General features: G+C 56.0%; 104 protein-coding genes, 1 tRNA gene and 1 other annotated feature (1 of these 106 running past the window's edge). Of the genes, 51 read left to right on the top strand and 54 right to left on the bottom strand.

All coding sequences use genetic code 11. The features are described 5' to 3' along the window. The 3 genes from LZ634_RS01715 to LZ634_RS01705 all read left to right on the top strand — a co-directional run. Positions 1-1586 carry the 3' portion of a TonB-dependent siderophore receptor gene (locus LZ634_RS01715; protein WP_234502008.1) on the top strand. 673 nt of this gene lie to the left of the window's left edge, so 1586 of the gene's 2259 nt are visible here — the last part of the coding sequence; the start codon falls outside the window, past its left edge; its stop codon occupies positions 1584-1586. Positions 1587-1635: 49 nt separating this feature from the next. Continuing rightward, the gene (gene entD / locus LZ634_RS01710) at positions 1636-2259 is read left to right on the top strand and encodes an enterobactin synthase subunit EntD (protein ID WP_234502007.1); all 624 of its coding nucleotides are present in this window, start codon (positions 1636-1638) and stop codon (positions 2257-2259) included. A gap of 192 nt (positions 2260-2451) precedes the next feature. Further along, positions 2452-4014 (top strand): AbgT family transporter, encoded by a 1563-nt coding sequence (locus tag LZ634_RS01705; protein ID WP_234502006.1) that lies wholly within the window; start codon positions 2452-2454, stop codon positions 4012-4014. A gap of 786 nt (positions 4015-4800) precedes the next feature. Here the strand turns inward: LZ634_RS01705 and LZ634_RS01700 are convergent. Next, complete coding sequence (locus LZ634_RS01700; protein ID WP_234502005.1) at positions 4801-6135, bottom strand: aspartate aminotransferase family protein; 1335 nt, start codon at positions 6133-6135, stop codon at positions 4801-4803. Positions 6136-6300: 165 nt separating this feature from the next. Between LZ634_RS01700 and LZ634_RS01695 the strand changes: the two genes are divergently transcribed. Further along, complete coding sequence (locus LZ634_RS01695) at positions 6301-7065, top strand: SDR family NAD(P)-dependent oxidoreductase (RefSeq protein ID WP_234502004.1); 765 nt, start codon at positions 6301-6303, stop codon at positions 7063-7065. A 224-nt stretch (positions 7066-7289) separates the two neighbouring features. Here LZ634_RS01695 and LZ634_RS01690 read toward each other — a convergent pair whose 3' ends face one another. Genes LZ634_RS01690 through LZ634_RS01675 form a run of 4 tightly spaced genes read right to left on the bottom strand, consistent with a single transcriptional unit; the run spans position 7290 to position 10264 of the window. Then, positions 7290-8051, bottom strand: a complete 762-nt coding sequence (locus LZ634_RS01690) for an amino acid ABC transporter ATP-binding protein (RefSeq protein ID WP_234502003.1) — start codon at positions 8049-8051, stop codon at positions 7290-7292. Continuing rightward, positions 8044-8709 carry an amino acid ABC transporter permease gene (locus LZ634_RS01685; RefSeq protein WP_234502033.1) on the bottom strand — a complete coding sequence of 222 codons (666 nt, stop codon included), beginning with the start codon at positions 8707-8709 and terminating at the stop codon, positions 8044-8046. The genes LZ634_RS01690 and LZ634_RS01685 overlap by 8 nt, the downstream gene beginning before the upstream one ends. A gap of 15 nt (positions 8710-8724) precedes the next feature. Beyond that, positions 8725-9366: an amino acid ABC transporter permease gene (locus LZ634_RS01680; RefSeq protein ID WP_234502002.1), complete on the bottom strand. Its 642-nt coding sequence runs from the start codon at positions 9364-9366 to the stop codon at positions 8725-8727. 46 nt (positions 9367-9412) lie between these two features. Next, positions 9413-10264 carry a transporter substrate-binding domain-containing protein gene (locus tag LZ634_RS01675; protein ID WP_234502001.1) on the bottom strand — a complete coding sequence of 284 codons (852 nt, stop codon included), beginning with the start codon at positions 10262-10264 and terminating at the stop codon, positions 9413-9415. 231 nt (positions 10265-10495) lie between these two features. Here LZ634_RS01675 and LZ634_RS01670 point away from each other — a divergent pair, with 231 nt between their 5' ends. After that, positions 10496-11959: a PLP-dependent aminotransferase family protein gene (locus LZ634_RS01670; RefSeq protein WP_234502000.1), complete on the top strand. Its 1464-nt coding sequence runs from the start codon at positions 10496-10498 to the stop codon at positions 11957-11959. Here LZ634_RS01670 and LZ634_RS01665 read toward each other — a convergent pair. The 3 genes from LZ634_RS01665 to LZ634_RS01655 are packed head-to-tail and all read right to left on the bottom strand — an operon-like array spanning position 11956 to position 18906. After that, complete coding sequence (locus LZ634_RS01665; protein WP_234501999.1) at positions 11956-15051, bottom strand: efflux RND transporter permease subunit; 3096 nt, start codon at positions 15049-15051, stop codon at positions 11956-11958. The two genes, LZ634_RS01670 and LZ634_RS01665, sit on opposite strands and share 4 nt — an antisense overlap. Before the next feature lie 13 nt (positions 15052-15064). Continuing rightward, complete coding sequence (locus tag LZ634_RS01660; RefSeq protein WP_234501998.1) at positions 15065-16135, bottom strand: efflux RND transporter periplasmic adaptor subunit; 1071 nt, start codon at positions 16133-16135, stop codon at positions 15065-15067. A 56-nt stretch (positions 16136-16191) separates the two neighbouring features. Beyond that, the gene (locus tag LZ634_RS01655) at positions 16192-18906 is read right to left on the bottom strand and encodes a cation-transporting P-type ATPase (protein WP_234502032.1); all 2715 of its coding nucleotides are present in this window, start codon (positions 18904-18906) and stop codon (positions 16192-16194) included. 514 nt (positions 18907-19420) lie between these two features. Between LZ634_RS01655 and LZ634_RS01650 the strand changes: the two genes are divergently transcribed. Beyond that, positions 19421-19669, top strand: coding sequence for a DUF1158 domain-containing protein (locus LZ634_RS01650; protein ID WP_234501997.1), 249 nt, complete (start codon positions 19421-19423; stop codon positions 19667-19669). Between the two features lie 57 nt (positions 19670-19726). On the opposite strand, the gene LZ634_RS01645 is transcribed toward LZ634_RS01650, so the two are convergent. Both LZ634_RS01645 and LZ634_RS01640 read right to left on the bottom strand, forming a co-directional pair. Beyond that, positions 19727-20074, bottom strand: a complete 348-nt coding sequence (locus tag LZ634_RS01645; protein WP_052283763.1) for a RamA family antibiotic efflux transcriptional regulator — start codon at positions 20072-20074, stop codon at positions 19727-19729. Between the two features lie 33 nt (positions 20075-20107). After that, entirely contained in the window at positions 20108-21208 is a 1101-nt protein-coding gene (locus LZ634_RS01640; RefSeq protein WP_234501996.1) for an MBL fold metallo-hydrolase, read from the bottom strand. Between the two features lie 190 nt (positions 21209-21398). On the opposite strand from LZ634_RS01640, the gene LZ634_RS01635 reads away from it, so the two are divergent. The 3 genes from LZ634_RS01635 to nfsB all read left to right on the top strand — a co-directional run bounded on the left by LZ634_RS01635 (position 21399) and on the right by nfsB (position 23117). Beyond that, positions 21399-21974 (top strand): TetR/AcrR family transcriptional regulator, encoded by a 576-nt coding sequence (locus LZ634_RS01635; RefSeq protein WP_234501995.1) that lies wholly within the window; start codon positions 21399-21401, stop codon positions 21972-21974. Beyond that, on the top strand, positions 21974-22342 hold the full coding sequence (locus tag LZ634_RS01630) for an MmcQ/YjbR family DNA-binding protein (RefSeq protein ID WP_234501994.1): 369 nt from the start codon (positions 21974-21976) through the stop codon (positions 22340-22342). Before LZ634_RS01635 ends, LZ634_RS01630 begins: the two co-directional genes overlap by 1 nt. Positions 22343-22463: 121 nt before the next feature. After that, the gene (gene nfsB, locus LZ634_RS01625) at positions 22464-23117 is read left to right on the top strand and encodes an oxygen-insensitive NAD(P)H nitroreductase (protein ID WP_234501993.1); all 654 of its coding nucleotides are present in this window, start codon (positions 22464-22466) and stop codon (positions 23115-23117) included. A 48-nt stretch (positions 23118-23165) separates the two neighbouring features. On the opposite strand, the gene LZ634_RS01620 is transcribed toward nfsB, so the two are convergent. Both LZ634_RS01620 and LZ634_RS01615 read right to left on the bottom strand, forming a co-directional pair. Next, complete coding sequence (locus LZ634_RS01620) at positions 23166-23453, bottom strand: helix-turn-helix domain-containing protein (RefSeq protein ID WP_234501992.1); 288 nt, start codon at positions 23451-23453, stop codon at positions 23166-23168. 319 nt (positions 23454-23772) lie between these two features. Further along, positions 23773-24636, bottom strand: a complete 864-nt coding sequence (locus tag LZ634_RS01615; protein WP_234501991.1) for a helix-turn-helix transcriptional regulator — start codon at positions 24634-24636, stop codon at positions 23773-23775. Between the two features lie 107 nt (positions 24637-24743). Between LZ634_RS01615 and LZ634_RS01610 the strand changes: the two genes are divergently transcribed. Both LZ634_RS01610 and LZ634_RS01605 read left to right on the top strand, forming a co-directional pair. After that, positions 24744-26177, top strand: a complete 1434-nt coding sequence (locus LZ634_RS01610; protein WP_234501990.1) for an MFS transporter — start codon at positions 24744-24746, stop codon at positions 26175-26177. 124 nt (positions 26178-26301) lie between these two features. Continuing rightward, positions 26302-27549 (top strand): mechanosensitive ion channel family protein, encoded by a 1248-nt coding sequence (locus LZ634_RS01605; RefSeq protein ID WP_052283770.1) that lies wholly within the window; start codon positions 26302-26304, stop codon positions 27547-27549. Here LZ634_RS01605 and LZ634_RS01600 read toward each other — a convergent pair whose 3' ends face one another. The 6 genes from LZ634_RS01600 to LZ634_RS01575 all read right to left on the bottom strand — a co-directional run bounded on the left by LZ634_RS01600 (position 27550) and on the right by LZ634_RS01575 (position 36008). Beyond that, on the bottom strand, positions 27550-28530 hold the full coding sequence (locus LZ634_RS01600; RefSeq protein WP_234501989.1) for a LacI family DNA-binding transcriptional regulator: 981 nt from the start codon (positions 28528-28530) through the stop codon (positions 27550-27552). It abuts the gene before it with no gap. A 77-nt stretch (positions 28531-28607) separates the two neighbouring features. Further along, a complete protein-coding gene (locus tag LZ634_RS01595; protein ID WP_234501988.1) occupies positions 28608-29759 on the bottom strand; it encodes a Gfo/Idh/MocA family protein in 1152 nt (383 codons plus the stop codon). Then, positions 29756-30784, bottom strand: coding sequence for a sugar phosphate isomerase/epimerase family protein (locus tag LZ634_RS01590; protein ID WP_234501987.1), 1029 nt, complete (start codon positions 30782-30784; stop codon positions 29756-29758). Before LZ634_RS01590 ends, LZ634_RS01595 begins: the two co-directional genes overlap by 4 nt. Positions 30785-30801: 17 nt before the next feature. Beyond that, positions 30802-32043 (bottom strand): MFS transporter, encoded by a 1242-nt coding sequence (locus LZ634_RS01585; RefSeq protein WP_234501986.1) that lies wholly within the window; start codon positions 32041-32043, stop codon positions 30802-30804. Between the two features lie 241 nt (positions 32044-32284). Continuing rightward, positions 32285-33676, bottom strand: a complete 1392-nt coding sequence (gene pheP, locus LZ634_RS01580) for a phenylalanine transporter (protein WP_234501985.1) — start codon at positions 33674-33676, stop codon at positions 32285-32287. Between the two features lie 145 nt (positions 33677-33821). Then, positions 33822-36008, bottom strand: a complete 2187-nt coding sequence (locus tag LZ634_RS01575) for a TonB-dependent receptor (RefSeq protein ID WP_414467720.1) — start codon at positions 36006-36008, stop codon at positions 33822-33824. Between the two features lie 310 nt (positions 36009-36318). Between LZ634_RS01575 and LZ634_RS01570 the strand changes: the two genes are divergently transcribed. Continuing rightward, positions 36319-37146 (top strand): EamA family transporter, encoded by an 828-nt coding sequence (locus LZ634_RS01570; protein WP_234501984.1) that lies wholly within the window; start codon positions 36319-36321, stop codon positions 37144-37146. A 6-nt stretch (positions 37147-37152) separates the two neighbouring features. Here LZ634_RS01570 and LZ634_RS01565 read toward each other — a convergent pair whose 3' ends face one another. Next, positions 37153-38106 carry a LysR family transcriptional regulator gene (locus LZ634_RS01565; RefSeq protein ID WP_265178849.1) on the bottom strand — a complete coding sequence of 318 codons (954 nt, stop codon included), beginning with the start codon at positions 38104-38106 and terminating at the stop codon, positions 37153-37155. Between the two features lie 154 nt (positions 38107-38260). Here LZ634_RS01565 and LZ634_RS01560 point away from each other — a divergent pair, with 154 nt between their 5' ends. Further along, positions 38261-39517 carry a serine hydrolase domain-containing protein gene (locus LZ634_RS01560; RefSeq protein WP_414467722.1) on the top strand — a complete coding sequence of 419 codons (1257 nt, stop codon included), beginning with the start codon at positions 38261-38263 and terminating at the stop codon, positions 39515-39517. Between the two features lie 61 nt (positions 39518-39578). Here LZ634_RS01560 and sbmC read toward each other — a convergent pair whose 3' ends face one another. Together sbmC and LZ634_RS01550 are read right to left on the bottom strand one after the other, a co-directional pair. After that, the gene (sbmC, locus tag LZ634_RS01555; RefSeq protein WP_234501981.1) at positions 39579-40049 is read right to left on the bottom strand and encodes a DNA gyrase inhibitor SbmC; all 471 of its coding nucleotides are present in this window, start codon (positions 40047-40049) and stop codon (positions 39579-39581) included. Between the two features lie 149 nt (positions 40050-40198). Further along, positions 40199-40275, bottom strand: a tRNA-Arg gene (locus tag LZ634_RS01550). A 255-nt stretch (positions 40276-40530) separates the two neighbouring features. Here LZ634_RS01550 and folD point away from each other — a divergent pair. From folD to LZ634_RS01520, 6 genes are all read left to right on the top strand, one after another. Then, positions 40531-41397: a bifunctional methylenetetrahydrofolate dehydrogenase/methenyltetrahydrofolate cyclohydrolase FolD gene (gene folD / locus LZ634_RS01545; RefSeq protein ID WP_052283782.1), complete on the top strand. Its 867-nt coding sequence runs from the start codon at positions 40531-40533 to the stop codon at positions 41395-41397. Position 41398: 1 nt separating this feature from the next. After that, positions 41399-41611, top strand: coding sequence for a ribosome-associated protein YbcJ (gene ybcJ, locus LZ634_RS01540; RefSeq protein ID WP_004223130.1), 213 nt, complete (start codon positions 41399-41401; stop codon positions 41609-41611). Between the two features lie 141 nt (positions 41612-41752). Further along, positions 41753-42274: a metal-dependent hydrolase gene (locus LZ634_RS01535; protein ID WP_234501980.1), complete on the top strand. Its 522-nt coding sequence runs from the start codon at positions 41753-41755 to the stop codon at positions 42272-42274. Between the two features lie 257 nt (positions 42275-42531). Beyond that, on the top strand, positions 42532-43365 hold the full coding sequence (gene xapA / locus LZ634_RS01530) for a xanthosine phosphorylase (protein ID WP_234501979.1): 834 nt from the start codon (positions 42532-42534) through the stop codon (positions 43363-43365). A 48-nt stretch (positions 43366-43413) separates the two neighbouring features. Next, a complete protein-coding gene (tsgA, locus tag LZ634_RS01525; RefSeq protein WP_234501978.1) occupies positions 43414-44619 on the top strand; it encodes an MFS transporter TsgA in 1206 nt (401 codons plus the stop codon). Between the two features lie 23 nt (positions 44620-44642). Beyond that, positions 44643-45578: a LysR family transcriptional regulator gene (locus tag LZ634_RS01520; RefSeq protein ID WP_414467721.1), complete on the top strand. Its 936-nt coding sequence runs from the start codon at positions 44643-44645 to the stop codon at positions 45576-45578. A gap of 45 nt (positions 45579-45623) precedes the next feature. On the opposite strand, the gene cysS is transcribed toward LZ634_RS01520, so the two are convergent. Beyond that, positions 45624-47015 (bottom strand): cysteine--tRNA ligase, encoded by a 1392-nt coding sequence (gene cysS, locus LZ634_RS01515; RefSeq protein ID WP_234501977.1) that lies wholly within the window; start codon positions 47013-47015, stop codon positions 45624-45626. 186 nt (positions 47016-47201) lie between these two features. Here cysS and ppiB point away from each other — a divergent pair, with 186 nt between their 5' ends. From ppiB to mnmH, 5 genes are all read left to right on the top strand, one after another. Continuing rightward, positions 47202-47696 carry a peptidylprolyl isomerase B gene (gene ppiB / locus LZ634_RS01510; protein WP_234501976.1) on the top strand — a complete coding sequence of 165 codons (495 nt, stop codon included), beginning with the start codon at positions 47202-47204 and terminating at the stop codon, positions 47694-47696. 3 nt (positions 47697-47699) lie between these two features. After that, on the top strand, positions 47700-48422 hold the full coding sequence (lpxH, locus tag LZ634_RS01505; RefSeq protein WP_234501975.1) for a UDP-2,3-diacylglucosamine diphosphatase: 723 nt from the start codon (positions 47700-47702) through the stop codon (positions 48420-48422). A 119-nt stretch (positions 48423-48541) separates the two neighbouring features. Continuing rightward, positions 48542-49051, top strand: coding sequence for a 5-(carboxyamino)imidazole ribonucleotide mutase (purE, locus tag LZ634_RS01500; RefSeq protein WP_234501974.1), 510 nt, complete (start codon positions 48542-48544; stop codon positions 49049-49051). Further along, positions 49048-50115 carry a 5-(carboxyamino)imidazole ribonucleotide synthase gene (gene purK, locus LZ634_RS01495; RefSeq protein ID WP_234501973.1) on the top strand — a complete coding sequence of 356 codons (1068 nt, stop codon included), beginning with the start codon at positions 49048-49050 and terminating at the stop codon, positions 50113-50115. The genes purE and purK overlap by 4 nt, the downstream gene beginning before the upstream one ends. A gap of 108 nt (positions 50116-50223) precedes the next feature. Continuing rightward, a complete protein-coding gene (gene mnmH / locus LZ634_RS01490) occupies positions 50224-51312 on the top strand; it encodes a tRNA 2-selenouridine(34) synthase MnmH (RefSeq protein WP_234501972.1) in 1089 nt (362 codons plus the stop codon). Here mnmH and LZ634_RS01485 read toward each other — a convergent pair. The 8 genes from LZ634_RS01485 to ybbA form a co-directional block, all read right to left on the bottom strand. Further along, complete coding sequence (locus tag LZ634_RS01485) at positions 51309-52280, bottom strand: ABC transporter ATP-binding protein (protein WP_234501971.1); 972 nt, start codon at positions 52278-52280, stop codon at positions 51309-51311. The two genes, mnmH and LZ634_RS01485, sit on opposite strands and share 4 nt — an antisense overlap. After that, a complete protein-coding gene (locus LZ634_RS01480) occupies positions 52277-53254 on the bottom strand; it encodes an ABC transporter ATP-binding protein (protein WP_234501970.1) in 978 nt (325 codons plus the stop codon). The genes LZ634_RS01485 and LZ634_RS01480 overlap by 4 nt, the downstream gene beginning before the upstream one ends. After that, positions 53247-54092 (bottom strand): ABC transporter permease, encoded by an 846-nt coding sequence (locus LZ634_RS01475; protein WP_234501969.1) that lies wholly within the window; start codon positions 54090-54092, stop codon positions 53247-53249. The genes LZ634_RS01480 and LZ634_RS01475 overlap by 8 nt, the downstream gene beginning before the upstream one ends. Before the next feature lie 6 nt (positions 54093-54098). Continuing rightward, positions 54099-55043: an ABC transporter permease gene (locus LZ634_RS01470; protein ID WP_234502029.1), complete on the bottom strand. Its 945-nt coding sequence runs from the start codon at positions 55041-55043 to the stop codon at positions 54099-54101. A 145-nt stretch (positions 55044-55188) separates the two neighbouring features. Beyond that, the gene (locus tag LZ634_RS01465; protein WP_234501968.1) at positions 55189-56778 is read right to left on the bottom strand and encodes an ABC transporter substrate-binding protein; all 1590 of its coding nucleotides are present in this window, start codon (positions 56776-56778) and stop codon (positions 55189-55191) included. Positions 56779-57235: 457 nt separating this feature from the next. Beyond that, positions 57236-58378: a porin gene (locus LZ634_RS01460; RefSeq protein ID WP_234501967.1), complete on the bottom strand. Its 1143-nt coding sequence runs from the start codon at positions 58376-58378 to the stop codon at positions 57236-57238. A 297-nt stretch (positions 58379-58675) separates the two neighbouring features. After that, positions 58676-61090 carry a putative ABC transporter permease subunit YbbP gene (gene ybbP, locus LZ634_RS01455; RefSeq protein WP_234501966.1) on the bottom strand — a complete coding sequence of 805 codons (2415 nt, stop codon included), beginning with the start codon at positions 61088-61090 and terminating at the stop codon, positions 58676-58678. Further along, positions 61087-61773 carry a putative ABC transporter ATP-binding protein YbbA gene (gene ybbA / locus LZ634_RS01450; RefSeq protein ID WP_234501965.1) on the bottom strand — a complete coding sequence of 229 codons (687 nt, stop codon included), beginning with the start codon at positions 61771-61773 and terminating at the stop codon, positions 61087-61089. Before ybbA ends, ybbP begins: the two co-directional genes overlap by 4 nt. On the opposite strand from ybbA, the gene tesA reads away from it, so the two are divergent. The 3 genes from tesA to LZ634_RS01435 are packed head-to-tail and all read left to right on the top strand — an operon-like array spanning position 61741 to position 64076. After that, on the top strand, positions 61741-62373 hold the full coding sequence (gene tesA / locus LZ634_RS01445; RefSeq protein ID WP_234501964.1) for a multifunctional acyl-CoA thioesterase I/protease I/lysophospholipase L1: 633 nt from the start codon (positions 61741-61743) through the stop codon (positions 62371-62373). The two genes, ybbA and tesA, sit on opposite strands and share 33 nt — an antisense overlap. A gap of 22 nt (positions 62374-62395) precedes the next feature. Next, positions 62396-63163, top strand: coding sequence for an SDR family oxidoreductase (locus LZ634_RS01440; protein WP_234501963.1), 768 nt, complete (start codon positions 62396-62398; stop codon positions 63161-63163). A gap of 58 nt (positions 63164-63221) precedes the next feature. Beyond that, entirely contained in the window at positions 63222-64076 is an 855-nt protein-coding gene (locus LZ634_RS01435) for a co-chaperone YbbN (RefSeq protein WP_234501962.1), read from the top strand. A gap of 55 nt (positions 64077-64131) precedes the next feature. Here LZ634_RS01435 and fetB read toward each other — a convergent pair whose 3' ends face one another. Further along, complete coding sequence (fetB, locus tag LZ634_RS01430; RefSeq protein WP_234501961.1) at positions 64132-64914, bottom strand: iron efflux ABC transporter permease subunit FetB; 783 nt, start codon at positions 64912-64914, stop codon at positions 64132-64134. Continuing rightward, positions 64907-65575 carry an iron efflux ABC transporter ATP-binding subunit FetA gene (fetA, locus tag LZ634_RS01425; RefSeq protein WP_234502028.1) on the bottom strand — a complete coding sequence of 223 codons (669 nt, stop codon included), beginning with the start codon at positions 65573-65575 and terminating at the stop codon, positions 64907-64909. The genes fetB and fetA overlap by 8 nt, the downstream gene beginning before the upstream one ends. Positions 65576-65704: 129 nt before the next feature. Here fetA and LZ634_RS01420 point away from each other — a divergent pair, with 129 nt between their 5' ends. Further along, positions 65705-66622 (top strand): SPFH domain-containing protein, encoded by a 918-nt coding sequence (locus LZ634_RS01420; protein ID WP_234501960.1) that lies wholly within the window; start codon positions 65705-65707, stop codon positions 66620-66622. Next, the gene (locus LZ634_RS01415) at positions 66619-67080 is read left to right on the top strand and encodes an NfeD family protein (protein WP_234501959.1); all 462 of its coding nucleotides are present in this window, start codon (positions 66619-66621) and stop codon (positions 67078-67080) included. The genes LZ634_RS01420 and LZ634_RS01415 overlap by 4 nt, the downstream gene beginning before the upstream one ends. A 3-nt stretch (positions 67081-67083) precedes the next feature. On the opposite strand, the gene cueR is transcribed toward LZ634_RS01415, so the two are convergent. After that, positions 67084-67494: a Cu(I)-responsive transcriptional regulator gene (cueR, locus tag LZ634_RS01410; RefSeq protein ID WP_234501958.1), complete on the bottom strand. Its 411-nt coding sequence runs from the start codon at positions 67492-67494 to the stop codon at positions 67084-67086. Positions 67495-67589: 95 nt separating this feature from the next. Here cueR and copA point away from each other — a divergent pair, with 95 nt between their 5' ends. The 3 genes from copA to ybaK all read left to right on the top strand — a co-directional run bounded on the left by copA (position 67590) and on the right by ybaK (position 71656). Next, positions 67590-70091 carry a copper-exporting P-type ATPase CopA gene (gene copA, locus LZ634_RS01405; protein ID WP_234501957.1) on the top strand — a complete coding sequence of 834 codons (2502 nt, stop codon included), beginning with the start codon at positions 67590-67592 and terminating at the stop codon, positions 70089-70091. A gap of 89 nt (positions 70092-70180) precedes the next feature. Further along, a complete protein-coding gene (locus LZ634_RS01400) occupies positions 70181-70975 on the top strand; it encodes a TraB/GumN family protein (RefSeq protein WP_234501956.1) in 795 nt (264 codons plus the stop codon). 201 nt (positions 70976-71176) lie between these two features. Continuing rightward, entirely contained in the window at positions 71177-71656 is a 480-nt protein-coding gene (gene ybaK, locus LZ634_RS01395) for a Cys-tRNA(Pro)/Cys-tRNA(Cys) deacylase YbaK (RefSeq protein ID WP_234501955.1), read from the top strand. A gap of 89 nt (positions 71657-71745) precedes the next feature. On the opposite strand, the gene ushA is transcribed toward ybaK, so the two are convergent. Then, positions 71746-73398 (bottom strand): bifunctional UDP-sugar hydrolase/5'-nucleotidase UshA, encoded by a 1653-nt coding sequence (gene ushA, locus LZ634_RS01390; protein ID WP_234501954.1) that lies wholly within the window; start codon positions 73396-73398, stop codon positions 71746-71748. 174 nt (positions 73399-73572) lie between these two features. Between ushA and LZ634_RS01385 the strand changes: the two genes are divergently transcribed. Then, positions 73573-74793: an MFS transporter gene (locus LZ634_RS01385; RefSeq protein WP_234501953.1), complete on the top strand. Its 1221-nt coding sequence runs from the start codon at positions 73573-73575 to the stop codon at positions 74791-74793. A gap of 255 nt (positions 74794-75048) precedes the next feature. Further along, positions 75049-76725: a YbaL family putative K(+) efflux transporter gene (gene ybaL / locus LZ634_RS01380; RefSeq protein WP_234501952.1), complete on the top strand. Its 1677-nt coding sequence runs from the start codon at positions 75049-75051 to the stop codon at positions 76723-76725. 49 nt (positions 76726-76774) lie between these two features. Here the strand turns inward: ybaL and LZ634_RS01375 are convergent, their stop codons facing one another. The 9 genes from LZ634_RS01375 to LZ634_RS01335 all read right to left on the bottom strand — a co-directional run bounded on the left by LZ634_RS01375 (position 76775) and on the right by LZ634_RS01335 (position 86238). Next, entirely contained in the window at positions 76775-78079 is a 1305-nt protein-coding gene (locus tag LZ634_RS01375) for an inosine/guanosine kinase (protein ID WP_234502027.1), read from the bottom strand. Between the two features lie 63 nt (positions 78080-78142). Then, a complete protein-coding gene (gene hemH, locus LZ634_RS01370; RefSeq protein ID WP_234501951.1) occupies positions 78143-79105 on the bottom strand; it encodes a ferrochelatase in 963 nt (320 codons plus the stop codon). Positions 79106-79296: 191 nt separating this feature from the next. Further along, a complete protein-coding gene (adk, locus tag LZ634_RS01365; protein ID WP_234501950.1) occupies positions 79297-79941 on the bottom strand; it encodes an adenylate kinase in 645 nt (214 codons plus the stop codon). A 216-nt stretch (positions 79942-80157) separates the two neighbouring features. Continuing rightward, on the bottom strand, positions 80158-82032 hold the full coding sequence (gene htpG, locus LZ634_RS01360; protein WP_234501949.1) for a molecular chaperone HtpG: 1875 nt from the start codon (positions 82030-82032) through the stop codon (positions 80158-80160). 108 nt (positions 82033-82140) lie between these two features. Next, the gene (gene recR, locus LZ634_RS01355; RefSeq protein WP_052283814.1) at positions 82141-82746 is read right to left on the bottom strand and encodes a recombination mediator RecR; all 606 of its coding nucleotides are present in this window, start codon (positions 82744-82746) and stop codon (positions 82141-82143) included. Continuing rightward, entirely contained in the window at positions 82746-83078 is a 333-nt protein-coding gene (locus LZ634_RS01350) for a YbaB/EbfC family nucleoid-associated protein (protein WP_052283815.1), read from the bottom strand. The genes recR and LZ634_RS01350 overlap by 1 nt, the downstream gene beginning before the upstream one ends. A gap of 57 nt (positions 83079-83135) precedes the next feature. Next, entirely contained in the window at positions 83136-85067 is a 1932-nt protein-coding gene (dnaX, locus tag LZ634_RS01345) for a DNA polymerase III subunit gamma/tau (RefSeq protein WP_234501948.1), read from the bottom strand. After that, positions 83742-83806 (bottom strand) — a sequence feature (DnaX frameshifting element). (Overlaps the previous gene by 65 nt.) Positions 85068-85159: 92 nt before the next feature. Beyond that, positions 85160-85711, bottom strand: a complete 552-nt coding sequence (gene apt / locus LZ634_RS01340; RefSeq protein WP_234501947.1) for an adenine phosphoribosyltransferase — start codon at positions 85709-85711, stop codon at positions 85160-85162. Between the two features lie 149 nt (positions 85712-85860). Further along, entirely contained in the window at positions 85861-86238 is a 378-nt protein-coding gene (locus LZ634_RS01335; RefSeq protein WP_234501946.1) for a DUF454 family protein, read from the bottom strand. A gap of 67 nt (positions 86239-86305) precedes the next feature. On the opposite strand from LZ634_RS01335, the gene priC reads away from it, so the two are divergent. The 3 genes from priC (at position 86306) to LZ634_RS01320 (ending at position 87999) form a co-directional block, all read left to right on the top strand. Continuing rightward, a complete protein-coding gene (priC, locus tag LZ634_RS01330) occupies positions 86306-86833 on the top strand; it encodes a primosomal replication protein N'' (protein WP_234501945.1) in 528 nt (175 codons plus the stop codon). A 12-nt stretch (positions 86834-86845) separates the two neighbouring features. Beyond that, a complete protein-coding gene (rsmS, locus tag LZ634_RS01325) occupies positions 86846-87004 on the top strand; it encodes a pleiotropic regulatory protein RsmS (RefSeq protein ID WP_234501944.1) in 159 nt (52 codons plus the stop codon). A gap of 83 nt (positions 87005-87087) precedes the next feature. Beyond that, positions 87088-87999 carry an Rpn family recombination-promoting nuclease/putative transposase gene (locus LZ634_RS01320; protein WP_265178847.1) on the top strand — a complete coding sequence of 304 codons (912 nt, stop codon included), beginning with the start codon at positions 87088-87090 and terminating at the stop codon, positions 87997-87999. Positions 88000-88030: 31 nt separating this feature from the next. On the opposite strand, the gene mscK is transcribed toward LZ634_RS01320, so the two are convergent. Next, on the bottom strand, positions 88031-91381 hold the full coding sequence (gene mscK, locus LZ634_RS01315) for a mechanosensitive channel MscK (protein ID WP_234501943.1): 3351 nt from the start codon (positions 91379-91381) through the stop codon (positions 88031-88033). 126 nt (positions 91382-91507) lie between these two features. Beyond that, on the bottom strand, positions 91508-92152 hold the full coding sequence (acrR, locus tag LZ634_RS01310; protein WP_234501942.1) for a multidrug efflux transporter transcriptional repressor AcrR: 645 nt from the start codon (positions 92150-92152) through the stop codon (positions 91508-91510). A 142-nt stretch (positions 92153-92294) separates the two neighbouring features. Here acrR and acrA point away from each other — a divergent pair, with 142 nt between their 5' ends. From acrA to LZ634_RS01280, 6 genes are all read left to right on the top strand, one after another. After that, positions 92295-93491: a multidrug efflux RND transporter periplasmic adaptor subunit AcrA gene (acrA, locus tag LZ634_RS01305; protein WP_234501941.1), complete on the top strand. Its 1197-nt coding sequence runs from the start codon at positions 92295-92297 to the stop codon at positions 93489-93491. Between the two features lie 22 nt (positions 93492-93513). Beyond that, positions 93514-96660 (top strand): multidrug efflux RND transporter permease subunit AcrB, encoded by a 3147-nt coding sequence (gene acrB, locus LZ634_RS01300; RefSeq protein ID WP_234501940.1) that lies wholly within the window; start codon positions 93514-93516, stop codon positions 96658-96660. Between the two features lie 547 nt (positions 96661-97207). Next, complete coding sequence (gene tomB, locus LZ634_RS01295; protein ID WP_052283826.1) at positions 97208-97582, top strand: Hha toxicity modulator TomB; 375 nt, start codon at positions 97208-97210, stop codon at positions 97580-97582. A gap of 25 nt (positions 97583-97607) precedes the next feature. Beyond that, the gene (locus tag LZ634_RS01290; protein WP_062773821.1) at positions 97608-97826 is read left to right on the top strand and encodes an HHA domain-containing protein; all 219 of its coding nucleotides are present in this window, start codon (positions 97608-97610) and stop codon (positions 97824-97826) included. Between the two features lie 140 nt (positions 97827-97966). After that, positions 97967-98521 (top strand): maltose O-acetyltransferase, encoded by a 555-nt coding sequence (maa, locus tag LZ634_RS01285; RefSeq protein ID WP_234501939.1) that lies wholly within the window; start codon positions 97967-97969, stop codon positions 98519-98521. A gap of 104 nt (positions 98522-98625) precedes the next feature. Beyond that, complete coding sequence (locus tag LZ634_RS01280; protein ID WP_234501938.1) at positions 98626-99096, top strand: YlaC family protein; 471 nt, start codon at positions 98626-98628, stop codon at positions 99094-99096. Here LZ634_RS01280 and LZ634_RS01275 read toward each other — a convergent pair. After that, the gene (locus LZ634_RS01275; RefSeq protein ID WP_234501937.1) at positions 99065-100522 is read right to left on the bottom strand and encodes a PLP-dependent aminotransferase family protein; all 1458 of its coding nucleotides are present in this window, start codon (positions 100520-100522) and stop codon (positions 99065-99067) included. The genes LZ634_RS01280 and LZ634_RS01275 overlap by 32 nt on opposite strands. Before the next feature lie 103 nt (positions 100523-100625). On the opposite strand from LZ634_RS01275, the gene LZ634_RS01270 reads away from it, so the two are divergent. Then, positions 100626-101336, top strand: coding sequence for a GNAT family N-acetyltransferase (locus LZ634_RS01270; RefSeq protein ID WP_234501936.1), 711 nt, complete (start codon positions 100626-100628; stop codon positions 101334-101336). On the opposite strand, the gene ykgO is transcribed toward LZ634_RS01270, so the two are convergent. Together ykgO and LZ634_RS01260 are read right to left on the bottom strand one after the other, a co-directional pair. After that, positions 101333-101473 carry a type B 50S ribosomal protein L36 gene (ykgO, locus tag LZ634_RS01265; RefSeq protein WP_003859006.1) on the bottom strand — a complete coding sequence of 47 codons (141 nt, stop codon included), beginning with the start codon at positions 101471-101473 and terminating at the stop codon, positions 101333-101335. The genes LZ634_RS01270 and ykgO overlap by 4 nt on opposite strands. After that, complete coding sequence (locus tag LZ634_RS01260; RefSeq protein WP_234501935.1) at positions 101473-101736, bottom strand: type B 50S ribosomal protein L31; 264 nt, start codon at positions 101734-101736, stop codon at positions 101473-101475. Before LZ634_RS01260 ends, ykgO begins: the two co-directional genes overlap by 1 nt. A gap of 282 nt (positions 101737-102018) precedes the next feature. Between LZ634_RS01260 and LZ634_RS01255 the strand changes: the two genes are divergently transcribed. The 5 genes from LZ634_RS01255 (at position 102019) to LZ634_RS01235 (ending at position 106986) form a co-directional block, all read left to right on the top strand. Next, the gene (locus LZ634_RS01255) at positions 102019-103050 is read left to right on the top strand and encodes an isopenicillin N synthase family dioxygenase (protein WP_234501934.1); all 1032 of its coding nucleotides are present in this window, start codon (positions 102019-102021) and stop codon (positions 103048-103050) included. Positions 103051-103075: 25 nt separating this feature from the next. Beyond that, a complete protein-coding gene (locus LZ634_RS01250; RefSeq protein ID WP_234501933.1) occupies positions 103076-103882 on the top strand; it encodes a MetQ/NlpA family ABC transporter substrate-binding protein in 807 nt (268 codons plus the stop codon). Then, positions 103879-104670 carry a methionine ABC transporter ATP-binding protein gene (locus tag LZ634_RS01245; RefSeq protein WP_234501932.1) on the top strand — a complete coding sequence of 264 codons (792 nt, stop codon included), beginning with the start codon at positions 103879-103881 and terminating at the stop codon, positions 104668-104670. Before LZ634_RS01250 ends, LZ634_RS01245 begins: the two co-directional genes overlap by 4 nt. Then, on the top strand, positions 104667-105326 hold the full coding sequence (locus tag LZ634_RS01240; protein WP_234502025.1) for a methionine ABC transporter permease: 660 nt from the start codon (positions 104667-104669) through the stop codon (positions 105324-105326). Before LZ634_RS01245 ends, LZ634_RS01240 begins: the two co-directional genes overlap by 4 nt. 94 nt (positions 105327-105420) lie before the next feature. Further along, the gene (locus LZ634_RS01235) at positions 105421-106986 is read left to right on the top strand and encodes an EAL domain-containing protein (protein WP_234501931.1); all 1566 of its coding nucleotides are present in this window, start codon (positions 105421-105423) and stop codon (positions 106984-106986) included. Here LZ634_RS01235 and LZ634_RS01230 read toward each other — a convergent pair. Further along, positions 106979-107251 (bottom strand): metal-sensing transcriptional repressor, encoded by a 273-nt coding sequence (locus LZ634_RS01230; protein ID WP_234501930.1) that lies wholly within the window; start codon positions 107249-107251, stop codon positions 106979-106981. The genes LZ634_RS01235 and LZ634_RS01230 overlap by 8 nt on opposite strands. Before the next feature lie 133 nt (positions 107252-107384). Here LZ634_RS01230 and LZ634_RS01225 point away from each other — a divergent pair, with 133 nt between their 5' ends. After that, entirely contained in the window at positions 107385-108200 is an 816-nt protein-coding gene (locus LZ634_RS01225; protein WP_234501929.1) for a nickel/cobalt efflux protein RcnA, read from the top strand. Between the two features lie 15 nt (positions 108201-108215). Here the strand turns inward: LZ634_RS01225 and LZ634_RS01220 are convergent, their stop codons facing one another. The 3 genes from LZ634_RS01220 to LZ634_RS01210 form a co-directional block, all read right to left on the bottom strand. Continuing rightward, positions 108216-111302 carry a beta-galactosidase gene (locus tag LZ634_RS01220; RefSeq protein ID WP_234501928.1) on the bottom strand — a complete coding sequence of 1029 codons (3087 nt, stop codon included), beginning with the start codon at positions 111300-111302 and terminating at the stop codon, positions 108216-108218. Positions 111303-111396: 94 nt separating this feature from the next. After that, positions 111397-112470 carry a LacI family DNA-binding transcriptional regulator gene (locus LZ634_RS01215; protein WP_234501927.1) on the bottom strand — a complete coding sequence of 358 codons (1074 nt, stop codon included), beginning with the start codon at positions 112468-112470 and terminating at the stop codon, positions 111397-111399. Positions 112471-112558: 88 nt separating this feature from the next. Continuing rightward, the gene (locus LZ634_RS01210) at positions 112559-113161 is read right to left on the bottom strand and encodes a YczE/YyaS/YitT family protein (protein WP_234501926.1); all 603 of its coding nucleotides are present in this window, start codon (positions 113159-113161) and stop codon (positions 112559-112561) included. A gap of 89 nt (positions 113162-113250) precedes the next feature. Here LZ634_RS01210 and LZ634_RS01205 point away from each other — a divergent pair, with 89 nt between their 5' ends. Beyond that, entirely contained in the window at positions 113251-114675 is a 1425-nt protein-coding gene (locus LZ634_RS01205) for a PLP-dependent aminotransferase family protein (protein WP_234501925.1), read from the top strand. Between the two features lie 88 nt (positions 114676-114763). Here the strand turns inward: LZ634_RS01205 and LZ634_RS01200 are convergent, their stop codons facing one another. Beyond that, positions 114764-114979: a hypothetical protein gene (locus tag LZ634_RS01200; protein WP_234501924.1), complete on the bottom strand. Its 216-nt coding sequence runs from the start codon at positions 114977-114979 to the stop codon at positions 114764-114766. Beyond that, positions 114976-115224 carry a hypothetical protein gene (locus LZ634_RS01195; RefSeq protein WP_234501923.1) on the bottom strand — a complete coding sequence of 83 codons (249 nt, stop codon included), beginning with the start codon at positions 115222-115224 and terminating at the stop codon, positions 114976-114978. The genes LZ634_RS01200 and LZ634_RS01195 overlap by 4 nt, the downstream gene beginning before the upstream one ends. Positions 115225-115343 lie beyond the last annotated feature (119 nt).

Here is a 115343-nt window from a genome sequence, read left to right as displayed (position 1 = left end):
ACGCGTGGGATATCAACCAGGGCCATCAGTCTGAACGTACCGGTGCATACTCCGACACCATGCCAGCCGGTCGTGAAGGCGTTGAAAACAAGGATATTAATGGCCAGGTGCGCTGGGACTTCGCGCCAATGCAGTCGCTGGAATTCGAAGCGGGCTACAGCCGCCAGGGCAACCTGTATGCGGGCGATACGCAAAATACCAACAACGATAACAAAACCAATGGCCTGGTGAAAAAATACTACGGTAAAGAGACTAACCGTATGTACCGCCAGAACTACGCGCTGACCTGGAACGGCGGCTGGGATAACGGCATCACCACCAGCAACTGGGCGCAGTACGAACATACCCGTAACTCTCGTCTGGGCGAAGGCTTGGCCGGTGGTCTGGAAGGGTTGTTCAACAGCAACCAGTTCAGCGATACCGATCTGGCAGACGTGATGCTGCACAGTGAAATCAGCATTCCATTTGAGCTGTGGGTTAATCAGAACCTGACGCTGGGTACCGAGTGGAACCAGCAGCGTATGAAGGATTCCAGTTCAAACTCGCAAACCTTCATGGGTGGGAATATCCCAGGTTACAGCACGGATACCCGCAGCCCATATTCTCAGGCAGAGATCTTCTCACTGTTCGCCGAGAACAATATGGAAGTGACCGACAGCACCATGCTGACGCCTGCGCTGCGCTTCGATCACCACAGCGTCGTTGGCGATAACTGGAGCCCGTCCCTGAACCTGTCTCAAGGGCTGGGTGACGATTTCACGCTGAAAATGGGCATCGCGAGAGCGTATAAAGCACCAAGCCTGTACCAAACCAACCCGAACTACATCCTGTACAGTAAAGGCCAGGGCTGCTTCGCGACCGGTGCTGCCAGCAATATCGGCTGCTATATGCTGGGTAACGATGATCTGAAAGCAGAAACCAGCATCAACAAAGAAATTGGTCTGGAATTCAAGCGTGATGGCTGGTTGGCTGGTGTAACCTGGTTCCGCAACGATTACCGCAACAAGATTGAAGCAGGTACTACACCACTTTACCGTATCACCAGTGGTACAACCAAAACTGATATCTATCAGTGGGAAAACATTCCTAAGGCGGTGGTTGAGGGCCTGGAAGGGACGTTGAACGTACCGGTTAGCGAGACCGTTAACTGGACCAACAACATCACCTACATGCTGCAGAGTAAGAACAAAGAGACCGGCGAACGTCTGTCGATTATTCCGGAGTACACGCTGAACTCAACGCTGAGCTGGCAGGTACATCAGGATGTTTCTCTGCAATCGACCTTCACCTGGTACGGCAAACAGCAGCCGAAGAAATATGATTACCAGGGTAAACCGGTGACTGGTTCGTCCACCAGCGAAGTCAGCCCGTATAGCATCGTTGGTCTGAGCGCGACCTGGGATGTGAACAAAAACCTTAGCCTGACCGGCGGCGTGGATAACGTCTTCGACAAACGTCTGTGGCGTGAGGGTAATGCCCAGACCGTGAGCGATACCAAAACGGGTGCTTATATGGCCGGTGCAGGTGCGAACACCTACAACGAACCAGGCCGTACCTGGTATATGAGCGTTAACACTCACTTCTGATAAGCTGTATTTCCCTCTCCCGCCCGGGAGAGGGTTCTTCAGGAGCCACATGCTTACTCATCACCGCACCCTCAACGCCATTCAGCGCATCGATTTTAAGCCCGACACCTTTACCCCAGGCGATCTGCTGTGGCTACCGCATCACGCCCAACTGGCAAAATCAGGTAAAAAGCGCCAGACCGAGCATCTCGCCGGACGCATTGCCGCCGTGCATGCGCTGCGCGCATTCGGTGAAAAAGGCGTGCCGGGTATTGGCGAGCGTCGTCAGCCGCTATGGCCTGCGGGGCTTTACGGAAGCATCAGCCACTGTGGAAATACGGCGGTGGCGATAGTATCCACAACGCCCGTCGGGATCGATATTGAAGACGTTTTTACTCTCCAGCTTGCAGAAACTCTGGCTCGTGAAGTCGCCACCGATGACGAACTCAGCATGCTTCGCACAAGCCCGCTGCCCTTCCCGCTGGCGTTAACCCTCACGTTTTCCGCCAAAGAGAGCCTCTATAAAGCGCTGGCGGAACGTCATCCCTCATTAGTCCATTTTCATGATGCAATAGCGCTTCATCTTGATGAACAAGATATCACTATGCTCATCCCTGCCATCTCGCTGACCGCTCGCTTGAGCTGGTTCGCTATCGAACCTCACAGCGTTCTGACGCTGTACCATCAGCCATAAATATGACCGGAAATCGAAAATACCGAATCAACAACCAGCTATAAACTGATTGCCAGAATAAATAATTAATAAATGTGGTTTTCGTCAGTTTTATCAGCCATAAAAATATAGTTTCCCTCCGTAATTACCCCTATTATTCATTCGAAACATTCACACAAACAATGAAACAATTGTTATGAGTTAAGGAATCGAATGAATACGCAAACACGGACACGGACTGAAGTGAGCGAAAGCCGCTTGATGAGCGGTTTCCTGAACGCCATCGAAAAAGCGGGCAACCGTCTGCCTGAGCCAGCGATTATCTTTTTCTACTTTTTACTGGCGGTGATGGGGCTATCGGCAGTGCTGTCGATGATGACCTTCGACGTTATCAACCCGATGACCCAGGAAGCGGTCAAAGTTAACAACCTGCTCTCCGCCGAGGCGTTAACCAATACGCTGGCGAATATGGTCACCACCTTCACCGGCTTTGCGCCGCTGGGTATCGTGCTGGTGGCGATGCTGGGGGTTGGCGTGGCCGAAAGCTCCGGCTTTATCAACGTGGCGCTAAAAAAGATGCTGCGCGTGACGCCGAAAAAACTGCTGACGCCAATGCTGATTTTTGTCGCCATGTTCAGCCACGTGGCTGCCGATGCTGGCTACGTGCTGGTTATTCCGCTGGGCGCCATTATCTTTATGTCTGCCGGACGTCACCCGCTGGTGGGGATTGCGGCTGCGTTCTCCGGCGTCTCCGGCGGTTTTGCCGCCAACATGGTGCCAACCGGTAACGATGCGCTGCTGCAGGGTTTTACCCAAGCCGCGGCCCAGTTGCTGGACAGCAGTTATACCGTCAATACCCTGTGTAACCTGTTCTTTGGTATCGCCTCATCAATCATCATTACGCTGGTCGGCTGGTGGGTCACCGAGCGTATCGTCGAGCCACGCGTCAGTAAGATGGCCATCGATGGCGATTTTAAGCACGATGAAGATATGTCCAACGTGACTCCACAGGAGAGTCGCGCCTTTACTCGCGCCTTGCTGGTGATGCTGTTGGGTCTGGCGGCGTTGGCCGCTGCCGCCTGGCCAGAAGGTTCCATGCTGCGCGGTACCGACGGTTCATTAACTTCCTACAGCGCACCGATTATGAAATCCATCGTGCCGCTGATTTTCCTGATCTTTATCCTGCCGGGTATCGTCTACGGCTTCGCCTCCGGCACTTTTAAAACCGGTAAAGACGTGATCGGCTCAATGAATGATTCCATGAGTAAGATGGGGTCGTACATGGTGATGGCCTTCTTCTGCGCCATGTTTATCAAAGCGTTCAGCGACTCCAACATCGGCACGCTGTTTGCCTTAATGGGCGCTGACGGTCTGAAAGCACTGGAGCTGCCGGGCCAGGCCACGATTATCGGCATGATTGTGTTGACCGCAGTGGTGAACCTGCTGATTGGCTCCGCGTCGGCAAAATGGGCGCTGCTGTCGCCAATTATGGTGCCAATGCTGATGGCGGTTGGGATCTCCCCGGAGCTGACCCAAGCGGCTTTCCGTATCGGAGACTCCTGCACCAACATCATCACGCCGCTGATGGTCTTCTTCCCGCTGATCGTTATCTACTGCCAGCGCTACGTGAAAGGCGCCGGGGTCGGTACGCTGGTGTCGATGATGATGCCGTACTCCATCGCCTTCTTCGTGGCGTGGAGCATTCTGCTGCTGGTGTGGTGGGGCGTAGGTTTACCGCTGGGCGTGGCGGCTCCGTATACCTGGAGTCCGAGCTGATATTGCCGTAATGCGGGTAAGCAAGACGTAAAATTACGCTCACTTGATGTTTGGCAGAACATGAAACTGTTTGGCTGTTGAGTGCGGTATTCCGTTCACTTTGTGTTTGGCAGTTGAGTGCACGATTCCGTTCACTTGATGTTTTGTAGAACATGAAACCCACTGCACCCGTGAACGGGCTAAGGGGGGCGCCGCGCCCCCCTTTGCAATCCCCGCGGCCCCGCAGCGAAATCGGTGCTTCGCACTGCGTTCGCCTCCGAACTCCAGCCTGCGGCACGGCGAAACTCGACCTCCTGTCTCGGTTCGCCTCAGTCCGCCATCCCAGGCGGCCTGACCTTGTCCTCCATTCTCCGGCTCACCGATTTCAAGCGGGGACTCATCGGTTTCAGCAATATTGGCGTTTTTTTAGCTGGAAAGTTGCAGCGATATTGGCGTTGGCTTTTAGCTGAAAACTTGCAGCGACTTTAGGTGGCGTCTGAATCGCCGAGGCGTTGCCTGGAGGCCGGGGCAGCCCACAGGGATGTGGGCTGAGGGCGCGGTTTTACAGGGATGTTACCTCGCGCCCGACCCGAAAGCCGGAAGGCATAAGCTGAGGGAACCGCGAAGCGGCGATTCTGCCGCCAGAGCGCGGGGGTGCAGGGGGCGGCGGCGATTGGCCGCCCCCCGCGCGCTCCTTGCGCCATTCAGGTTATAGGGCATGTGATGAACAAGGAGCGCAACCAGCTGAGAAGCTAAACGTAATCCCCCTTAACTGACCAGCATGATTATTAATCGGGCATTTGCCCATCACGACTTCGCCAGATGGGCAAAATTCCCCAACACGCCGTGCAAAATCCCCAGCCCTTTTTGCACCTGCTCCGCGGTGATAGTACACGGCGGCACCACGTGAATACGGTTCTCCACCACAAAACTCAGCAGCCCGGCTTCAGTTAGCGCCCCTTTAATTTCCGCCATATCCCCTGCCGCCAGCGGCGTTTTCTTCGCCCGATCGCTGACCAGCTCCAGCGCCTGGAATACCCCGCGACCGCGCACCTGGCCGACCAGCGGTGACGATGCCGCCAGCGCCTCCAGCCCCTGGCGCAGCACACCGTTACCGATACTCGCGGCGTTCTCGACAATTCGCTCCTCTTTCATGGTATCCAGCGTCGCGACAATTGCCGCCATCGCCAGCGGATGGCCCGAATAGGTCAACCCACCGGCAAAGAAGTGATCGTCAAAATAGTGGGCAATCGCCTCGCTGATGATCACCCCGCCCGCTGGCACATATCCGGCGTTAACGCCTTTGGCGAAGGTGATCAGATCTGGCACGATCCCATCTTGCTCAAAGGCAAACCAGCTGCCGGTGCGGCCAAAGCCGGCCATCACTTCATCAAGGATCAGGATAATGCCAAACTCATCCGCCAGTGCCCGCACGCCCTTCATATAGCCATCAGGCGGCACCAGAATCCCGGCGGTACCGGGGATCGACTCCAGCAAAATCGCCGCGATCGATGCCGGGCCTTCGCACTCGATCATCCGCCGCAGATGCGCCAGCGCGCGGGCACACTCTTCCTGCTCGGTGGTCGCATTAAATTCGCTGCGGTAAAGATACGGGTTAAAGAAGTGCACATGGCCGCGCGAATATTCGTTTGGCACCCGGCGCCAGTCGCCGGTGGCGGCAATCGCGCTGCCGGTGTTGCCGTGATAGGAGCGGTAGGCCGACAGCACCTTATCGCGCCCGGTATACAGGCGCGCCATACGAATGGCATTCTCGTTAGCATCGGCTCCGGCGTTGGTGAAGAACACTTTGCTAAACCCTTCCGGAGCCAGGTCAATAATGCGCTTAGCCGCCTCGCCGCGCGCCAGGTTCGCCGTGGCTGGGGCTATCGTCACCAATGATTCCAACTGGGCTTTCATCGCTGCCAGCACTTTCGGGTGCTGATATCCCAGGTTGACGTTCACCAGCTGGCTGCTGAAATCGAGATAGGTTTTCCCCTCGTAATCCCATAGTTCACAGCCTTTTGCCCCGGCGATCACCAGCGGGTTTAGAGTGCCCTGCATCGTCCAGGAATGAAAAACATACTCTCTGTCCAGCTGGCGAACCGTTTTGTTATTCAACTCTGTCATGGTCATTCCTCGCATACCGTTGGCTGTGACTCATCATGTCGTCGGCGAAAAAGAAAGTGATAGAGCCAGTGTAGCCTTGCCGCCGTGACACCGGTGTCACATCGCCATCAACAGACTGTCCCTCGGCAGGTGCGTCCACGGTTTTTATAGTGAGCTGAATAACCTGCACAGGAGAGCAAAATGGAAAAGCGTAATGTGGTGTTTATTACCGGAGCGACCTCCGGCTTTGGCGAAGCGGCGGCGCATGTGTTTGCCCGCGCCGGTTGGGCGCTGGTGCTGAGCGGCCGCCGGCTGGCTCGCCTTCAGGCCTTACAAGCCGAGCTGGCGTCATTGGTGCCGGTACATGTGATGGAGCTGGACGTGCGGGATAGCGATGCGGTAGCGGCTGCCGTCGCCGCGCTGCCTGCGGAATTTGCCGATGTGACTGCGCTTATCAACAACGCCGGTCTGGCGCTCGCGCCGCAGCCGGCGCAAAAGGTGGATCTGACCGACTGGCATACCATGATTGATACTAACGTCACCGGCCTGGTGAACGTCACCCACGCTCTGTTGCCGACGCTGATTCGCCACGGTGCCGGGGCCAGCATCATTAATATCGGTTCTATTGCCGGACAGTGGCCCTATCCGGGCAGCCACGTCTACGGCGCAAGCAAAGCGTTTGTGAAGCAGTTTAGCTATAACCTGCGCTGCGATCTGTTAGGTACCGGCGTGCGCGTGACCGATCTCGCGCCGGGGATTGCCGAAACGGAGTTCACGCTGGTGCGCACCAAAGGCGACCAGGCCGCTTCAGACGCGCTCTATCGCGGCACGACGCCGCTGTCGGCACTCGATATCGCCGAGCAGATGTTTTATATCGCTATGCTGCCGGACCATATGAATATTAACCGTGTTGAAGTGATGCCGGTACGCCAGGCCTGGCAGCCGTTTGCGATTGATAGGGATTGAGTTTGCCGCGAACACATCCCCTCACCCTAACCCTCTCCCCAAAGGGGAGAGGGGACAGTTCGGCGTGGTTTACTAAGTCTGGAGTCCAGGCCTGACGGCCTTTTTCAATTGATAACGGTGAGGTTCGCCATACTCCCTCTCCCATCCCGGGGGGGGGGCGGGGGGGGGGGGGNNGGGAGAGGGCCGGGGTGAGGGTCAAACCCGCACACTCTTAGAGCCCCCCTTTAACGGCTGCTTTGCAAAAACTGTTTCACCCTTTCAGACTTCGGCTGAGTGAAGAAAATCTCCGGCGGCGCCTTCTCAATCAAAATCCCTTTCTCCAGAAACACCACTTCATTGGACACCTGGCGAGCGAACTCCATCTCATGGGTGACGACCACCATGGTGTACCCCTCCGCCGCCAGTGATTTCATTACGCTCAGCACTTCATTCACACGCTCGGGATCGAGCGCCGACGTCGGTTCATCAAACAGCAAAACCTCCGGCGACATCGCCAGCGAACGGGCAATCGCCACTCGCTGTTTCTGGCCGCCGGAAAGGGTAATCGGATAGGCATCGGCTTTATGATCCATGCCCACTTTGGTCAGCTGCTGGCGGGCAATTTCCCGCGCCTCGTCGCGCTTCATTCCCTTCACATGCAGCAGCGCCTCCATCACATTCTGTTCCACGGTCAGGTGCGGCCACAGATTAAAGCTCTGGAACACCATCCCCACCCGCTCGCGGATTTTCGACAAATCGCGATGCGACATGGCTTTACCCGAGCGGTCGTCCACGCCAATACGCTGCCCGCCAATGTGAATTTCCCCACGGTCGGGCTGTTCAAGCCAGTTCATACAACGCAGCAGCGTCGATTTTCCCGAACCTGAAGAGCCCAGAATGCTGACCACCGTCCCCTTCTCCACCGTCAAATTAATATCGCGCAGCACTTCAACGTTATCGAACTGCTTGGAGACATTTTTGACGCTTACCGCCGTCATATCAGACATGGCTCATTCCTCTTTTGGCGCTATAAACAGTCAACCGTTTCACCAGCAGTTCCAGCACAATGCTGATGGCCCAATACAGCGCGATGGCGACAATAAAGGCATTAAACGGAATGAAATAGGTGGCCTGCACGCTGTTCGCGGCGGCGGTAATTTCCTGTACGGTGATAATGCTCAAAAACGCGGTGTCCTTCAGGCAGATAATCAGCTGATTCCCCAACAGCGGCAGCGCGGAGGAGAAAATATTCGGCAGGACAATTCGGCGAAATATCGTGTAACGAGAGAATCCCTGCACCACGGCAGCTTCAATATAGCCGTTGGAAAATACCCGCCGCTGGCTACGAAGAATCTCAAAGAAATAGGCCCCGTGATAAATAATGAGCGCCAGTAATCCGGCGGTCCACGCTTCCAGACTGATGCCCAATTCAGGCAGCCCGTAATACAACAGATAGGCCAGAATCAAAAATGGCACGGCGCGCATCAGATTCACAAAACCCACGATCAGGTTATTCAGTACCCGTTTTTGATATTCGGTGAAATAGCACAGCAGCGTGCCGATAAAAAGCCCACAAACCGCGGCAATAATAAAAAGCTCTAAGGTCGCCAGCAGCCCGGCAATAAAGTTGTCGTGCTCAGCCCAGATAATGGCCCATTGATTCATCATTCCTCCCGGGACTTAGCGCGCCAGTCGTTTTGCTTTGCGTTCCGCCATGCTTTGCAGCTTCAGCAGCAGGCCAATAATCACCACATACAGCAGCCCGGCTGCGAGAATGGGAGAAAGCGGTTCATAGGTCACGGAGGAGATTCGGTTGGTGACGCGAGTGAGATCCACCACGCCAATCACCGCTATTGCCGGGCTACCTTTGATTAAAAAGGACATCTCGTTCACCAGCGCCGGCAGGCTCTCCAGCCACATTTGCGGCAGCATGATGTAGCGAAAATAGGGCCAGCGCCGCATCCCTACCGACTCAGCCGCTTCACGCTGCTCGCGAGGAAAGGTGCGAAACGCGTTGCGCCAGATTTCGGCGTTGAATGCCGACGTGTTAAGCGTCAGCGCGACAATCGCCGCCACCGTTTTATCGAGGTTAATGCCGACGGTCGGCAGCGATAAAAACAGAAACAGCACCAGCGTCACCAGCGGCGTCGCGCGGGCGAGGCTGATATAGACCACCAGAATCTGATCGACGACCGGAATTTTCATCATCCGCACAAAAGCGATAACCAGCCCGATAACCACGCCGAAAGCGATGGCAATGGCGGAAATCCAGAGGGTCGTCCATGCGCCTTCAAACAGTAACTGCCATGCGATTGAGTCCATGTAGCCCTCCTTTAGTCAAACGGGCTGCGGTTTCCCGCAGCCATCATTACTGCCCGGCTAGCTTGTGGAACTGCGCGGCGCTGGTGATAGGTGCAGTGGGCAGATCGTCGTAGGTTTCGCCAAACCATTTTTTCTGCAGCGCTGCCAGCTGGCCGGTTTCGCGCATATGGTTGGTAAATTTGGTCATATAGGCCAACAGCTCCGGCGAGCTTTTCGGCATAGGCCAGGCCATATAGCCAGGGCCGGAAACCGCCAGCCCTTTGGCAAAGACTTTCGGCTTGGCTTTCACCAGATCGTTAACGGAAATCACCACGTTAATCACGTAGTCGAGACGCTTATTGGCTAAATCGGCGTAGGCTTCCGGGTAGGACGGATATTCCACCACCGGTCCCAGCTTGCCGCCGGTTTTTTCAATCATCGCTTTCAGTTCAGGTAAACGAGCTAATAATGCGCTGCCCGCCTGGAGGCCTACCTTTTTACCGCTTAAATCGGCAATGGTATTTAACGAGGTATCGCCCGCACGCTTGACGAAATAATGCTGAGCCGATGCCCACGGCGGGGTGAAATTAAAAACATTGAGGCGTTCATCGGTGACAACGGCACCGGTTAAAGCCATATCGTATTGCCCGGTTGACACTGCGGCTAATAATCCGGTCCACGGTAAAATACTTTGCGTCACGTTGAATTTGGCGTACTCGCGCAGCGCCGCCAGCATATCCTTGTTAAACCCGTCGGCATTGCCGTTATTCATAAAGTTAAACGGCGCGTAATCATCCTCGGTCGCCACTTTTAAAGTTCCGGACTTTTCAATTTCCGGCAAATCGGCCGCAGCCACCTGCAAAGAAAAGGTCATCGCCATCACGGCAGCCAGATAATACGAACCCATCGTTTTTTTCATCGTGTGACCCCTGTTTAAATACCCGATACGTGAATTCCAGTTGCCCTGGAAGCGTTGCAAGATGCGTGCCGACAGCGGCAAAGTGAGGCCGTCGCTGGTGACGTTTTTACTGTAGGGAGACTTTTTGCATTCTGAATAGAGCCAGTTTTCGCACGCCGTTGTGTCAGACGATTTCAGGCTGGTACAAAAATTGCTGAGTGCTAAGAAAGCGGATACTGGAAGGAGCAGCGTATGATTCGGCACTTACTGCACGTGGATTTTGATCATCAGCGCGGTTTGCAAGAGCAGGTTCGTGAGTCGCTAGTGAAGGCGATTTTAGGCGGTATTTTTCCCGCCGACACGCCGCTGCCCTCGTGTCGTCAGCTGGCAAGCCAGCTTCAGGTTTCGCGCAATACCACCGCGCTGGTATTTGAAAGCCTGGTCAACGAAGGCTACCTGATTAGCCGTCCGCGCAGCGGATATTACCTGCATCCGGACTACGCCGCCCCGCGCCTTAGCAGCGCGGCACCTGCACCTATCGACGGGGAACGTGCACCATCGTGGGGCAAACGGCTCAACATCACCCCGAGCCAGCAGGAGTCGATTTTAAAACCCGCTGGCTGGATGAACTACCGCTACCCGTTTATCTACGGCCAGCCGGATACCCGTCAGTTCCCGCTGGCCAGCTGGCGATCTGCCGCCAACTGGTTGCACGGCGGTACGCGCGATCCGGCCTGGGTGGTGGACCATATTGACCAGGATGTTCCGATGCTGATTGAGCAAATCCGCACCCGCGTGCTGCCCAAGCGCGGCATTGTCGCCGCTGCCGATGAAATCCTGATAACGCTGGGCTCGCAAAACGCACTCTACCTGCTCACCCGCCTGTTGATGTCGCGCCAGACCCGCGTCGGCGTGGAGAATCCCGGCTTTCGCGAGGCCATCAATACCTTCATGCTCGGCGAAAGTCAGATTGTGCCGCACCCGGTCGACGAACAGGGCATCATCCTCAACGACACGCCCTGTGATTATTACTACGTGACCCCGGGCCATCAGGTGCCGACCGGCGTCACCATGAGTAAAGCCCGTCGCAGCCAGCTGCTGGCCTACGCGGCACAGCACGATGCGGTGATTATTGAAGATGATTACGATTCAGAAAGTAACTTCCAGGCCAATCCGCTGCCAGCGCTGAAGGCCAGCGACCGGAGCGGGCGGGTGATTTACGTCAGCAGCCTGTCCAAAGCGCTGTCGCCGGGGCTGCGACTGGGGTTTATGGTCGCCGACCCGGATCTCATTGATGAGGCGCGGGCGCTACGCCGCCTGGTCTACCGTCATCCGCCGACCAATATTCAGTATCAGATGGCGCATTTTCTGGCGCAAGGCCACTACGAAACCCATCTGCGGCGCTACCGCGATGACTCCGCGCGCCGCTGGGAAATGCTCAACAATGCCCTCTCCTCGCTGCTGCCGGAGTGTCAGCCGCTGCCCGGCAGTGAGCACGCCAACGCCTTCTGGCTGCGCACGCCGGCGCATATCAGTACCCAACAGCTGACCTGGCGTGCCGCGCATACGGGCGTGTTAATTGAACCCGGGGCCCGGCATTTTCTTGATGACGCGCCGCCGGATAACTTTTTCCGCATGGGTTTTCACGCCATAACCCCCGACGCCATTGCGCCGGGAGTCGATGTGTTGCGCCACCAATTGGCGCAAATGGGTTAGCCCGCCCGGCGGTGCGCCCACTCGCGCAGCCGCTGGAACAGCACGTACAGCGACGGGATATACAGGATGCCAATCACCGTCGCCACCAGCATGCCGCTGAACACGGTGGTGCCGATGATACGGCGGCTCTGCGCCCCGGCGCCGGTGGAGAACATCATCGGCATGATGCCGATAATAAACGACACCGCGGTCATCATCACCGCCCGGAAGCGGCGCGTTGCCCCTTCACGCGCGGCGTCAACGATTGATAGCCCGGACTGACGCCGCTCGCGGGCAAACTCGACTATCAGAATCGCATTTTTTGCCGCCAGGGCTATCAATAGCACCAGCCCTATCTGCACGTACACATCGTTGGCGTAGCCCGTTATCCACAGCCACAGCAGCGCGCCACCGATGGCGAACAGCACCGAGAGCATCACGCTGGCCGGCAACGTCCAGCTTTCATACTGGGCGACGAGAAACAGCCACGCCATGGCGACCGCCGCCAGCACAATCCATATTGCCTGATTGCCGGTCTGCTGCTCCTGCCAGGAGAGGCCGCTCCACGCGTAGTCGTAGCCCTGCGACAGATGCTCGGCCAGTAGCGCTTCCATCTGCGCCATCGCCGTTCGGCTGCTCACCCCTTCCGCCGCCGAACCGCTTACCGACACTGACGGAAACTGATTGTACTGCTGGACAAACGGCGCGCCGACGGTTGGCGTGACGGTCACCAGGTTGCTCAGACGCACCAGCTCGTTGTGATTGCTGCGCACGAACAGCGCGCTGATTTGCTCCGCGCGTTCGCGCCACTGCATCTCATTTTGCATCACTACGTGGTAGACGCGGTTGTTAACGCTAAAGTTCCCGGCGCGCGCGCCACCAAAGGCAGTTTGCAGGCTGTTGAAAATGCGTGATACCGGCACATCCAGACGCGCCGCCTGGTCGCGATCCACCGTCAGCGTCAACTGCGGCACGTTGCTGCTCCAGGTGGTAAACACCCGGCTCAGCTGCGGATGCTGGTTGGCTTTCATTATGATCCCACGGGTCACCTGCTCCAGCTCGGCGGAGGATTGCCCGGCCTGCGCCAGAATACGCAGATCAAAGCCCGCTGCGCTGCCAAGCCCCGGCAAAGTCGGTGGCGCAAACAGCATGATGGTGGCTTCCGGCAGCGCGTGCAGCTGGCGCTGCAATTCGCCCATCACCACATCCAGCGGCGCACGCTGCGACCAGTCTTTGAGCATCAGCGAGATAAAACCGCTGTTGGAGGCGCTGGTGCCGCTAAGAATGCTAAAACCGGAAACCTGAATCACGTCTTCCACCGCCGGGTGTGCGCCCAGCAGCTGACGCGCCTGGGCCATTACCGCTTCGGTTCGCTCAAGCGAGGCCGACTCCGGCAGCTGCACGTTGGCAAAGACGTAGCCCTGGTCCTCCTGCGGCAGAAAACCTTTCGGCATCGACGAGAAGCTCCACGCCACCAGCAGCGCCGCCAGAGATGTCGCCGCCACGGCAACCAGCGGGCGATGATTCATCCATCCCACCAACCGACCGTAGCCATCACGGGTGGCATTGAGCCCACGGTTAAAGCTGCGGAAGAAGGCGGCCGGTGTTGGCGGACGTGGGCGCAGCAGCAGCGCGCAGAGCGCTGGCGTCAAGGTCAGCGCCACGATGCTCGACAGCGTGACCGCCGTCGAGAGCGTGACGGCGAACTGACGGTACAGCTCGCCGACGATCCCCGGCAGCATTGCCACCGGGACAAACACCGCCAGCAGCACCAGGGTGGTGGCGATAACCGGCCCGGCAATTTGGCGCAGCGCCAGCGCGGTAGCTTCGGTACGGCTTAACCCTTCCGCCATATGCCCTTCCACGCTTTCGACCACCACGATGGCGTCATCCACCACCATCGTCAGCGCCAGAATGATGGCAAACAGGCTCAGGGTGTTGGCGCTGTAGCCGAGCACATAAAGCACCGCAAACGTCCCCACCAGCGAGACCGGGATCGCCAGCGCCACAATCAGCGTCGCGCGCAGGCTTTGCAGGAACAGCGACACCACTGCCACCACCGCCAGTAGGGTGAGCACCAGCGACGTGCCAATCTCTTTAATCGTGGCCGAAACAAAACGGGTGGTATCAAATTTGACCTCCCACTTCAGGTCGGCCGGGAAGCGGGCTTGCAGACGCGTCAGCTCGGCGCGGACGGCGCTAGCCACCTGCAGCGCGTTGGCGGTCGGGGTGGGATAAATTCCCATATAGGCCGAATCCACACCGTTGAGCTGCGCGCTGGAATTGTAGCTACGCGCCCCCAGTTCAATATTCGCCACATCGGCGAGGCGGACTAATTGCCCCTGCACGCCGCTGCGTACCACAATCTGACCGAACTCATCGGCCTCGGTCAGTCGTCCAAGACCGTTAATGGTCAGAGTCTGCTGCTGACCATTAAACACCGGCGGCGTACCAATTTGCCCGGCCGCGCCCTGCACGTGCTGCTCTGCCAGCGCCTTTGCAATATCGTCGCTGGTAATATTCAGCGCATTCATGCGATCCGGACGCAGCCAGATACGCATGCTGTAGTCGCGCGCGCCAAACATCTGCACCTGGCCGACGCCAGGCAGACGCGCCAGCGCTTCACGAATCTGCGTGCTGGCATAGTTGCTGACTTCCAGCGGCGGCATCGTCCCCTGCGGCGAGTAGAGGCTGACGCCCATCAGCAGGTTGCTGGCACGCTTGCGCACCTGCACGCCGTTTTGTTGCACCACGGAAGGCATCTGGGCCACCGCCTGGGCGACGCGGTTTTGCACATCAATCGCCGCCATGTCCGGATCGGTACCGGCGGCAAAGGTCAGATTGAGGCTATAGCTGCCATCGTCAGAGCTGGTCGACTCCATATACAGCATCTGGTCAACGCCGTTAAGCTGGGTTTCCAGCGGGGCGGCAATGGCCTGCGCCACATCCTGCGCGCTGGCACCCGGCCAGCTAGCGCTGACGTTAACCGCCGGCGGGGTGATTTGTGGGTACTGCTCCACCGGAATGAGCTTCAGCGCCACGGCGCCGACAAAGGTCAGCAGCAGCGCAATCACCATGGCAAAGCGTGGACGACGGATAAAGAAGGTCAGCATCCTGTCTCCTTAATTAATTCAGCAGCTGAACGGCAGTGCCGTTCGTCAGGCGCTGTGCGCCTTCGGTGACAACGCGCTCGCCCGCGCTCAAGCCTTTCGCGACGGCGAAGTACTGGCTCTGCTGGCCGCCCAGCTCAAGCCGACGTGGCTCAGCGGTATTTTCCGCCGTCAGTACCCAACTGAAGTAGCCCTGAGCATCCTGCTGGACCGCCGCGACGGGGATCATCACGCTGTCATTGATTGCCTTTGGCCGCAGCGTGACGTTGACGTTGCCGCCCGGCAGCAACCGGTGCTGTGGGTTAGCAAACTCGGCGCGCACCGCTACGCTTGCCGTACGCGCATCAATCCGGTTATCCACGGAGGTCAATACGCCCTCTTCACGCTGACCATCAAGCGTAATCTGCGCCAGCCATGCGGCTTTCAGGGCGCGGATATCGGCGTGCTGTCCGGCTTTGCTGTAAAACGCCGATTCATCGAGCGCAAAGCTCACGCGTATCGGATCAAGCTGGACGACCTCCACCAGCACGCCGCTGGCGGCATTCACCAGGCTACCCACGTGAAAGGCGCTGTGCCCCACGCGGCCGCTCACCGGCGAGGTGATACGGGTGTAATCGAGGGTGATTTGCTGCGCGCTGACGCGGGCTTTCGCTTGTTCTACGGCGGCAGCGGCGACATCGCGCTGCATCTGTGCGGTGTCCACATCGTTGCGGCTGATCGACTGATTGGTCTTCAGACTCTGATAGCGGGACAGCAGCTGCTGTGCCTGGCGCAGCGACGCCTGCGCGCTTTTCAGTTCGGCCTGGGCTAATGCCAGCGCCGCGCGCGGCTGCGCATCGTCGAGGGTAAATAGCAGCGCGCCTTTTTGGATCTCCTGGCCGTCCTGGAAGTGGCGCTGCACGATAGTGCCTTCGGTACGTGCGCGAATATCCACCGCGTGAATGGCCTCAACGCGGCCCGGCAGCTGGCGCTCAACCGCATGCGGCGAGCGCTCAACGGTGGCGGTGCGCACGGGGACCGAGGCAAAAGCGAGCGTGCAGTAAGCCAGCCCGCAGGCCAGTAAGGCGAAGCGGAGTGTCGTTTTCATTGGGAAGTCCTTGCGGGGATAGCGCCCCTCTGCGCAGGCAGAGGGGCAACTGATGACTATGCGGTTTTACGGAAGCGGCGGGTCAGACGTTTTTCAACTTCCACCACCAGGAACATCACGGCGCCAATCGCCAGCGTGATACCCCAGTAGCGCAGCGGCAGTGCTTCGGTGCCGAACAGCGTCTGCATCAGCGGCAGGTAGATAATCGCCAACTGCAGCAGAAGCAGTACGCCGGTCACCAGCCAAATGCCTTTGTTCTTCAGCAGGCCGCTATTTAAGGAGAAGCGGTCGCTGCTGCGGCAGTTAATCATGTAGACCCACTGCGCGGTCACCAGCATCTGCAGCAGCACGGTGCGGATAAACTCGGCGCTGTGGCCACGCGGGGCCAGCCAGGCTTCGAGGATAAACGCGGCGATGGCAATCATTGAGCCCACGAAGGCCACGCGCCAGACGGCAAACGCGTCCATCACGTGCTGGCCGGTTTTACGCGGCGGACGGTTCATCACGTTACGCTCGGCGGCCTCAAAGGCCAGACCGAAGGAGAGCGTGGCGGAAGTCGCCATGTTCATCCACAGAATCAGCACCGGCGTCAGCGGGATAATATTGCCCGCCAGCAGCGCGATGATAATCAGCAGCCCCTGCGCCAGGTTGGTTGGCATGATGAACAAAATGGTCTTTTTCAGGTTGTCGTAAACGCGACGCCCTTCTTTGACCGAGCTGGCGATGGTGGCAAAGTTGTCATCGGTCAGCACCATGTCGGCGGCCTCTTTGGTCACTTCAGTGCCTTTAATGCCCATGGCGATGCCGACGTCAGCCTGACGCAACGCCGGGGCGTCGTTGACGCCGTCGCCGGTCATTCCCACGATTTCACCGTTCTCCTGCAGCGCTTTAACCAGACGCAGCTTATGCTCCGGGCTGGTACGTGCAAAGATATCGTACTCAACCGCCGCTTTGGCGAGCTCAGCGTCATCCATGTGCTCCAGCTGATAGCCGGTCATGGCTTCGCTGCTGTTGCGGATCCCTAACATCTGGCCAATGCTCATCGCCGTCTGCGGGTGATCGCCGGTGATCATCTTCACACGGATCCCTGCATTCTGGCAGGTGTGGATAGCGTCAACCGCTTCCGGACGCGGCGGATCCATCATCCCGGCAATGCCGAGGAAGATAAGCCCTTCCTGCAGGTCGCTATGGTCGAGCGTTTTCTGTCCAGCGTTCGCCGGCTTTGTTGCCGCCGCCACCATACGCAGCCCCTGGCTGGCAAAGCGCGCCATTTCCGCCTCCCAGTAGCCACGGTCGAACGGCATCACGCCGCGCGAGGTCTGCTGTTGCTGGCACAGGGCGAACAGCACGTCCGGCGCACCGGTGACCATCACCGTCTCCTGCTCGTCGAGCAGGAAGTGGGTTGCCATATATTTGTACTGAGAATCAAACGGGATCTTGGCAATCAGCTGGGTCCGCAGCGGCTCAAGATTGGCTTTTGCTGCCAGCACCTTCAGCGCACCCTCGGTTGGGCCGCCGGTAATGCCCCAGTGACCCAGCGCATCCTGAATCAGCTGGCTGTCATTGCACAGGTCGATAGTGCGCAGATAGGTTTCCAGCACGGTATAGGGCTGTACTTTAACCGCGGTGTCACAGCCTTCCAGATAGATGTTGCCGTGCGGCTCGTAGCTGTTGCCGTCCACGCGGTAGCAGCTGTCTGCGGTAATGATTGCCTTCACGGTCATTTCATTCATGGTCAGGGTGCCGGTTTTATCCGAGCAGACCACGGTCATCGCCCCGAGAGTTTCAACGGTAGGCAGCTTGCGAATAATCGCCCGCTTGCGCGCCATTGCCTGAACGCCCAACGACAGAATAATGGAGATAATCGCCGGTAAACCCTCAGGCACCGCCGCAACGGCCAGGCTAATCAGCGACAGCAGCAGTTCACCGAGCGGAATGTCGCGCAGCAGCATGCTAAAGACAAACAGCACCGCCATCATCGCCAGAATAATGGCAAAGATCGCCTTGCCGAGCTTGTCCATCTGTACCAGCAGCGGCGTACGGTGTTTTTCAATGCCCGCCATCATCTGGTTGATGTGGCCCAGTTCGGTCTCCTGACCGGTGGCAACCACTACGCCCTTACCGCCACCGGCGCTCACCGTGGTACCGGAGAACAGCATATTGGTACGATCGCCCAGCGATAGCTCGCCGTGCAGTGCATCGGTGTGTTTATCAACGACGGTAGACTCGCCGGTCAGAATGGCCTCTTCCACGCGCAGGTTGTGCGCTTCAATCAGACGCATATCCGCCGGAATGCGGTCACCGGCGCGCAGTACCACGATATCGCCCGGCACCAGTTCAGTGGTGGCCACCGTCATGTGGTTACCGTCGCGAATCACCTGCGCATCGCTGGAGAGCATGTTACGGATGCTTTTCAGCGATTTTTCCGCATTGCTTTCCTGAATGTGGCCAATCAGGGCGTTAATCACGGTCACGCCGAGAATCACGGCGGTATCAACCCAATGGCCCATGACCGCAGTGAGCGCGGCGGCGGCCAGCAGGACGTAGATCAGGACATCATTAAAGTGGGCGAGGAAACGCAGCCACGCTGGCTTGCCTTTCTTTTCCGGCAGCGCATTCGGGCCATAGATATGCTGACGCTTTTCTGCGTCGCTGGCGTTAAGCCCCTCGGGCTGGCTATTCATCTGCGCCAGTACGTCCTGCGCAGAGAGCTGATAAGCGTGCTCTTGCGGGTCACGACCCGCGTGCGGCACATTCTGGGAGTTCATCATTTTCGACAAGATTGCAGTTCCTTTTAAATTCCTGCTAACGGAAAGCCTGAATTCACTTTCTGGCCAAGGCGACGTCGTTAATAATATCTTTAGGTTTAAAGATAATTGTCAGTTCACAATTTTCTTTGCTCTATAAATTTCAAAACGACATTAAGTTGATTTGCTGAATATAATATTACAGAATGTTCCTAAACCCCATCTAAACGAGGTTATTATGTTCGGAATCTACAAAGGACGCCGTCTGGCGCTGTACATCGCCCTGGCTATCGTGGTTGCCACGCTGGTTGGATACAGTACTTATACTTTTGTAAAAATATTATCATGAGCATGACGTTAATTTACGAATTAATAATTTAATTTAATCCTGATTATTATTTAACTTTATTTGTACGAATATTATCGTAGGATTTGTTATTTATTTTATTTAGCCAAATTAACATTATTTAAATTAGAAACATTGCGTTCCATTAAAAATTACCGGACAATAATATTTTTAACTAAAGATTAACATCGCATGAAGCATCCGCTTGAATCACTGATGACCGCCGCCGGTATTTTATTAATGGCGTTTCTCTCCTGCCTGCTGCTGCCAGCGCCTTCGCTGGGGCTGACGCTCGCGCAACATCTGGTGGAGACCTTCCACTTTATGGACCTGAGTCAACTCTATACCGTGCTGTTCTGCGTATGGTTTCTGGCACTGGGAACGGGGGAGTATCTGTTGATGCGCTATGTGTGGCGGCGCTGGTTTTCACTCGCGGATTGAAGGCGGGCTTCGTCCCTCATCGCCCAAGCCTGCTCCCTGGCTGGGCGAAGGCGCAGCTCAATGCGCCCGTGGACGATGGTTTTCTTTACGGTAGGCACCCGGCGACTGATTAAACGTGCGGGTGAAGATACGCGTAAAGGTCTGTTGGGAATCAAATCCATACTTAAGACAGATATCGTAAACCTTTTGATCGGTCGTACACAGTTCGTCCGCCGCCAGATTTAGCTTACGCGTACGGATGTAACGGCCCAGACTCTCCCCTTTGTGCTGTAAGAAAATACGCTGCAGATGCCATTTTGAGTAACCCGCCCGGCGGGCAATTTCATCTATACGCAGCGGTTGATGCAGATTGTTGTCAATCCATTCGACCAGTGTGTCGATCACCTGAGTGGCTAATTCGGTCATACACCCCTCCCCTCGTTTAACGACAGCCGGTGGTTATTCCCACCAGGCCCGAAATGTTTGCGTTGCGTCAGCCGGCCAAACCGGCTCGCCCTGCATCGGCGTCAGCAGCCGATACGCTTTGTCTTTAGATGCCTGAGCCAACCGTTTGTACGGATCGTCCCAGGTGTGTTTTGCCAGCACGAAGCGCCCGGCGTGGCCCGGTAGCACGCGCTCAGCATTGAGATCCACCGCCGCCTGCGCGGTCTGTTCCGGCATCATGTGGATATAGCGCCAATCCTGGTCATACTGACCATCTTCCAGAATGGCGATATCCACTTTGCCAAACTGTTCGCCAATGGCTTTGAAGTGCGGGCCGTAGCCGCTGTCACCGCTGTAATAAATCTTCTGCGTTGGCGTGACGAACATAAAGCTGGCCCACAGCGTCTGGTTACGCTTAAGCCCACGGCCGGAAAAGTGGCGCGCCGGCAAAACGTGCACGTTCAGCGCATCGCTAATGGTGACGCTTTGCTGCCAGTCGGCTTCGGTGATGAGCTCATCTTTCATTCCCCAGTAGCGCAGGTGTGAACCGACGCCAAGCGGCACCACGGCACGTTTGATTTTCGGCATCAGCCCTTTGATGGTGGCGTAGTCGAGATGGTCGTAGTGATCGTGCGAGATAATCAGCAGATCGATGTCCGGCATATTGGCCGCCTGCCACGGGTAGTTGCCGTCGAACGCTTTGTTCAAAAAGGCGAACGGCGCGGCGTAGCTGCTAAACACCGGATCGATCAGGATGCGTTTGCCAGAAAGCTGCAAATACCACGATGAATGGCCGAGCCAAATCATGGTGTCGGTTTCGAGCGGCAGACTGGCGAGATCGGTCGGCACCAGCGGCAGCGGCTGCTGCGGGCGGGCGTTCTCGCGCTTGACGGTTAAAAACTCCCACAGCGCGACCACCATGTTTTTGTCGCTGCTGAAACCCGGCGTCGGCAGCGTGTTTTGAAACTCCCCGTCACGGTAGTTTGGCGAGCGCTCAATCAGGCTTTTCTCGGCGCCCTGCGGGGCTTGTCCGAAACCGGCGTTGAGAACAAAAGGTAAACTTGCTGCACTGGCAATAAGCATGATGGCGACCACACTGATGATAAGACGTTTCATGTCCTGACCCGAGACCGGCTTCATCCAGGAAGCCACACGAAAAAAGTTGATTATGAGTGAGTAGGCACTCATTATAGAAAGGAGAGGAAAAAATCGTCAAGCAATTTTCAAAATTTGACAATCGACGTTGAAGTCCCTGGGCTCAACATGGTTCAATCAGTTTTTTTTACAGTCAGAGAGGTAAAGTGTAGTGGCTCGTCCGAAGAGTGAAGATAAAAAACAAGCGTTACTGGAAGCCGCCACCAGCGCGATTGCCCAATCGGGGATTGCCGCCTCGACTGCGATGATTGCGCGCAGCGCCGGGGTTGCTGAAGGCACACTGTTTCGCTATTTTGCCACCAAAGACGACCTGCTGAACGCACTCTATCTGCATTTGAAAAGCGACCTGTGCCAGGCGATGCTCGCCGGGCTGGTCGAGAACGTCTCGCCAAAAGAGTTTACCCACAGCATCTGGAACAGCTATATCGACTGGGGCGTGCGCAATCCCGCCGGACATCACGCCATTCGCCGTATGGCGGTGAGCGAAAAAATCACCGACGAAACCATCGAACAGGTACGTGCCATGTTCCCGGAGCTGCAAAAGCTCTGCCAGCGCTCGGTACGCGCGGTGTTTATGTCCGATGACTTCCGCGCTTTTGGCGACGCGCTCTTCTTATCGCTTGCTGAAGCGACCATTGAATTTGCCAGCCGTGAACCGCTGCGCGCCGATAAATTAAAGGCGCTGGGCTTCGAGGCGATGTGGCTGGCGCTGGCTGAAGGTGACTAATGGACGGTAAAACCCTGCACGAGCGCGCGCACGAGTTCGCGCTCACCCTGCCCTTCTCCGATATTTACTGGCCGTTCGGCCCGGAATATGACGTTTTCACCGTTGAAGGGAAAATGTTTATGCTCAAAGCCAACCTTCGCGGCGAGCCGATCATCAATCTGAAGGTTGACCCCGAGCAGTCGCTGCTGCATCAGGCTATCTACCCGCATATCAAACCCGGCTACCATATGAACAAAAAGCACTGGATTTCGGTTTATCCCGGCGAGGAGATCACCGTCAGTCTGCTTAACAGCCTGATTGAAGATTCGTGGAATCTGGTAGTCAATAAGCTGCCTAAGCGCGTCCAGCAGCGAGTGCGTCCGGTTTGATTTTACGTTCAATGCGATAAGTGTTATCGCATTGAACGCCTTCTCATTTGTGAATCCACGCGGTACCCTTCTGTGATTCAACGCACCGATTGGCGGTGCCTTTCATCATTCAGGAGTGTTTATGGATATCGTATCCGTTGCTTTAGCGCGCTATTCCACCAAGGCTTTCGACGCCAGCAAAAAACTGACCGCTGAGCAGGCAGCCAATCTGAAAACGCTGCTGCGCTATAGCCCGTCCAGCACCAACTCCCAGCCGTGGCACTTTATCGTCGCCAGCACCGATGAAGGCAAAGCGCGCGTGGCGAAATCCGCAGCGGGCGGCTACGTGTTCAACGAACGCAAAATGTTGGACGCTTCCCACGTGGTGGTCTTCTGCGCCAAAACCGCTATTGACGATGCCTGGCTGGAAAAAGTGGTCGATCAGGAAGACGCCGATGGCCGTTTCGCCACCCCAGAAGCCAAAGCCGCGAACCACAAAGGCCGCACCTTCTTCGCCGATCTGCACCGTAAAGAGCATCATGACGACGACCAGTGGGCAGCCCGTCAGACTTACCTCAACGTGGGCAACTTCCTGCTCGCCATGGGCGCAATGGGCCTCGACGCGGTGCCAATTGAAGGTTTCGATGCCGACATCATGGACGCCGAATTTGGTCTGAAAGAGAAAGGCTTCACCAGCCTGGTGGTTGTGCCTGTGGGCCATCACAGCGTGGAAGACTTCAACAAAGCGCTGCCAAAATCCCGTCTGCCGGAAGCCACGGTGATTACCGAGATCTAATCTCGCCAGATGACCTTCCCGGCTTTGCGCTGCGAGGCCGGGAAAATCTCAATACAGCAGTATCTGCGGATGCTTCACGCCGCAAGCCAGCGCGTAGCGCGTCAGCGTATCCAGACTCGCACGAGTCACGTTAGCCTCCATTCTCGATACCGTCGGTGCACTGACCCCCATTCTTGCGGCCACCTGCGCACGGGTGAGTCCCGCATGATTTCGCCACTGTGCCAGCATCTCGCGCAGGCGTTCACGCCGCTCCTCTGCATTGAATGCGGCTTTCACGTCGGGTTGCGACAGCATCTCTGTTTTCAGCTCGTCCCAATCAATTACTTTCTTACTCATCTTGCATCTCCAGTAGCCGTTTTAGCGCCAGACGAATCTAGGGTTGTACCGAAGCTTGTCGATCTTCACGATCATTTTTGCCTGTACCGACGCGGGCAATGACAACATCTCACTCCTGACATCCGCATGAGCAACGATTTTAAACACGATTCTCGCCCCTGAAAGATTAGCATATAAGGCAAATTGCCTTAAAGGCTAATTCACCATTTACGCACTACCTTATGCGCGCTAATGACAATCTTCAGGTTTGATCCTCAGGTCTGGAAAAGGGATCGTAAAAAAGAGTCCGGCTTTGCGCTGCAAGGCCGGGAGACCGCCTCTACAGCTTCGCCAGTACCGCCTCACCTACCTCATCAACCGGTAAATAGACCAGCAGGCGCGAGCCATTGCGCGGTGCGGAGTACCAATACATTTGCTGGAGCTGAAAATCGCCGAATTCAGGGTGATGGAAATTCTTAATCTGGTTTTCAACACCTCGCACCTCATGGTTTTTATGCCATAGCGCCTCAAACTCAGCGGAGGCGGCAAAGAAACGGGCGAGCTTATTTTCCCACGCCGGTTCCCCCCGGTGATCGGCCATCGCAGCGCGGAAATAGGAGACAAAGGTGGTGAGGACATCGCGATTCGCCAGCCGACTGCGCCAGCCCGGATGAGTCAAGTAGAGATGGATACAGTTGCGGTCATCTTCTGGAATCGTGGCGAAATCAACGCCCATCAGCCGACAAAAGGCGTCATTCCACGCCACGATATCAAAATTAGGTTTCTGGATACTGGCGGGCTGAGGCAGCAGGCTGTCCAGCATGCGCCGCGCGCCGGGGCTGATGCCTTCGCACTGGGAAACATGGGTATCCTCAAGTGGCGTCAATCCTGCCAGCACAAACAGGTGCCGGGTCTCCAGCGGGCTACACTGGAGCGCCTCGGCGACGGCTTGCATCACCGCCACCGACGGATTCACCTCCCGGCCCTGTTCAAGCCAGGTGTACCAGGTCACGCCGACATCCGCCAGCATCGCCACCTCTTCACGGCGCAGACCCGGCGTGCGCCGCCGACCGCTGCGCGGAAGCCCCAGCCGCTGCGGGTCGAGGCTTTCCCGACGCGCCCGTAAAAAGGTTCCGAGCTGCTTACGGCTATCGTCCAACCGCGCGAGGGATGTGTCTATTTCACTGTGGCTGATGAGGCTCATGATATCTCCAGCATGGTAGCGCCAGTACCAGTATAACCAGGAACTGGTACCCGTTTATCTAATCAGCGATGCTACGGCCAATCGCTGAATGACGCAATGGAGTCACCATGAAAACGTCTGCTGTTTCACCTAGTCGCGCGGGGCTAATCCTACTGCTAACCGGCCTGATGTTGCCGCAAATCGACACCTCAATCACCAATGTCGCCCTCGACTCGATCACCGCGTCGCTGCACGCCAGCGCCACCCAACTGGAGCTTATCGTCGCACTCTACGGTGTGGCGTTCGCCGTGTGTCTGACGATGGGCAGTAAGCTTGGCGATAACTACGGCCGCCGCCGTCTGTTTATGTGGGGCGTAGCGATTTTTAGCCTCGCTTCGCTGCTGTGCGGCCTGGCTAACTCCATTACCGCGCTGCTGGCCGCCCGCACGCTGCAGGGGGCCGGTGCGGCGCTGATTGTGCCGCAAATCCTCGCCACCTTGCACGTGACGCTCAAAGGTTCTGCGCACGCCCGCGCTATCAGCCTGTACGGCGGCATCGGCGGCGTTTCGTTTATCGTTGGCCAAATGTGCGGCGGCTGGCTGGTTTCGGCGGATATTGCCGGGCTGGGCTGGCGTAACGCCTTTTTCATTAACGTACCAATTGGCCTACTGGTGCTGGCCTTGAGCCGCCGCTACGTGCCGGAAACCCGTCGCGATGAACGCGCCAGCATCGACTGGCACGGCACGCTAAGCCTGGGGCTGGTTCTCTGCTGCCTGCTGTTCCCGATGGCGCTGGGGCCGGAATTACACTGGCCGTGGTCAATGCGCCTGATGCTGCTGGCGATTATTCCCCTGCTGTTGTGGATGCGTGCCAGCGCCCTGCGTAAAGAGCAGCGCGGTGAACATCCGCTGCTGCCGCCACGGCTGTTAAAACTAGCCAGCGTCCGCTTTGGGATGGTGATCGCCCTGCTGTTCTTTAGCGCCTGGTCCGGCTTTATGTTTTGCATGGCGCTGACCATGCAATCCGGTCTGGGCATGGCGCCGTGGCAGTCAGGCAACAGCTTTGTCGCCCTCGGCGTCGCCTATTTTCTGTCGGCACTGTACGCGCCGAAGCTGATAGCTCGCCACAGCATGGGGAAAATTCTGTTAGTCGGTCTGGCGGTACAGATAAGCGGTCTGCTGCTGTTGATGGAGACGTTCCATCATTTTGCTCAGGCCACCACTACGCTGGCGCTGGTGCCGTCGACGGCGCTCATCGGCTACGGCCAGGCGCTGATTGTGAACTGTTTCTATCGGGTCGGGATGCGCGATATTACCGCCAATGACGCCGGCGCGGGCAGCGCCCTACTCAGCACGCTGCAGCAGGCGACGCTGGGCCTGGGCCCGGCGGTGTTTGGCTCACTGCTGCTGGCCCTGATGCGCAATCACCACGGCAGCTACCCGCAGGCAATGATCGGTTTTCTCGGGGTGGAAGCGGGGATGATGATTCTGCTGGCAATTATCGCCATTAGTCTGCGCCATCATTTGAACCATAGCCCGCAGTTTGCCGCCTCGTCATCTTAAGAGCCTGTACTTTCTTGCGTCCCGAAGCGGTGAGGCGGAAGCCGCTTTAGGGATAACGTGCGTCGCCGTTTGCATAATATAGCCAGCCTGTCCATTATAGATGGCTGGTTATATAGGAGACGTTATGCAGGAATTGATCACCCAAATCGAAGAAATGGGCATTGAAATAAACCATACCAATTCGCTTGTAATTATCTTTGGTATTATTTTTCTCACTGCCATCATTGTCCACCTGATACTTCATCGGCTGGTACTTCGCACCTTTGAAAAACGCGCACAGGCCAGCAGCCATTTATGGCTGCAGATCATCACGCAAAACAAACTGTTTCACCGGCTGGCCTTTACCCTGCAGGGGATTATTGTCAACGTACAGGCCGTACTATGGCTGCAAAAAGGCAGCGATGCGGCGCAAATATTAACCACCGTCGCCCAATTGTGGGTGATGCTGTATGCCCTGCTGTCATTTTTCTCGCTGCTTGACGTTATTTTTAATCTGTCGCAGAAATTGTCGGTCGCTTCTCAGTTACCGCTCAAAGGTATATTCCAGGGCGTTAAGCTGGTCAGCGCGATTCTGGTCGGCATCCTGATTATCTCCCTGCTGTTGGGACAATCACCGGCGATTCTGATAAGCGGTCTTGGAGCGATGGCCGCGGTGTTAATGCTGGTGTTTAAAGACCCGATTCTTGGCCTGGTGGCGGGCATTCAGCTCTCCGCCAACGACATGCTCAAGCTTGGCGACTGGCTGGAAATGCCAAAATACGGCGCTGACGGCGCGGTCACCGACATCGGTTTAACCACCGTCAAAGTGCGCAACTGGGATAACACCATCACCACCATTCCAACCTGGTCGCTGGTCTCGGATTCGTTTAAAAACTGGAGCGGAATGTCAGCCTCCGGCGGCCGCCGAATTAAGCGCAGCATTAATATCGATACCACCAGCGTTCATTTCCTCGACGAACAGGAACAGCAGCGCCTCATTCAGGCTCGTCTGTTAAAACCGTATATGGATTCTCGTCATGAAGAAATTACGCTGTGGAACCAGCAGCACGGCAGTAATGAGTCTGTGCTTAACCTGCGCAAGATGACCAATATTGGTACTTTCCGCGCCTATCTCAATGAATATTTACGTAATCACCCGCGGATTCGCAAAGATATGACGCTGATGGTGCGTCAGCTGGCACCGGATAATAACGGCCTGCCGATTGAGATATATGCCTTCACCAACACCGTGGTATGGGCGGAATATGAAAGTATTCAGGCCGATATTTTCGACCATATTTTCGCGGTGGTGGAAGAGTTTGGCTTACGGATTCATCAATCGCCAACCGGCAATGATATTCGCGCCCTCTCAGGCGCGTTCGGGCAGTCGTAATCAGGCGCTGGCGCGTGAAATAAAGCGCCAGTCGAGCATCACTCTTTCGGTGGGTACGTCCGGGTTTTCGATTTTGTTCAGCAGCAGCTCTACCGCTTTGGCGCCGATCTCTCTTGACGGTTGTTCAACGGTGGTAAGCTGCGGCGAGACCATTTCCGCAAGCTCGGTGCCATCAAAACCAATCACCGCAATATCCTGCGGCACCTGCAATCCGGCCTGCTCAATGGCGCGCATGGCGCCTGCCGCCAGCGAATCCGAGACGGCAAAGACCGCATCCGGGCGCGGGCTCATCGCCAGCAGATTTTTCATCGCCGCCTTCCCCGCCGCCGCGCTAAGATCGTTAGCGTATTCCACGGCGTCAAACTCGAACCCCTGCTGTTTCAGCACCGCGTGATACCCCTGTTCACGCAGGCGGGCATATTTATAGCTCAGATCGTGGTTAATCAGGGCGATACATTGATGCCCCTGCGCCGCCAGATAGCCGACCGCATGCTCAGCGGCAGCAACATCGTTGATCCCCACGCAGGAGACCGCACCCGCATCGGCGTACTCCGCGCACTGCACCCACGGCGCATCGCCAATCACGGTGGTCAGTTCAGGCAGCTTGCTAAAGGCGTCCATGGTGATGATGCCATCCACCATTTTACCGGTGAGCAGACGTAGGCCCGATTTAGAACGTTCAATATCAGAGCCGGAATTGCACAGCAGAATACGGTAGCCGTTTTTCTCGGCAGCCTCTTCGATTCCTTTCACCACCTCGGCGCAAAACGGGTTGGCGATGTTGGACACCATCACCAGGATCATTGAGCTACGCGCTGTACGCAGCTGGCGCGCCAGCAGGTTTGGCTGATAGTTACTCTCTTTTATCGCCTGCAAAACCCGCTCGCGGTTTTTCGCTTTCACCGTGTCGCTGTTGTTTAATACGCGCGATACGGTGGCTACCGAAACCCCCGCCAGCTGGGCGATTTTCTGAATTGACATAGCTACGCTATTCCCTGCAATTAACGCTTTGCGTGCAGGCTATCATAAAAATCGTGCCCGGCGTACCGGGCACAGGGTTATTGTTCCACGCTGACCCAGCGTCGCTGTTGATGGCTTTTAACGATGGCGTCAATGATATACATGACGTTTGCCCCTTCGCTAAATGAGGCAAAGCGCCGCGCGTTTTCAGCAGGCATTTCACCCGCGCGAACGGCCTGATAAAAGTTCAGCATCATATTCTTAAACGCATCCGGCCAGCCTTCGCTGTGGCCGCCGGGAAAATGCGCCTGCCCTGCGACGTCGCGGTTTAACAAACCTGGGTCATCACTAAGCAACTGGTTGGCCTGATGACGTTGGCCGATCCACAGCTGCTGCGGCGTTTCCTGATCCCAGGCGAGCGAACAGTCGCTGGCATTGATATCAAAATGCAGCCGGTTTTTCCGCCCGGCAGAGACCTGCGATACGCTAAAACAACCTTTGCTACCATCGTCAAAACGGAACAGGACCGAACCGGCATCCTCGGTGGTCACCGGCACATCCTGATACTGCGCATCTGGGCGATGCTCGCTAAACGTCGCCTCAGCGGCCACGCTGGCTTTGCGTGTCGGCCAGACAATGGCGAGATCCGCCATCACCTCAACGATGCGCCGCCCGGTGACAAACTGGACGGTATCGCACCAGTGGGAACCGATATCCGCCACCGCGCGGGAAACACCGCCCTGCTGTGCATCAACGCGCCAGTTAAAGTCGGTTTCCCGCAACATCCAGTCCTGATGGTAGCCGCCGTAGGCCGAGAACAGCCGCCCGGTGCTGCCGTTACGGACCATACTCGCCGCCTGCTGCACCATGGCAAACTGGCGATAAACAAAGCTGACGCCGTGCACCACGCCAGCCGCCTGCGCCAGCTGCTCTAGCTCGCGCGCCTCTTCCACGGTCATACACAGCGGTTTTTCAGAAAAGACATGCTTACCCGCGCGCAAGATCTGCCGGTTAACCTGCGCATGAAGGAAATTCGGCGTGCAGTTATGCACCACCTGTAGCCCCGGATGGGCCAGCAGCGCATCGACATCGCCGTAAGCATGGGGAATATTCAGCTGGCGCGCCTTTTCCTGCGCCACTTCTAGCGACACATCGCACAGCGCCACCACTTCGACAAACCCAAGACGTCGCAACGCCTCAATGTGGGCCGGGCCAATGAAGCCAGAACCCACGATACCAACCTGAATCATCCGCGCACCTCGCTGCCGGCGGCAAAGTCATCAAACGCCCGCGCGGAAACGGGGATGATATGCCGCTGGATAAATTCACTGCCTTCGCGCGCGCCGGTCTGCGAGTCCTTCAGACAGCACTCCCACTCCATGACCGCCCAGCCGTCAAAATCGTACTGGGTGAGCTTGCTGAAGATCTTTTTGAAATCGATATCGCCATCGCCCAGTGAACGGAAACGCCCGGCGCGGTTCTGCCAGTTTTGATAGCCACCGTAGACGCCAGTACGGCCGTTGCGCTCAAACTCGGCGTCCTTGACGTGGAACGCCCGAATACGCGAGTGGTAGATATCAAGCCACGCCAGATAGTCGATGTTCTGCAAATGCAGGTGGCTTGGGTCATACAGCATATGGCAGCGCGGGTGGTTACCGACCTTCTGCAAGAAACGCTCGAAGGTCACGCCGTCGTGCAGATCTTCACCAGGGTGAATTTCGTAGCACAGATCCACGCCGAGCTCGTCAAAGCAGTCAAGGATCGGCTGCCAGCGCTGCGCCAGCTCGTCAAATGCCTCGTCGAGCAGCGCCGCGTTGTGCGGCGGCCACGGATAGAAAAACGGCCAGGCTAGCGCGCCGGAAAATGTCGCGTGTGCCTTTAGCCCCAGTCGCGCCGAGGCCTGCGCCGCCTGCTTCACGCTTTCTACCGCCCAGCGCTGGCGGGCCGCCGGATTGCCTCTTACGGCCGCCGGTGCAAAAGCATCAAACGCATTGTCATAGACGGGATTCACGGCAACCAGCTGCCCCTCCAGATGAGTCGAGAGTTCGCTAATCACCAGCCCATGTTCCGCCAGACGCCCGGCGATATCATCACAGTAGGTCTGGCTGGCCGCCGCCTGCTCGAGATTAAATATCCCCGGATGGTTACACGGCAACTGTAGCGCTTTAAACCCCAGTCCCGCCGCCCACTCAGCCAGCCCATCAAGCGTGTTAAACGGCGCCTCGCTGCCGATAAACTGGGCGAGAAAAATGCCCGGGCCCTTAATGGTTTTCATACCCCCTCCTTAAAAAATTACGCCTGCTCTTTTTCGTCGTATTTAAACGAGAGCAGGAAAATAAATGCAATGACCACTGCGGCAACCGCCGGGATCCACCAGAAGTTCACCCACGCCTGCGGCACGGTCTGCCCGGCCACCAGCTGGTTATACAGCGCGCCGGAAATCTGCGAACCCAGCAGCATGCCGATCCCGTAAGTGAACATCACCACCATGCTTTGCGCCTGCCCTTTCACCTTTTCGCCCGCCACGCGGTCGGTATAGATAAAGCCCACCACAAAGAAGAAGTCGTAGCACACGCCGTGCAGCAAAATGCCGAGGTACAGCAGGAAGCGCGTCTCTTCATTGATGCCCAGCGCAAAGAACATGTAGCGCACGAACCACGCCAGCATGCCGATAAGCAGCATGTACTTGACGCCCAAGCGGCGGAACAGCAGCGGGATAATCAGCATAAAGACGATTTCTGACATCTGGCCAAACGACATCGCGGTGCTGACATCCGCCACGCCCGCGTCCGCGAGATACGACGCGGTATAGGCGTAGTAGGTGCCCAACGGGACCGAAATCAGCGTCGCGCAGAGGGCAAAGACCAGGAAGTGACGAGTTTTCAGTAATGCAAACGCGTCGGCGCAGAACAGATCGCGCAGCTTCAGCGGCTGGCCTTTTGCCGGGGCCGGCGTGTGCGGCAGAGTCAGGCTGTAAACCGCCAGCACCACCGAGCACAGAGCGGCCAAAGTAAAGATGCCGGTGGTGTCAGAAATGCCGGTCACCCCGATAAAAATCCCGGCAATAATCCAGCCAATGGTGCCGAACACGCGCACGACCGGGAAAGTCTTGTCGATGTTGTTCAGGCTGTGGAAGGCAATGTTGTTGGTCAGCGCCAGCGTGGGCATATAGCAAAGAGTGTAGCCAAACAGCAGGCCAATCAGCAGCGCGCCGTTTTGGGCCACCAGCGCCTGCGGGACAAACCACAGGATCACCGCCCCCAACAGATGCATCACCGCCATCACCTTTTGCGATGGGAAGAAACGGTCAACCAGCATCCCCAGCACGAACGGCGAGAGAATGGAGGCAATCGGCCCCGCCGAGAAGGCATCGCCAATCAGCAAAGACATGTTGTGCTGACTCATCACCAGCCCCAGCGTTACCGACCAGCTGCCCCAGATAAAGAACTGCATAAACATCATCAGCGACAGACGCGGCACCAACAGCCGGTGCTGTACGCCGCTATTTTCTGAACCTTGCGTTGTAGAGACCATGTTTTCACCCTCAAAGTAATCGATTACAAAAACAGCTCAAACAAAAAGTAATCGATTACAAAAATAAGATCGCGCGGCACAGTGTAGATTTGCGAGAACGGTCACGATTAAAAATCGTCCGCCGATCGGGGTAATGAATAAGGACAGTTCGGATCCCGCCACGCGTGAGAGGTCAGGTACAGGCTGTTCAGGAAGGCGAGAAACGGTACGGCGCAACTGGCCGTACCGTATTTTCCGAGGATTACGCTTTGCGGCGCAGCGTCTTAAACGCGACAAACAGGAACAGCACCCACACCGGCAGCAGAATCGCCGACAGGCGCATGCCGTCCATAGTACACATCAGTACAAAGACCATCAGCAGGAAGGCGATGCAGATGTAGTTGCTGGCAGGAGCCCACAGCGCTTTGAATTTCGGCTCGCGGCCTTTACGGCGCATTGCGGCGCGGAATTTGAGGTGCGCCATGCAGATCATAATCCAGTTCAGCAGCAGCGTGGCCACCACCAGCGCCATCAGCAGGCCGAACGCTTTTTGCGGCAGCAGATAGTTCACCAGTACCACCAGCGAGGTGATGGTTCCGGAGAGGATCAGCGAATTCACCGGCACACCGCGACGGCTGACTTTGGTTAAAAAGCGCGGTGCGTTGCCCTGCACGGAGAGGCCAAACAGCATACGGCTGTTGGAATAGACGCCGCTGTTATACACCGACAGCGATGCCACCAGAATGACGAAGTTCAGCGCCGAAGCCACCAGGTTGCTGTCCAGATTGTGGAAAATCATCACAAACGGGCTGCTATCGGATTTGATCTCGACCCACGGATACAGCGCCAGCAGGACAATCAGCGAACCGATGTAAAACAGCAGAATACGATAAACCACCTGGTTTACGGCTTTCGGAATAGAGGTTTCCGGATCGCGCGCTTCTGCCGCCGTGATGCCGATAAGCTCAAGCCCGCCGAAGGAGAACATAATCACCGCCAGCGACAGAATAAGACCCTGCCAGCCGGTGGCGAGGAAGCCATCAAAGCGCCACAGGTTATCGATACCCGCGTGATCGCCACCTTTGCCGGATGCCAGCATCCAGATACCAAAGCCAATCATGCCGATAATCGCCAGCACTTTAATCAGCGCAAACCAGAATTCCGTTTCGCCGTACAGGCGCACGTTCACGAGATTGACGGCGTTTATCAAGACAAAGAAGCCTGCGGCCCATACCCAGGTAGGGATGTCCGGCAGCCAATATTGCATATAGATCCCGGCGGCGGTCAGTTCGGCCATGCCTACCAGCACGAACATCACCCAGTAGTTCCAGCCAGATAAAAATCCGGCGAACGGCCCCCAGTATTTATAAGCAAAATGGGCAAACGACCCTGATACCGGCTCTTCAACGACCATCTCACCCAGCAGGCGCATGATCATAAAGGCGATGATGCCGGCGATGGCATAACCGAGGACGACCGCCGGGCCTGCCATTTGAATGGCCGGGCCAATACCGAGAAACAGGCCGGTACCGATGGCGCCGCCGAGGGCGATTAATTGGATATGGCGGTTTTGTAATCCGCGGTGAAGCGTCGGGATAGCTTCCGACGAGGCATCCGGTTGATTCTGGCTGGATGCTGATGACGCGTTTCTCACGTCTAACCCCTGTAGCATTAATATGAAGGGGCACCTTTTAACACTTAGCGCGGCTTGTCGCAAGGCAATCAGTACCCGTGCCCCAGTAGTAAAAAGCCCCGGAAAGCATCAGCCTCCGGGGCAATAACCCTATATTTGCAATGACTTAGAAGTCGTAGCTAACCGAGAGTTTCAGGGTACGCGGCTCGCCCTGGAACAGATAGACGCCGGTATCATCCACGCCAGACCAGTACTTCTCGTTGGTCACGTTGGTCACACCCACGCGCCACACCAGGTCGTTTTGCTCCTGATTCAGGTGCATACGGTAGCGCATGCCTAAATCCAGGGTCGTGTAGCTATCCAGCTTCTTGGTGTTGGCGGAATCCGCATACTGCGAACCGGTATGGTTCACGCGCGCGGTTGCCGTCAGGCCGTCCACCGGTTTGATATCGTATTCTGCGCCCAGCACGGCGTAGAAGCGGGAGACGCCGATAGCATCGTTACCATCGTTGAGGCCGCCTTTAGTTTTGGTCATCTCCGGGTCAATCCACAGGGTACTACCGTTCAGGCGCAGGCCAAACATCGGCTCGCCGAAGACGCTTAGCTCAAGGCCACGGTTGCGCTGTTCGCCGTCCATACGATAATAGTTGTCGCTATCCAGCACGCCGGACGGTTTCTTAATCTGGAACAGGGACAGCGAGCCGCCCACGCGCTGGTAGTCAACCTTCACGCCCACTTCATCCTGTTTAGAATGGGCAATACCAATGCTCTGACCGTAGTTATTTGTTTTAACAGGTGCGTTGCCGCCCGGTTGCAGAGCCTCGGTGTGGTTGGCATACAGCGACACCGTTTCCCACGGTTTGTAGACCACGCCGAAGGTTGGCATCCAGCGGCTTTCGGTGAAGGTGGCGGTGGTCGTTTCCAGACCCGTCGTGTTGCTGTAGTTACGAATCACCACCTTCTGATGACGTGCGGCAGCGGTAAACAGCAGGCTGTCGTCGAAGAAGCCCAGCGTATCGCTGAACAGCCAGCCCTGCGTGCGGTTGCGTGCGGTGGTCAGCGGATCATGATAGTTGCCGCCAACTATCTTGTAGGCCGGCATGCTCACGTCGTGGTTGTTGTAAATATTGACGTTCTTATTGGTCGTCTTGTCTGACATACGCCAGGCGGTGGCATCGCTACGCATCTGCGCCGAGTAGCCAATGTTGACTTTGTGAGACACCGCGCCAGTGTCAAAGTTGCCGCGAATACCGCCCATCCCGCTGACGCTGTCGATGATACGGTTAGTATCCATACTACTGATGGTGGCATCGCCGTTGATATTGGTCAGCTTCGGAGCGCCGTAGGTCCCTTCCTCATGCGCATGCTGTGCGCCTAAGGCCGCGTAGGTGGTCCAGCTATCGGTCAGATCGTATTCCGCTTTGGCCATCCCGAATTCATTTTCGATATCGCTGTAGCCCCATTTCTGCCCGGTATTTTTGGTGTTGCTTGGCACCTTCGGCACCTCGCTGATGGCGGCATAGCCAATCCCCATCTCTCCGCCGTGGAAGGTTTTTTTCTGGTAGCCAAAATCAAAAGAGGAACGGAAGCGATCGCCGCGGTAGTCCAGCCCCACCGAGGCCAGCGTGGTACGGCGATTATCGTTATCGACGCGCCCTTCCCCTTCGCGGTGCAGCAGGTTTACGCGCGCGCCAAACTGGTTGTCGTCACCGAAGCGACGGCCCAGATCCAGCGAGCCGCCGACCTGTGAGTCACCGGTGTAATCCACACCAATACGCGTGGTTGGAATATCTTCGGCGCGCTTAGGCTCAAGGTTAATCATGCCGCCGACGCCGGAGCTGGCCGCCCCGTTCACCAGCGCGTTTGCCCCTTTAAAGACTTCGATGCGCTCAAGCATCTGGGTATCCATCACCTGACGCGGCACCACGCCGGACAGGCCGCCCATGGTCATATCGTCGCCGTCGAGCTTAAAGCCGCGAATCCGGTAGGTTTCAGCAAAGTTGCCGTAACCCTGCACGGCCTGGACGCCGGCATCGTTTTTGACCACATCGGCAATGGTTTTCGCCTGCTGATCCTGAACCAATTTAGAGGTGTAACCGATGACGTTAAACGGTACGTCCATCGCTTTTTGCTCGCCCAGCATCCCGATGCGGCCACCGTGGGCAATTTGCCCATCAAGGTAAGCCGGAACCAGCTGTTCACCGCCGGGGGTAAAATCACCGCTTGTCACGCCCTGCACGACCATGGTTTCGGTCTGGTTTTTCTTTGTGGTTGTATCGTCAGCGGTGGCAGCATAGGCGGCAGGTATGACGGCGCTGATTGCCAATGCCAGCGTCGAGAGTTTCATCGTCATGGGAGGAGTCCTTGGTATGCAATAAAAATTCACCGTCGGTACCAGCAGGTTCTTTGCAGCATCTCGCCCCAGAATTCCCCTGTGAAACATTCCTTACTGATGACTGGCCCAGTGGTATCAATGCGGTGAATAAAAAAGAGACTGAGAACTATACTCATTATCGTTTTATGATCAAGCGTAATGAGATGTAACCGCCGCGATTGCCATGATGGCGCAGACAATTACATGTTCTCTTCAGTGCACAAAACGCGCGTGCGGCAAGCCGCAACCTGCCGCATAATCTCGACTACCGCTTTGAAAAGGAGCCCTCGTGCTGCTCAAAATTGTTCTCGCGATGGTCGCCTTTGCCGCCAATTCACTGTTATGCCGACTGGCGCTCAAAGGGCTGCATATGGATGCGGTGTCGTTCAGCAGCCTGCGTTTGCTGAGCGGCGCGGTAGCGCTATTTTTGCTGTTACAGCTGCCGGGGATGCGAAGAAAAGCCGAATTTAATTTGTTGAACGCCGCGCTGCTCGCCGTGTACATTTTCGCCTTCTCACTGGCCTATGTGTCGTTAACCACCGCGGCGGGCGCGCTGCTGTTATTCGGCACCGTTCAGATAGTGATGAGCGGCTGGGGCCTAGCGCGAGGCGAGCGCCTCACCGGGTTGAAAAGCATTGGCATGCTGGCCGCTATGGGCGGATTGGCGCTTTTGCTATTACCGGGCGCCGGCCATCCGTCCATCGGTGCGTCGCTCTTGATGATGGTTTCCGGCGCGGCCTGGGCGGTGTACTGCATTACCGGGAAAAAGGTGCGCGATGCCGCGGCGGCGACCGCCGGTAATTTTATGCTGGCGGTGCCGATGGCCCTGCTGATTTTCGCCTTGCACGGCATGTCGATTGAGGCCGATATCTATGGTGTGCTGCTGGCGGTAACCTCCGGCGCATTGATGTCCGGTGGCGCATATCTGCTCTGGTATTCGCTACTGCCGAAACTCAGCCCCACCACCGCCAGCACGCTCCAGCTGAGCGTTCCCTGCCTTGCGGCGCTCGGTGGTTTGGTCTTTATGGGTGAAGCCCTCGATGGGCGGATGCTGCTGGCGATTGTTATCACGCTATCCGGGATTGGGCTGGTGATTGCCGCTGACCGGCGTCAATAGCACACGCTATCGCTTTTCACCGCAGGGCGAGTTTGCGTCCCGCCACAACGACGAGAGCCGGAGCAGCGTGTCATCAATCAATGCGCGCTTTTCGCTACCCGGGCGCCAGAGGGTCACCATCGTCTGGCTGATGCCTTCATTGCCCACCACCGTTGGAATCGCCGACACATTCTCCCAGCGCGATGCCTGAAAATGGGTGGGTAAAAATCCCCAACCGCACCCGGCCTCAATCAAGCTGCGCAGCATCTCCAGTTCATTGGCCATAATGACATTGCCGGAAATTTGCAGCCGACGCGCCATCGGGATATCGCTCGCCGAATGCATCACCACCTGCGGCCTCAGGGAAAGATCGAGCAGCGAACACGGGCGTTCGGCATCGACGAACAGGCTATCGGCGGCGAAAAAGTCCATGTCGATGGTCCCCAGCGCACGCCACTCCATTTCACTGCCCACGCTGTGATTATTGGCCTGGAAGAAGCCTAAGTCCGCATGTCCACTCGCCAGCGCCCGTTCCCCTTCCTCACGCGATGCGCATCGCAGGCTCAGACGAATATGACGGTTCGCCATCAGGGCGATTAAAGCCTGTAAAAAACGTCGCGGGGTAAAAGGATCGTAGGCGATGCTCAGCTCCTGGGCCTCAGTGGCCGGGACCTGACGGGCAAACTGCTCAAACGCTCGCGCCTGGCGCATTAGCAGATGCGCCTGACGATGAAGCTGTTCGCCCTGCGGCGTCAACTGTAGCGCTCGCCCCTGGCGAACAAAAAGCGCATAGCCGAGACCGTCCTCAAGAAGATCGATAAGATCGCGCAGCGTGGTACGGTCTTTATCCAATTTACCGGCGGCCTTCACCAGGCTGCCGCACTCGGCGACGGTGGTGAACGCTTCAAGCTGAGAAAATGAGTAGGACAATGATGCCACACCGGTCTCCTTTGGCTGTTGTTGTGGGGGTTTTCCCCCCATAACGCGTTTTTTATTATAGTGCGCCGATTTTTATACTCAATCCGTCCTACCTCTACGCGGTAGCGGCGAGTCTACGGGTATAACTAAAATCGAGAACACTATGAATAATAAACATAAATCCTTCCCTGCAAAGTCCTGTCTGTTAGCGAGTCTGATGGCCGCAACCTTTATCTCCGCGCCCGCCATGGCGGCCTGTGAGGGAACAGCGTTGACCGAATGCCCCGCGCCATTTGATGCCAAACTGCCGGATACGCAAAAAATGCTGACCTGGAGCCAGGCCGAGCGCGTTGTCGGTTTTCGTAATGACTACCGCAACTACAAAGGTGATGTCTTCCGCCATGGTAAAGCAATGCCGCTGGTAGCCGCCGATAAACCGCTGACGCAGGCGAGCTATGAGGTAAACGGCAAGCAGTGGAATTTACAGGACTATCTGCAGCGGCAGAACGTCAGCGGAATGCTGGTACTGAAAGACGGTAAGGTCGCCTTCAAATATCTGGCGGAGGGTAACACCGATACAACGCTGTGGACCTCCCGTTCAGTGGGCAAAGCGGTGGTCTCAATCCTGTTTGGCGCAGCGCTGAAAGAGGGAAAAATTCACTCAATGGATGACCTGGTGACGCAGTATGAACCGGATCTGAAAGGCACCGCCTGGGACGGCGTCACCCTCAAGCAGCTGATTCAGCACACTTCCGGCGTGGCGTGGGACGAGAACTACACTAATCCACAGTCCGATTTCGCTAAGCTAACGCAATGTGAGGCGCATCCAGGTGCCTACGAGTGTGTACGTGCACTGGTTTCCGGCCTGAAACGCGCACATCCGGCGGGCGAAGCCTGGTCTTACTCTTCCGGCGGCGCCTGGCTGCTGGGCGATGTGCTGGAACGCGCAACCGGCATGACGCTCGCTAGCTATCTGGAACATACCATCTGGCAACCGTACGGTATGGCCAACGACGGCGTATGGCATTCCTATACCAAGGGCCAGCACGACGTCGGCGCACACGGCTTTAACGCTACGCTGGAAGACTGGGGCCGCTTTGGTGAATTCGTCCTGCATAACGGTCGTCTACCAAACGGTAAGCAGGTGCTGCCGGAAAACTGGGTCGCACAATCAGCCAACTGGAACACGGCGCAAAAATCGGTATCGGCGGCACATCCTCAGGGGATTTATGGCTACCAGTGGTGGAACAATGAAGTTCCTGCCAATGCAAAAAACGTGGTGCCAACGGCCAGGGATTCGCTGAAAGGTTCGATGTGGGCGCTGGGGATCTTTGGCCAGATGATCATGGTCAACCGCGCAGAAAATCTGGTGATCGTTCAGTGGTCCACCTGGCCGCAGGCGGAGCCGTCATTCAGCGCACAGCCGCTTGAGGCCTCGCTGATGTTTAGCGCCATCGCCAAAACGCTACGCTAAGCCGCCACAGAAATCCGAAAACCACTGCGCCAGAGCCGCCAACGCGCTCTGGCGCTTTTCGTTACGCCTTCGGTTCCACCGCGACGAACATTTCAATATCCCAGTAGCCGTCTTCCGCCCCGTTGTTGTGGTAGATCTCAAAACAAGGTTTAGCCACCATCCGGTGCTTTTCGTCTTTCATAAGGCTATTGAAGAACTGGTACCACGGCGTGGAAAAGTCATGATCGATAACCCGCGCACGTGCCGCCGCGTATAATCCCCCCGCAACGTTCGCCGTCATCACGCCTTCACTATTGGCCGGTAGGACAAAATCGTCGGCTACCGAGACCACCGTATCGCAGCGCAGCTTTTCTGCCGGCACTTCGTCCGGATTATCATAATAAACGGCGAGCCACTCCTGGGCGGGAATCTGTTGACCGTCGACCCACTTCATCAACTGCTCAAACCCTTGTTTGACCGTTTGTTCCCACGGCCCAACCATATGAAAACCTGCGATTTTGCGTGATTCGACCTGCTTAATCTCGTAGTCCATACTGCCTCCGTTACCATACTGTAATTTCATACAGTATAATTTGAGTTTTCGCGTTTCGACAAACGAACAGTGAACATTATGTGAGCAGATTCGCACTCTTGCCAGGGAGCGTATAACGAGGTGATTGCATTGGGGAGAAAACAAGAAAATGGTGCGCCCTGCAGGATTCGAACCTGCGGCCCACGACTTAGAAGGTCGTTGCTCTATCCAACTGAGCTAAGGGCGCATTCTGGAGAAGTTTGCACTTCCTGATGGGGTGAAGCGCGTGGAATTATACGGTCACTGACCGATGAGTCAATCCATTTCCTCGTGAAACCTGCGTTGAATGCGGCAGTGAATAAAGTCGCGTCAACAATTGCTCAACAGTTCAGCAAAATCACTTTCCGTTGAAAACTCGCAAACGATAACTGACAGCGAGCCTCGCATCTGACAAAATATGTACATCCCCCCTTCGTGAATGACAGATGGAATATTTATCCTGATGGCAGCAAAGATTATTGACGGTAAAACGATTGCGCAGCAGGTGCGCTCTGAAGTTGCGGAAAAAGTGAAGGCTCGCGTTGCGGCCGGAAAACGCGCTCCTGGGCTCGCCGTTGTGTTGGTTGGCAGCAACCCCGCATCGCAAATTTATGTCGGCAGCAAGCGCAAAGCCTGCGAAGAGGTGGGCTTCATCTCCCGCTCTTACGATCTGCCGGAAACCACCAGCGAAGCGGAACTGCTGACGCTGATTGATACCCTGAACGCCGATACCACTATCGACGGTATTCTGGTCCAGCTTCCGCTGCCGGCCGGCATCGATAATGTGAAGGTTCTGGAACGTATCGACCCGGATAAAGACGTAGACGGTTTCCACCCGTATAACGTGGGTCGCCTGTGCCAGCGCGCGCCGCGCCTGCGTCCGTGCACGCCGCGTGGCATCGTCACTCTGCTTGAGCGCTACAACATCGACACCTATGGCCTGAACGCCGTGGTGATTGGCGCATCCAACATCGTGGGTCGCCCGATGAGCATGGAGCTGCTGCTGGCCGGCTGCACCACCACTGTCACCCACCGCTTCACCAAGAATCTGCGCCACCACGTGGAAAACGCGGATCTGCTGATTGTGGCAGTCGGTAAACCTGGTTTTATCCCCGGTGAGTGGATTAAAGAAGGTGCCATCGTGATTGATGTCGGGATTAATCGCCTCGAAAGCGGTAAAGTAGTCGGCGATGTGGTGTTTGAAGAAGCCGCTGCGCGCGCATCTTACATCACCCCGGTACCGGGCGGCGTCGGGCCAATGACCGTCGCCACCCTGATTGAAAACACCTTACAGGCGTGTGAAGAGTATCACGACGTGGAGAAGGCATAAGATGGCAACATTTTCTTTGGGTAAGCATCCGCATGTGGAACTCTGTGACTTACTGAAACTGGAAGGCTGGAGCGAAAGCGGCGCACAGGCGAAAATCGCCATTGCCGACGGTCTGGTGAAAGTTGACGGTGCGGTGGAAACCCGCAAGCGCTGCAAAATTGTCGCTGGTCAAACCGTGAATTTTGAAGGCCAGAGCGTAACCGTTACCGCCTAATCCGTACGGTAGAGCGTCTTATTACCCGGCGAAGCCCTGCAACGCCGGGTTTTTATTGGCAAAATTTCAGAATATCCCTCTGCTGCATTCCCTGCGTTTTCCGTTAATACTTTGTTTTTCCTTTCTGTTGACGGACACCCGATGCCAACGATTATCACTCATGCTGCCGTACCGCTGTGCCTTGGTTTAGGACTGGGCACGCGCGTGATTCCCCCGCGCCTACTCTTCGCAGGCGTCGCCCTGGCGATGCTGCCCGATGCCGACGTTCTCGCTTTTAAGTTTGGCATTGCCTACGGCAATATTTTCGGCCATCGCGGTTTTACCCACTCGCTGCTGTTTGCCTTTGTGATACCGCTGATCTGCGTAATCGTCGGCCGACGATGGTTCCGCGCGGGGCTATTACGCTGTTGGCTATTTTTAACGGTTTCGCTGCTGTCGCACAGCCTGCTGGATTCCATCACTACCGGCGGTAAAGGCGTCGGCTGGCTGTGGCCGTGGTCAGATGAACGATTCTTCGCACCGTGGCAGGTGATTAAGGTCGCGCCGTTTGCGCTCTCACGCTACACCACGCCGTACGGGCATCAGGTGATCATGTCAGAGTTAATGTGGGTGTGGTTGCCGGGAGTGATGGTGATGGGATTACTGTGGTGGCGGCGTCGATAGCACGCGCAGAGAACCAGACATCGCAAAAAAACACCGGGCGACCAAAGTGAAGCACATCACAATTCACAACGCCCGGAGAGACTGTTTCCGGGCGTCTATAGCAGCATCTTATTTGTAATGCTTTGAATTACCGTCATTAAATATTCACCCCATCGCGATTAATTCGATTTAAATATCAATACCGCCAGTTATCGAATTGGATTGGCAATCAACGGCTCCCCAGAATAACGCAAAACATCCCTGATTCTGGAGCCCGTATGTCACCGTCAATTCTTAACAATGCCCCCTATGAAGCGGTCGAAATCCTTCGCGCTGCAAAGCCGGGCTTTAGCCCGCGCATTGCGCTCATCCTCGGTTCAGGTCTCGGCGCGCTGGCCGATGATATGGATGACAAAACCACGCTCTCTTATGAGGATCTCCCCGGCTTTCCGGTGAGCACCGTCATTGGGCACGCAGGTGAAATCGTGATGGGGACGCTGCACGGCGTACCGCTTATCTGTATGAAAGGACGTGGCCATTTCTACGAGGGTGTCGGTATGGGCATCATGACCCAGGCCGTCCGCACCTTTAAGCTGCTTGGCTGCGAATTTATGTTCTGCACTAACGCCGCGGGCTCCCTGAATCCAGCGATTCCCGCCGGCAGCCTGGTGGCATTAAACGACCACATCAATACCATGCCGTCCACGCCGATGGTCGGCCCGAATGACGACCGTTTTGGCCCGCGTTTCTTTAGCCTGGCGAATGCCTACGATAACGCGCTGCGCGCGCAGCTACATCAAACGGCGCAAGGTCTTGAGATCGCCCTGCACGAAGGGGTCTTTGTCTCCTATCCGGGACCAAACTTCGAAACGGCGGCGGAGATCCGCATGATGCAGCGCATGGGCGGCGACGTGGTGGGTATGTCTGTGGTGCCGGAAGTGATCGCCGCGCGCCACTGCGGGCTGAAAGTGCTGGCGGTTTCCGCCATTACCAACATGGCGGAAGGACTGAGCGACGTAGAACTCTCGCACGAACAGACGCTGAAATGCGCGGCGATGGTGACCGGCGACTTTATTCGCCTGATTGGCCAATTCATCAAACAGTATGCCTAACCCCTGATTCATCGGCGGGCAGCTCGCTGCCTGCCCGGAGAGATGTTTATGTCAGACGCTTCATATTCTCGTCATAATTTAAATGCCGTCTCGTATCTGAGCTATTACTTCGTCGGCGCGCTGGTCTCCACTCTCGGCATCGTCCTCGGCCCGCTGTGCGCCGCATTCCATAAAGATCCGAGTTTTATCGGCCAGGTCTTTACGCTAATGAACATCGGCATGTTTATCCCTATCATGCTGGGCGGCATTCTGATGCGCAAATGGGGGCTACAAAAGCCGCTGGTGATTGCCGCCGCGCTGACGGTGCTTATCAGTGCGATTCTCTTCGTCGCCCCGACGCTCACCATGTTCAGCTTCGCCGTTGCCGGTATCGGTGCCTGTGGCGGGATTTTCATGACCATTGGCAGCTATCTGGTGGTGCGTATTAATCCGGATGAAAAGAGCCGCTCCTCCAGCCTTATTTTTACCGACTTCTTTTTTAGCCTGGCCGGGGCGACGCTCTCTTTCCTGCTGGCCTGGCTGTTCCGCATGGGTGCCAGTTGGGTAGCGATGTACAGGATTATGGGCGGCTTGGGCGCGTTGATGCTGGCGCTGACCCTTCGCTGCCGCTTCCCGGCAACCGAAGCCGCGGCGGCGCAACAACACAGCACGACCGCCGCTCGCGAGCCGTGGGGCACGTCAATTTACTTAATCTGTTTTGCTCTGTTCGCCTTCCTGCTGGCCGAGCCGATTTTCACCATGTGGACGCCGGGCTATCTGCAATCTCGTTTCAATATCCTGCCGCAGGACGCAGCGCTGTACACCACCGTGTACTGGGTGGCGAAAGCTATAGGTCTGTTCCTCAATCAATTTACCGTGAAGTGGATGAAGCTGCGCACCTTCCTGCTCGGCTGCACCGGCATAGGGCTGATAGCCATTGTTGTCATTGCTAACAGCGGCAATACCACTTTGATTCTGCTGGCCTGCGCTATCTTCGGTTTCTTCAATTCCGGGCTGTTTTCCGGTCTGATGAGCTACGGCTCGCTGCAGGTTAGCCAAAGCTCCCCGACGCTCATCTCCGCGTTGCTGACCTGCGGCACGGTGGGCACGCTGCTGTTCGCCAGCGTATCTTCATTGGTGAACTCGCGCTATGGCCTGCACGGCGCGCTGAATACCGCCACATTCTCTTACGCTGTCCTGCTGCTGGTTCTGGTGGTCGCCATTGTTTGTAACCGGGCGGAACGCCTGCATTCCCCCGCACAGGCGGCGGTTTGACAACAAAAAAGGAGGGCGGCATGATGGGCTTCCCTCCTCTTTTTCCCAAACAAAACATGACCGATGCCCTGACGAATAATCGTATTAATATCCGCGCGCTGCGCTATTTTCAGGTGCTGGCCGAAGAGCTGCATTTCGGACGTGCGGCGGCCCGGCTGAACATTTCTCAGCCGCCGTTGAGCATACAAATTAAAGAGCTGGAAGAGACGCTGGAAACCAAACTTTTTGAGCGAACCAGCCGTCGCGTGACCTTAACTCGCGCAGGCCAGGTTTTAAAAACCGAGGTGGACCGCATCCTCAATGCCACAGAGCATTCACTCAACTATGTTCGGCAAATTGGTCGTAGCGCAAATCAACACATCAGTATTGGCATTATCGGCAGCGCACTGTGGGGGACGTTACTGACGCGGCTCAAAAGTTTTAAGGCGCGCTATCCTGATGTGGAGTGGAGCCTGCATGAGCTGTCGCAGCATAAGCAAATTGCCGCCCTGCGAGCCCGTACGATTGATATCGCGATTAACCGTAACGTACTGCCCTATGCCGAAGACCATATTCGTAATCAGCTCATCGCGCATGAATCGGTCGCGCTGGCCGTGCCGGAAAACGATCCGCTGTGCCAGTTCGGTAAAGTGCCCTTAACCGCCCTCTCCGGCAGGCCGCTTATCTCACTCGCCTTTCATCAAAGTGACTTTGCCCGCCAGCTCCAGGACCACTGCGTGGAAGCCGGCTTTTATCCGCTGATCGCCCATCAGGTGAATGAGCCGCAAACGGCGTTAGCGCTGGTCAGCGCGGGAATGGGATTATCGCTGCTCCCGGAAACCTGCGGGCTGATCCACTGGCCGGGGGTACGTTTTCTGGCGCTGGAAGAGGCCGTTCCGGCCGATCTTTATGCGTTGTGGTATGACGAACCGCTGTCAGATCTTCTCACGGAGTTTATTGCAGGACTTCAGGGGCGTTAGTGCTGGAGGGAAAGCCCCTCTCCCCGATGGAGAGAGGGGAAAAACTTACTTACGGCGCCAGGTGGTGCCCTGCGGGCCATCTTCCAGCACGATACCCATCTCGTTGAGACGGTCACGCGCGGCGTCGGCTGCGGCCCAATCTTTGGCTTTACGCGCATCCAGGCGTTGCTGGATCAAAGCTTCAATTTCCGCCACTTCACCGTCGTCAGCCTGAGCACCGCTTTGCAGGAACGCTTCGGCATCCTGCTCCAGCAGTCCCAGCACGGCGGCGAGCGTACGCAGACAGGTCGCTGCGGAGTTTGCTTCTTCGCTATTACCCGCCTGTTTGGCGTTATTCACTTCTTTGGCTAAATCAAATAGCACCGCGTAGGCCACCGGCGTGTTGAAATCGTCATCCATCGCTTCTTTAAAGCGCTCGACGTACTGCGCGCTACGCGCAAATTCAACGTCTGAGTGTGCCGTGCCGCGCAGTGCAGTATACAGACGCTCCAGCGCGGAACGGGCCTGTTTCAGGTTGTCTTCGCTGTAGTTCAGCTGGCTGCGGTAGTGGCCGGACATCAGGAAGTAACGCACGGTTTCAGCGTCGTAATATTTCAGCACGTCGCGCACGGTAAAGAAGTTACCCAGCGATTTTGACATCTTCTCGCGGTCAACCATCACCATTCCGGAGTGCATCCAGTAATTAACGTATTCGCCATCGTGCGCACAGGTGGACTGGGCGATTTCGTTTTCATGGTGCGGGAACATCAGATCAGATCCGCCGCCGTGAATATCAAAATGGTTGCCCAACTGTTTGCAGTTCATCGCCGAACATTCGATGTGCCAGCCCGGACGGCCTGCGCCCCACGGGGACGGCCAGCTTGGTTCGCCCTCTTTCGACATTTTCCACAGCACGAAGTCCATTGGGTTACGTTTAACGTCAACCACATCAACGCGGGCCCCGGCCTGCAGCTGGTCCAGATCCTGGCGCGACAGCTTGCCGTAATCCGCATCGGTTGGGACATCGAACATCACGTCGCCGTTGTCTGCGACATAGGCGTGGCCTTTGGCAATCAGCCGCTCGGTGATTTCGATGATTTCAGCGATGTGGTGGGTTGCACGCGGCTCGCTGTCCGGACGCAGAATATTCAGCGCGTCGAAATCTTTGTGCATCTCAACGATCATGCGGTCAACCAGGGCGACAAAACTTTCGCCGTTTTCGTTAGCGCGTTTGATGATTTTGTCGTCGATATCGGTGATATTGCGCACGTACTTCAGCTTATAGCCGAGAAAACGCAGGTAGCGTGCCACCACGTCAAAAGAGACAAAAGTACGGCCATGGCCAATATGACAGAGATCGTAAACGGTGATACCACACACGTACATGCCGACTTCACCGGCGTGAATAGGCTTAAATTCCTCTTTTTGGCGCGTCATTGTGTTGAAGATTTTTAGCATCGAGAATTCCATGTTTACGTGTGTGAACCGGGCTTTCGCCTGAAACGGCATATTCTACCCGTAATTCAACCCGGAAGCAGCACACAATGCAAGGTGATCGATGTCGTCGGTTATGCTATAACAGGCACCTATATGCCGCTAAACTGCGGGCTAAAGCACCACTCTAATACGGAACAGGATGCAGAAATGGTTACTTTCCACACTAATCACGGCGATATCGTCATCAAAACGTTCGACGACAAAGCGCCGGAAACAGTTAAAAACTTCCTGGACTACTGCCGCGAAGGTTTCTACAACAACACGATTTTCCACCGTGTTATCAATGGCTTTATGATTCAGGGCGGCGGCTTCGAGCCGGGCATGAACCAGAAAGCCACCAAAGAAGCGATCAAAAACGAAGCTAACAACGGTCTGAAAAACACCCGTGGTACGCTGGCGATGGCCCGTACTCAGGCTCCGCACTCTGCGACCGCCCAGTTCTTCATCAACGTGGCAGACAACGACTTCCTGAACTTCTCCGGCGAAAGCCTGCAGGGTTGGGGCTACTGTGTCTTCGCTGAAGTCGCAGAAGGCATGGACGTTGTTGATAAAATCAAAGCGGTCTCTACCGGTCGTAGCGGCATGCATCAGGACGTTCCTAAAGAAGACGTTATCATCGAAAGCGTGACCGTCAGCGAGTAATTGGTGGCGACACTCTTTATTGCAGATTTGCATCTGCAAACAGAAGAACCGGCGATCACCGCCGGTTTTCTGCGTTTTTTAGCCGGTGAAGCACGCAGCGCCGATGCGCTGTACATTCTGGGCGACCTGTTTGAAGCCTGGATTGGCGACGACGATCCCAACCCGCTACACCGGGAAATCGCGACGGCAATCAAATCATTAGTCGATTCCGGCGTTCCCTGCTATTTCATTCACGGCAACCGTGATTTTCTGATCGGCAAGCGTTTCGCTCGCGAGAGCGGCATGCAGCTGCTCCCTGAAGAAAAAGTCCTGAATCTCTACGGCCGTGACGTGCTGATTATGCACGGTGACACCCTGTGCACCGACGATCCCGGCTATCTGGCGTTTCGCGCCAAAGTCCACACCCCGTGGATCCAAACCCTGTTCCTTGCCCTGCCGCTGTTTATCCGTCGCCGCATCGCGCAGAAAATGCGTAACGACAGCAAAGCGGCTAACAGCAGCAAGTCGATGGAGATTATGGATGTGAACCCACAGGCGGTTGCGGCGGTGATGGAAAAACATCACGTGCAGTGGCTGATTCACGGGCATACTCATCGTCCGGATATCCATACGCTCAACGCCAACGGCGAAACGGCGCATCGCGTGGTACTCGGCGCCTGGCATAGCCACGGCTCGATGGTCAAAGTCAGCCCGGACGACGTCGAACTTATCCCCTTCCCGTTTTAATTTTTCCACCTGATTCCGCCTAACGAAGGCTACGCAACCGTTTTCCTTGCCCATTTTCCGTGTTATTCTCTGTGGCCTCTAACGTCGTGTGCAGCACACCCACAGGAGTTTTAAGACGTATGTCTTCCCGCAATAATCCGGTACGTATCGCCATCGTGATGGGGTCCAAAAGTGACTGGGCAACCATGCAGTTCACCGCAGAAATCCTCGATATTCTGAATGTTCCTCACCACGTTGAAGTGGTTTCCGCCCACCGCACCCCCGATAAACTGTTCAGCTTCGCTGAAGAAGCCGAAAGCAACGGTTATCAGGTGATTATTGCCGGTGCCGGTGGCGCTGCGCATTTACCCGGTATGATTGCGGCTAAAACCCTGGTTCCGGTGCTGGGTGTTCCGGTACAGAGCGCGGCGTTAAGCGGCGTTGATAGCCTCTACTCTATTGTGCAAATGCCGCGCGGGATCCCGGTTGGCACGCTGGCGATTGGCAAAGCAGGCGCCGCCAATGCCGCCCTGCTCGCCGCACAGATCCTTGCCCAGCACGACGAAGCGCTGCATCAACGTTTGCAGGACTGGCGTAAAGCGCAAACCGACGAAGTGCTGGATAATCCCGATCCGCGAGGTGCGGCATGAAACAGGTTTGCGTACTCGGCAACGGTCAGCTAGGCCGGATGTTACGCCAGGCCGGTGAGCCACTGGGCATTGCCGTCTGGCCCGTGGGTTTAGAAGCCGACCCGGCCGCCGTGCCGTTTCAGCAAAGCGTCATTACCGCTGAGATTGAGCGCTGGCCAGAAACCGCGTTAACCCGCGAACTGGCGGAACATAAAGCATTTGTTAACCGCGACGTGTTCCCGATTATTGCCGACCGTCTGACGCAAAAGCAGCTTTTCGATAAGCTCGGTCTTGCTACCGCGCCGTGGCAGCTGCTGGCGAACGCCGGTGAATGGCCAGCGGTCTTTGACCGTCTGGGCGAGCTGGCGATCGTGAAACGCCGCACCGGCGGCTACGATGGCCGCGGCCAGTGGCGTCTGCGCGCTAACGAAACCGCTCAGCTGCCGGACGATTGCTACGGCGAGTGCATCGTTGAGCAAGGCATTAACTTCTCTGGCGAAGTGTCACTGGTCGGCGCGCGTGCGCACGACGGTAGCACCGTGTTCTATCCCCTGACCCACAACCTGCATCAGGACGGCATTCTGCGCATGAGCGTCGCCTTCCCGCAGGCAGATGCTCAGCAGCAGGCGCAGGCAGAAACAATGCTTTCCGCCATTATGCAAGAGCTGAACTATGTGGGCGTGATGGCGATGGAGTGCTTCGTAACGCCTGCCGGTCTGCTGATAAACGAGCTGGCCCCGCGCGTGCACAACAGCGGCCACTGGACGCAGAACGGTGCTTCCATCAGCCAGTTCGAACTGCATTTGCGGGCGATTACCGATCTGCCGCTGCCACCGCCGGTGGTCAACAGCCCGTCGGTGATGGTCAACCTGATTGGTACCGATCTGAACTATGACTGGCTGAAGCTGCCGCTGGTGCACCTGCACTGGTACGACAAAGACGTTCGCGAGGGCCGTAAAGTGGGTCACCTGAATCTCAATGACAGCGATACCGGCCGTCTCGCCGCCACGCTGGAAGCGCTGGTTCCCCTGCTGCCGGTCGAGTACGCCAGCGGCATCGCCTGGGCGCAAACCCGGCTGAAATAGGCCTTTAGTGCCGGGGAAAGCAACTTACGCTTCCCCGGCCCCCTCCTTGAAGCGTAAAATCCCGCCGTAACCGCAATACCCCCACTTTGTTCACAGAAGGATTTCCCCATGAATAATGGGACGGATTACTGCGCCATTCTGCGCGCGGAAACGCCCATCATTGACGTTCGCGCACCGGTTGAGTTCGCTCAGGGCGCAATGCCCGCCGCCGTTAACCTGCCGTTGATGACCGACGAAGAGCGCGCCGCCGTCGGCACCTGCTATAAACGCGAAGGTGCAGACGCCGCGCTGGCGCTGGGGCATAAGCTGGTTGCCGGTGAAACGCGCCAGCAGCGCATTGCGGCCTGGCTGGACGCCTGCCGTGACGCCCCGAACGGCTACCTGTGCTGCGCCCGCGGCGGGCAGCGTTCGCATATTACGCAAAGCTGGATAAAAGAGTACGGCATCGATTATCCGCTCATCACCGGCGGTTATAAGGCCCTGCGCCAGGCGGCGATTAAGGCCACCGAGGAGCTGGTCCGCCATCCGATAATCCTTATCGGCGGCTGTACCGGCAATGGTAAAACGCCGCTGGTTCGCCAGCAGCCGCAGGGAATCGACCTTGAAGGGCTGGCGCATCATCGCGGCTCCTCGTTTGGCCGCACGCTCAACGCCCAGTTCTCGCAGGCCACCTTTGAGAACCATCTGGCAACGGCGCTGCTGCAAGGCGCGCATGAGCAGGAGCGCGTGCGTTGGGTGCTGGAAGATGAGGGCCGGATGATTGGCGCGAACCACCTACCGGAATGCCTGCGCGACCGTATGGCGCAGTCGCCTATCGCGGTGGTGGAAGATCCGTTTGAGCTGCGCATCGAGCGCCTGCGGGAAGAGTATTTCACCCGCATGCACCACGATTTTTTCGCCGCCTACGGTGAGGAACAGGTCTGGCAAGAGTACAGCGCCTATCTGCATCACGGCCTGTTCGCCATCCGCCGCCGTCTGGGGCTGCAGCGTTTTGCCGAACTGACCGCCACCCTCGACGAATCTCTGGCCGAGCAGCGGCGCAGCGGCTCCACCGAAGCGCATTTCGCCTGGCTGGTACCGCTGCTTAACGAGTATTACGACCCGATGTACCGCTATCAGCTGGAGAAGAAAGCCGACAAAATTGTCTTCCGGGGGACATCAGAAGACGTCGTGAGTTGGCTCTCTTCGCACCCTTAAGCTTTAAATAGCCAGCAGGCCGCAAAGTGGCGCGGAGCGATTTCGCGCATCGGCGGCTCCTGCTGCTGGCACTGCGGCATGACGTGCGGGCAGCGGCTGCAAAAACGGCAGCCGCGCAGTTCCGCCGTAGGGCTGGGGATTTCGCCTTTTAACCCGCCGTCGTCCAGTTGCTGAATACGCGGATCGGCCACCGGCACTGAGGCCAGCAGCGCCTGCGTATACGGATGCGCCGGACGCTGGTACAGCTCGCCTGCCGGCGCCACCTCCACCAGCTTACCGAGATACATCACCCCAATGCGGCTGGAGATATGCCGCACCATCGACAGGTCATGGGCGATAAACAGATAGGTCAGCCCCAGCTCCTGCTGCAGGTCCTGCAAAATGTTTACTACCTGCGCCTGCACCGACACATCCAGCGCCGACAGTGGCTCATCGCACAGCACAAACTCCGGGCGCACCGACAGCGCACGGGCAATGCTGATGCGTTGGCGCTGTCCGCCGCTGAACTCATGCGGGAAACGGGTCAGATGCTCGGGCTTAAGCCCCACTTTGTAGAGCATTTCCTCGGCGCGCTCGCGCTGGGTATGCGCGTCATAGCCGTGAATTTTCATCGGCTCCGCCACCAGCTGCTGTACCGTCATACCGGGGTTAAGCGACGACCACGGGTCCTGGAAAATAGCCTGCATCCGGCGGCGTAACGGCTTGAGCGTTTTCTCCGATGCCTGCGCAATATCCTGCCCGGCGAATTCGATGTCACCCGAGGTGATATCAAACAGCCGCAGAATCGACCGCCCGACCGTTGATTTACCGCAGCCGGACTCCCCCACCAGGCCGAAGGTTTCGCCCGGCTGAATATCAAAGCTGACGCCATCAACGGCTTTTACCACCCGTTTTTGGCTGAAGATGCCGCCATTAAGGGCATAATGTTTCCGCACCTCGCGCAGACGAATTAACGGTGCCTCGCTCATGCCGATACCTCCTGTTCTGCCGATAACCAACACGCGACCCGATGGCCTGCACCACATTGACGAAACGCAGGCTGCGCCGCGCACTGCGGCATACGCTGCGAGCAGCGTTCAGCAAACGGGCAGCCCGGCGGCGGGTTCAGTAACCCCGGCGGGGAGCCTTCAATCGGCGACAGCCGGTGCTCTGGGTCATCGGCGCGGGGTAACGAGGCCAGCAGCCCCTGGGTATACGGGTGCGCTGGGCGCAGGAAAATGTCTTCGGCGCTGCCCTCTTCCATCACCAGCCCGCCGTACATCACCACCACGCGGCTGCACATCTGCGCCACCACGCCAAGGTCGTGGGTAATCAGCAAAATTGCCGCCTGGGTTTGCTGCTGCAGCGATTTCAACAGCCGCAGAATTTGCGCCTGAATGGTGACGTCCAGCGCGGTGGTCGGCTCGTCGGCAATCAGCAGCTGCGGGTCACAGGAGAGCGCGATGGCAATCATCACCCGCTGGCGCATCCCGCCGCTGAATTCATGCGGATATTGCTTAAAGCGCCGCGGCGCATCGGCAATACCCACGCTTTCCAGCATCGCCAGCGCCTTTTCGTTGGCGGCTTTGCGGCTTAGTCCTTTATTGCGCATCAGGATTTCCGTCATCTGCCGGCCAATCGTCAACACCGGATTCAGCGCGGTCATCGGATCCTGGAAAATCATCGCGATGTCGTTACCACGGATTTGTCGCATCTGCTGCGGCGTTTTCTGCGCCAAATCGTCACCGCGAAAACGCACGCTACCGCCGGTGATTTTGCCGTTATTGCCCAGCAGTTGAAGAATCGATTTACAGGTTACGCTTTTGCCGCACCCGGATTCTCCGACGATGCCGACCAGTTCTCCGGCGTTAAGCGCAAAACTGACGCCACGCACCGCGTGAACTTCCCCATCGCGGGTGAAAAACGAGGTTTTCAGGTTATCAAGCTCAAGTAAGTCAGGCATCGCGGTTGGCCCCCGGTTCGAAGGCGGTGCGGAACACGTCGCCAAGTACGTTAAAGCTAAAAACGGTCAGCAGAATCAAAATGCCCGGGAACATGGCAAGCCAGGAGGCCTCGCCGATATACGACTGGGCGTTATTGAGCATACTGCCCCACGATGCGGCGGGCTGCTGGACGCCAAGGCCGAGGAAGCTCAGCGTCGACTCCATGAGAATTGCCGAAGCAATATTGAGCGTCGCGGCTACGATAATCGTCGGCATTACGCCGGGAATAATATGCCGGACAATAATGCGCAGCGGGTTTTCCCCGGAGGCGCGGGCGTAGAGAACGTACTCGCGTTCCTTGATAGACAGGGTTTCCGCGCGCACCAGCCGCGACATGTTCATCCACGTCAACAGGCTGATAATCATAATGATGTTGTCCACACCGGGCTTCAGATAGGCGTTCAGCACCAGCAGCAGGAAGAAAGCCGGGATCGCCATCAGAATATCCACCGCGCGCATCATCAGGTTATCCAGCCAGCCGCCAAAATAGCCGCTAATGGTGCCGACGACCGTGCCAATCAGCGTGGAAAACAACATCGCCAGAAAGCCAACCATCAGCGAGATGCGGCCACCGGAAAGCGCGCGGGTGAAATAGTCGCGACCATATTCATCGGTGCCAAACCAGTGTGCGCCATCGGGCGGCAGCATGCGGGCGGCCAGCGACATTTGATCCGGATCGTAAGGACTGAAGCCCGCGGCAAACGCCGCGACCACAAAGATAAACAAAACCAGCAGGGAAAACTGCGCCGGACGATTGCGGCGGAGCTGGTGGCGAACGTTTTGCCAGCGTCGATTCATCGTCGGTTACCTCATTGTACGAATGCGGGGATCGGCAAAGCGATACAGCAGATCGGCCAGCAGATTGCCGACGATCAGCATCAGCGATGACAGCAGGATAATCGCCATGATCAGCGGATAGTCCAGCGAAGTGATCGCCTGGATCCCCAAAAGTCCCATCCCCGGCCAGGAGAAGACGCTTTCGGTCACGTACGCGCCGACCACCAGCTCACCAAACGACAGGCCGAACAGGGTAATCACCGGCAGCAGGACGTTTTTCAACACGTGGCGGAACAAAATCGTGCGATAGGTCGCGCCATAGGCCAGCTGCGTCTGCACATAGTCAGCCGACAGCTGGGTAATGGTGTTAGAACGCACGTAGCGCACGTAGGTTGAGAGGTTATAAAACGTCAGCGCGATACACGGCAGCACACCGTGGCGCATAACATCAAGCCAACTATCTTCAACGCCAATGGTGCGCATCCCCATGCTGGGAAACCAGTTGAGCTGCACGGCGAAAACGGTAATTAGCAAAATACCGAACCAGAAGATCGGCACTGAAATACCGATATAGGCGAACAGATTCAGCACGTAGTCCAGCCAACGATGCTTAAACGCACCGGCCAGCAGGCCTAGCGGTATCGCCAGCACAATCGCCAGCAGCAATGAAGCGCCCATCAGACCGAGGGTGGCGGGAATGCGTTCGAGGATCATCTCCAACACCGGGCGGTGGTAAATCAGCGAATAGCCCAGATCGCCGTGCAGAATATTTTTCAGCCACAGCAGATACTGAGTCACCAGCGGTTTATCCAGCCCAAGGCTATGGCGAATACGCTCAATATCTTCCGGCGACATACGCGGCGTGATGTACGCCTGGATGGGGTCTCCGGGGGCGAGTTTGACCAGCAAAAACGCCACCAGCGAGATAAAGAAAAGCATCGGCAGCAGCTGCAGCAGCCGACGTGTCAGCATTGTGTTCACGACATTCCCTTAACGCCTTTTCCCCTCTCCCTTCCAGGGAGTGGGCCGGGGTGAGGCTCTCCAGCGACTCAGTGCCAGAATCCCCTCACCCTAACCCTCTCCCCAAAGGGGAGAGGGAACAAAGCGTACATCATTTTTATTTTTGATAGATCTTCGATAAATCCTGGAACATATAGACCGGTTTCGGCTCGGCTTCTTTGGTGCCGCCGAAGCGTTTATCAACCGCCACCACCGCGTTGGTGTAGGCAATTGGGTAGTAGGTCATGTCGGTGGCAACAACCTGCTGGATTTGCTTATAGATTTCACCGCGTTTAACGCTGTCCGTTTCGACCGAGCCTTTATCCCACAGCGCATCGAACTGCGGATTTTTGTAGTGCGCATAGTTGTAGGCTTCGTTGCTCATAAACAGCGATTTATAGCCGTCCGGCTCAGCGCCCATGATGTACCCGCCGAGGCTCAGCTCATACGAGGTGTTGTTCATATCCAGGCTTCGTTGCGACATGGCGTTGGCATCCAGCGGCATCAGCTCGACGTTGAGCCCCAGCGCTTTCAGCTGCTGCTGGATATACAGCCCCATGCTTTCCTGCGTTTTATTGGTGTTGATATAGGCCAGACGCAGCTTCAGATCGCTCGGTGCGCCGGAGGCTTTCAGCAGATCTTTGGCTTTTTGCAGATCGTAGGCGTACTGATCGACATCGTCAGAATGGTACAGCGTATCCGGCGTCAGGAAGGAGGTTGCCGGCTTCGCGTAGTCCGTTGAGGTAAAGGCAGTGGTCACCAGATCGTTTTTATTAATCGCATAGGCAATCGCCTGGCGCAGTTCTTTGCTTTTCAGCGCCGGTACGTTCTGGTTAAAGGTCATGTACGCCAGACGCCCTTCCGGGTAGACCACAAAGTTGAATTTATCGGTCTTAGTCAGACGGGAAACGTCCTGTGGGTCGACCATCTTGAGGTTGATTTCGCCGTTTTGCAGCGCCAGGTTTGCCGAGTTGCTGTCTTTGGCAAAACGATAGGTCACGGAATCCAGCTTGGCTTTGCCGTTCCAGTAATCATCGAAACGCGTCAGGGCATAGTACTGGCCCGCGCGATACTCTTTAAATTTGAACGGGCCGGAGCCCACCGGCACATCGTTTTTGCTGCTTTTTTCCAGATCGCCTTCATTGGCAAACACATGCTGCGGGATCGGGTAGATCTGTACCAGCGTGCCGACAAACGCCGCGCTCACCTGCGGCAGAGTAAATTTCACGGTGAGGTCATCAACTTTACTCACCTGCACCGGTTTGCCGCCAAACATAAACATGCTGCGGAAGAAACTGTGCTGTTTTTCGTCCAGTAGTTTATCGAAGGTGAAGACTACGTCAGCGGCGGTGATCGGCTGGCCGTCCTGCCATTTCAGATTCGGTTTGAGCTTGAGGATATAGCTCAGGTTATCGGCGGATGGCTCAAGACTTTCCGCCAGGCCCCACTCAATTTTTCCGTCGTTATAGCTATACAGCGGTGCGTACAGCGCCTGCATGATGGTCAGCGTGGTGCGGTCGCTGGCGTAAATCGGATTCACCGCCAGCGGGTCGCCGGAGGTAATACCAATAATCAGCGAACCACCGTCTTTTGCCGCACTGCTGCTGGCTGCCGGGGTATTCGCGGTGTCTTTATTTTTTGCGTCGTCACACCCGGTGAGTCCCAACGCCAGTGAAATAAATGCCGCGGGGATGAATAATTTACGCATACGTCATTAACTCCTTACCCTTTAAAATTATTATTCCTGCAAAGAAATAAACCGACGGACCGGTGACCCACATTTCTTTCAACAGCGTGGCGCGAGTTGAATACCCGGTTTTATAGTTAACTCGGTATATAAGCGCCTTAACAATAGGCACGCAATTGAATCCCCTTCACCTTGTTAACCGCTTCACAATTCCATACAGAATAGAAAAGTCAGAATTTACAGACAGATAAAGCTCTGCTGTCGACAACATGAAATGAAAAACAGGGGTAGTTGAGGAGCGAAATTATAACCAGCTGATGTGTAACAAAAAAGCGGGAATGGCGGCAGAAGCTAGACGTTTTTTAGCTAAGGAAAGTTGAAAATAAACTATGCAAAGGGCGGCCAACGCCGCCCTTTCATTCACAAAACCCGTCACACCGCCAATGCTGAAGCCGCGAGAAGGGTTATGTGCTTACGATTAGAAATCGTAACGCAGACGCACCAGGTTCATATCACCCAGGTCATCGGTGCTGGAGGTAAACACGTGTTCGTAATCAACACGGAAACCATAATCCAGCTGGAAGCTGATACCCACGCCGTTATCGATGCGCTGGTAGTTGCGACCATTCACGTATTCAATACGGTCACCCATGAAGTATGGCTGAACGGATTTAAGCGCGTACTGGCCAACCGGGATTTTGTAACCCGCGAAGTATTCCACACCCCATGCATCACCGGCGAAGTAATCGTGAACGGACGATTTCTTGGTGGTCATGAAGTTCTGATACCAGCCGCCGCCAACGGAGAAGGTCCAGTTGTCAGGCGTCCAGCTCAGTGCGGTACCAACGATGTTCTGATCGTAGGTTTTGCCGTCGCTGTTGTTGATGTTGCTCATGTCCGCACGGGTATAGTTCCATGCAGTACCCCAGGAGAGATCGTCAGTGATGTGGTAATCGACACCCAGTGAACCGCCGCCTTTACGTTTGTACATCAGGCCGTTGTTCAGGTTCAGATCATCGCTGAACAGGTAAGAAGCGTAGAGATCAACATCGCCTACGGTTTTCTTATACTTCAGAGATTTACGGGTACGATAAGAACCATCGTAGTCACCGTTGATACCGTTACCTGATGCCTGACCAATCATGTCATAGTCCCAGATATCGGTTTTCGCACCGACCACATCGTAGTAGATGCTGTTTTGTTGACCGAAGGTCAGCGTACCCCAGGTATCGCTCTTCAGGCCGGTGTAAAGCATACGACGGGTGGTGTCGTTTGCGCCTTCGGCGTAGTGGTTATCCCAGTCGAAGACCGCAGGAATATTCACACCCAGTTCGTAGTAGCTGACCCAGCTAATATCGTCGAACAGGTAGTAATCTGCTGCGAAACGGAAACGAGTGCCGCCATCAAAGCCATTACGTTTGTAAGAGCCTTTGTCGCCGTCACCGGTCATCATGTTGAACTGTGGACGGATACTCCCGCCGACGGTGAAGTTCAGACGGCTCAGCGGATTACCAGCCTGAGGATCCTGCTTAAGCAGGGTAATTTCAGCCTGGGATGCGAAAGACGTCAATGCCACTGCAGCACCGATCGATAACGCCAGTGCTTTCATTTTTATAGTCATTATTGTTCCTTGATAGATTTCGAGCCAACTATCTGGCTAACAAATATTATCGTTTATTAATAAATTGCACCTCGCTGATTTTTAATGAAACGTGCGCTTTAGGTTTCCAGATTTACCGAATGGTGCCGTAAAAAAGACAAATTGATGAAAGGATGGGCAATTTTATGCCGTTCGGGCGAACGCGCGTGGAGAGTTTGTCGGCCAGATGAGCGGTTTCCCCTGCGGTCATCCTGTGAAGACGGATGGAGAGAGACGCTTATCCGGCCCGGATAAGCGTCATAACAGGACAAACCTGAGTTAGCTGGCGAACTGGCGGAACAGCGCCCGCCCTTTCAGCAACCGCAGCCCCAGCCCGCCGCCGCACAGCGACAGCAATAGCGCCCCGCACACCGGCAGCGCTACCCACAACCGCCAGTCCGGCGTCCACGGGAAATCAAACACCTTGCTTTGCAGCAGAGCCAGCGCGGTTTCCGCCCCGATGGCTGCCACCAGACCGGAAATCGCGCCGAGTAGCGCAAACTCAGCCCACAGCGTGGCACGCAGCAGCGATTTGCCAGCACTCAGCGTACGATAGACCACCAGCTCCTGATGACGCTGGCGCATCTTCACCTGAACCTGCGCCAACAGCAGCAGCACGCCGCACGCGGTCACCAGCACCACCATCACTTCCAGCGCCCGGCTGACCTGCGCCAGTACCTGGCCGACCTGCTTCAGAATGGCACCGATATCCAACAGGCTCACCGTCGGGAACTCGCGGTTAAGCTGGGTCAACAGTGACGTATCGCGATCCCAGCGGAAGCTGGTCAGCCAGCTTTGCGGCTGGCCGTCCAGCGCGCCGTCAGGGAAGATAAAGAAGAAGTTTGGCCGCAGGCTCTCCCAGTCCACTTTCCGAATGCTGCTGACCTTAGCGGTAAAGTCCTGAGTATCGCCGGTAAAGGTCACGCTATCGCCGAGGCCAATATTCAGCCGCTGCGCCAGCCCCTCTTCAATCGACACCTCCCCGGCCTTCGGCGGCCACACGCCCGCCACCAGCGGGTTATGTTCCGGCCGCTGGTTTTGCCAGGTTAAGTTCAGCTCGCGGTTCAGCGACTCATCTTTATTGCCTTCCGTGCTGTGGCCATCAATCTGCGTCAGTCGGGCGCGCACAATTGGGTAGAACGCCGCAGGGATCACCTGATGTTCGGCGAGGAAGGTTTTCACCTCACTCACCTGCTCCGGGGCAATGTTAATCAGGAAGTAGTTCGGACTTTCCGGCGGCAGCTGCTGCTGCCAGCGGTCCAGCAGATCGCCACGCAGCACCAGCAGCAGGGCCAGCAGCATAAACGACAGCGAGAAAGCCGCCAGTTGGCTCAACGTTGACCACGGCTGGCGCAGCAGGCGGTTGACCGCCAGCCGCAGCGGCAGCGCGCGCAGCGTCAGGCGTTTCAGCACTTTCAGCAGCAGCCAGCCCACCAGCCCACACAGCGCCGCCAGCACCACGGCCCCGGCCAGAACCGACCACAGCAGCGGGCTAGCGCCCATCAACCACGCCAGCAGCGCCACGGTAATAAGGCAAACCACCGGCAGATACACTTTCAGCGGCCAGACGCTGGCCACCATATCCTGACGCAGTACGCGCAGCGGCTGGGTCGCCAGCAGTAAACGATAGGGGCGCAGTCCTACCAGCAGGGAAATCACCGTCATCGAGCCGACGGCCCAAAGCCACGGCCAGGCACTGGCGGCCGGTAACGCCGCTGGCAGCACCGGTTTTAACAGGGTTAGCAAAATAGATTCAAACACCAGCCCCATTGCGCCGCCCGCCAGCGCCGACAGCGCCAGCAGCAGCACCCATTGGCCGATAATCAGCTTGCGCAGCTGCGCCCGTCCAGCGCCCAGCGTTTTGAGGATAGCCACCAGATCGTAGCGGCTGCGGCAGTAATGGCCCATCGCCACGGCCACGGCGGCCACCGCCAGCAGCAGCGTTAACAGCGCCGACAGCAGTAAAAACTGCTGTGAACGCTGCAGCGATTTGCCTAACGCTCCGTCGTCCTGATTCGGACCAATCCAGCGGTGTTCCGGCTTAAGCTGCGGCAGCAGCCAGCTTTCGTAGCTCGCCAGCTGCGTTGGCGTGCCGGCAAATTTGTAGTTCCAGCTCACCCGGCTGCCGGGCTGTACCGCACCGGTTTTCGCGACGTCCGCCAGATTCATCATCAGCCGCGGGGCCATCTGGAAGGGATTAAAACCGCTGTCCGGCTCCTGCAACACTTCCCCAGCGATCCGCAGGGTGGCGTCACCGACGTCGATATTGTCGCCGGTCTTCAGATTGAGCAGCGCCATCAGACGCGGCGCCATCAGCACCGTACCGGCCTGCGGTTTGACGTTCGCCGGCAGCGTTTGCAGCTCGCCGTACAGCGGATAGCTATCATCCACCGCTTTTACGTCCGCCAGCTGCGGCGTGTCACCCGCCCAGGTCATGGTGGAAAAGTTAATCTGCTCACCGACCGTCAGCCCCAGAGAACGCGCTTTTTCCAGCCATGCGGGCAGCACTTCACGCGAACTGCGCAGCGCCCGGTCGCCGGCCATATAGTCGCGGCTTTGCTGGTTGAGCCCTTTATTCATGCGATCGCTGATGCTGCCCAGCGCCAGCACGCAGGCCACCGCCAGGCTGAGCGCCAGCCAGACAATCAACAGCGACGGCGAACGCCATTCGCGCCAGAACCAGCGTAGGATCATGCTTCCTCCCGCAGTTGCCCATCGACCAGGCGCAGGCGACGATCGCAGCGCGCCGCCAGCTGGGCATCATGAGTCACCAGAATCAGCGTGGTGCCGTGTTCACGGTTTAGGGAAAACAGCAGATCGGCAATTTTATCGCCGGTATGGCGGTCAAGGTTGCCGGTAGGTTCATCGGCAAACAGCAGATCGGGCCTGCCGTTAAAGGCGCGCGCCAGCGCCACGCGCTGCTGCTCACCGCCGGAAAGCTGCGCCGGAAGATGGTGCAGACGCTTGCCCAGCCCCAGTTGCTCAAGCAGTGCGTTTGCGCCCTGTCGGCTCTGCTTATCGCTTTCGCCGCGCAGCAGCGCAGGCAGCTCAACGTTTTCCAGCGCGTTCAGCGTCGGAATCAACATAAACGATTGAAAGACAAAACCGATATGCTGAGCGCGTAAACGTGCCCGCGCCTCTTCATCCATTTTGTCCAGCGGATGGCCCAGCAGCTTAACCTCGCCGCTACTGCCGTCATCCAGCCCGGCTAAGATAGCCAACAGCGTCGACTTACCGGAGCCAGACTCGCCAATTAAAGCAAGGGTTTGCGCCGGTTTGACAATCAGGTTAACTCCGGTAAGGATGGAAAGCTCATGCTCCCCCTGACCGACGGATTTCTTAAGATGATGAACTTCAAGTACGTTTTCCGCTGGCATTTGCCTGTCCTGTTTTTGATTCTGTTAAGCTTTCGCGCCGCGGCGGCGGACACGCTGTTAGTTCTGGGTGACAGCCTGAGCGCGGGCTATCGCATGGCGGGCAATACCGCCTGGCCTGCCCTGTTAAACGATAAATGGCAGCCAAAAACCACGGTCGTCAACGCCAGCATCAGCGGCGACACCGCGCAGCAGGGGCTGGCTCGCCTGCCCGCGCTGCTCAAACAACATCAGCCGCGCTGGGTACTCGTGGAGCTTGGCGGTAACGATGGGCTGCGCGGTTTTCCGCCGCAGCAGATTGAACAAACTCTGCGCACCATTTTGCAGCAGCTCAAAGCAGCCAATGTCCAACCGTTATTAATGCAAATTCGTCTGCCCGCAAACTATGGACGCCGCTATAATGAGGCCTTTAGCGCCGTGTATCCGAAGCTTGCCAGCGAGTTCACCGTTCCACTGCTGCCCTTCTTTATGGAAGAGGTTTATCTCAAACCGCAGTGGATGCAGGATGATGGCATCCATCCCAACCGTGACGCCCAGCCGTTTATTGCCGACTGGATGGCGACACGTCTGGCTCCATTAGTTAATCACGACGCCGGAAAGTAAAGCGGTGTCTTCAGGTAAAGTTATGCAAAAATCGGTCTTAATTACAGGATGTTCCAGTGGGATTGGTCTTGAAAGCGCACTTGAACTAAAGCGTCAGGGGTTTCGCGTACTGGCCGCCTGCCGCAAACCCGAAGATGTCAAACGCATGGACGGCATGGGGCTGACGGGGATTCTCCTCGATCTCGATAGCCCGGAAAGCGTCGATAACGCCGCAGACCAGGTGATTACCCTGACTAATAATCGCCTGTTTGGTCTGTTTAATAACGCCGGATACGGCGTGTATGGGCCGCTGGAGAGCATTAGCCGCGCGCAAATGGTGCAGCAATTTTCCGCCAACTTTTTTGGCGTTCATCAGCTGACCATGCGCCTGCTGCCCGCGATGGTGCCGCACGGTGAAGGCCGTATTGTGATGACCTCATCAGTTATGGGGCTGATTTCTACCCCGGGCCGTGGCGCCTATGCCGCGAGTAAATATGCGCTGGAAGCGTGGTCCGACGCGCTGCGCATGGAGTTACGCCATAGCGGCGTCAAAGTCAGCCTGATTGAACCCGGCCCTATTCGCACCCGCTTTACCGACAACGTCAATCAGACCAGCGACACCGCCGTGGAAAACCCAGGGATCGCTGCGCGATTTACGCTGGGCCCGGACGCCGTGGTGGAGAAAGTGCGCCACGCGTTTATCAGCGATAAACCCAAGCTGCGCTATCCAGTCACGCTGGTGACCCATGCGGTAGGCTGGTTAAAACGCCTGCTACCGGCTCGACTGATGGACAAAATTCTGCAGGGCTAAGTTGAAGCGCACGCTTTTGCCCCCATCTCGAATACAAACCGATTATAGGGAATGACTTATGTCCGTACAGAGTATCGTAAACATTACCGAAGCTAACCTGCACCAGACCCTGGAGCAATCCGCCTCCATTCCGGTGCTGTTCTATTTCTGGTCCGAGCGCAGCCAGCACTGTCTGGAACTGACGCCGGTGCTGGAAGGCCTGGCCGCGCAGTACAACGGTCAGTTTATTCTGGCGAAGGTTGACTGTGATGCCGAGCAGATGGTCGCTTCCCAATTTGGTCTGCGCGCCATTCCTACCGTTTATCTGTTCCAGAACGGTCAGCCGGTAGACGGTTTCCAGGGCCCACAGCCGGAAGAAGCCATCCGCGCGCTGCTGGATAAAGTGCTTCCGCGTGAAGAAGAGCTGAAAGCGCAGCAGGCGCTGGCGCTGATTCAGGAAGGCAACCACGCCGACGCCCTGCCGCTGCTGAAAGACGCATGGCAGCTTTCCGGCCAGGATAGCCAGATTGGCCTGCTGCTGGCGGAAACGCAGATTGCGCTTAACCGTTCCGAAGACGCCGAAGCGGTGCTGAAAACCATTCCATTGCAGGATCAGGATACCCATTATCAGGGGCTTCTGGCACAAATTGAGCTACTGAAAAAAGCGGCCGATACCCCGGAGATTCAGCAGTTGCAGCAGCAGGTTGAGCAGAACCCGGACGATGCCGAGCTGGCCTCTAAGCTGGCGCTGCAGTTGCATCAGGTAGGGCGTAATGAAGAAGCGCTGGAGCTGCTGTTCAGCCACCTGCGTAAAGATTTAGGCGCGGCGGATGGCCAGGCGCGCAAAATGCTGCAGGAAATTCTGGCGGCACTGGGAACCGGCGATGCGCTGGCCTCCAAGTACCGTCGTCAGCTGTACTCACTGCTGTACTGATTTCCGTTTCTGTTCATCGCCCGGAGCGCAGCGCGCTGGCTCCGGGCGAAATCCCTCACGCACTCTTCTTCAACTGCGTCACCACCAGCTGGTGGCGGGAATTGTAAAACTTCCGGTAGGTCAGGTAGCAGGCGATAATCGTCGACAGGCTCGCGGTAGAAAGCAGCATAAACGTCACCATAATCTGGTATTTAATCGCTTTTACCGGGTCGATACCGGCAAAAATCAGCCCTGACATCATCCCTGGCAGGCTCACCAGACCCACAGTTTTCGCTGAGTCCACCGTTGGGATAAGCGACGCGCGGATGCTTTCGCGAATCAGCCGTGCCGAGGCCATTTTCGGCGTCGCGCCCAGGCTTAACTTTTCCTGAATTTGCTGCTGCTCGGCGCTGAAGCGCTGCCCCAGATTGTTGTAGCACAACCCCACCGCAATCATCGCGTTACCGGCAATCATCCCGGAGATCGGGATCACCTGCATCGGCACAAAGGCGATTGACCCGGAAAACACCAGTACCGCCAGCGTCAGCCCCGCGCCGGTGGTAATGGCGATAAACGAGGAGATAAATGCTTTATCAATGTATTTACTGCGCTTTTGCGCGTTATAGGCGGCGTTAAAGCAGATAAACAGCACCATACACAGCGTCAGTATCGCGTGGTTGACGTTGAAGATGTACTTCAGCACGTAGCCGACGATCACCAGCTGTACCACCGCCCGGCAGATGCTCCAGATAATGTCTTTTTCCAGCGCCAGTTTTTCCCGGTAGCTCACCAGTACCGCAACCAGCACCAGCACCATCGACAGCGCTAACGATTCGTTGGTAATAATATGATCATTCATGATGTGCCTCCCGCACGCTTTCGCGATGAGATGGCAGCGTTATCACCTCATCCGCATGGCTAATTTCATCTTTATCGTGCGTCACCCACAGCACCGCCACCTGCTTATCGCGAACGTACTGATGAATAATGTCATTCACGTTCTTTTTATTGCTCTCATCCAGCGCGCTGGTAATTTCATCCAGCAGCAGCACCTTCGGCAGAAATTGCAGATTGCGAATTAATGACACCCGCTGCTTTTCCCCACCCGAGAGTTCGTTTATCGATTTTGACAGCGTCTCTTCCGGCAAACCAAATTGAACCAACTGCGACAGAAAACGATCCGGCTCCGGCTGCTTACCGCGAATTTGCCAGGGAAATATCAGGTTGTCATACACCGTATCGCCAAACAGCGCCGGGGTTTGCGCGCAGTATGAAACCTGCTGACGATAGGCCTCGGGTGAAAGCGTGGTTATCTCTTTACCTTCAAAGAGCATCTCACCGCGGCTCGGCGAAAGCAGGGAAGCGATTATTTTTAATAAGGTGCTTTTCCCACATCCTGAAGGTCCGGTAATGAGTTTAAATTCTCCGGGGGCAATGCCGAGATTAACCGCGTTAAGAATCGTCTGCCCACCAATATCAAAGCCCACATTTTGCAGCTGTAAAATAGCGCTATTTTCCATTGTTGCCATTCCATATCCTGATTTTTTCTTTTGTCCCTACAGTGTAACGCCAATTAATTTCAGGGGGCGAATTTCAGCGCCATAGCCGATATACTTGATGAAGTTACGGACAGTTAAACAGGAGGTTTTATGCTGGTATTTATCCCTATTCTTATCTTCGTCGCGCTGGTGATTGTTGCCGCAGGCGTCAAAGTTGTACCGCAAGGCTATCAATGGACGGTTGAGCGCTTTGGCCGCTATACCAAAACGCTGCATCCCGGCTTAAGCCTGGTCGTGCCGTTCATGGACCGTATTGGCCGTAAGATCAACATGATGGAACAGGTTCTTGATATTCCTTCCCAGGAAGTTATCTCGAAAGACAACGCCAACGTTTCTATCGATGCCGTCTGTTTTATCCAGGTGATTGATGCGCCGAAAGCGGCGTATGAAGTCAGCAACCTTGAGCTGGCCATCATCAACCTGACGATGACCAACATCCGTACCGTGCTGGGTTCGATGGAGCTCGATGAAATGCTCTCCCAGCGCGATAACATCAACACCCGCCTACTGCATATCGTCGATGAAGCCACCAATCCGTGGGGCATCAAAATTACCCGTATTGAGATTCGCGACGTTCGCCCACCGGCGGAGCTGATTGATGCGATGAACGCTCAGATGAAGGCCGAACGAACCAAACGTGCCTACATTCTGGAGGCCGAAGGTATCCGCCAGGCGCAGATAGTCAAAGCCGAAGGTGAAAAACAGGCGCAGATCCTCACCGCTGAAGGTGAACGTCAGTCAGCGTTCCTGCAGGCGGAAGCGCGCGAACGTTCCGCGGAAGCAGAAGCCCGAGCCACCAAAATGGTTTCTGAGGCAATTGCCGCCGGTGATATTCAGGCGGTGAACTACTTCGTGGCGCAGAAATATACCGATGCGCTGCAGCAAATTGGTTCGTCCAGCAACAGCAAAGTGGTGATGATGCCGCTGGATGCCAGCAGCCTGATGGGCTCAATTGCCGGGATCGCCGAGCTGATTAAAGACAGCGCCAGCGAACGGAAATCATCATGATTGCCCTGGTGCTCGCGCACCCGCATATTTTTTGGCTGAGCCTCGGCGGCCTGCTGCTGGCGGCAGAAATGCTCGGCGGCAGCGGCTATCTGCTGTGGAGCGGCGTCGCGGCGGCGGTCACCGGGCTGTTAACGTGGGTACTGCCGATTGGCTGGGAATGGCAGGGCACGCTGTTTGCGGTGCTCACGCTGCTGGCCGCCTGGCTGTGGTGGAAGTGGCTAAACCGGCGGGCTAGCGGTCAGCGCCCGGCGGAAAGCCAGCTTAACCAGCGCGGTCAACAGCTGTTGGGGCAGCGTTTTACGCTCGACAACGAGCTGGTCAACGGCCGCGGTCATATGCGCGTGGGCGACAGTTCGTGGCCGGTTATCGCCGATGACGATCTGCCCGCAGGCAGTAAAGTGGAAGTGGTGGCGGTGGAAGGGATTGTCCTGCGCATCAGGATCTCCCCTCCTCGCTAAGCATCAAGCCTGGGCTTTACGATGGCAGCAGCCGGACAGATTATCAATAATCGGGCAGTCGGCGCTGTCATCGCCCGGGCAGGAAGCGGCCAGCGACATCAGCTGGTCGCGCATCGCCTGCAAATCGCTAATATGGCGTTCAATATCCGCCACTTTTTGCAGCGTATACGCTTTCACATCCGCGCTGTGGCGCTGGGGATCGTTAAACAGATTCACCAGCTCGCCGCACTCTTCCAGATTGAACCCCACCTGTCGCGCCTGGCGCAGTAGCGTAAATTCATCGAGATGCTTTTGCGTATAGCTACGGTAGCCGTTTTCGCTGCGCAGCGGCGGCGTCACCAGCCCCTTCTCTTCATAAAAGCGAATGGCTTTGCTGGTTAAGCCGGTTTTTTTGGCAACATCACTGATATTCACTTTTCCCCCTTGACCTTCCCCTTGCTGGAAGGTTTAACCTTCATCACTGTAGACGAAAAGGTGAATTTGGTCACCCTGCAATTAAGGAGAGCATCATGTCTCATACCATCGACCTGACTCTGGACGGCCTGTCCTGCGGTCACTGCGTAAAACGCGTCAAAGAGAGCCTGGAGCAACGCCCCGACGTTGAACAGGCAGAAGTCACCATCGAAACCGCGCACGTCACCGGTAGCGCCAGCGCCGAAGCGCTTATCGACACCATTAAACAAGCTGGATACGGTGCGGAGTTAAGCCACCCAAAGGCTAAACCGCTGGCAGAGTCATCATCCCCGTCGGAAGCACTGACAGCGGCCACCCCTGAGCTTCCGGCAGCACAGGATCTGGATGACAGCCAACAGCTGCTGATCAACGGTATGAGCTGCGCCAGCTGCGTTTCCCGGGTACAGAAAGCGTTACAGGCTGTCCCCGGCGTCGTGCAGGCACGGGTAAACCTGGCGGAGCGCACGGCCTTAGTGATGGGCAACGCTTCCGCCGGTGATTTAGTACAGGCCGTAGAGAAAGCAGGCTACGGCGCAGAAGCGATTGAGGACGATCTCAAGCGCCGCGAACGTCAGCAGGAAACCGCGCTGGCAACCATGAAACGTTTTCGCTGGCAGGCGATTGTCGCCCTGCTGGTCGGTATTCCGGTGATGGTTTGGGGGATGATCGGCGACAACATGATGGTCTCCGACGATAACCGCTCCCTGTGGCTGGTGATTGGCCTGGCAACCCTCGCGGTGATGGTTTTTGCCGGCGGCCACTTCTACAGCAGCGCCTGGAAAAGCCTTAAGAATCGCACCGCCACCATGGATACGCTGGTCGCCCTCGGTACCGGCGTGGCGTGGCTCTATTCCATGAGCGTTAACCTGTGGCCACAGTGGTTCCCGATGGAAGCTCGCCACCTCTATTACGAAGCCAGCGCCATGATTATCGGTTTGATAAACCTCGGCCATATGCTGGAAGCACGGGCGCGTCAGCGTTCGTCCCGGGCGCTGGAAAAATTACTCGACCTCACGCCGCCGACCGCGCGAGTGGTCACCGATGACGGCGAAAAAACCGTGCCGCTGGCCGACGTGCAGCCGGGTATGACCCTGCGTCTTGCCACCGGCGATCGCGTGCCGGTCGACGGGGAAATTAGCCAGGGTGAAGCCTGGTTTGATGAAGCGATGCTGACCGGCGAGCCTATTCCACAGCAAAAGGGCGACGGCGACAGCATTCACGCCGGCACCGTGGTGCAGGACGGCTCCGTGTTGTTCCGCGCCAGCGCGGTCGGCAGCCACACCACCTTGTCACGCATCATTAAAATGGTGCGCCAGGCGCAGAGCAGCAAGCCTGAAATTGGTCAGTTAGCCGACAAAATCTCGGCGGTGTTTGTGCCGGTGGTGGTCGCTATCGCTATTTTCAGCGCCGCCATCTGGTACTTCTTCGGCCCAGCACCGCAGATTGTCTACACCCTGGTGATTGCCACCACGGTGCTGATCATTGCCTGCCCATGTGCACTTGGCCTGGCAACCCCGATGTCGATTATCTCCGGGGTTGGTCGCGCCGCTGAATACGGCGTCCTGGTACGTGATGCTGATGCATTGCAGCGCGCCAGCGAACTGACCACGCTGGTATTTGATAAAACCGGTACTCTGACCGAAGGGAAACCGCAGGTGGTGGCGGTGAAAACGCTGGGCACCTTTAGCGAGGCCACCGCGCTGCGTTTAGCCGCCGCGTTGGAACAGGGTTCGAACCACCCGCTGGCACGCGCCATTTTAGAAAAAGCGGCCGAGAAGTCGCTCCCGCAGGTCAATGCCTTCCGTACCCTGCGCGGTCTGGGCGTGAGCGGTGAAGTCGATGGACACCAGGTACTGCTGGGCAATCAGGCATTAATGCATGAGCAGCAGGTCGTGACGCGTGAACTCGATGATGAAATGACGCAGCAGGCCGCCAAAGGTGCAACGCCGGTGCTGCTGGCCGTTGATGGTCATGCCGCCGCGCTGTTCGCCATCCGCGATCCGCTGCGCAGCGACAGCGTGGCGGCGCTGCAGCGCCTGCACCGCGAAGGCTACCGCCTGGTGATGCTGACCGGCGATAACCCGGTCACCGCTAACGCGATTGCCAAAGAAGCAGGGATTGATGAAGTCATTGCCGGCGTCCTGCCGGATGGCAAAGCGCAGGCGATTAAAGATTTGCAGGCGCAGGGCCAGAAAGTGGCGATGGTCGGTGATGGCATTAACGATGCCCCGGCGCTGGCGCAGGCTGAGGTCGGTATCGCCATGGGCGGCGGCAGCGATGTGGCCATCGAAACTGCGGCTATCACCCTGATGCGTCATAGCCTGGTGGGTGTTGCCGATGCGCTGGCTATCTCCCGCGCCACGCTGCGCAACATGAAACAGAACCTGCTGGGTGCCTTTGTTTACAACTCGCTGGGTATTCCGATTGCCGCCGGGATTTTGTGGCCGCTGACCGGTACATTGCTCAACCCGGTAGTGGCCGGAGCGGCGATGGCGCTCTCCTCCATTACCGTGGTGAGCAACGCTAACCGCCTGCTGCGCTTTAAACCAAAACAGTAATCCCACCGTCCCTCCCGCCTTCGGGAGGGACGCGTTTGCACCTTTTCCCCCATCGCGCTAGCATGAGACTTTCCTTCCAGGGAGCGCGGATGAGCCTGTTAAATCAACTACAACGCCTGTGGCATGCCCTGCGCGGTTCAACCTATAGCTGGCCTGCGCTGGACGTTTCGCTGCCCGGCGGTCGCCATTTACATCTGGTCGGCAGTATTCATATGGGGACCCGCGATATGGCCCCGCTTCCCGCCCGGCTGATTAAAAAACTACGCCAGGCCGATGCGCTGATCGTCGAGGCCGACATTTCCGGCAGCGAGACCCCGTTCAGCAATCTCCCCGTCTGTCCCCCGCTGGCGGAAAGACTTAGCGAAGCGCAGCTGAGCGAGCTGGAAAACCGGGTCAACGAACAGGGGTTATCGCTGTTTCGCTTTGACAGCCAGCCGCTGTGGCAGATTGCCATGGTGTTGCAGGCCACCCAGGCACAACGGCTGGGGCTACGCCCGGATTACGGTATCGACTACCAGTTGCTCACGGCCGCGCGTGCCGCGGAACTGCCGGTACAGGAGCTGGAAGGCGCGGACAGCCAGATTGATCTGCTGTGCCAGCTGCCCGATGGCGGAATGGCGCTGCTGGAAGATACTCTGACCCACTGGCATACCAACGCGAGATTGTTACAGGTGATGATCGGCTGGTGGCTACAGCAGCCGCCGTCAAGCGGTACGGCCTCGCTGCCAAATACTTTCAGCCAGTCGCTGTATGACGTCTTGATGGTGAAACGCAACGAAGCCTGGCGCGATACGCTGCTAGCGCTGCCGCCGGGACGCTACGTGGTTGCGGTGGGGGCGCTGCATTTATACGGGGAAGGCAATCTGCCGCAGATGTTGAAATAAAAAAATGGCCAATATTTCTATTGGCCCGTCAAAGAGGAATTTCATCATTATTATTATCCCGAAGTTTTCACTCCGGATCCTTCGATTGTCGCTCAAAGTTGCCGCAACTGCCAAGACCTAATGCGCAAGATTATACTATTTTTTAGTCTGTTTACGGGCGTATGCTGAGTGCATATCCCGTTTGTGGTAAGAAGGAACGTTATGACTCCCGCCGTTAAGTTACTTGAAAAGAACAAAATCCCATTTAGCATCCACACCTACGATCACGATCCGAATGAAACTAACTTCGGTGACGAAGTGGTGCGTAAATTAGGTCTCAATGCCGACCAGGTTTACAAAACGCTGCTGGTTGCAATGAATGGCGATATGAAACAGCTCGCCGTGGCAGTCACGCCGGTCGCCGGGCAGTTGGATCTCAAAAAAGTGGCCAAAGCTCTTGGCGCGAAAAAGGTCGATATGGCCGACCCGATGGTGGCGCAGCGCGTCACCGGGTATCTGGTGGGCGGCATCAGCCCCCTCGGCCAGAAAAAGCGTCTGCCGACGGTGATTGACGCACCATCGCAGGAGTTTGCTTCTATTTTTGTCTCCGGCGGCAAACGCGGGTTGGATATTGAACTGGCGGCGGGTGATTTAGCGAAAATCCTCGGCGCGACCTTTGCGGATATCGCGCGCCGGGATTGATCGGTGCGGGTTGTTCCCTCTCCCCAAAGGGGAGAGGGAATAGAACGTATCCCGGCCAAGCACAGCGCCGCCGGGAACGACTCAAAACCTTACTGCCAGCTCACTTCCCCTTTCGGTTCGTAAGCGTTCACGTCGAGCGGTGAATTCTGTTCGATATACTGCTTCAATACTTCAGCATCGATAAAGCCGGTATTTACATACCCCGGTTTGCTATCAATCTTCGGATAGCCGTCACCGCCGGTAGCATTAAAGCTCAGGGTGGCTAAACGGTAGGTTTTTGCCGGATCAATCGCCTCGCCTTTGATTTTCAGATCCTGAAGCTGCCCGCCTTTTGCCACAAAGCTGACGTTGGCAAACTGCGGATAGGCACCGGAATCCGGCTTCATCTGCGCCACGGCGGTGAGGTATTCAGTCACCTCTTTACCGGTCATATCGGCGTAGACCACCACGTTACCGAACGGCTGCACTTTGAGCACGCTCTTGTAGGTGATATTCCCGCCCTCGATGGAATCACGAATACCGCCGCCGCTCATCACGCCAAAATCAGCGCCGGTGCGCGCCATTTGCGCCGCCAGAATCAGACGTCCCATATTGGTCTGCACAAAGCGCACTTTGCTGCGGTCACCTTCCAGATGCCCGTTGACGCTGCCCACTTTGACATCCAGCTGCGCCTTGCCTTTGCTCTGGAACGGCGTCAGTAACGACAGCATTTGTGGGTTTTCAGGGATTTGTGGCGTGTAAAGTACGCGCTCACTTTGCCCGTTGTCATAGGTCACTTTTTTCTTCAGGTTGACCGGGATCAGCTGGTAGTGCACCAGCTTCAGCTCACCGTTGCGGAACTCAAAGTCAGCGCGGCCGACGTATTTGCCCCACTCGTGCGCCTGAACAATCCAGATACCGTTTTGTTTATCTGGGGCGCACGGGGTGCCCGGCACATAATCGACCTGTTTTTTATTCTCTGACGCCATGCACACCGGATCTTGTGAGTGACCACCCACAATCATCGCCAGCGAGCCAGCAGGCAGGCTGCGCACCATCTCGACGTCGCCCGGTGCATTGGACCCGTGCTCGCCGTTGTCGTAGTGCCCCATATGGGTGGTCGCCAGAATGAGATCCGGCTTCTCGTTTTGCTGCAGCTCCTGAATAACCAGCTTCGCCTCTTCCGCCGGTTTGCGGAATTCGATGTCGGTGAAGTATTCCGGGTTACCGATTTTCGCCGTGTCGTCGGTGGTTAAACCAATGACGGCAATTTTCAGATCCTGGCGTTTGAACAGCGCCCAAGGTTTAAACAGACGTTCGCCGGTGCTTTTTTGGTAGATATTGGCGGAGAGGAACGGGAATTTAGCCCACTTTTCTTGCTGACGCAGCACGCTCATCGGATTATCGAATTCGTGGTTACCAACGGCCATTGCATCGTAGCCCACCAAATTCATCCCGCGGAAGTCAGGCTCAGCGTCCTGGAGGTCAGACTCCGGCACCCCGGTGTTGATATCGCCGCCGGAAAGCAGCAGCACGCTCCCGCCCTCTGCTGCCACTTCTTTGCGAATGCCATCCACCAGCGTTTTTTGCGCCGCCAGGCCGTATTCACCGTATTCGCTACGCCAGAAGTGCCCGTGATGATCGTTGGTATGAAGAATGGTTATTTTGTAAGTTTTATCTTGCTGGTAAGCCTGTGCAGAAATGCTGGTTAACGATAAAGCCGCCAGCATCGCCAACGCCACGCCCCGTTTGACGAATCGCATAAATCTCTCCCTGAGTGAATAACAACCGCAGAAATTACAACGCTATGAAATATTAGTCTAATTTGTTTTCAGAAATGAGACTTCCTTCAAACGTCTTAGGCAGGTATCTTAGTCTGATAATTATTATTAAAGCGTTTATCCCCAACATCGCTCGATACAATACAAGTGGAATCTATGGCAATCTCTGAAACTAGCCCTACCCGGCCAGGTCCTTCGACGTCGTCGCAAAAGGGCCGCACCTCATTTGGTATCCTGGGAGCAATCAGCCTCTCCCATCTGCTAAACGATATGATTCAATCGCTGATCCTCGCGATTTACCCGCTCCTGCAGTCGGAGTTTTCGCTGACGTTTGTGCAGATCGGGATGATTACTCTCACCTTCCAGCTCACCTCGTCGCTATTCCAGCCGGTTATCGGTTACATCACCGATAAGCGCTCAATGCCATGGTCGCTGCCGGTGGGCATGTGCTTTACCCTGACGGGCCTGGTGTTACTGGCGCTGGCCGGAAGTTTCGGTATGGTTCTGCTGGCCGCAGCCCTGGTCGGGACCGGTTCTTCGGTCTTCCACCCGGAATCCTCCCGCGTGGCGCGAATGGCCTCCGGTGGCCGTCACGGGCTGGCGCAATCTATCTTCCAGGTGGGCGGTAACTTTGGCAGCTCGCTCGGGCCATTGCTGGCGGCGGTCATCATTGCACCGTACGGTAAAGGCAACGTCGCCTGGTTTGTGCTGGCCGCACTGCTGGCGATTGTGGTGCTGGCACAGGTGAGCCGCTGGTACGCCGCGCAGCATCGAATGAACAAAGGGAAACCTAAAGCACCGATTATTAATCCGCTGCCAAAAAATAAAGTGATTCTCGCCGTTTCCATCCTGTTAATGCTGATTTTCTCGAAATACTTCTATATGGCGAGCATTAGCAGCTATTACACCTTTTATCTGATGCAAAAATTCGGATTATCCGTACAGAATGCGCAGATTCATTTATTTGCCTTCCTGTTCGCGGTGGCGGCAGGTACGGTGATTGGCGGCCCTGTCGGAGATAAAATTGGGCGTAAATACGTGATTTGGGGCTCTATCCTCGGCGTTGCGCCGTTTACCCTCCTTTTACCTTATGCAACTCTGTGGTGGACCGGTATTTTAACGGTAATCATTGGATTTATTCTCGCTTCAGCCTTTTCGGCCATCCTGGTGTACGCGCAGGAGCTGTTACCCGGCCGTATCGGCATGGTTTCCGGGCTATTCTTCGGTTTCGCATTTGGCATGGGCGGCTTAGGTGCTGCGGTGTTAGGGCTGATTGCCGACCACACCAGTATTGAATTGGTTTATAAAATATGTGCTTTCCTACCACTTATTGGGATGTTGACCATATTCTTACCTGATAACCGCCAAAAACACTAAGTTATAGGCAGCCAAAGTATCATTTTGGCTGCCGCCATCTCCCTGTAATCTCGCTCCCCACCTAGCCTCACTTATCTATTTTTCACTTTTGTGCCATTTACCTCTAAAAATTCAATTTTTTAGCTAAATTCAAGAATTATTCACAAACATAATGATGGAAATTGTCATAAACTATTACCAGGCTTTTTGGTTTTCAGGTTGTTTTGACACTCTGCACCAAAAATGGAACCACGCATCACGACGAAAGGAGACGGAATGCATCACGCCACACCGCTTATCACCACCATTGTTGGTGGCCTTGTGCTCGCTTTTTTCCTTGGCATGATTGCCAATAAGTTAAGAATTTCACCACTGGTGGGTTATTTATTAGCGGGCGTGCTGGCCGGACCATTTACTCCAGGATTTGTCGCTGACACTAAGCTTGCGCCGGAACTGGCAGAACTGGGCGTTATTCTGCTGATGTTTGGCGTGGGTCTCCATTTCTCGCTCAAGGATCTGATGGCGGTAAAGTCGATAGCCATCCCCGGAGCGATAGCCCAAATCGCCGTCGCCACCCTACTGGGGATGCTGCTCTCCACCTTCTTAGGCTGGTCAATAATGACCGGTATCGTCTTTGGTTTATGTCTTTCTACCGCCAGTACCGTGGTGCTGCTGCGTGCCCTGGAAGAACGTCAGCTTATTGATAGCCAGCGGGGGCAAATCGCCATCGGCTGGCTTATTGTCGAAGATCTGGTGATGGTGCTAACGCTGGTTCTGCTGCCAGCCGTTGCCGGAATGATGGAAAAAGAGAATGTTGGCCTTGCCTCGCTGGCAATGGATATGGCCATTACGATTGGTAAAGTTGTGGCGTTTATTGCCATCATGATGCTGGTCGGTCGCCGTCTGGTGCCGTGGATCCTCTCACGCAGCGCCGCGACCGGCTCTCGCGAACTGTTTACCCTCTCGGTCCTGGCGCTGGCGCTGGGCATCGCCTTTGGCGCCGTTGAACTGTTCGACGTCTCCTTCGCGCTCGGAGCCTTCTTCGCTGGGATGGTGCTAAACGAGTCCGAACTAAGCTATCGCGCCGCTCACGATACGCTACCGCTGCGTGATGCATTTGCGGTGCTGTTCTTTGTCTCCGTCGGCATGCTGTTTGACCCGCTGGTCCTGATTGAACAGCCGCTGGCCGTACTGGCGACGCTGGCCATCATTATCTTCGGTAAGTCTTTGGCGGCATTCGGGCTGGTGCGTCTGTTTGGCCACTCGCAGCGCACCGCGCTAACCATCGCTACCAGCCTCGCGCAGATTGGTGAATTTGCCTTTATCCTCGCCGGCCTTGGAATGGCGCTGGGCCTGCTGCCACAGTCTGGGCAAAATCTGGTGCTGGCAGGCGCGATCCTCTCCATTATGCTGAATCCGGTGCTGTTCTCTGTGCTCGAAAAATACCTCGAGAAGACCGAAACGCTGGAAGAGCAAACGCTGGAAGAGGCGATGGAAGACGAAAAACAGATCCCGGTGGATATCTGCAACCATGCGCTGTTGGTCGGTTATGGCCGCGTAGGAAGCCTGCTGGGCGAGAAATTAATGGCTCAGGGTATCCCGCTGGTGGTGATTGAAACCTCGCGTACCCGCGTGGACGAGCTGCGCGAGCGCGGCATTCGCGCCGTGCTGGGCAATGCCGCCAATGAAGAGATTATGAATCTCGCGCACCTCGACTGCGCCCGCTGGCTGCTGCTGACCATTCCTAACGGCTACGAAGCCGGGGAAATTGTGGCCAGCGCCCGCGAGAAGTGTCCGCACCTCGAGATTATCGCCCGTGCGCATTACGACGACGAAGTCGCCTATATCAGCGAGCGTGGCGCGAATGAAGTGGTAATGGGCGAGCGCGAGATTGCCAAAACCATGCTGGGACTGCTGAGTGAGCCGCCGCTGAAAGAGGCGGTGAGCGGGTAGTTAAAAAAAGCGGGGGCCATTGGCCCCCGCTGTTATATCGGCTATCTGATTAGCGCTCCCAGTACGCCTCTTCGAGGCTATCTTCTTTCTCCGGCAGCCCACGCGTCAGGCGCGGTGAATGCTGGTTCAATACCTGATAGCTCACCCGGTTCGCATACTTACAGACCTGCGCCAGCGACGAATAGGTCAACCAGCTGTGCTGATGTTTGCTGGAGTTGGGCACATTCGAACGGTGGTAGGCGTTGGCGGTAATATCGTGCAGCAGCGCCGCCAGCGCGCCGTCACCGGCGCCGTTGGTGTTCATAATCTTCTCAGGCCCGCCCATAAACGGCGCAATGTGAGAATAGATGCGCAGCGGATCCTGACAATCTTTATACCGTACCGCGCGGCTGAATTCGTACTGGTTAAATTCGGCAATGGCGCCCGGCAGCAGCGGATGCTGCGTTTTCCGTTTGGCATCATTTTCGGTGAAGCCCGCCATATACAGCCCGGTTGGTCCGGCGGTGCACAGCACCAGATCGACCCAATCCAGCGCTTTATCTCCAGCCTGCAGCGGGTCGCTCAATCCGGTGAGCGCTTCAGCCTCTTCTTCATTCATCGCCAGAATCGACACGTGCTCTTTGATAAAGCTCTGCCACCACTCCGGGCTGTCGGCGATAACGAACTTAGTCCCCAGCGTCAGCACCACCGGCACGTCGTATTTTTTGGCGTAGGCAATCGCCTGCATGGTGGCATCCGGCATCGGTTCGCCCGGTTTGCAGCGCACCAGATAAGACGTCAGCACCAGCGCAGAAGCCCCGGCGATAACGGATTCAGGGATACTCTCCGGACGCAGCTTATTCATGTGACCAGGGCTGATGGCAAAGGTGCGCTCTCCGGCATCGCCAATCAGGGTGAAGCAGCGGCCAATCGGCCCATCAACGCCCTGCAGATAGTTGAGGTCCGTACGGCTGGAGGTGTTACACAGGTAACGATAGGCGTAGCCGCCAATTTCGATATTGCTGCACATCACGCCGAGCAGCACCGAGCGGTCATCCGCCAGCACCGAGTAATTGTGCATCGTGTTGCCAATCGTCCCGCCGGCAAACTGGTGGGTAATCAGATTTTCACGCACCAGCTCCTGATACAGCGCTTCCGCCACGTCATCTTCAATCACCAGTGAGTGCCCGGCGCTCAGGCCATAGCGTGCGATAAACGCATCATCGACTTTGGCTTCGATATCCACCAGCGTATGGTCAATACCGACCACCCACGAGACGCTGGTTTCGCTCTCAGGCTGGATCTGTTTTAACAGCGGATCGCGAGCGTCCACCGGGAAATAGTGTTTGGATTTGCGTTTACCGGGAAATTTCATGGTGATTTTTGAGTGGCCGTTAACAGGCGGAGAATAGTAGCACACTCCCCCGCCTGCTTGCGATTAGCGATACGATGCGGTCAGGTTGGCCATCATCGTAATATGCGCGTCATCGTCGTTGAGCGCCGGAATGTACTCATATTTCAGCCCGCCCGCCTCGAGGAACACTTCGCGGTTCTGTACCGCAATTTCCTCCAGCGTTTCCAGACAATCCGCGGAGAAGCCAGGGCACATTACCTGAATATGTTTCCCCCCTTTTTCACCGAGCATTTTCAGCGTCTCGTCGGTGTAGGGCGTCAGCCACGGCTCGCGGCCAAAGCGCGATTGATAGGTCATCATCACTCTATCGGGTGAGATGCCTAACGCAGAAACCAGTTCGCGGGTGGTGTCGCGGCAGCGCTGCGGGTAGTCATCGCCTTCATTGGCGTAGCGCTGGGGAATGCCGTGATAGGAAAGCAGCAGCACTTCCGGTTCGCCGTGGCGTTCAAACGAGGCGCGTGCGCTGGCGGCCAGCGCCTGAATGTAGTCGTGGTTGGTCGCATAGTCACGAATAAACGACACGCTGGGGATCGCGCGCTTGGTCGCCAGGATACGTGCCAGCTCATCCCATACCGCCGCAACGGTAGAACAAGAGTACTGAGGATAGAGCGGCAGAACGATCAGTTGGTCAACGCCCTGCGCTAACAGCTCATCCACCGCGCTTTGCAGCGACGGCGTGCCATAGCTCATGCCTAGCACCACCGGAACATCAGGCAGGCGTGCCGCCAGCGCGCGCTGCTGTCGACGGCTGTATACCATCAGCGGTGAACCTTCTTCCATCCACACGGATTGATACAGTTTCGCCACGCGTGGGGCGCGAATGGGCAGGATCACGCCGCGCAGCAGCGGCCACCACAGCAGTCGCGGGGTATCGACAACGCGTCGGTCGCTAAGAAATTGCAGCAGGTAACGTTTTATTGCGCCCGGTGTCGGCGCGTCAGGGGTGCCGAGGTTAACCAGCAGAATACCGGGTTTCTTATGATGCATTACCGCCTCTTATCGATTCAAATTGTTGATAATTGTAGCGGAAAAGGGGGAAGAAAAACTAATTGCTGTGAGAGGTAAGGTGAGAATGTGTCTGATGGTACTGCATTTATCAGGCCTACCGGATAATCGGTAGGCCTGATAAGGCGTTTACGCCGCCATTCGGCACGGAACATGCAGAATGGCGAGAAACATTAACCGAGGATTTTCGCCAGTTCAGCGCGTACGTCGGCTACGGCTTTGGTGCCGTCAACTTTCGCGTACTTGGTGTTACCCGCCTGCGCTTCTTTGGAGTAGTAACCGATAAGCGGTGCAGTCATCTGATGGTATTCAACCAGACGTTTACGCACGGTTTCTTCCTGATCGTCTTTACGGGTGCTCAGCTCTTCGCCGGTCACATCATCTTTGCCTTCAACCTTAGGCGGGTTGAATTTGATGTGGTAAACACGGCCGGATGCCGCGTGAACGCGACGACCGATGATGCGGTCAACGATCAGTTCATCAGGAACATCGAATTCCAGAACGTAGTCAACGTTGATACCCGCTTCTTTCATGGCGTCAGCCTGCGGAATAGTACGCGGGAAGCCGTCCAGCAGGAAACCGTTACGGCAGTCTTCCTGGGAGATACGCTCTTTCACCAGCGCGATAACCAGTTCATCAGTAACCAGTTTGCCCGCGTCCATGATGTCTTTAGCTTGTTTGCCCAGCTCGCTGCCGGATTTCACCGCGGCACGCAGCATGTCACCGGTGGAAATTTGCGGAATGCCATATTTCTCCATGATGAACTGTGCCTGAGTTCCTTTCCCCGCGCCCGGAGCGCCAAGCAGAATGATACGCATTGCGAAAATCCCCTCAAAGGTTGTCAATATTATAAAAAAAGCGCTAAACGATACCACCAGAACGGCGATGGCTCAAGGAAGGAGGGTCGGCTGAAACGGTTAACGGTACGATATTTTAGCGAGAAGGGGGTTTGATACCCTCTTCCACTGGCAGAGGAAGGAAACCCGCGCGAGGCCAGTTTCCTCCCCCTGCCAGGGAGAGGGTGAGGATAAGACTTACGACACCAGCAGCTGGTTCATGCGGCGAATAAACTGGTTAGGATCTTCCAGCGTACCGCGCTCGGCGAACAGCGCCTGATCGAGCAACAGCTCAACCCACTCTTTAAACTGCCCTTCGTCCTGAGTATCGGCGGTGCGTTTTACCAGCACGTGATCCGGGTTCAGTTCAAAGATGTACTTCACTTCCGGCGCAGCCTGGCCCGCAGCGGCAAACAGTTTTGCCATCTGGGTGCTCATGTCGTCCGCATCGGTGGTCACGATAGCCGGGGTGTCGGTCAGACGGTGAGTCAGACGCACCTCTTTCACGCGATCGCCCAGCAGCGTTTTCACGCGCTCAACGAACGGCGTCAGCGCTTTTTCAGCTTCTTTCGCGCTTTCGTCAACGTCGTCCGCCAGCTTGTCGATAGATTCATCGGCTTTGGCTACGGACTGGAACACCTTGCCGTCGAACTCGGTCAGGTAGTTCATCATCCACTCATCGATGCGGTCAGAAAGCAGCAGTACTTCGATGCCTTTCTTACGCAGCAGCTCGAGGTGCGGGCTGCTCTTCGCCGCGGCATAGCTGTCGGCGGTGATGTAGTAAATTTTCTCCTGCCCTTCCTTCATGCGCGAAACGTAGTCGGCAAGCGACACGGTCTGCTCAGAAGAGTCGGTATGCGTCGACGCAAAGCGCAGCAATTTAGCAATTGCTTCCTGGTTGCCGTTGTCTTCCGCCGGGCCTTCTTTCAGTACCAGACCGAACTGTTTCCAGAAGGTCAGATATTTCTCGGCATCGTCTTTGGCCAGTTTGTCCAGCATCTGCAGTACACGCTTGGTCAGCGCATTACGCAGGTTACGGGTGACGGTGCTGTCCTGCAGAATTTCACGGGACACGTTCAGCGGCAGATCGTTGGAATCTATCAGGCCACGAACGAAACGCAGGTAGTTCGGCATGAACTGTTCAGCGTCATCCATGATGAACACGCGCTGCACGTACAGCTTCAGGCCGTGCTTGTGATCGCGGTTCCACATGTCCCACGGCGCCTGCGATGGAATGTACAGCAGGCTGGTGTACTCCTGCTTACCTTCCACACGGTTGTGGCTCCAGGTCAGCGGATCGGTAAAGTCATGGGCGATGTGCTTGTAGAACTCTTTGTATTCGTCGTCGTTAAGCTCAGCTTTATTACGCGTCCACAGCGCCTGCGCCTTGTTGATTTTCTCCCAGGAAACGATGGTTTCACCGTCTTTCTCTTCCTGTTTTTCAATCTCTACCGGCAGTGCGATATGGTCGGAATATTTGCTGATAACGGAGCGCACGCGCCAGTCGTCGAGGAAATCGTCCTCGCCTTCGCGCAGGTGCAGGGTAATTTCGGTACCGCGATCCGCTTTGGTGATATCGGCAACGGTGTATTCACCCTCGCCTTCGGATTCCCAGAACACGCCGTTTTCTGGCTTGTCGCCCGCCGCACGGGTGCGCACGGTGACTTTATCCGCCACGATAAACGCCGAGTAGAAGCCCACGCCGAACTGGCCGATAAGCTGGCTATCTTTAGCCTGGTCGGAGCCCATGGACTCGAGGAACGCCTTGGTACCGGACTTAGCGATCGTCCCGAGGTGATCGATAACTTCGTCGCGGTTCATACCAATGCCGTTATCGGCAATGGTCAACGTACGCTTATCTTTATCGAAGGAGACGCGGACGCGCAGTTCGCCGTCACCTTCATACAGATCCGGCGTCGACAGCGCGCGAAAACGCAGTTTGTCCGCCGCATCCGATGCGTTAGAGATAAGCTCACGCAGGAAGATTTCTTTATTGGAATACAGAGAATGGATCATCAGATGCAGAAGTTGTTTTACTTCTGACTGAAAGCCACGGGTTTCTTGTCCTTTCATTGCAAAATACCTCAATGCTGATTACAAGGTAAAAAAAAGCGATGAGAGGAAAATGGGGATGGGTAGGAAGGATTTCAAGCGAGAGCAGTAAATCCTGCTCTCGATTGATTAAAAACGAATCTTATGACGCCCGGCCAGCGAGTGCGACAGCGTGGTGCCATCGACCATCTCCAGCTCACCGCCAACCGGCACGCCGTGGGCGATACGGCTGGCTTCGACGCCTGCCTGCGCGCACAGTTCGGCGATATAGTTAGCGGTCGCCTCCCCTTCCACCGTCGGGTTGGTGGCGAGGATAACCTCGGTAAGCTGCTCCGTTTCCAGACGCTGCTCAAGTCGGTCAAGTCCGATATCGTCCGGGCCAATGCCGTCCAGCGGCGAGAGGTGCCCCATCAGCACGAAGTAGCGGCCAGAGAATTGCCCGGTTTGCTCAATGGCGTAGATGTCCGCAGGACTCTCCACCACGCAAATCTGGCCGTTCTCCTGGCGACGCGGGTTCGAGCAGATGTTGCACACCTCCTGCTCGGTGAAGGTGCGGCAATCGGCGCAGTGGCCGATTTCCGACATCGCACGGGTTAATGCCTGCGCCAGACGCATTCCGCCGCTGCGGTCACGCTGCAGCAGGGTAAACGCCATGCGCTGCGCTGACTTCGGGCCAACACCCGGCAGACAGCGCAGTGCTTCCATCAGCTGAGTTAACAGCGGACTGGTTTGCATCAGAATGGCATCTTAAAGCCTGGCGGCAGCTGCATACCGGAGGAAACGGAAGCCATTTTCTCTTTCTGCGTTTCGTCGATACGACGTGCTGCATCGTTGAAGGCCGCAGCCACCAGATCTTCCAGCATGTCTTTGTCGTCTTCCAGCAGGCTTGGGTCGATTTCAACGCGACGGCAGTTATGCGCGCCGTTGATGGTCACTTTAACCAGACCTGCGCCAGACTCGCCGGTCACTTCCAGCTGAGCGATTTCTTCCTGCATTTTCTGCATTTTGTCTTGCATCTGCTGGGCCTGTTTCATCAGGTTACCCAGACCGCCTTTACCACCAAACATAGGCTTCTCTCTCAATAAGTCACGTTAAAGGATGACAATCGTGAGCCGGGCTCACAATCAAATGGGGCGAATACTCTCTTCATCCAAATCCGCATCGAAGAATCGACGCAGGGTCTGAATGTTATTATCCGCGATAATCGACTCGCGCGCCTGCGCAAGCTTCTCTTCGTAAATGGCCTGTCGCCACTCCAGCGGCGTACGCACCGCCGGATTATCATCTTCCACGATGGTCAATTCAACAGGCGCACCGTATAAAGTGCTCATCGCTTCGGTCAACTTCTGTAGCGCACCGGGCGAATTCAGATGCCGCTGCGTCGGACGCAGATGCAGGCACACCGTTTGACCATCTTGTTCTTTCCACGCGTTCAGCGCGACCTGCTCAACCAGCTTCGGCAGCGCCATCTGGCTGACCTGCGCTGCCCACTCGTCGCGCTCAATGGCTTCTGCCATCAGCTTCTGCGCCAATTCAGGCGTCTTTTCGTGCTCCAGCGCTTTCTTTAGCGCCTTCGGCGTGGCGACTTCCTCTTTTTTCACCTCTGCGGCAGGCGTCGTCGCTTTCCAGCGATAGGCCTCTTTCTTCGCCGCAGGCTGAGTTTGCGCCGATGAAGCCGGACGCGCCTGAACGCGCTCGGATACCGATGCCAGTCTTTCCAGCGCAGCGTTATTCACCGGCCGCGCGCGGGAAGCGGCTGCCGGTTCACTCTTTTTTGGTTGGGTTGCTCCCTGACTGCCCTGCTGTAGCTGGCGACGTGCGGCCAACACCTGATTGGTCGAATCAGGGAGTGAAGCCGACGGTGGCGGCGTCACGGGGGCAGAAGTTGGCATCGATGGCGGCTGTTGCGTCACCGGGGCGCTGACCGGCGCAAAGGTCTGCGGCGGCGCTTGCGGCTCGGGTAGCGGCGCATTCGGGTGGAATGCCAGCGCGCGCAGCAGCGTCATCTCAATGCCCATGCGGCGATCCGGAGCATACGGCAATTCTTTACGGCCAATCAGCAGCGTCTGGTAGTAAAGCTGAACGTCGGTCGGCGGTACCGTCCGCGCCAGATTACGCATGCGTTGTTCAATCGCCGCCATATCGCTGCCCAATGCCGCAGGCGATAGCTGAACCATCGCAATACGGTGCAGCAGGCTTTGCATTTCGACTAACAGCGCTTCCCAGTCAACGCCGCGCAGCGCGGCATCGTTGACCAGTTCCATGACGCGCTCACCGTTGGCCGCGACCAGCGCTTCAATCAGCGACAGCGCCTGATCGTCGTCAAGCGTGCCGAGCATTTCGCTTACTGATGTTGTGGTGAGCTGGCCTTCACCGCTAGCAATCGCCTGATCGGTCAGGCTCAGCGCATCACGGAGGCTGCCGTCCGCCGCACGGGCCAGCAATTGCAGGGCCCGTGGTTCGTGGCTGATATGCTCTTCGTCAAGAATATGCTCCAGTTGATGGCGGATCTGTTCAACGTCCAGCGCCTTCAGGTGGAACTGCAGGCAGCGCGACAAAATCGTCACCGGCAGCTTTTGCGGATCGGTGGTTGCCAGCAGGAATTTAACGTGCGCAGGCGGCTCTTCCAGCGTCTTTAGCAAAGCATTAAAGCTGTGACGGGAAAGCATGTGCACTTCATCGATCAGATAGACCTTAAAGCGGCCGCGCGCCGGCGCATACTGGACGTTGTCCAGCAGATCGCGGGTATCTTCAACTTTGGTACGCGAGGCGGCATCGATCTCAATCAGATCGACAAAGCGGCCCTGTTCGATTTCACGGCAGTTATCGCACACGCCGCACGGCGTCGCGGTAATGCCGGTTTCGCAATTGAGTCCTTTCGCCAGTAAACGGGCGATAGACGTTTTCCCCACACCGCGGGTGCCGGAAAAAAGATATGCGTGATGAATGCGCCCTAACGATAAGCCGTTCGCCAGTGCGGTCAGCACATGTTCCTGGCCGACGACGTCAGCAAAGGTTTGTGGGCGCCATTTTCGGGCTAAGACCTGATAACTCATTGGCTGGCTCTGAAACGCTGGAAGGTGGATTCTGGAAGGGGTAATGCTATCACAGCCCCGCCAGATCGGCGAGGCTATGTATCGGGAAATGCTTAGTGACCCGGGAAATTCACCAGGCTATAGCTGGTGATGCCCTGTTTTTCCAGGCGCTGTTCGCCACCGAGATCGAACAGGTTGATGATGAATGCCGCATCGTGCACTTCACCACCCAGACGACGAATCAGCTTCACCGTCGCTTCGATAGTCCCGCCGGTTGCCAGCAGGTCGTCAACTACCAGCACTTTATCGCCGGCTTTAATCGCATCAACATGGATTTCCAGCTGATCGGTGCCATATTCCAGCTCGTAGCTTTCGGCGATGGTTTCACGCGGCAGTTTGCGCGGCTTACGTACCGGGATAAAACCTACGCCCATCGCCAGCGCCACCGGCGCACCGAACAGGAAGCCACGTGCTTCGGTACCCACCACTTTGGTGATGCCGGCATCTTTGTACTTCTCAACCAGCAATTCAATGCTGAGCGCATAGGCTTTCGGGTCTTCCAGTAAGCTGGTGACATCACGGAAAAGAATGCCAGGTTTTGGATAATCCTGGATGCTCTGGATGCTGTTCTTCAGATATTCAAGCTGCTGTGCAGTAGCGGTCATAGGTTTGTGCCTAATTAAAACAGTGTTACTCAAGGCGAGCAAAACGGGTTAAAAATGTCGAATGCTTAAATTTTAACCGGGCGCGCCTGTGCTCGAAAACGCCAGAATTTACTGGCTAGCCCGTAGAATTGCAACACCATTAATGCGGTTCACGACTTTTGTTGTTCTGCATCAATCACCGGGATTCGCCACATGAAAATCAGCAGTGCGCAGAGAATCACCAGCAAAAGCAGGCGAACCCAAAGCATATCAACCAGCCAAAGCGAGATGCCAAACGTCAGTAAAATCAGCGCAATCGCCCGCGGTTTCGCCCCCGGCGGCATCGCTTTATAGCGCTGCCAGTGGCGCAAATAGCTGCCAAACCACGAACGGTAGAGCAGCCAGTCATGGAATCTCGGCGACGATCGAGCAAAGCACCACGCGGCCAGCAGAATAAACGGCGTCGTCGGCAGCAGCGGTAAAACCACGCCAAGGGTGCCAAGGGCTACCGCCAGCCAGCCAATAATGATTAGAATAGTACGCTGCATAATGCGAATCGTTATCAAATGAGTTTGCTAATGTAGCATAGTCGATAAGATTAACACGGAGAACCTGGTGAAAACGGCCCTGCTTTTACAAACGCTGGAACAACAGCTCGCCCGGTTGCAGACGCGTATCGCACCGCAGGCCACGCACGCCACTCTGAGTGCCCGTTTCGACCGCCAGCTTTTTCGCACCCGCAGCACGCAAATGCAGGCCTATCTTGACGAAGCACAGGCGAATTTTCAGGAGCTCAAACACGCCGCTGAACAGCAGCAGCTGCCGCAGGTTGCCTGGCTTGCTGAACATCTGGCGGCGCAGATTGAAGCAATCAGTCGCGAAAGTGAGTCCTGGTCACTGCGAGTATGGGACAGCGCGTCACCCGGACTACGCCGCTGGCAGCGTAAACGACTGGAAACACAGGATTTTGAACGTCGTCTGCTGGAAATGAAGCAACAGCGCCAGCAGCAGTATCAGCAGGCCACCACGCTAGATGATCAGCAGCGCCTGGCACGCGAAATTACCGCTTTTGACGGCCGTATTGCGCGCTGCCAGCAGGCGCTACAGGAAATTGAACGAGTGCTCGCGCGGATGACGCGCTAACAAGGAGAAGCTATGTCGCTGGAAAACGCCCCGGATGACGTCAAACTGGCGGTCGACCTTATCGAGCTGCTGGAGAGCAATCAGATCGCCCCGGAAATTGTGCTAAGCGCGCTGGAAATGGTGCGGCAAGATTATGTGAACAAGCTAAAAAATGCGGGAAATGCCTCGTAAAATACGCAATTGCCAGCTACCTCGCCGTCATCGTCTATGGCAAATTTTCCGTCACCGTATGGAAAAGGCGATGACGGATTATCATGAAAATTTTCTCGGCGACCCCGCACGACGCCATTTTTAAGCAGTTTTTACACCATACGGCGATCGCCCGCGATTTTCTGGAAGCCCACCTTCCCGCTGACCTCTTAGCACTTTGCGATCTGGAAACGCTGCAACTGACTTCAGGCAGTTTTGTTGAAGAGGATCTACGTGCCAGCTACTCCGATATTCTCTACGCACTGCAAACCCGTGATGGACCAGGCTATATCTACGTATTAATTGAACACCAAAGCTCCACGGATAAATTGATGGCCTTTCGCCTGATGCGCTATGCCATCGCCGCCATGCAGCGCCATCTCGATGCCGGCCACGAGACATTGCCGCTGGTGATCCCGCTGCTTTTTTATCACGGTTGCGCCAGCCCCTGGCCCTATCGCCTGAACTGGACCACCCTGTTTGCCGACCCGGCTCTTGCCGCTCAACTGTATACGCACGATTTTCCGCTGGTGGATATCACCGTGATTGCCGACGATGAGATCATGACCCACCGACGCATGGCGATGCTGGAGCTATTGTTTAAACATATACGTCAGCGCGATCTCGCGACGTTACTCGACCGCCTGGGGGCGCTGCTGATAGAAAATTGGTTAACTGCGCCACAGTTAGCGGCGCTGATTCACTATATGCTGCAGGCGGGCGGCACGCAGCAGCCGGAACAACTCATCGCCAAACTCGCGGAATATTCACCACAGCATAGGGAGCAGCTAATGACAATTGCAGAATGGCTCGCCGAAAAAGGGCGAAAACAAGGGATTGAGCAAGGCGAAGCGCTTGGTCGCCGGGAAGAGGCCGTTAAGATTGCGCGTAACATGTTAAACGCCGGGCTCTCAGTCACTCTGATAACCCAGTTGACCGGCTTAACCGCCGATGATCTCGCCATTCAGGCCGAATAAAAAAGGGCGACATAATGTCGCCCTTTTTCCGTTAATCCGCAATGAGCGGCGTGCCGTCATTTTTATTGTCCCGCTTCACTTCCGTCACTTCATCACCCTTCTCATTATGCAGATGGACTTCCAGCTGGTTAAAGGCAATGTTGATGTCGTTTTCACGACACAGACGATCGATGGTGCGGTTCAGTTCATCTACGGTGTAGCTACGATCGCGCAGCTCGCGGACGTACAGACGCAATTCGTGATCCAGCGTGCTGGCGCCGAAGGTGGTGAAGAAGACCGACGGCTCCGGATCGTGCATCACTTTTGGATGGCTGGTCGCCGCCTGCAGTAGAACCGCTTTCACTTTATCCAGATCCGAACCATAGGCCACGCCGAGGCGGATAACCACGCGGGTAATGGTATCGCTGAGCGACCAGTTGATCAGGCGCTCGGTGACGAAGGCCTTGTTCGGGATAATGACCTCTTTACGGTCAAAATCGGTAATGGTGGTCGCACGAATACGGATCTTACTGACCGTCCCTGAGAAGGTGCCGATGGTCACGGTATCACCAATACGCACCGGACGCTCAAACAGAATAATCAGGCCGGACACGAAGTTACCGAAAATTTCCTGCAAGCCAAAACCAAGACCAACGGACAGCGCGGCGGCCAGCCACTGCAGCTTATCCCACGACACGCCAAGCGAGCCAAAGACGGTCATCGCCCCGACAGCCAGAATGACGTAGTTGAGGATCTGCGTAATCGCGTAGGAGGCCCCCTGGCGCATATTCAGCCGCGAGAGCACCAGCACTTCCAGCAGACCCGGTAAGTTGCGAATCAGCGCCCAGGCCACCATCGACGCGATAATCGCAAACAGCAGGCTGCCCATGGTGACGTTTTTCACTACGCTGGCGCCAGCCTCGGTAACGCTGTAATGCCATAGCGTGATGCTGTCGAGGTAGCTAAACACGGTGATCAAATCGGACCAAATAGCCCAGAACACCACGCCAAACAGCGCCACCATCACCAGCATGGTGATACGCAGCGTCTGCTGGTTGATTTGCTCCAGTGCGATAGTTGGCTCTTCCTGCGGCTCGGCCCCTTCGGCGCCCTCCTTCACCATATTTTGCCGGCGGGCCACCGCACGGCGATAGGCGATGCGGCGGGCAGCAACGCTCAGGCCACGCAGCACGGTTTGATACAGCAGGTTCCAGAAAATAACCAGATAAACGGTTTCAATCCAGCGGCCGGAAAGACGCAGCGTAGTATAGAAGTAGCCCGTTGCAGTCAGCACCATCAGCCCTACCGGAACCAGCGACAGCACCGTGACGGTCAGCAGGCGCAGGCTGTGCGACTCTTTGTCCCGCCAGCTTTCACGACACATCGGCCACGCCAGAATGGCGATAACCAGCAGGTTCAGCAGAATCACGAACTGACCCAGCACGTCATCCATCAGGTTCAGCGGCGAAAGCTCAGACACCACGGACCAGAAGTGCAGCGGCAGCAGCGCGAGGCTGATACGAACAATCTGACGCCGCCAGTGGCTGGTCAGCTGTTCCGGCATATTGAAGTGGCGCACGGCCACGCCATTTTTTTCCAGCACCTTCCAGCACAGGCCAAAGACCAGCCAGAAAATGGCCAGCTTTTTACAAAATGCCCACAGCAGACCGCTGATATTCAGCTGCATCGTCAGCAGAATAAGGCCAATGGCCAGAATCAGCAGCACCACCGGCAGAGCGCGGATAAGGTCGATTAAAATCGCTTTCGGGGTATGCAGCTGGCTGTCATTACGCAAGTTGCCGACCTGATCGCCCAATTTATTCTGATAATCACGCAGCCACTGCAGCCGCCAGCGAATCAAACCAGCAATCAACAGCAGCGGTAGACCGGCGAGAAAAGCAATAAACACCGCAGGCCACGCTTTTTCCCAGTTCACGGTGATTTTCATCGCCTTAAACTGGTCTTTCAGCGCGCCCGGGAAGGATTTAATCCAGTCCCAGTCCATCGGTCTGTTGCTGTTCACCCAGAAAATTTGCTGGGTCAGAATAGATTTGAGGCTTTTCGACACGCTCATCAACTGCTGCTGATTAATCTGCAGATTGATGGCCATCATCAGCTGGTTGCCGAGCTGTTTGTTGATGAGGTCGAGCATTTCACGCCGTGCATCGACAACCTGCAGCAGCGCATCGTGAACTTCGCTATCCACTTCGCTGCTGTGCCCCTCTTCCAGTTTGGCGACAAACTCATCGCTCTGGAACAGGGCATCGCGCTGCTGGTTAATTTCAAACTGTTCCAGCCGCAGGTCGGCAATGCGCGTGGTCATATCTTCCAGCTCGTCAGCCGACGGCAGCGTCTGCTGCTGCTGGTAGAGAATACGCGAAAGCAGCAAACTGCCTTTGAGGACCGCAATTTGCTCTTTGATATTACTCTCTGACTGCAGCGCACGATCAAGCCAGGTTTTGACCCGGATATTTTGCTGCACCAGCTGGTTGCCGCTTTCGGTGGCGGTAATCAGCTTCTGGCTCAGCTGGTGGTTAATTTCCAGCTCCTGTTTAACCAGCGGGTTCCCCTGGATACGCGCGGTTTCTTCCGGCGAAGCGGTTTCCGCGGCGGTTTTTTCCGACAGCAGCAGACGCTTGCTGTTAACCGCTTCTTGCAGCAGCTGAAGTTGGTGTTCGAGGCGGGTGCTGTATGCGGTCACGTAATCACGCTGTTTCTGCAGGGTATCCTGTAGCACCGTGTTGCCGGCAAGGCTTTTACGCTGGAAGTCGATTTCGGCATCAAGCAGCGTTTTTTGCACCTGCATCATCGTCTGCTGAGTTGGCCGCAGCGTATCGCCGACGGTGGTACCGTTCAGGCTATTACGCACCTGCAACAGCTGCTGCGAGGCCGAATTCATGGCGTTCTGCACGCGTTCCGGCTGCGTTTGCAGCGACACCAGTTGACTGTTGTAGGTGGCCAGATCGTTTTGCGCATTTTGTAGGTCATCAACTGCCTGCGACACGCGCGCTTCCAATTGACGGAGCGACAGCGTACTCAGCGTCTTGCGCGTTTCGTCATCATTATCAACATCGCTCAGCGCATTCAGATTCTCGGTCGCCTGACGCAGCTTAGCTGGCGCTTGATCCATCTGCTTTTGCAGCTGTGTGGATTCATCCTTCACGCGGTCGATTTTATCCAGCAGCTGGAGGGTTTCGCTGAGATCCTGCACCACCAGCTTATCCTGCGGCGTCAGGTCTTTCTTATTATTAAGGGCATTAAGCTGATCCTGAACATCAGCGCGGTCAGGAATATCAGTATTACTTAGCGCGCGAGCTTGCACCGCGGCAATAGAAAAGAGAAAGCAAACAGCGACAATGAAAAATGCAGAGATCGTAGCCCGTGGGCGGATGTTATGCAGCATAATGTGAACACGAGTAGTGGTTAAAGCCGGTAGCGAGCCGGAGAGAATTACCGGCGCAGAATAGCACTTAAGACAACGGTCGAATAGCCAGAGAGCCCAGGATTCTTCCAGGTAATTTCTCAGGCGTTATGTATCCATTTCCCCGCGTAGCGTTGGGCAAAATTGGTACATTTCGATTAAAATCGCCACATAGGCCCGCGCTTCAGCCCGCAGGTCAAACAGAGTCGGCGTCGACAGCCAGTTTTCCATCAGCCCGGAAATATAGCTGCGAGTCAGAATGGCCGCCCGACGACTTAATAAATTGGCCGGTAATGCTTTTGCCATCACACAGTCATTTAACGCCTGTTCAATTCTATCGTAACTTTCTATACATAAATTATGCTGTGCCTGTTGCACTACCGCCATTTCACCGACAAACTCACACTTGTGAAAGATAATCTCCATCATCAAGCGTCGGCGTTCTTCAACCACGGTTGCTTCCAGGATGTAAACAAGGATTTCCCTTAAAACTGAGAGTGGATCGTCCGGGAATTTTACCCGATACTCAATTTCAAGATCGCTGATGCTGGATTCTGATAACGCCCAGATTTCGTTAAAGAGATCCGACTTATCCTTAAAGTGCCAGTAAATGGCACCGCGCGTCACCCCGGCCGCTTTTGCAATCTCGGCCAGTGAAGTGGATGATACCCCCTGCTGTGAGAACAACCGTAGGGCAACATCCAGGATGTGTTGACGCGTTTCTCGCGCTTGTTCTTTGGTTTTTCGTGCCATAGGTCGGTGAATTTACAGAGGTTAGATTTACATACATTTATGAATGTATGTACCATAGTATGACGATAATACAAACGCAACAATGGGTTTGTGGACGTTTGCTCCATTGATCAATTTGAAATCGGACACTCGAGGTTTACATATGAACAAAAACAGAGGGTTAACGCCTCTGGCGGTCGTTCTGATGCTCTCAGGCAGCTTAGCGCTAACAGGATGTGACGACAAACCAGCTCAGCAAGGAGCCCAACACGCGCCAGAAGTCGGCGTAGTGACGCTCAAATCTGAACCTCTTGTAATCACGACGGAATTACCCGGCCGCACAAACGCATTCCGCGTAGCGGAAGTTCGTCCGCAGGTCAGCGGTATTATTCTGAAGCGTAACTTTACCGAAGGTGGCGACATCACCGCGGGCGAGTCGCTCTATCAGATTGATCCAGCCACCTATCAGGCGTCTTATGAAAGCGCGAAAGGCGATTTAGCGAAAGCCCAGGCCGCCGCCAATATCGCGAAATTGACCGTTAACCGCTATTCAAAACTGCTCGGCACCCAGTACATCAGCCGTCAGGATTATGATACCGCTGTCGCCGACGCCCAGCAGGCTAACGCAGCCGTGCTGGCCGCGAAAGCCGCCGTTGAAACCGCTCGCATTAACCTGGCGTATACCAAAGTGACTTCGCCTATCAGCGGACGCATTGGTAAATCCAACGTAACCGAAGGTGCGCTGGTGCAAAACGGCCAGGCTACCGCACTGGCAACCGTTCAGCAGTTAGATCCTATCTACGTTGACGTGACCCAATCCAGCAACGACTTTTTACGTCTGAAGCAAGAGCTGATGGACGGCAAGCTGAAGCAGGAAAACGGCAAAGCGAAAGTGGATCTGGTGACCAACGACGGCATCAAATATCCGCAGAGCGGCACCTTAGAATTCTCTGACGTCACCGTTGATCAGACCACCGGTTCTATCACGCTGCGCGCGGTCTTCCCGAACCCAGATCACACATTGCTGCCGGGGATGTTTGTCCGCGCACGTCTGGAAGAAGGGACTAACCCGAACGCATTGCTGGTGCCACAACAGGGTGTAACTCGTACGCCACGTGGCGATGCGACTGCGCTGGTGGTAGGTGAAGGCGATAAAGTCGAAACCCGCCAGATCGTTGCAACACAGGCCATTGGCGATAAGTGGCTGGTGACTGATGGTTTGAAAGATGGCGATCGCGTGATTATCACCGGTCTGCAAAAAGTGAAGCCGGGCGCGCAGGTTAAAGCCCAGGAAGTCACTTCTGACGCTAAACAGCCGGCCGCAGCTGGTGCAGCTCCGTCAGAACAAACCAAGTCTTAACTTAAACAGGAGCCGTTAAGACATGCCTAATTTCTTTATCGATCGCCCCATATTTGCGTGGGTGATCGCCATTATTATCATGCTGGCTGGGGGGCTATCGATCCTCAAGTTGCCGGTAGCGCAATATCCGACGATTGCGCCGCCTGCAATTTCGATAACAGCCATGTACCCCGGTGCTGACGCCGAAACGGTGCAGAACACAGTAACTCAGGTTATCGAACAGAACATGAACGGTATCGATCACCTGATGTACATGTCCTCCAACGGCGACTCCACCGGTACTGCAACCATTACCCTGACCTTCGAATCCGGTACCGATCCGGATATCGCTCAGGTTCAGGTGCAGAACAAACTCGCACTGGCAACGCCGCTTCTGCCGCAGGAAGTTCAGCAGCAGGGTATCAGCGTTGAGAAGGCTTCCAGCAGCTTCCTGATGGTTGTCGGTGTTATCAACACCAACGGCACCATGAACCAGGATGACATTTCTGACTACGTCGCCGCCAACATGAAGGATGCGATTAGCCGTACCAGCGGCGTCGGTGACGTTCAGCTGTTTGGTTCCCAGTACGCGATGCGTATCTGGATGGACCCGAACAAACTGAACAACTTCCAGCTCACGCCGGTCGATGTTATCAGCGCGCTGAAAGCACAGAACGCCCAGGTTGCAGCAGGTCAGTTAGGCGGTACTCCGCCGGTTAAAGGCCAACAGCTGAACGCTTCTATCGTGGCGCAGACGCGTCTGACCAACGTTGATGAGTTCAGCAACATCCTGCTGAAAGTGAATCAGGATGGTTCCCAGGTTCGCCTGCGCGATGTCGCGAAGGTTGAGCTGGGCGGTGAAAACTATGACGTTATCGCTAAGTTTAACGGCCAGCCGGCTTCCGGTCTGGGGATTAAACTGGCAACCGGCGCTAACGCCCTGGATACCGCTAACGCGATCCGTGCTGAACTGGCCAAGATGGAGCCGTTCTTCCCATCAGGCCTGAAAATTGTTTACCCGTACGACACCACGCCATTCGTTAAGATCTCGATTCACGAAGTGGTGAAAACGCTGGTTGAAGCGATTATCCTGGTGTTCCTGGTCATGTACCTGTTCCTGCAAAACTTCCGTGCGACGTTGATTCCAACTATCGCCGTGCCGGTAGTATTGCTGGGGACCTTTGCGGTACTTGCCGCCTTCGGGTTCTCGATAAACACCCTAACGATGTTCGGGATGGTGCTCGCCATCGGCCTGTTGGTGGATGACGCCATCGTGGTGGTCGAGAACGTTGAGCGTGTGATGGCCGAAGAGGGTCTGCCACCAAAAGAAGCGACGCGTAAGTCCATGGGCCAGATTCAGGGCGCCCTGGTCGGTATCGCGATGGTTCTGTCAGCGGTATTTATCCCGATGGCCTTCTTCGGTGGCTCCACCGGGGCAATCTACCGCCAGTTCTCCATCACTATCGTTTCCGCGATGGCGCTGTCCGTACTGGTAGCGTTGATTCTGACGCCGGCGCTGTGCGCCACCATGCTCAAGCCAATTCAGAAAGGCAGCCACGGTGCAACCACCGGCTTCTTTGGTTGGTTTAACCGCATGTTTGATAAGAGCACGCACCACTACACCGACAGCGTAGGTAACATCCTGCGCAGCACCGGTCGTTATCTGCTGCTTTATTTAATCATCGTGGTCGGCATGGCGTTCCTGTTTGTGCGTCTGCCAAGCTCGTTCCTGCCGGACGAAGACCAGGGCGTATTCCTCAGCATGGCGCAGTTGCCTGCCGGTGCGACCCAGGAGCGTACGCAGAAAGTGCTGGATGAGATGACTAACTACTATCTCACCAAAGAGAAAGACAACGTTGAGTCCGTCTTCGCCGTTAACGGCTTTGGCTTCGCGGGTCGTGGCCAGAACACCGGTATCGCCTTCGTTTCTCTGAAAGACTGGAGCCAGCGTCCAGGCGACGAAAACAAAGTTGAAGCGATTACCGGCCGCGCGATGGGTTACTTCTCGCAGATTAAAGATGCGATGGTGTTCGCCTTTAACCTGCCAGCTATCGTTGAACTGGGTACCGCAACCGGCTTCGACTTCCAGCTGATTGACCAGGCCGGTTTGGGCCATGAGAAGCTGACGCAGGCGCGTAACCAGCTGTTCGGTATGATTGCCCAGCACCCTGACGTGCTGACCGGCGTTCGTCCTAACGGTCTGGAAGATACGCCGCAGTTCAAAGTCGATATCGATCAGGAAAAAGCACAGGCGCTGGGCGTTTCCATCAGCGACATCAATACCACGCTGGGCACGGCCTGGGGCGGTAGCTACGTCAACGACTTCATCGACCGCGGTCGTGTGAAGAAGGTGTACCTGATGTCCGAAGCGAAATACCGTATGCTGCCGGAAGATATCGGTAACTGGTACGTTCGCGGCAGCAACGGTCAGATGGTGCCATTCTCAGCCTTCTCGACCTCGCGCTGGGAATACGGTTCACCACGTCTGGAACGTTACAACGGTCTGCCATCGATGGAAATCCTTGGTCAGGCTGCACCGGGTAAGAGTACCGGTGAAGCGATGAACCTGATGGAAGAGCTGGCGGGTAAACTGCCGACCGGCGTGGGCTATGACTGGACGGGGATGTCCTATCAGGAACGTCTCTCCGGTAACCAGGCCCCTGCCCTGTACGCGATTTCACTGATTGTGGTGTTCTTGTGTCTGGCAGCGCTGTACGAGAGCTGGTCGATTCCGTTCTCCGTTATGCTGGTGGTTCCACTGGGGGTTGTTGGTGCGCTGTTAGCCGCCACCTTCCGTGGCCTGACCAACGACGTGTACTTCCAGGTGGGTCTGTTGACCACCATCGGGCTCTCGGCGAAGAACGCCATCTTGATTGTTGAATTCGCCAAAGACCTGATGGATAAAGAAGGTAAAGGCCTGATTGAGGCAACGCTGGAAGCAGTTCGTATGCGTCTGCGTCCAATCCTGATGACCTCACTGGCATTTATCCTCGGCGTTATGCCGCTGGTTATCAGTACCGGTGCAGGCTCCGGTGCACAGAACGCCGTAGGTACTGGCGTAATGGGCGGGATGGTGACAGCAACGGTTCTGGCAATCTTCTTTGTACCGGTGTTCTTTGTGGTCGTACGTCGCCGCTTTAGCCGTAAGAGCGAAGACATTGAGCACAACCATAAAGTTGAGCATCACTAAAAATTTTTAATCCCAAAGGGCCGCGCAAGCGGCCCTTTTTTTATCCCGTCAACCGATTAAACGATGGATAAACATTAAGCGCATTTTTTAATCAATCATAAAAAAGTGTGATATTGTTTTGGTGATTAATATTAAAAATAACGGAACCTGATAAAATCGGAAATTGAGATTTATCTTCAGTTTATTTTGAATAAGCTTGGCTACTTGTCATTCCTTTAAGAAATTAAGAATATTCTTATGCGATAGTGTTGGACCTTTGTAGGGCATCCGCTGTCTAAGCGGTAATGCCTCGGTATTTCCGATAGATTCTTTTTATTTGGAAACAATACGTTAGCTTTTAACGCACTACACTATCTGCAAAGAAAGTTAAAATTAACCGCCCATAGCTAAATTGTAATTTTTCGTAATAGCTCGGTGAAATCTGTTCCAGAGTAGATTATAGTTACAGCAGATCGGGAACATGTGCATGTTTCCGGTTAACCAGTAGTACCCATCCCGCACCGGTATTTGTTATTTGCTATTTGTACTACGATCAGGGGGATGCGTTATGGACGAATACTCACCAAAAAGACATGATATCGCACAGCTTAAGTTTCTTTGTGAAACCCTGTATCATGACAGTCTTGCCACGCTGGAAGAGAGCAACCATGGCTGGGTAAATGACCCGACCTCGGCAGTCAACCTGCAGCTTAATGAGCTGATAGAACATATCGCAACGTTCGCACTTAATTATAAAATTAAGTATGATGAAGATAATAAACTGATTGCACAGATTGACGAATATCTGGATGATACTTTCATGCTGTTCGGCAACTACGGCATTAATAGCGATGATCTTCAAAAATGGCGAAAGTCAGGGAACAAACTCTTTCGCTGTTTTGTCAACGTGAGCCGTGCTAACCCGGTTAGCCTTTCTTGTTAAAACTATTACAATCAATGGGTGAATTATGTCTGATAAACCATTAACTAAAACTGATTATTTGATGCGTCTACGACGCTGTCAGTCAATTGATACATTAGAACGTGTAATTGAAAAAAATAAATATGAACTTTCCGATAATGAATTGGCGGTATTTTACTCAGCAGCCGATCATCGTCTGGCTGAATTGACCATGAATAAGCTATACGACAAAATCCCGCCAACCGTATGGAAGTTCATTCGCTAGTCTTTATTCCGCTGTGAGTGTATGGTTCATCTCTCCCGCTTGACCTATAACTGTGATTATTATCACAACAACAATTCGGGAACGTTCCCAAAACGTTAATAGCCTTTTATGGTAGTGGCTTCCTGTATACGGAGGCTCCCATGAGCACAGAAAAACGCAAAATGATTGCCGGCGAACTCTATCGCCCGGCTGACGATACGCTAAAAATGGACCGGGTACGCGCCAGGCATCTCATCCACCGCTATAACCACACGGCTCCGGATGAAAAAGCCGTACGCGCGCAGCTGCTCAGCGAACTCTTAGGTAAAGGCGATGACGCCTATATTGAGCCGACATTTCGCTGCGACTACGGTTATAACATCTACCTTGGCACCAATTTCTACGCCAACTTCGATTGCGTTATGCTGGACGTTTGTCCGATTCATATCGGCGATAACTGCATGCTGGCGCCGGGCGTACATATTTATACCGCGACGCATCCACTCAATGCCGATGAGCGCAATAGCGGCGTGGAATATGGTAAACCCATCACTATCGGTAATAACGTATGGATTGGCGGGCGGGCGATTATTAATCCCGGCGTGACAATTGGTGATAATGCGGTGATTGCATCCGGTGCGGTGGTCGTTAAAGATGTCCCGGCCAATGCCGTCGTCGGCGGTAATCCGGCGAAAATCATCAAAATGGTGAGCTGATCGTGTTACGGACTGTTATGCTTTTTTGCAACTGATCTGTTACTTTCCGTGTGGATTAATGCAACATAGAATAGGCTATTCCGCCTTCCGTTGCCGAGCTTAAGATGTCAGAGATCCAGCGATTACTCACGCAAACCATTGATGAATTGAATACCACTGAAAAGCGCGACAACCGCCCGCGCTTTAGTATCAGTTTTATCCGCAATCATCCCGGCCTGTTCATCGCCATGTATCTCGCCTTCTTTGCGACCCTGGTAGTGATGATGCGTTCCGATACGCTAGCAGATTCCGTCTGGCTGCTTTGGCTGATGTTTATTCTGCTTAACGGCTTCTTCTTTTTCGACGTTTACCCACGCTACCGCTATGAAGATATCGACGTGCTCGATTTCCGCGTCTGCTACAACGGCGAATGGTACAACACCCGGTTTGTTCCACCGCAGCTCATTGAGCGTATTCTAAACTCCAGCCGCGTGGACGGTCAGTCCAAAACGCAGCTGCAAAAAATGGTCTCCACCAAAGGTGAACTGTCGTTCTACGACGTTTTCAGCCTGACCCGTTCTGAAGCTGCGCAATAAGACGCTGCAGCGTGCGGATGCCCGTCGCAAACTGTGACGCCGACGTATTACCATACCCCAGCACCAGCCCCGATCGGGCGTGCTGGCGGTTGAGATAAAATGTGCTCAGCGCACTGGGTGCCAGTTGATGGTGGTGCGCCTGACGAACCAGCGCCACATCATCAATCCCCTCAATCACCACCGTCAGGTGCAGTCCACCTTCTCCCGCCATCACGCGATGCGGTATGGTGAGCTCCTGCGCCAGAGCGTCATGTAGCTGCGACTGTCGTTTTCGATATAGACGCCGCATGGCGGCAAGATGACGAGTGTAGTGCCCCTCTTCAATAAAACGGGCCAACGCGCACTGTTCAGCACGATGCCCGCCGCGCAGCAACGCGCGGATTGCTGGCTGTGCCGATTCGACCAGCGCGGGTGGTAACACCATAAATCCAATGCGCAGCGACGGAAATAGCGTCTTGCTGAAGGTCCCCAGATAGACGACTGGCGCATTGCTCGCCATGCCGCGCATCGCCGGAATAGGCTCACCGCTGAAGCGAAACTCACTGTCGTAGTCATCCTCGACAATCCAGGCGTTATGCTGACGGGCATATTCCAGAAGAGCCAGCCTTCGCGCGGCGCTTAACACGCTACCGGTAGGGTACTGGTGCGACGGCGAGGTAAAGATAAGCGTAGGCGTCGGTAAATCTCGGTCGATTTGCATCCCCTCCTCGTCGACCAATACCCCCTCAAGCCGCAGCCCAGCGGAGATAAATGCGCTTTTCGCACCGAAATAGCCTGGCTCCTCCACCCAGGCGGTTTGCCTTGGTTCGCTGAGCAGTTGGGTACACAGATTCACCCCTTCCAGCGCCCCTTCGGTAATAACAATCTGCCGGGCATCGCAGTCGATTCCGCGCGAAAGTGCCAGATGGCGGGCGATGGCAACTCGCAGCGGCCATTCCCCTGCCGAATCCCCGTAGCCCAATAAACGACTCCCCTCTTCGCGCAGAACGCCGTCAAGCAACCTCCGCCACAGCGGGAGAGGAAAATAGTTGATGGCCGGCGTGCCGGGAGCAAACAGCAGCGGCGGCGTATCACGTGGCAGTACCGGCGGCAGAGCCTGCAAGCGCGATGATAATGAGGCGGTGCTCATCTCTGGGCAATCCCGCCCCTGCGGCTGCGGCAGCATGGTCACACGGGAGCCACGGCGATCCCGGCGCAAATACCCTTCCATCGCCAGTTGTTCCAGCGCCGCATTTACCGTATTTCGTGAAACAGACAACCGCTGCGCCATCACCCGCGAGCCGGGGAGCCAACTTTGCGCCTGCAGTTGCCCCTGCATAATCGCCTCTTTCAGCGTGCTGTACAGGCTACGTTGCAGCGTTTCACCGGCACGTGCCTGTAGCGAACGCGCGAGCATAGCGAAAAAGGGATCGTCGGGAATATTCATCTTGTCTCCTTGTGGCACCATAAAAAGATACTCTGATGGCACTTTTTATGGAACCAGTAAGCATCTACGCTCAGCGTATTATTTATTTCCCCAAGGAGAGGTTATGAGTCAGCTTAATCAATTTGGTCAGTCAATTGGCGATGCCCTGCAAGATTGGCAGCCGCGCCCACATCCGCAGCGCGTGACGCTGGAAGGCCGCTATTGCCGCCTGGAGCCGCTAAGCCTCAAGCATGCCGATGCGCTGTTTGCCGCCCACCAGCAGGCAGAAGACACCCGCGGCTGGACGTGGTTGCTGCGCGAGCCGGAAAGTTCAGTGGAAGAGTATCGCCAGTGGGTTGCCAGCGTCGAAACATTGCAGGATCCCATCCAGTTTGCGGTGATTGATACGCGCACGCAGCTGCCGGTTGGCTCCCTCGCGCTGATGCGTATTGACCCGAATAACGGCGTAATGGAAGTGGGCCACGTGCACTTTTCCCCACTGTTGAGCCGCACACCGGCATCCACGGAAGCCCAATGGCTGTTGATGCGCTATGCCTTTGAAACGCTGGGCTATCGTCGCTACGAGTGGAAGTGTAATAGCTTTAACGAACCGTCACGCAAGGCAGCGCTGCGCTTAGGTTTTCAGTTTGAAGGTCGTTTTCGCCAGGCGCTGGTGATTAAAGGCCATAATCGCGACACCGACTGGTTTTCTATCATTGATAGCGAGTGGCCTGCACTTAATCAGGTATTTGAGAAATGGCTTGCCGTCGACAACTTTACCGCCGACGGCAAGCAGCGCCAGTCCCTGGAAACATTACGTAAAGCCAGCGCTTAGCGGCGTTTCTTACGCCCCTGCACGGCCTTAAAGCGGGGGTTAGATTTGCAGATAACGTACAGACGCCCCTTGCGTTTGACTATCTGGCAGTCCGGATGACGCTGTTTTGCGCTGCGCAGTGAGTTTAATACCTGCATCATGAACCTCTTTTTACGTCAACAAAGCGACCAAAACGCTGGGTGAAACGCGCCACGCTGCCTTCTGTCGACGCGGTACGCTGTTTACCGGTGTAATACGGGTGCGATTTGGACGACACATCAATCGTGACATACGGATATGTCACCCCTTCCAGCTCGATTTCCCGGTCGGTTTTGATCGTTGAGCCCACGGTAAAATACTCATTAGCACTGGTGTCATGAAACACGACAGGACGGTAATGGGGATGGATATTCGCTTTCATTTGACCCTCAATTAATATGTTATAACATAACAATTACGATACGCCGTCGAATGCCACATTACAACCCTTCGTTTTGCAGGGTTTCTCTATTGCCATTTTTCGCAAAAGCTCAGACCCCCTCACGAACATAAATTAGAAATTAACGTTATTGGAGCCGATTTTTGCAATCAGGCAGGCTGTGTTTATCAACCCAATGGAGATATCCCATGCAGCGCTGTTGTTGTCATCCCGCATTCGCACCGCCTGAATTACCAAGCATAAATCTGCAAAACGGAGAACATGATGAGCCTTACCACTCTGCCTATTCTGAGCCTTGCGCAGTACCACCAACCGTCTGAGCGTGACGCGTTTTTAGCGCAGCTTCGTCACGCGGCTCGCGATGTTGGCTTCTTCTATCTGACCGATCACGGTATCAACGATGCCCTGCAGCAGTCGCTGCAATCCGAATCTCGCCGTTTTTTCGCCCTGTCCGACGAACAAAAACAGCAGGTGGCGATGATTCACTCCCCACATTTTCGCGGCTACAACCGCAGCGCGGCAGAATTGACGCGCGGCCAGCCGGATTGGCGGGAACAGTTTGATATCGGCGCTGAACGCCAGGCCGTTTCTTTACGCGAACACGACCCGCGCTGGCTTCAATTACAGGGGCCTAATCTGTGGCCGGAATCATTGCCCACGCTGCGTCCAGTGTTGCTGCAGTGGCAGCGCGCGATGACTGAAATGGCGATGACGCTACTGCGCGCCTTCGCCGAGGCGTTACAGCTCGCACCAGAGGCCTTTGACACGCTGTACGGCGAAAAACCCAATGAACATATCAAGCTGATCCGCTATCCGGGGCAGCAAGAGACGCAAAGCAGCACCCAGGGGGTGGGCGCGCATAAAGATTCCGGTTTTCTGAGCTTCCTGCTGCAAGACGAACAAAAAGGATTGCAGGTGGAGGTCAGCGATGGCCAGTGGATTGACGCCAAACCGCTGCCGGGCAGCTTTGTGGTCAATATTGGCGAACTGCTGGAACTGGCGACCAACGGCTATCTGCGGGCGACCGTTCACCGCGTGGTTTCGCCACCGGCCAACCAACAGCGGCTCTCCATTGCCTTCTTCCTTGGCGCGCAGCTTGATGCCGTGGTGCCGGTGTACTCGCTGCCGGAATCCCTGGCACGGGAAGCCAACGGGCCGCAAAGCGACCCACAAAATCCGCTGCTGCGGGACGTTGGCTGGAACTACCTGAAAGGCCGCCTGCGTTCGCATCCCGACGTGGCTGAACGCTATTACCGTGACGTACTGCGCGCACGCAGTGAACAACTGATTGCCTGACCCCATTCTAATAAGGAAACACCACATGAAACATGCTGCATTTAAACTGGCAGGAATTGCATTGTCTCTTTCTCTGGCCTGGAACGTGTCTGCCGAACCGCTGCGCATCGCCGCCGATCCGGTGCCGCACGCCGAGATCCTCAACTTTATTAAAAAACAGGATCCGAAGCTCGATCTGAAAATCGTCGAGCTGACCAGCGGCGTCAATGCCAACGAACTGCTGGCCAATGGCGACGTTGATGCCAACTATTTCCAGCACGTGCCGTATTTAAAAGATCAGGAAAAAGCGCTGGGTAAAACCTTTGCCGTCGCCGCCACCGTGCACATTGAGCCACTGGGGATCTACTCGCGTAAACATAAAGATCTGCAATCGCTGCCAGAAGGTGCCACCGTCGCGGTGCCCAATAACACCACCAACTTAAGCCGCGCGCTGTTCCTGCTTCAGAGCAAAGGGCTGATTAAGCTGGATGCGAAATTTACCGACCCGGCAACGACCCTCACCACGCCGAAAGATATCGTCGAGAACCCGCATAAGTTGAAAATCCTCGAAGTGGAATCACCGCAGATCCCGCGTTCCCTGGATGATGTTGATCTGGGGGTTATCAACGGCAACTACGCACTGGAAGCAGGGCTGACTCCGTCTAAGGATGCGCTGGGGCTGGAGAGCGCCACCAACAACCCGTACGCCAATATTCTGGTGACGAATCCACAGTTGGCCAACGACCCGCGAATTAAAGAGCTGGCTAAAGATCTGACTTCGCCGCAGGTGGCTGAGTTTATTCGCCAACACTATAACGGCTCGGTCATTCCGGTTAGCGCGCCGAAATCATGATAGTTATTGAAGGGCTGACGAAGCAGTATGCCGGGAACGGCCAACCGGCACTCAACGACGTCTCGTTTACCGTTCCGAAAGGAGCGATTTACGGAATACTGGGGCGCAGCGGTGCGGGAAAAAGTACCCTGATTCGTTGCCTGAACTTACTGGAGCGGCCCAGTGCGGGCCGCATTCTGTTCAACGGTGAAGATATCGTGCAGTTCGATAAGGCGCGTCTACGCGCCCATCGCCTGCGCACCGGCATGATTTTTCAGCACTTCAATCTGCTGCACGCCCGTAACGTTGCCGACAACGTGGCGGTACCGTTGGAAATCGCCGGCGTACCAAAGGCGAAGCGGCAACAACGGGTGGCGGAGCTGCTCGCGCTGGTAGGGCTGGCTGACAAGGCACATGCCTTCCCTTCCCAGCTTTCCGGCGGGCAAAAACAGCGCGTGGGGATTGCCCGCGCGCTGGCCGCAGACCCGGACGTGCTGCTGTGCGATGAGGCCACCAGCGCATTGGATGCCGAAACCACCGCCAGCGTGCTGGCGCTGCTGGAGACCATTAACCGCCAGTTGGGATTGACGATTGTGCTTATCACCCACCAGCTTGAGGTGGTCAAAAATCTCTGCGATCACGCGGCGCTACTGGAAGGTGGCGAATTGCAGGAAAGCGGTAAAATCGCCGACCTGTTGGCCGCGCCCTGGTCACGTCTGCGGGATATTTTACTCGGCGATGGTGATGAAGAACGTCGCTTCCTTGCCCGCCACGGTCTGGACAGGAGACACCTATGCATAGTCGCATGAGCTGGGAAGATTTATGGCCGTTGCTGCTCGACGGTACGCTGGATACGCTTTACATGGTGGGACTGGCGGCCCTGTTCACCGTGCTGATTGGTCTGCCGCTTGGCGTACTGCTGTTTCTTTCCCGCCGCCACGGCCTAATGCCGATGCCGCGGCTCAACACAGTGCTGGGGACCATTATCAACACCGGCCGCTCGCTGCCGTTTATCGTACTGCTGATTGCCCTCATCCCCTTTACCCGCCTGCTGGTCGGCACGACGCTCGGCAGCACGGCGGCAATTGTGCCAATCACCATCGGCGCGTTTCCATTTTTCGCCCGTCTGACGGAAAGCGCACTGGATGAAGTGGACTACGGGCGTATCGAAGCCGTGCTCTCAATGGGCGGGAATGTCTGGCATATCATCACCAAAGCGTTACTGCCTGAAGCGCTTCCCGCATTACTGGCAGCAACCACGCTAACGGTGGTAATGCTGATCGGTTTCTCCTCGATGGCCGGGGTTATCGGCGGCGGCGGGCTGGGCGATCTGGCAATTCGCTACGGTTATCAGCGCTTCAACGATCAAATTATGGTCGGCACGGTGTTAATCCTCGTGCTTATGGTGCAAGGCGTGCAGATGGGCGGCGACCGGCTGGTCAGAGCGCTGGCACACAGACGCTGAGTGGGCTGCCAGAGCACCTCAAAATGATTTCCCATAATAAGCACATGCATTGTCAGGTATACTTGTCATACATCTCCCAGAATAAGGACTGGCAGTGACAACTCGACATCAGGTCAGCCTGATAACCGGCGTGCTTATTCTGGCGATACTCGTTCCAACGCTCTTGAGTATTTGGCTTGCTCAGCGTGAAGCCCATCGGCAATTTATGGATGAGCAAGCAACCTATGCCTCCCGCGTGCTTATCCGCAGCGAGCAGGTGGTGGCTCAGGTGAAAAAGGCATTAACGCAGATGGATGCCATGAAGGTCAGTGGCTGTAGCCCGGCCCATCTTCAGGAAATGCGTCGCCTCTCCTACGCCTGGCGCTATATTCAGGAAGTGCTCTACATCGATGGGCTGACGGCGCAATGTTCTTCCCTTGAAAGCAACGGCGGTTATTTTACCTTCCCTAAACCCGATCGCATTCTGCCCTCCGGCTATCGCGCCTGGTACACCGAAAAAAACGATCTCGGCATCAACCGCTTTATGGCCGCCTTTGCCTCCGATCATCACATGGTAATTATCGACCCTATGTCGCTAATTGATGTGATTCCATTTACCAACTCCCCGACTCAGGTGGCGTTGATCAGTACCTTCACCAATCGGGTTCTCGCCAGCAGCGCCCCCCTCGATGAACACGCCTGGTTAAGCATCAAAAATGAGCGTCTGGAAACGCTAACCGAAAACAATATCGTTTATACGGTGCGCCATTATCCTGAACTGCAGGTCGCCATCCTCACCTGGTCTTCCACTCTGCCGTTATCTGAACGCCTGCGCCATCAACTGATTATCTGGATGCCGATAGGCATCCTGTTGAGTCTGTTGGCAAGCTGGCTTATCTGGCGTGTGCTGCGTCGTCTGCAATCCCCGCGTCAGCGGATGCTGGATGCGCTGAATAATGCTGAGATTAGCGTAAACTATCAGCCCATCGTCTCACTGGCCGACGGCAAAGTGGTGGGTTGTGAAGCGCTGGCACGCTGGAAACAGACCGACGGCAGCTATCTGTCGCCGGATATTTTTATCCCGCTGGCCGAACAAACCGGGCTCATCACACATCTGACGGAAAACGTGGTGAAAATGGTCTTCCGCGATCTCGGCAAGTGGCTGCACCTGCATCCGGAGATACACGTTTACATTAACCTGTCGGTGGCCGATTTTCACTCGGTGATGCTGCAAACCCTCCTGCATCAGCAGCTCAGAATCTGGCAGGTTCAGCCGCAACAAATTGCGCTGGAGCTGACCGAACGCGGTTTTGCCGATCCGAAAACCACCCTGCCCGCTATCGCAGCCTATCGCAACGCTGGCCATGCCGTTTACATTGATGATTTTGGCACCGGCTATTCCAGCCTGCGCTACCTGCAAGATCTGGAAGTGGATACCTTAAAGCTCGATAAATCGTTCGTTGATGCGCTGGAGTACGCGCAGGTGACACCGTATATCATTGAAATGGCGAAAAAATTGCAGCTTAACGTGGTGGCGGAAGGTATCGAAACACTCTGCCAGGAGACCTGGTTACGCGAGCACGGCGTGCAGTTCGGCCAGGGTTGGCTTTACAGCAAAGCCCTGCCGAAGGAAGCCTTCATCATCTGGGCGGAGAACAACCTGCGGACGCACACTACTTGAGATAGGATTTAATCACCTGCATCACCACCTCGAGATCGGCTTCACGCTGGATTTCTTCGGGCTCTTTCACCACGTGATCGGTGAGATGTCCCTGAATCACCTGCAACATCATGCCATTTACCGCGCCGCGAATCGCCGCCAGCTGCTGTAACACCTCAGCGCATTCATGCTCACGGTTGAGCATTTTTTCCAGCGCCACGCCCTGCCCCTGAATTTTCTTCAGGCGCGTCAATAACATCTTCTTGTGTCGTACGGTATGTGACATAGCAGGATCCTGTTCTTAACTCCTGCGCAAGCATATCACGCGCAGCTATTGCCGCACATTTTTATACTGGGGGGTAGTAGTTATGTACTGGGAGGGAGTATAGTAAATTCACTTTTAGCAAGGATCGTCTCTCATGACCGACTTCACGACACTCTTACAACAGGGCAATGCCTGGTTCTTTATTCCCGGTGCGATTTTGCTTGGCGCGCTGCATGGCCTGGAGCCAGGACACTCTAAGACCATGATGGCCGCGTTTATCGTCGCCATTCACGGCACGCTTAAACAGGCTATTTTACTGGGACTGGCGGCCACGCTGTCGCATACCGTCGTGGTGTGGGTTATCGCCATGGCGGGAATGTGGTTTGGCCGGGGCTGGGACGCGCAAACCGCCGAGCCATGGTTTCAACTGCTCTCTGGCGGGATCATTATTGCCATCGCCCTGTGGATGTTATGGCGCACCTGGCAAGGATCGCGCGCGCATGATCAGCACGATCACCATCATGAACATAAACATAAACATCATGACCATCATGACCATCATGACCATCACGGTACGCTGGTTGACGCTGACTGGCAGGACGCCCATCAGCGCGCCCACGCCGAAGAGATCAACCGTCGCTTCACCGGTCAGAATGTCACCACCGGGCAAATTATGCTGTTCGGTCTGACTGGCGGGCTGATCCCCTGCCCGGCATCCATCACCATTCTGCTGATCTGCCTGCAGCTTAAACATGTGGCGCTGGGCGCTACGCTGGTTCTGAGCTTTAGCGTCGGGCTCGCGCTGACGCTGGTCGCCTCCGGGGCAATTGCGGCAATTGGCCTCAAGCATGCCAGCAAACGCTGGAGCGGGTTCGGTGAGCTGTCGCGAAAAGCGCCGTGGTTCTCCGGCGCGCTGATTATTCTGGTGGGGATCTACATGATGGGGCACGGCATCAACGCATTAGTCTGATGCCGTGGGTAAGGCTTACTGCTGCTGCCAGCTAAAACGGTAGCGCAGTCGGCGCCGCGGCAGTAAAAACTCTGGTAATACGCTTGGGCTCCAGGAGTCATCCCCACCAACACCCATGTGGAAAGCATCGAGATTCAGCCAGCAGCCTGGTTCTTCGCGCAATAAATGGTGATGCGTCACCTCATGGAGTTGCTGTTGGCTATAGCGGCTGAGACCGAAATGGAAATTCCCCTGCCAGCGATGAGTACCATAGTCGAGCTGGCGAGTCTCACCGCGCAGACCGTTTTCCGTCGGGAAAATATACGGCGTATGCAGTGCCGCCAGCGGTAATGTCCAGCGCCCTTGCCGCGCAGCCAGACGGCGATCCGGGTAGTTTTCATGTGGCCCTAAACCCTGCCAGCTCACCTGTTCTTCAACCGCCGCCAGTTGGCAATCGAGGCCGATGCGTGCCGGGTGCGGAATATCTTCCGCCACCTGCACATCCACATCGCCATGCAGCACACCGTGGTTGTCGATAAGCCAGTATTTATGGCTGATAAACAGCACCTTCCCCTGATACTCCCAGCTATGTTGAGTCTCTATTTCCACGCTGTGTTCCCGCGTTTGCTCACGGCACAACAGCAGGCGCGGCGTCATGGCGTACATCCCCGCCGCCTTCCAGCGCTCGACCCACGCATTCGGGTCAATGCGCGTCACTTCGCTAACGCCGATATCGTTATCCAGCGGCGCGCGTGTGAAGTTATCCTGCACTGGTGACAGCAAGGTTGGCTGTCCGTCACGCCACCACTGAGTCAGCTCGCCCGTTTCGCGGTTGAACTGCCAGCGCTGATTGCCGTGAACAACATCAAACGCCTGCGCCTCCACGTAGAGCCGTGGAGCCTCTCCTTCTGGCACAGGAACAGGTAAAGACAGCGCCGTCGGCAATGCCCACTGATCCCAGGCACAGAGATGGTTAGCCGCCGACCAGTCGGTCGCCTGCGGCTGATAAACCTCCACATCCAACAAGCTGACAGCTTGTAGCGCCGTATAATCGCTAAATGGCAGCGTCACGCGCTGGGTTCTCTGCGGGGCGATATCTAACGTAATTTCACCCTCGGCAAGCCGGTTGCCGTCAACGCTGATTGCCCAGCGCAGCCGTTCGTTATCGGTATGGCGGAACAGGTAGTCGCTGGCGATCTCCACCGTTAGCGGCGCGTGTTCAACTAACGTAAAGGTAAAGAACTGCTGTGCCCGCTGCGCTTCGTACAGCGCCGGGTGCGGGGTGCGGTCCGGGAAAACGAGGCCGTTCATGCAGAACTGACGGTCATTTGGCGTATCGCCAAAATCACCGCCGTAGGCCCAAAACGTGGTGCCATTTTCATCGGTTTTACACAGCGCCTGATCCACCCAGTCCCAGACAAAACCGCCCTGCAACCGCGGGTTATCGCGAAAAGCCTGCCAGTATTGAGCAAAACCGCCGAAGCTGTTGCCCATCGCGTGAGCGTATTCGCACAGAATCAGCGGGCGCGATTCATCCGGCAAACCAATCCATTTTTTAATACTCCATTTCGTCACCGTTGGATGCGGTTGGTCGGAGTCCACGCGGGCATACATCGGGCAAACAATATCGGTGGCGGCAGTATTTGCGCCCCCGCCTTCATACTGCACCGGGCGCGACGGATCGGCGGTTTTCAGCCAGCGATACAATGCGTCATGGTTGGCGCCATGGCCGGATTCGTTGCCAAGCGACCAGATTATGATTGAAGGATGGTTCCGGTCACGCGCCACCATACGGGTCACACGCTCGCTCATGGCGGGCAGCCAACGCGGGTCGTCCGCCAGGCGGCTCATCGGTACCATACCGTGGGTTTCAATATTAGCTTCATCTACCACATACAAGCCGTAACGGTCGCATAAGCGGTACCACAGCGGATGGTTGGGATAGTGAGAACAGCGCACGGCGTTGAAATTGTGCTGCTTCATCAGCTCGATATCACGACGCATAGTGGCTTCATCTATTGCCTGTCCATGCTCCGGATGATGCTCATGGCGGTTGACGCCTCGAATCAATAACGGCTTGCCGTTCAACTTAAGCAAGCCATGGCTGATTTCTATCTGCCGAAAGCCGACGTCGCAGGCTTCCGATTCCAGCACCTGTCCGGTGGCATCTAACAGAGTCAGCACCAGACGATAGAGATTCGGCGTCTCGGCACTCCACAGTGCCGGTTGCGCCAGCGCCAGCGTGAGATTTGCCCGCTCCGCCCAGCCGCCGCGCTCGTCAACGACACCACAACCCGGAATCTGACGCCCATTCGCCACCGGCTGCTCGCCGCACCACAGCGTGGCCTCAACCGTTGTTGCCGCTAAGTCAGCGCCTTCCAGCGTTACCTGGATCTCCAGTTCGCCGTGCGTAAAACGGTCTTTGAGGATTGGCGTCACCTGATAATCCGCAATCCGGGTTACGGGTTTATGCAGCAGCGTCACATCGCGGAAAATACCGCTCATCCGCCACATGTCCTGGTCTTCCAGATAGCTGCCGTCGCACCAACGCAGTACCATCACCGCCAGCCGGTTTTCCCCGGCATGCAGCACCTCGCTCAGGTCAAATTCTGCGGGCAGACGACTGTCCTGCGAGTAGCCCACCCATTGTCCATTGCACCACAGATGAAATGCCGAGTTCACACCGTCAAAAATAATCCGCGTTTGCCCCTGCGCCAACCATGCTGCGTCAACGCTAAATGTCCGCGAATAACACCCGGTCGGGTTTTGTGCAGGAACCTGCGGCGGTGTCACCGGGATGGGATAGGTGACGTTGGTATAAATGGGGGTATCAAAACCCTGCATCTGCCAATTGGATGGCACCGGCATAGCGACCGCATCGGCAAGACAGTGCTCTACCCAACTTTCCGGCACCGCTTCCGGAGCGCTGAAAAAACTGAAACGCCAGCTGCCATTAAGCGTCTGCCGTGATGGGCTCGCGTCATCGCAAAGCGCCTGTTGCGGCGTTCGCCAGCTATTAAACGGCGCATGGGCGGCTAAACGATGCCACTGGGTTAACGACGGGTTTTCCCAGTCACGGCGGGTCAGTAAAGCAGATAGCGTCAAAGACAGATTATTCGGCATAGTAACCTCAGTTGCGAAGCGCTCACAATTTTCATTGAGAGTGCGCCGATCGGGTTACGAGGTAAAGGATCGGATCGACAGTAAGCGAGTCAGATCACAAATCGGTCGATCGTCTCACGACTCGCGCGGCCAGTTCCTGCAGACACTGGGCGAGATCGTCATCCTGTAAAGCCTGAGGGTGAAGTGGAGCCGTTGAGCCGCGTACGATCAGTTCAACATCCATGCTCATCTGTTCGGCGACATCGGTAGACGCAGGCTGGGCTACCAGCCAATCAACGCTACGTCGGCCCGCTTCTTTAAACTGTTGGCGCACGGTGGTGAGCGGCGGCGTAAACCAGGCGCTGTCGGTGGTATCGTCATAGCCGATAACCGACAATTGCCCCGGCACGCGAATCCCTTTTTCGGCGCAGGCGCGAAGCACACCCAGCGCCATTTGATCGTTCGCCACCAGCACCGCATCCGGTTTTTCGGCCAGCAGCAGGTGCGCTTTTTCATAACCCGATGCCGCGCTCCAGTCACCATAGGCCACCGCGCGGGGCTCAAGGCCCGCCTCTTGCAGCGCCAACTGCCAGCCGGAAAGTCGCGCTCGCGCCGAGACAGACGTTTGTGGTCCCGCCAGTAATACCAACTGTCGATGCCCAAGCGCCAATAAGTGCTCTACTCCCAGCCGAGCGCCCTGGTCGGCATCGAACACCAGGCGATTGACCTGCGCGTCATTGCCGACATCCAGAAACAGAACCGGCACTGGCGACGCAGCGGCCAGCGCTTCGGCCACGTCACGCTCCAGCGGCACGTTAACTACGAGTCCCTCAACGCGCTGGGCCTGCAGCTCCTGTAAAGCAGAAAAACAAGCTGGCCAATCATGGCTCTCGATCATCGAGATCAGCACGGAGAACCCCACTTCACCGGCCCGTCGCTTCACGGCAGAGGCGATTTGTGAGGGCGCATGCAGCGCCAAATCAGTGGTCAGCAGCCCCAGCGTACGAGTCGCTTTACCCGCCAGCAGCTGCGCCCCCCGATTAGGTACGTAGTTCAGCTCGCGCATCGCAGCCTGCACTTTATCCCGCGTGCGCGGCGAAACGTGCGCGGCCTGGTTAATCACCCGCGACACGGTCTGATAAGAAACCCCGGCGACGCGGGCCACATCATAAAGCGTTATCGTTTTCATACTTCTTCAGCTTACCTGGCGTAATAGCAGAAGTGTAACCTGAAAAGTACAAACAGGCTGTGAGCGCTTCGTAAAATCAGGAAGGTTGTTACACTTTTACCGACCGACGCTGTGCAACGCGCGGCAGCTGGAACCACGGCAGGCAGATTTGAATCAGCGGGCCAATCGCCAGCGCATACAGTACGGTGCCCACGCCAAAAGTGCCGCCCAACAGCGTACCAATAATCAGGACCGACACCTCAATGGCCATGCGAATCCAGCGCACTGGCCAACCGGTACGGGCATGAATACCGGTCATCAGGCCATCACGTGGTCCAGCGCCAAAACCAGCGCCAATGTACATCCCGGTCGCCAGCGCGTTGAGGATCACCGCCACACCCAGCATCACGGCACGCAGCCATAGCGATTCCAGCGGCGGCATCAGCGCCAGCGTTGCATCGGCTGCCAGCCCAAGGACAATCACATTACTGATGGTGCCAAGACCGGGACGCTGACGCAGAGGGATCCACAGCAGCAGCACGGCAACACCGGTGAGGATCATCACCAGCCCAAGATTGAGCGACGTTAGCCCGGCGACGCCAAGATGGAATACGTTCCACGGGTCAGCCCCGAGATTGGCGCGGACATAAACGGCGGTCGACACCCCATAAAGCGTTAACCCAAAGTAAAGCTGAATCAGTCGGCGTAACATTGGCACCTCTGCCTGTCGGTTGATAGCTTCATCATCGACAAAAATGGCATTATGATTAATGACCAGTTTTTAAAAAGTGGACTGCACAAATGCTACGACGCTCCGCCACCCAATCGTTAGTTCGCCTGCTGGGCCATTGGCAGGAAAAGCCTTCGTCCACGCCCCTGTGGCGACAGCTGACGGACGCGCTGCGGCTGTTGATTCTGGATGGACGCTTACCGCTCGATACCCGTTTACCGGGCGAACGCGAATTCGCCAGTGCACTGGGGGTCAGCCGGACGACTATCGCCAGCGCGCTAGCGCAGTTACGCGATGAAGGCTATGTGCAAAGCCGTCAGGGCAGCGGTTCAACGGTTAGTTTGTCCGCTGAATTCAACCCGCGTGCACCACGCATGTCCACGTCACCTACGCTGGATCTGTCCACCGCAGCACTGGCGGCTGGAGCCGAAATCCACCAGGCCTATAGCCATGCGCTGGGTATGTTACCCGGCTACCTCAATCACACTGGTTACGATCAGCATGGGCTGCCGGTCCTGCGAGAGGCTATCGCCCGGCGCTATAGCGCGAGAGGCCTGCCAACCACCGCCGATGAAATTATGCTGGTTAACGGTGCCGTCAGTGGGCTGGCGCTAATCCTGCGCTATCTCACCGGGCCGGGCGATCGCGTGGTGGTGGAAACACCCACTTACCCGCTGGCAATTGCCGCCATTGAGGGCGCATCCTGCCGCCCGGTAGCTCTACCGCTGCCCGATAAAGGCTGGGATACCGATGGTCTGGCGGCGATTATTGCCCAGACCGCACCACGTCTGGCTTATCTGATGCCCGACTTTCAAAATCCGAGCGGGCAATGCATGGATAGCGCGACGCGGCAAGTTGTCGCCGATTTGGCCGCCCGCACCTGTACCACGCTGGTCGTCGACGAAACCATGGTCGATTTATGGTACAACGCCCCACCGCCGCCGCCGCTGGCCGCATTTAACCGCGACGCGCCGATCATTACCGTCGGGTCGACGGGGAAAAGTTTTTGGGGTGGACTGCGGCTGGGATGGATCCGCGCATCATCGCGTACCATTGCGGCATTGATTCAGACCCGTGACACTATCGATCTCGGCTCACCGCTGTTGGAGCAGTTGGCAACCTGCTGGCTGCTGGAAAATGAGGAGTCGCTATTGCCCGAACGGCGTCGTCAGCTTAAAACGCGGCGCGATATGTGCGCCGATTTAATGCGGGAATATTTTCCCCAATGGCGATTTGTTCTGCCGGAAGGCGGATTGTCATTCTGGGTTGAGCTACCGGAAATGATGGCCACGCGTTTTGCCGCCCGCGCAGAAGGCTACGGGATTCATCTTGGTGTCGGTACGCGTTTTAGTCTGGCTGGCGGCGGGGAACGGAATCTGCGTATTCCTTTCACCCTGGATGACGATACGCTACGACGCGCATTTACTACATTACAGCCGGTATGGGCGACGTTAGCAGGCCAGCATGGCGCCAATAAGATGCGCAAAATTATTTAACCATATGAAGGGAAAACAACGTTCCCAATAACATAGCTGGCCTGAGTCATATATAACTTTGCGTAGTTTAGCTACGCGAAATTATATATTAGTGCTGAGGAGGGATTGGAAAGCCTTTAAGGGAAATAACGAAAGATTCTCCCTCTTTTTTAATCTTAGCACCGGTATCGCACCAGTCTGAGGCAATACGAAAGAATTCATCGCTGCCCACATTCCAGTCCAGAAGAACATGCTTTACGTAGCCCGAGCGTAACAAATCACAGGCTTCACCGTAGTTACAGGCTATTGATGGTTGCTGTTTCATTTTCTCTTCTTCAGGATTTTTCGTAATGCTTTGATTTCTTTAGGCGTAAATGGAGCAACATCTTCTTCCGTATGCTGGCTGTCAATGTCGTCTTCACATACACCCGCCTCTTCTTCTGTTGCAAATGCCAGTTGCAGCAGCTTCTCAGTCGCCGCACTTAACGTCAGGCTGTGAGCCTCGGCATAGTGGCGAAGTCCTTCTTTTACTGTCTCATCAATTTTTACATTAAGCACTGCGACTGTCATGTTTACCCCTTCCCGTAGCGACACGTTTTCACGCGGCTAAATTGGTTTTTGTATTATTTCTGTAATAACTAATACATCAAACCAGCAGTACATTCCACAAATATATTTATAACATTCTG

The organism is Kluyvera intermedia, assembly GCF_021440345.1.
Classification (GTDB): Bacteria; Pseudomonadota; Gammaproteobacteria; order Enterobacterales; family Enterobacteriaceae; genus Kluyvera; species Kluyvera intermedia_A.
The sequence above is the reverse complement of the archived record's forward strand: the minus strand, read 5'-3'. Positions and strand labels throughout refer to the sequence as shown.

Coding starts and splice junctions, on each gene's coding strand:
- LZ634_RS01690 (WP_234502003.1), bottom strand. CDS start 8,051: ATGTCTGATATGACGGCGGTAAGCGTCAAAAATGTCTCCAAGCAGTTC.
- LZ634_RS01645 (WP_052283763.1), bottom strand. CDS start 20,074: ATGACCGAATTAGCCACTCAGGTGATCGACACACTGGTCGAATGGATT.
- LZ634_RS01215 (WP_234501927.1), bottom strand. CDS start 112,470: ATGAAAACGATAACGCTTTATGATGTGGCCCGCGTCGCCGGGGTTTCT.
- LZ634_RS01290 (WP_062773821.1), top strand. CDS start 97,608: ATGTCTGATAAACCATTAACTAAAACTGATTATTTGATGCGTCTACGA.
- ykgO (WP_003859006.1), bottom strand. CDS start 101,473: ATGCAGGTATTAAACTCACTGCGCAGCGCAAAACAGCGTCATCCGGAC.
- LZ634_RS01630 (WP_234501994.1), top strand. CDS start 21,974: ATGGACGGTAAAACCCTGCACGAGCGCGCGCACGAGTTCGCGCTCACC.
- LZ634_RS01655 (WP_234502032.1), bottom strand. CDS start 18,906: ATGATGAACTCCCAGAATGTGCCGCACGCGGGTCGTGACCCGCAAGAG.
- maa (WP_234501939.1), top strand. CDS start 97,967: ATGAGCACAGAAAAACGCAAAATGATTGCCGGCGAACTCTATCGCCCG.
- LZ634_RS01575 (WP_414467720.1), bottom strand. CDS start 36,008: ATGACGATGAAACTCTCGACGCTGGCATTGGCAATCAGCGCCGTCATA.
- LZ634_RS01590 (WP_234501987.1), bottom strand. CDS start 30,784: ATGAAAACCATTAAGGGCCCGGGCATTTTTCTCGCCCAGTTTATCGGC.
- LZ634_RS01260 (WP_234501935.1), bottom strand. CDS start 101,736: ATGAAAGCGAATATCCATCCCCATTACCGTCCTGTCGTGTTTCATGAC.
- apt (WP_234501947.1), bottom strand. CDS start 85,711: ATGACCGCTACTGCACAGCAGCTTGAATATCTGAAGAACAGCATCCAG.
- LZ634_RS01270 (WP_234501936.1), top strand. CDS start 100,626: ATGAGTCAGCTTAATCAATTTGGTCAGTCAATTGGCGATGCCCTGCAA.
- LZ634_RS01640 (WP_234501996.1), bottom strand. CDS start 21,208: ATGAAACGTCTTATCATCAGTGTGGTCGCCATCATGCTTATTGCCAGT.
- LZ634_RS01275 (WP_234501937.1), bottom strand. CDS start 100,522: ATGAATATTCCCGACGATCCCTTTTTCGCTATGCTCGCGCGTTCGCTA.
- LZ634_RS01560 (WP_414467722.1), top strand. CDS start 38,261: ATGGCCGCAACCTTTATCTCCGCGCCCGCCATGGCGGCCTGTGAGGGA.
- LZ634_RS01255 (WP_234501934.1), top strand. CDS start 102,019: ATGAGCCTTACCACTCTGCCTATTCTGAGCCTTGCGCAGTACCACCAA.
- LZ634_RS01520 (WP_414467721.1), top strand. CDS start 44,643: ATGGGCTTCCCTCCTCTTTTTCCCAAACAAAACATGACCGATGCCCTG.
- LZ634_RS01435 (WP_234501962.1), top strand. CDS start 63,222: ATGTCCGTACAGAGTATCGTAAACATTACCGAAGCTAACCTGCACCAG.
- LZ634_RS01695 (WP_234502004.1), top strand. CDS start 6,301: ATGGAAAAGCGTAATGTGGTGTTTATTACCGGAGCGACCTCCGGCTTT.
- hemH (WP_234501951.1), bottom strand. CDS start 79,105: ATGCATCATAAGAAACCCGGTATTCTGCTGGTTAACCTCGGCACCCCT.
- ybaK (WP_234501955.1), top strand. CDS start 71,177: ATGACTCCCGCCGTTAAGTTACTTGAAAAGAACAAAATCCCATTTAGC.
- fetA (WP_234502028.1), bottom strand. CDS start 65,575: ATGGAAAATAGCGCTATTTTACAGCTGCAAAATGTGGGCTTTGATATT.
- copA (WP_234501957.1), top strand. CDS start 67,590: ATGTCTCATACCATCGACCTGACTCTGGACGGCCTGTCCTGCGGTCAC.
- LZ634_RS01195 (WP_234501923.1), bottom strand. CDS start 115,224: ATGACAGTCGCAGTGCTTAATGTAAAAATTGATGAGACAGTAAAAGAA.
- acrR (WP_234501942.1), bottom strand. CDS start 92,152: ATGGCACGAAAAACCAAAGAACAAGCGCGAGAAACGCGTCAACACATC.
- htpG (WP_234501949.1), bottom strand. CDS start 82,032: ATGAAAGGACAAGAAACCCGTGGCTTTCAGTCAGAAGTAAAACAACTT.
- purE (WP_234501974.1), top strand. CDS start 48,542: ATGTCTTCCCGCAATAATCCGGTACGTATCGCCATCGTGATGGGGTCC.
- LZ634_RS01705 (WP_234502006.1), top strand. CDS start 2,452: ATGAATACGCAAACACGGACACGGACTGAAGTGAGCGAAAGCCGCTTG.
- sbmC (WP_234501981.1), bottom strand. CDS start 40,049: ATGGACTACGAGATTAAGCAGGTCGAATCACGCAAAATCGCAGGTTTT.
- LZ634_RS01565 (WP_265178849.1), bottom strand. CDS start 38,106: ATGGGGGGAAAACCCCCACAACAACAGCCAAAGGAGACCGGTGTGGCA.
- ybbA (WP_234501965.1), bottom strand. CDS start 61,773: ATGCCAGCGGAAAACGTACTTGAAGTTCATCATCTTAAGAAATCCGTC.
- xapA (WP_234501979.1), top strand. CDS start 42,532: ATGTCACCGTCAATTCTTAACAATGCCCCCTATGAAGCGGTCGAAATC.
- LZ634_RS01420 (WP_234501960.1), top strand. CDS start 65,705: ATGCTGGTATTTATCCCTATTCTTATCTTCGTCGCGCTGGTGATTGTT.
- adk (WP_234501950.1), bottom strand. CDS start 79,941: ATGCGTATCATTCTGCTTGGCGCTCCGGGCGCGGGGAAAGGAACTCAG.
- dnaX (WP_234501948.1), bottom strand. CDS start 85,067: ATGAGTTATCAGGTCTTAGCCCGAAAATGGCGCCCACAAACCTTTGCT.
- LZ634_RS01245 (WP_234501932.1), top strand. CDS start 103,879: ATGATAGTTATTGAAGGGCTGACGAAGCAGTATGCCGGGAACGGCCAA.
- LZ634_RS01680 (WP_234502002.1), bottom strand. CDS start 9,366: ATGGACTCAATCGCATGGCAGTTACTGTTTGAAGGCGCATGGACGACC.
- LZ634_RS01200 (WP_234501924.1), bottom strand. CDS start 114,979: ATGAAACAGCAACCATCAATAGCCTGTAACTACGGTGAAGCCTGTGAT.
- mscK (WP_234501943.1), bottom strand. CDS start 91,381: ATGCTGCATAACATCCGCCCACGGGCTACGATCTCTGCATTTTTCATT.
- LZ634_RS01660 (WP_234501998.1), bottom strand. CDS start 16,135: ATGAAAACGACACTCCGCTTCGCCTTACTGGCCTGCGGGCTGGCTTAC.
- LZ634_RS01475 (WP_234501969.1), bottom strand. CDS start 54,092: ATGAATCGACGCTGGCAAAACGTTCGCCACCAGCTCCGCCGCAATCGT.
- LZ634_RS01230 (WP_234501930.1), bottom strand. CDS start 107,251: ATGTCACATACCGTACGACACAAGAAGATGTTATTGACGCGCCTGAAG.
- LZ634_RS01220 (WP_234501928.1), bottom strand. CDS start 111,302: ATGCCGAATAATCTGTCTTTGACGCTATCTGCTTTACTGACCCGCCGT.
- LZ634_RS01205 (WP_234501925.1), top strand. CDS start 113,251: ATGCTACGACGCTCCGCCACCCAATCGTTAGTTCGCCTGCTGGGCCAT.
- LZ634_RS01650 (WP_234501997.1), top strand. CDS start 19,421: ATGAAGCATCCGCTTGAATCACTGATGACCGCCGCCGGTATTTTATTA.
- tsgA (WP_234501978.1), top strand. CDS start 43,414: ATGTCAGACGCTTCATATTCTCGTCATAATTTAAATGCCGTCTCGTAT.
- LZ634_RS01595 (WP_234501988.1), bottom strand. CDS start 29,759: ATGATTCAGGTTGGTATCGTGGGTTCTGGCTTCATTGGCCCGGCCCAC.
- folD (WP_052283782.1), top strand. CDS start 40,531: ATGGCAGCAAAGATTATTGACGGTAAAACGATTGCGCAGCAGGTGCGC.
- tesA (WP_234501964.1), top strand. CDS start 61,741: ATGATGAACTTCAAGTACGTTTTCCGCTGGCATTTGCCTGTCCTGTTT.
- LZ634_RS01480 (WP_234501970.1), bottom strand. CDS start 53,254: ATGCCTGACTTACTTGAGCTTGATAACCTGAAAACCTCGTTTTTCACC.
- LZ634_RS01670 (WP_234502000.1), top strand. CDS start 10,496: ATGATTCGGCACTTACTGCACGTGGATTTTGATCATCAGCGCGGTTTG.
- recR (WP_052283814.1), bottom strand. CDS start 82,746: ATGCAAACCAGTCCGCTGTTAACTCAGCTGATGGAAGCACTGCGCTGT.
- LZ634_RS01250 (WP_234501933.1), top strand. CDS start 103,076: ATGAAACATGCTGCATTTAAACTGGCAGGAATTGCATTGTCTCTTTCT.
- entD (WP_234502007.1), top strand. CDS start 1,636: ATGCTTACTCATCACCGCACCCTCAACGCCATTCAGCGCATCGATTTT.
- LZ634_RS01460 (WP_234501967.1), bottom strand. CDS start 58,378: ATGACTATAAAAATGAAAGCACTGGCGTTATCGATCGGTGCTGCAGTG.
- LZ634_RS01440 (WP_234501963.1), top strand. CDS start 62,396: ATGCAAAAATCGGTCTTAATTACAGGATGTTCCAGTGGGATTGGTCTT.
- LZ634_RS01665 (WP_234501999.1), bottom strand. CDS start 15,051: ATGCTGACCTTCTTTATCCGTCGTCCACGCTTTGCCATGGTGATTGCG.
- LZ634_RS01685 (WP_234502033.1), bottom strand. CDS start 8,709: ATGAATCAATGGGCCATTATCTGGGCTGAGCACGACAACTTTATTGCC.
- mnmH (WP_234501972.1), top strand. CDS start 50,224: ATGAATAATGGGACGGATTACTGCGCCATTCTGCGCGCGGAAACGCCC.
- LZ634_RS01620 (WP_234501992.1), bottom strand. CDS start 23,453: ATGAGTAAGAAAGTAATTGATTGGGACGAGCTGAAAACAGAGATGCTG.
- acrA (WP_234501941.1), top strand. CDS start 92,295: ATGAACAAAAACAGAGGGTTAACGCCTCTGGCGGTCGTTCTGATGCTC.
- tomB (WP_052283826.1), top strand. CDS start 97,208: ATGGACGAATACTCACCAAAAAGACATGATATCGCACAGCTTAAGTTT.
- LZ634_RS01375 (WP_234502027.1), bottom strand. CDS start 78,079: ATGAAATTTCCCGGTAAACGCAAATCCAAACACTATTTCCCGGTGGAC.
- acrB (WP_234501940.1), top strand. CDS start 93,514: ATGCCTAATTTCTTTATCGATCGCCCCATATTTGCGTGGGTGATCGCC.
- LZ634_RS01335 (WP_234501946.1), bottom strand. CDS start 86,238: ATGCAGCGTACTATTCTAATCATTATTGGCTGGCTGGCGGTAGCCCTT.
- LZ634_RS01600 (WP_234501989.1), bottom strand. CDS start 28,530: ATGTCAATTCAGAAAATCGCCCAGCTGGCGGGGGTTTCGGTAGCCACC.
- LZ634_RS01700 (WP_234502005.1), bottom strand. CDS start 6,135: ATGCGAGGAATGACCATGACAGAGTTGAATAACAAAACGGTTCGCCAG.
- LZ634_RS01465 (WP_234501968.1), bottom strand. CDS start 56,778: ATGCGTAAATTATTCATCCCCGCGGCATTTATTTCACTGGCGTTGGGA.
- LZ634_RS01535 (WP_234501980.1), top strand. CDS start 41,753: ATGCCAACGATTATCACTCATGCTGCCGTACCGCTGTGCCTTGGTTTA.
- LZ634_RS01225 (WP_234501929.1), top strand. CDS start 107,385: ATGACCGACTTCACGACACTCTTACAACAGGGCAATGCCTGGTTCTTT.
- LZ634_RS01280 (WP_234501938.1), top strand. CDS start 98,626: ATGTCAGAGATCCAGCGATTACTCACGCAAACCATTGATGAATTGAAT.
- LZ634_RS01210 (WP_234501926.1), bottom strand. CDS start 113,161: ATGTTACGCCGACTGATTCAGCTTTACTTTGGGTTAACGCTTTATGGG.
- rsmS (WP_234501944.1), top strand. CDS start 86,846: ATGTCGCTGGAAAACGCCCCGGATGACGTCAAACTGGCGGTCGACCTT.
- LZ634_RS01385 (WP_234501953.1), top strand. CDS start 73,573: ATGGCAATCTCTGAAACTAGCCCTACCCGGCCAGGTCCTTCGACGTCG.
- LZ634_RS01485 (WP_234501971.1), bottom strand. CDS start 52,280: ATGAGCGAGGCACCGTTAATTCGTCTGCGCGAGGTGCGGAAACATTAT.
- LZ634_RS01415 (WP_234501959.1), top strand. CDS start 66,619: ATGATTGCCCTGGTGCTCGCGCACCCGCATATTTTTTGGCTGAGCCTC.
- ushA (WP_234501954.1), bottom strand. CDS start 73,398: ATGCGATTCGTCAAACGGGGCGTGGCGTTGGCGATGCTGGCGGCTTTA.
- LZ634_RS01350 (WP_052283815.1), bottom strand. CDS start 83,078: ATGTTTGGTGGTAAAGGCGGTCTGGGTAACCTGATGAAACAGGCCCAG.
- cysS (WP_234501977.1), bottom strand. CDS start 47,015: ATGCTAAAAATCTTCAACACAATGACGCGCCAAAAAGAGGAATTTAAG.
- LZ634_RS01400 (WP_234501956.1), top strand. CDS start 70,181: ATGAGCCTGTTAAATCAACTACAACGCCTGTGGCATGCCCTGCGCGGT.
- LZ634_RS01605 (WP_052283770.1), top strand. CDS start 26,302: ATGCAGGAATTGATCACCCAAATCGAAGAAATGGGCATTGAAATAAAC.
- fetB (WP_234501961.1), bottom strand. CDS start 64,914: ATGAATGATCATATTATTACCAACGAATCGTTAGCGCTGTCGATGGTG.
- ybaL (WP_234501952.1), top strand. CDS start 75,049: ATGCATCACGCCACACCGCTTATCACCACCATTGTTGGTGGCCTTGTG.
- nfsB (WP_234501993.1), top strand. CDS start 22,464: ATGGATATCGTATCCGTTGCTTTAGCGCGCTATTCCACCAAGGCTTTC.
- purK (WP_234501973.1), top strand. CDS start 49,048: ATGAAACAGGTTTGCGTACTCGGCAACGGTCAGCTAGGCCGGATGTTA.
- ppiB (WP_234501976.1), top strand. CDS start 47,202: ATGGTTACTTTCCACACTAATCACGGCGATATCGTCATCAAAACGTTC.
- LZ634_RS01615 (WP_234501991.1), bottom strand. CDS start 24,636: ATGAGCCTCATCAGCCACAGTGAAATAGACACATCCCTCGCGCGGTTG.
- LZ634_RS01470 (WP_234502029.1), bottom strand. CDS start 55,043: ATGCTGACACGTCGGCTGCTGCAGCTGCTGCCGATGCTTTTCTTTATC.
- ybbP (WP_234501966.1), bottom strand. CDS start 61,090: ATGATCCTACGCTGGTTCTGGCGCGAATGGCGTTCGCCGTCGCTGTTG.
- LZ634_RS01585 (WP_234501986.1), bottom strand. CDS start 32,043: ATGGTCTCTACAACGCAAGGTTCAGAAAATAGCGGCGTACAGCACCGG.
- LZ634_RS01675 (WP_234502001.1), bottom strand. CDS start 10,264: ATGAAAAAAACGATGGGTTCGTATTATCTGGCTGCCGTGATGGCGATG.
- LZ634_RS01610 (WP_234501990.1), top strand. CDS start 24,744: ATGAAAACGTCTGCTGTTTCACCTAGTCGCGCGGGGCTAATCCTACTG.
- LZ634_RS01320 (WP_265178847.1), top strand. CDS start 87,088: ATGAAAATTTTCTCGGCGACCCCGCACGACGCCATTTTTAAGCAGTTT.
- ybcJ (WP_004223130.1), top strand. CDS start 41,399: ATGGCAACATTTTCTTTGGGTAAGCATCCGCATGTGGAACTCTGTGAC.
- LZ634_RS01240 (WP_234502025.1), top strand. CDS start 104,667: ATGAGCTGGGAAGATTTATGGCCGTTGCTGCTCGACGGTACGCTGGAT.